Source organism: Streptomyces sp. NBC_00344 (assembly GCF_036088315.1).
Classification (GTDB): domain Bacteria; phylum Actinomycetota; class Actinomycetes; order Streptomycetales; family Streptomycetaceae; genus Streptomyces.
The window spans coordinates 2,034,747-2,148,961 of the sequence record NZ_CP107996.1 but is presented as its reverse complement, the minus strand read 5'-3'; the positions used below and the strand labels follow the sequence as shown (position 1 = coordinate 2,148,961).

At 69.2% G+C, this 114,215-nt stretch carries 105 protein-coding genes, 1 tRNA gene and 1 pseudogene (2 of these 107 cut by a window edge); 62 read left to right on the top strand and 45 right to left on the bottom strand.

What is annotated here, in order from left to right; genetic code table 11:
- Positions 1-673: the 5' portion of a helix-turn-helix transcriptional regulator gene (locus tag OHS16_RS09515; protein ID WP_328536741.1), read on the bottom strand. It extends 359 nt beyond the left edge of the window; the window shows 673 of its 1,032 coding nt (coding positions 1-673); it begins with the start codon at positions 671-673; its stop codon lies beyond the left edge, outside the window.
- 1 nt (position 674) lies between these two features.
- Positions 675-1,508 (bottom strand): DUF4097 family beta strand repeat-containing protein, encoded by an 834-nt coding sequence (locus OHS16_RS09510; protein WP_328536740.1) that lies wholly within the window; start codon positions 1,506-1,508, stop codon positions 675-677.
- A gap of 122 nt (positions 1,509-1,630) precedes the next feature.
- Between OHS16_RS09510 and OHS16_RS09505 the strand changes: the two genes are divergently transcribed.
- Entirely contained in the window at positions 1,631-2,437 is an 807-nt protein-coding gene (locus tag OHS16_RS09505) for a hypothetical protein (protein WP_328536739.1), read from the top strand.
- 27 nt (positions 2,438-2,464) lie between these two features.
- Here OHS16_RS09505 and OHS16_RS09500 read toward each other — a convergent pair whose 3' ends face one another.
- From OHS16_RS09500 to OHS16_RS09480, 5 genes are all read right to left on the bottom strand, one after another.
- The gene (locus OHS16_RS09500) at positions 2,465-2,650 is read right to left on the bottom strand and encodes a DUF6104 family protein (protein WP_018102711.1); all 186 of its coding nucleotides are present in this window, start codon (positions 2,648-2,650) and stop codon (positions 2,465-2,467) included.
- 229 nt (positions 2,651-2,879) lie between these two features.
- Positions 2,880-6,713 (bottom strand): multifunctional oxoglutarate decarboxylase/oxoglutarate dehydrogenase thiamine pyrophosphate-binding subunit/dihydrolipoyllysine-residue succinyltransferase subunit, encoded by a 3,834-nt coding sequence (locus OHS16_RS09495; protein ID WP_328536738.1) that lies wholly within the window; start codon positions 6,711-6,713, stop codon positions 2,880-2,882.
- Between the two features lie 270 nt (positions 6,714-6,983).
- Positions 6,984-8,078, bottom strand: a complete 1,095-nt coding sequence (locus OHS16_RS09490; RefSeq protein WP_328536737.1) for a HAMP domain-containing sensor histidine kinase — start codon at positions 8,076-8,078, stop codon at positions 6,984-6,986.
- Positions 8,075-8,812 carry a response regulator transcription factor gene (locus OHS16_RS09485; protein ID WP_328536736.1) on the bottom strand — a complete coding sequence of 246 codons (738 nt, stop codon included), beginning with the start codon at positions 8,810-8,812 and terminating at the stop codon, positions 8,075-8,077. The genes OHS16_RS09490 and OHS16_RS09485 overlap by 4 nt, the downstream gene beginning before the upstream one ends.
- Positions 8,813-8,948: 136 nt before the next feature.
- A complete protein-coding gene (locus OHS16_RS09480) occupies positions 8,949-9,659 on the bottom strand; it encodes a spermidine synthase (protein ID WP_328536735.1) in 711 nt (236 codons plus the stop codon).
- A gap of 156 nt (positions 9,660-9,815) precedes the next feature.
- Between OHS16_RS09480 and lon the strand changes: the two genes are divergently transcribed.
- Together lon and OHS16_RS09470 are read left to right on the top strand one after the other, a co-directional pair.
- Positions 9,816-12,218 carry an endopeptidase La gene (gene lon, locus OHS16_RS09475; RefSeq protein ID WP_328536734.1) on the top strand — a complete coding sequence of 801 codons (2,403 nt, stop codon included), beginning with the start codon at positions 9,816-9,818 and terminating at the stop codon, positions 12,216-12,218.
- Positions 12,219-12,268: 50 nt separating this feature from the next.
- Complete coding sequence (locus tag OHS16_RS09470; RefSeq protein ID WP_328536733.1) at positions 12,269-13,063, top strand: SDR family NAD(P)-dependent oxidoreductase; 795 nt, start codon at positions 12,269-12,271, stop codon at positions 13,061-13,063.
- Positions 13,064-13,183: 120 nt separating this feature from the next.
- Here OHS16_RS09470 and OHS16_RS09465 read toward each other — a convergent pair whose 3' ends face one another.
- Complete coding sequence (locus tag OHS16_RS09465) at positions 13,184-14,017, bottom strand: lysozyme (RefSeq protein WP_328536732.1); 834 nt, start codon at positions 14,015-14,017, stop codon at positions 13,184-13,186.
- Between the two features lie 219 nt (positions 14,018-14,236).
- Between OHS16_RS09465 and OHS16_RS09460 the strand changes: the two genes are divergently transcribed.
- Positions 14,237-14,719: a MarR family winged helix-turn-helix transcriptional regulator gene (locus OHS16_RS09460; RefSeq protein ID WP_328536731.1), complete on the top strand. Its 483-nt coding sequence runs from the start codon at positions 14,237-14,239 to the stop codon at positions 14,717-14,719.
- 73 nt (positions 14,720-14,792) lie between these two features.
- On the opposite strand, the gene OHS16_RS09455 is transcribed toward OHS16_RS09460, so the two are convergent.
- Complete coding sequence (locus OHS16_RS09455; protein ID WP_328536730.1) at positions 14,793-15,581, bottom strand: hypothetical protein; 789 nt, start codon at positions 15,579-15,581, stop codon at positions 14,793-14,795.
- A 462-nt stretch (positions 15,582-16,043) separates the two neighbouring features.
- Here OHS16_RS09455 and OHS16_RS09450 point away from each other — a divergent pair, with 462 nt between their 5' ends.
- The 5 genes from OHS16_RS09450 to OHS16_RS09430 are packed head-to-tail and all read left to right on the top strand — an operon-like array spanning position 16,044 to position 21,321.
- The gene (locus OHS16_RS09450; protein WP_328540778.1) at positions 16,044-18,596 is read left to right on the top strand and encodes a sensor histidine kinase; all 2,553 of its coding nucleotides are present in this window, start codon (positions 16,044-16,046) and stop codon (positions 18,594-18,596) included.
- A complete protein-coding gene (locus OHS16_RS09445; RefSeq protein WP_328536729.1) occupies positions 18,593-19,072 on the top strand; it encodes a roadblock/LC7 domain-containing protein in 480 nt (159 codons plus the stop codon). Before OHS16_RS09450 ends, OHS16_RS09445 begins: the two co-directional genes overlap by 4 nt.
- The gene (locus tag OHS16_RS09440; RefSeq protein WP_328536728.1) at positions 19,069-19,464 is read left to right on the top strand and encodes a DUF742 domain-containing protein; all 396 of its coding nucleotides are present in this window, start codon (positions 19,069-19,071) and stop codon (positions 19,462-19,464) included. The genes OHS16_RS09445 and OHS16_RS09440 overlap by 4 nt, the downstream gene beginning before the upstream one ends.
- Positions 19,445-20,071 carry a GTP-binding protein gene (locus OHS16_RS09435; RefSeq protein WP_328536727.1) on the top strand — a complete coding sequence of 209 codons (627 nt, stop codon included), beginning with the start codon at positions 19,445-19,447 and terminating at the stop codon, positions 20,069-20,071. Before OHS16_RS09440 ends, OHS16_RS09435 begins: the two co-directional genes overlap by 20 nt.
- Before the next feature lie 14 nt (positions 20,072-20,085).
- Positions 20,086-21,321, top strand: coding sequence for a styrene monooxygenase/indole monooxygenase family protein (locus OHS16_RS09430; RefSeq protein ID WP_328536726.1), 1,236 nt, complete (start codon positions 20,086-20,088; stop codon positions 21,319-21,321).
- On the opposite strand, the gene OHS16_RS09425 is transcribed toward OHS16_RS09430, so the two are convergent.
- The 4 genes from OHS16_RS09425 to OHS16_RS09410 all read right to left on the bottom strand — a co-directional run bounded on the left by OHS16_RS09425 (position 21,294) and on the right by OHS16_RS09410 (position 24,580).
- Positions 21,294-22,466, bottom strand: a complete 1,173-nt coding sequence (locus OHS16_RS09425; protein WP_328536725.1) for a C40 family peptidase — start codon at positions 22,464-22,466, stop codon at positions 21,294-21,296. The two genes, OHS16_RS09430 and OHS16_RS09425, sit on opposite strands and share 28 nt — an antisense overlap.
- A gap of 101 nt (positions 22,467-22,567) precedes the next feature.
- On the bottom strand, positions 22,568-22,876 hold the full coding sequence (locus tag OHS16_RS09420) for a hypothetical protein (protein WP_328536724.1): 309 nt from the start codon (positions 22,874-22,876) through the stop codon (positions 22,568-22,570).
- A 14-nt stretch (positions 22,877-22,890) separates the two neighbouring features.
- Positions 22,891-23,646, bottom strand: a complete 756-nt coding sequence (locus OHS16_RS09415) for a TetR/AcrR family transcriptional regulator (RefSeq protein ID WP_328536723.1) — start codon at positions 23,644-23,646, stop codon at positions 22,891-22,893.
- Positions 23,647-23,833: 187 nt separating this feature from the next.
- Complete coding sequence (locus OHS16_RS09410) at positions 23,834-24,580, bottom strand: helix-turn-helix transcriptional regulator (protein WP_328536722.1); 747 nt, start codon at positions 24,578-24,580, stop codon at positions 23,834-23,836.
- Positions 24,581-24,634: 54 nt separating this feature from the next.
- On the opposite strand from OHS16_RS09410, the gene OHS16_RS09405 reads away from it, so the two are divergent.
- Positions 24,635-25,864, top strand: coding sequence for an MFS transporter (locus OHS16_RS09405; protein ID WP_328536721.1), 1,230 nt, complete (start codon positions 24,635-24,637; stop codon positions 25,862-25,864).
- Between the two features lie 257 nt (positions 25,865-26,121).
- Here the strand turns inward: OHS16_RS09405 and OHS16_RS09400 are convergent.
- Positions 26,122-26,548, bottom strand: a pseudogene (locus OHS16_RS09400) (ATP-binding protein).
- 39 nt (positions 26,549-26,587) lie between these two features.
- Here OHS16_RS09400 and OHS16_RS09395 point away from each other — a divergent pair.
- Together OHS16_RS09395 and OHS16_RS09390 are read left to right on the top strand one after the other, a co-directional pair.
- Entirely contained in the window at positions 26,588-27,550 is a 963-nt protein-coding gene (locus OHS16_RS09395; protein ID WP_328536720.1) for a helix-turn-helix domain-containing protein, read from the top strand.
- Complete coding sequence (locus tag OHS16_RS09390) at positions 27,547-27,756, top strand: DUF397 domain-containing protein (protein ID WP_328536719.1); 210 nt, start codon at positions 27,547-27,549, stop codon at positions 27,754-27,756. Before OHS16_RS09395 ends, OHS16_RS09390 begins: the two co-directional genes overlap by 4 nt.
- 72 nt (positions 27,757-27,828) lie before the next feature.
- Here the strand turns inward: OHS16_RS09390 and OHS16_RS09385 are convergent, their stop codons facing one another.
- Complete coding sequence (locus OHS16_RS09385; RefSeq protein WP_328536718.1) at positions 27,829-28,185, bottom strand: DoxX family protein; 357 nt, start codon at positions 28,183-28,185, stop codon at positions 27,829-27,831.
- A 253-nt stretch (positions 28,186-28,438) separates the two neighbouring features.
- Complete coding sequence (locus OHS16_RS09380; protein WP_443042584.1) at positions 28,439-29,167, bottom strand: AraC family transcriptional regulator; 729 nt, start codon at positions 29,165-29,167, stop codon at positions 28,439-28,441.
- A gap of 253 nt (positions 29,168-29,420) precedes the next feature.
- Here OHS16_RS09380 and OHS16_RS09375 point away from each other — a divergent pair, with 253 nt between their 5' ends.
- Complete coding sequence (locus OHS16_RS09375) at positions 29,421-30,161, top strand: alpha/beta fold hydrolase (RefSeq protein ID WP_328536716.1); 741 nt, start codon at positions 29,421-29,423, stop codon at positions 30,159-30,161.
- 68 nt (positions 30,162-30,229) lie between these two features.
- Here OHS16_RS09375 and OHS16_RS09370 read toward each other — a convergent pair whose 3' ends face one another.
- Positions 30,230-31,351, bottom strand: coding sequence for a CapA family protein (locus tag OHS16_RS09370; protein ID WP_328536715.1), 1,122 nt, complete (start codon positions 31,349-31,351; stop codon positions 30,230-30,232).
- Between the two features lie 434 nt (positions 31,352-31,785).
- On the opposite strand from OHS16_RS09370, the gene OHS16_RS09365 reads away from it, so the two are divergent.
- Together OHS16_RS09365 and OHS16_RS09360 are read left to right on the top strand one after the other, a co-directional pair.
- Positions 31,786-32,343, top strand: coding sequence for a YceI family protein (locus OHS16_RS09365; RefSeq protein ID WP_328536714.1), 558 nt, complete (start codon positions 31,786-31,788; stop codon positions 32,341-32,343).
- Between the two features lie 108 nt (positions 32,344-32,451).
- Positions 32,452-32,895, top strand: coding sequence for an ester cyclase (locus OHS16_RS09360; RefSeq protein ID WP_328536713.1), 444 nt, complete (start codon positions 32,452-32,454; stop codon positions 32,893-32,895).
- A gap of 304 nt (positions 32,896-33,199) precedes the next feature.
- Here OHS16_RS09360 and OHS16_RS09355 read toward each other — a convergent pair whose 3' ends face one another.
- Positions 33,200-34,135 carry an AurF N-oxygenase family protein gene (locus tag OHS16_RS09355; RefSeq protein WP_328536712.1) on the bottom strand — a complete coding sequence of 312 codons (936 nt, stop codon included), beginning with the start codon at positions 34,133-34,135 and terminating at the stop codon, positions 33,200-33,202.
- Between the two features lie 129 nt (positions 34,136-34,264).
- On the opposite strand from OHS16_RS09355, the gene OHS16_RS09350 reads away from it, so the two are divergent.
- Positions 34,265-35,371, top strand: a complete 1,107-nt coding sequence (locus tag OHS16_RS09350; protein WP_328536711.1) for a ferritin-like domain-containing protein — start codon at positions 34,265-34,267, stop codon at positions 35,369-35,371.
- A 123-nt stretch (positions 35,372-35,494) separates the two neighbouring features.
- Here the strand turns inward: OHS16_RS09350 and OHS16_RS09345 are convergent, their stop codons facing one another.
- From OHS16_RS09345 to ku, 5 genes are all read right to left on the bottom strand, one after another.
- Positions 35,495-36,952 carry a penicillin-binding transpeptidase domain-containing protein gene (locus tag OHS16_RS09345; RefSeq protein WP_328536710.1) on the bottom strand — a complete coding sequence of 486 codons (1,458 nt, stop codon included), beginning with the start codon at positions 36,950-36,952 and terminating at the stop codon, positions 35,495-35,497.
- Positions 36,949-38,328, bottom strand: a complete 1,380-nt coding sequence (locus OHS16_RS09340; RefSeq protein WP_328536709.1) for an FtsW/RodA/SpoVE family cell cycle protein — start codon at positions 38,326-38,328, stop codon at positions 36,949-36,951. The genes OHS16_RS09345 and OHS16_RS09340 overlap by 4 nt, the downstream gene beginning before the upstream one ends.
- A gap of 136 nt (positions 38,329-38,464) precedes the next feature.
- Positions 38,465-38,776, bottom strand: a complete 312-nt coding sequence (locus OHS16_RS09335) for a zinc-ribbon domain-containing protein (protein ID WP_328536708.1) — start codon at positions 38,774-38,776, stop codon at positions 38,465-38,467.
- Positions 38,777-39,044: 268 nt separating this feature from the next.
- Positions 39,045-39,935 carry a non-homologous end-joining DNA ligase gene (ligD, locus tag OHS16_RS09330; RefSeq protein WP_328536707.1) on the bottom strand — a complete coding sequence of 297 codons (891 nt, stop codon included), beginning with the start codon at positions 39,933-39,935 and terminating at the stop codon, positions 39,045-39,047.
- Between the two features lie 43 nt (positions 39,936-39,978).
- The gene (ku, locus tag OHS16_RS09325; RefSeq protein ID WP_328536706.1) at positions 39,979-41,037 is read right to left on the bottom strand and encodes a non-homologous end joining protein Ku; all 1,059 of its coding nucleotides are present in this window, start codon (positions 41,035-41,037) and stop codon (positions 39,979-39,981) included.
- Positions 41,038-41,200: 163 nt separating this feature from the next.
- Between ku and OHS16_RS09320 the strand changes: the two genes are divergently transcribed.
- Entirely contained in the window at positions 41,201-41,926 is a 726-nt protein-coding gene (locus OHS16_RS09320; RefSeq protein ID WP_328536705.1) for a VC0807 family protein, read from the top strand.
- 86 nt (positions 41,927-42,012) lie between these two features.
- Here the strand turns inward: OHS16_RS09320 and OHS16_RS09315 are convergent, their stop codons facing one another.
- A complete protein-coding gene (locus tag OHS16_RS09315) occupies positions 42,013-44,166 on the bottom strand; it encodes a discoidin domain-containing protein (RefSeq protein WP_328540777.1) in 2,154 nt (717 codons plus the stop codon).
- 544 nt (positions 44,167-44,710) lie between these two features.
- Between OHS16_RS09315 and OHS16_RS09310 the strand changes: the two genes are divergently transcribed.
- The 3 genes from OHS16_RS09310 to OHS16_RS09300 all read left to right on the top strand — a co-directional run bounded on the left by OHS16_RS09310 (position 44,711) and on the right by OHS16_RS09300 (position 48,278).
- Positions 44,711-46,591 (top strand): MFS transporter, encoded by a 1,881-nt coding sequence (locus OHS16_RS09310; protein ID WP_443042583.1) that lies wholly within the window; start codon positions 44,711-44,713, stop codon positions 46,589-46,591.
- A 456-nt stretch (positions 46,592-47,047) separates the two neighbouring features.
- Positions 47,048-47,434, top strand: a complete 387-nt coding sequence (locus tag OHS16_RS09305) for a hypothetical protein (protein WP_328536704.1) — start codon at positions 47,048-47,050, stop codon at positions 47,432-47,434.
- A 163-nt stretch (positions 47,435-47,597) separates the two neighbouring features.
- Positions 47,598-48,278 (top strand): class F sortase, encoded by a 681-nt coding sequence (locus tag OHS16_RS09300; RefSeq protein WP_328536703.1) that lies wholly within the window; start codon positions 47,598-47,600, stop codon positions 48,276-48,278.
- 117 nt (positions 48,279-48,395) lie between these two features.
- Here OHS16_RS09300 and OHS16_RS09295 read toward each other — a convergent pair whose 3' ends face one another.
- Positions 48,396-50,027 (bottom strand): FAD-dependent oxidoreductase, encoded by a 1,632-nt coding sequence (locus tag OHS16_RS09295; protein WP_328536702.1) that lies wholly within the window; start codon positions 50,025-50,027, stop codon positions 48,396-48,398.
- 265 nt (positions 50,028-50,292) lie between these two features.
- On the opposite strand from OHS16_RS09295, the gene OHS16_RS09290 reads away from it, so the two are divergent.
- The 7 genes from OHS16_RS09290 to OHS16_RS09260 all read left to right on the top strand — a co-directional run bounded on the left by OHS16_RS09290 (position 50,293) and on the right by OHS16_RS09260 (position 55,575).
- Positions 50,293-51,417 carry a SchA/CurD-like domain-containing protein gene (locus tag OHS16_RS09290; RefSeq protein WP_328536701.1) on the top strand — a complete coding sequence of 375 codons (1,125 nt, stop codon included), beginning with the start codon at positions 50,293-50,295 and terminating at the stop codon, positions 51,415-51,417.
- Positions 51,418-51,485: 68 nt separating this feature from the next.
- Positions 51,486-51,920, top strand: a complete 435-nt coding sequence (locus tag OHS16_RS09285; protein WP_328536700.1) for a cupin domain-containing protein — start codon at positions 51,486-51,488, stop codon at positions 51,918-51,920.
- Positions 51,917-53,185, top strand: a complete 1,269-nt coding sequence (locus OHS16_RS09280; protein WP_328536699.1) for a beta-ketoacyl-[acyl-carrier-protein] synthase family protein — start codon at positions 51,917-51,919, stop codon at positions 53,183-53,185. The genes OHS16_RS09285 and OHS16_RS09280 overlap by 4 nt, the downstream gene beginning before the upstream one ends.
- On the top strand, positions 53,182-54,432 hold the full coding sequence (locus OHS16_RS09275) for a ketosynthase chain-length factor (protein ID WP_328536698.1): 1,251 nt from the start codon (positions 53,182-53,184) through the stop codon (positions 54,430-54,432). Before OHS16_RS09280 ends, OHS16_RS09275 begins: the two co-directional genes overlap by 4 nt.
- A 17-nt stretch (positions 54,433-54,449) precedes the next feature.
- Positions 54,450-54,707, top strand: coding sequence for an acyl carrier protein (locus tag OHS16_RS09270; protein ID WP_328536697.1), 258 nt, complete (start codon positions 54,450-54,452; stop codon positions 54,705-54,707).
- 1 nt (position 54,708) lies between these two features.
- Positions 54,709-55,185 (top strand): SRPBCC family protein, encoded by a 477-nt coding sequence (locus OHS16_RS09265; protein WP_328536696.1) that lies wholly within the window; start codon positions 54,709-54,711, stop codon positions 55,183-55,185.
- Between the two features lie 57 nt (positions 55,186-55,242).
- Complete coding sequence (locus OHS16_RS09260; protein WP_328536695.1) at positions 55,243-55,575, top strand: TcmI family type II polyketide cyclase; 333 nt, start codon at positions 55,243-55,245, stop codon at positions 55,573-55,575.
- Between the two features lie 105 nt (positions 55,576-55,680).
- Here the strand turns inward: OHS16_RS09260 and OHS16_RS09255 are convergent, their stop codons facing one another.
- The 3 genes from OHS16_RS09255 to OHS16_RS09245 form a co-directional block, all read right to left on the bottom strand.
- Positions 55,681-56,757 carry a methyltransferase gene (locus OHS16_RS09255; RefSeq protein WP_328536694.1) on the bottom strand — a complete coding sequence of 359 codons (1,077 nt, stop codon included), beginning with the start codon at positions 56,755-56,757 and terminating at the stop codon, positions 55,681-55,683.
- Positions 56,758-56,915: 158 nt separating this feature from the next.
- The gene (locus tag OHS16_RS09250) at positions 56,916-58,034 is read right to left on the bottom strand and encodes a right-handed parallel beta-helix repeat-containing protein (protein ID WP_328536693.1); all 1,119 of its coding nucleotides are present in this window, start codon (positions 58,032-58,034) and stop codon (positions 56,916-56,918) included.
- 157 nt (positions 58,035-58,191) lie between these two features.
- Positions 58,192-58,665 (bottom strand): hypothetical protein, encoded by a 474-nt coding sequence (locus tag OHS16_RS09245; RefSeq protein WP_328536692.1) that lies wholly within the window; start codon positions 58,663-58,665, stop codon positions 58,192-58,194.
- Positions 58,666-58,954: 289 nt separating this feature from the next.
- Here OHS16_RS09245 and OHS16_RS09240 point away from each other — a divergent pair, with 289 nt between their 5' ends.
- On the top strand, positions 58,955-59,338 hold the full coding sequence (locus tag OHS16_RS09240) for a DUF6083 domain-containing protein (protein WP_328536691.1): 384 nt from the start codon (positions 58,955-58,957) through the stop codon (positions 59,336-59,338).
- A gap of 424 nt (positions 59,339-59,762) precedes the next feature.
- Positions 59,763-61,244 carry a hypothetical protein gene (locus tag OHS16_RS09235; RefSeq protein ID WP_328536690.1) on the top strand — a complete coding sequence of 494 codons (1,482 nt, stop codon included), beginning with the start codon at positions 59,763-59,765 and terminating at the stop codon, positions 61,242-61,244.
- A gap of 473 nt (positions 61,245-61,717) precedes the next feature.
- Here OHS16_RS09235 and OHS16_RS09225 read toward each other — a convergent pair.
- Positions 61,718-61,789 (bottom strand) — tRNA-Arg (locus OHS16_RS09225).
- 151 nt (positions 61,790-61,940) lie between these two features.
- On the opposite strand from OHS16_RS09225, the gene OHS16_RS09220 reads away from it, so the two are divergent.
- The 25 genes from OHS16_RS09220 (at position 61,941) to OHS16_RS09100 (ending at position 88,048) form a co-directional block, all read left to right on the top strand.
- On the top strand, positions 61,941-62,402 hold the full coding sequence (locus tag OHS16_RS09220) for a response regulator (RefSeq protein ID WP_443042582.1): 462 nt from the start codon (positions 61,941-61,943) through the stop codon (positions 62,400-62,402).
- A 79-nt stretch (positions 62,403-62,481) separates the two neighbouring features.
- Entirely contained in the window at positions 62,482-63,492 is a 1,011-nt protein-coding gene (gene nrtL, locus OHS16_RS09215) for an ArgS-related anticodon-binding protein NrtL (protein WP_328536688.1), read from the top strand.
- 12 nt (positions 63,493-63,504) lie between these two features.
- Entirely contained in the window at positions 63,505-64,896 is a 1,392-nt protein-coding gene (lysA, locus tag OHS16_RS09210) for a diaminopimelate decarboxylase (protein ID WP_328536687.1), read from the top strand.
- Positions 64,897-64,991: 95 nt separating this feature from the next.
- A complete protein-coding gene (locus tag OHS16_RS09205) occupies positions 64,992-66,293 on the top strand; it encodes a homoserine dehydrogenase (protein WP_328536686.1) in 1,302 nt (433 codons plus the stop codon).
- Between the two features lie 6 nt (positions 66,294-66,299).
- Positions 66,300-67,370, top strand: coding sequence for a threonine synthase (gene thrC / locus OHS16_RS09200; RefSeq protein ID WP_328536685.1), 1,071 nt, complete (start codon positions 66,300-66,302; stop codon positions 67,368-67,370).
- 410 nt (positions 67,371-67,780) lie between these two features.
- Positions 67,781-68,698 carry a homoserine kinase gene (gene thrB, locus OHS16_RS09195; RefSeq protein WP_328536684.1) on the top strand — a complete coding sequence of 306 codons (918 nt, stop codon included), beginning with the start codon at positions 67,781-67,783 and terminating at the stop codon, positions 68,696-68,698.
- A 349-nt stretch (positions 68,699-69,047) separates the two neighbouring features.
- Complete coding sequence (gene rho, locus OHS16_RS09190; RefSeq protein WP_328536683.1) at positions 69,048-71,102, top strand: transcription termination factor Rho; 2,055 nt, start codon at positions 69,048-69,050, stop codon at positions 71,100-71,102.
- 356 nt (positions 71,103-71,458) lie between these two features.
- Entirely contained in the window at positions 71,459-72,562 is a 1,104-nt protein-coding gene (locus tag OHS16_RS09185) for an LCP family protein (RefSeq protein WP_328536682.1), read from the top strand.
- A 264-nt stretch (positions 72,563-72,826) separates the two neighbouring features.
- Complete coding sequence (gene rpmE / locus OHS16_RS09180) at positions 72,827-73,054, top strand: 50S ribosomal protein L31 (protein WP_328536681.1); 228 nt, start codon at positions 72,827-72,829, stop codon at positions 73,052-73,054.
- A 131-nt stretch (positions 73,055-73,185) separates the two neighbouring features.
- Entirely contained in the window at positions 73,186-74,265 is a 1,080-nt protein-coding gene (gene prfA / locus OHS16_RS09175) for a peptide chain release factor 1 (protein ID WP_328536680.1), read from the top strand.
- A 29-nt stretch (positions 74,266-74,294) separates the two neighbouring features.
- Complete coding sequence (gene prmC, locus OHS16_RS09170; protein ID WP_328536679.1) at positions 74,295-75,140, top strand: peptide chain release factor N(5)-glutamine methyltransferase; 846 nt, start codon at positions 74,295-74,297, stop codon at positions 75,138-75,140.
- 59 nt (positions 75,141-75,199) lie between these two features.
- A complete protein-coding gene (locus OHS16_RS09165) occupies positions 75,200-75,847 on the top strand; it encodes an L-threonylcarbamoyladenylate synthase (RefSeq protein ID WP_328536678.1) in 648 nt (215 codons plus the stop codon).
- Positions 75,844-76,491: an arsenate reductase/protein-tyrosine-phosphatase family protein gene (locus OHS16_RS09160; RefSeq protein WP_328536677.1), complete on the top strand. Its 648-nt coding sequence runs from the start codon at positions 75,844-75,846 to the stop codon at positions 76,489-76,491. The genes OHS16_RS09165 and OHS16_RS09160 overlap by 4 nt, the downstream gene beginning before the upstream one ends.
- A gap of 69 nt (positions 76,492-76,560) precedes the next feature.
- Positions 76,561-77,802 (top strand): serine hydroxymethyltransferase, encoded by a 1,242-nt coding sequence (gene glyA, locus OHS16_RS09155; RefSeq protein ID WP_328536676.1) that lies wholly within the window; start codon positions 76,561-76,563, stop codon positions 77,800-77,802.
- A 94-nt stretch (positions 77,803-77,896) separates the two neighbouring features.
- On the top strand, positions 77,897-79,273 hold the full coding sequence (locus OHS16_RS09150; protein WP_328536675.1) for an MraY family glycosyltransferase: 1,377 nt from the start codon (positions 77,897-77,899) through the stop codon (positions 79,271-79,273).
- Between the two features lie 297 nt (positions 79,274-79,570).
- The gene (locus OHS16_RS09145; protein ID WP_328536674.1) at positions 79,571-80,014 is read left to right on the top strand and encodes a hypothetical protein; all 444 of its coding nucleotides are present in this window, start codon (positions 79,571-79,573) and stop codon (positions 80,012-80,014) included.
- A 306-nt stretch (positions 80,015-80,320) separates the two neighbouring features.
- Positions 80,321-81,127: a F0F1 ATP synthase subunit A gene (gene atpB, locus OHS16_RS09140; RefSeq protein ID WP_328536673.1), complete on the top strand. Its 807-nt coding sequence runs from the start codon at positions 80,321-80,323 to the stop codon at positions 81,125-81,127.
- A 75-nt stretch (positions 81,128-81,202) separates the two neighbouring features.
- Positions 81,203-81,457 (top strand): ATP synthase F0 subunit C, encoded by a 255-nt coding sequence (gene atpE, locus OHS16_RS09135; RefSeq protein WP_328536672.1) that lies wholly within the window; start codon positions 81,203-81,205, stop codon positions 81,455-81,457.
- Between the two features lie 27 nt (positions 81,458-81,484).
- Entirely contained in the window at positions 81,485-82,030 is a 546-nt protein-coding gene (locus OHS16_RS09130; RefSeq protein ID WP_328540775.1) for a F0F1 ATP synthase subunit B, read from the top strand.
- The gene (locus OHS16_RS09125; RefSeq protein ID WP_328536671.1) at positions 82,027-82,842 is read left to right on the top strand and encodes a F0F1 ATP synthase subunit delta; all 816 of its coding nucleotides are present in this window, start codon (positions 82,027-82,029) and stop codon (positions 82,840-82,842) included. The genes OHS16_RS09130 and OHS16_RS09125 overlap by 4 nt, the downstream gene beginning before the upstream one ends.
- Positions 82,843-83,005: 163 nt before the next feature.
- Complete coding sequence (gene atpA, locus OHS16_RS09120) at positions 83,006-84,601, top strand: F0F1 ATP synthase subunit alpha (protein ID WP_328536670.1); 1,596 nt, start codon at positions 83,006-83,008, stop codon at positions 84,599-84,601.
- 20 nt (positions 84,602-84,621) lie between these two features.
- The gene (locus OHS16_RS09115) at positions 84,622-85,539 is read left to right on the top strand and encodes a F0F1 ATP synthase subunit gamma (RefSeq protein ID WP_328536669.1); all 918 of its coding nucleotides are present in this window, start codon (positions 84,622-84,624) and stop codon (positions 85,537-85,539) included.
- Positions 85,539-86,981: a F0F1 ATP synthase subunit beta gene (gene atpD, locus OHS16_RS09110; RefSeq protein WP_328536668.1), complete on the top strand. Its 1,443-nt coding sequence runs from the start codon at positions 85,539-85,541 to the stop codon at positions 86,979-86,981. Before OHS16_RS09115 ends, atpD begins: the two co-directional genes overlap by 1 nt.
- Positions 86,982-87,110: 129 nt before the next feature.
- Complete coding sequence (locus OHS16_RS09105; protein ID WP_328536667.1) at positions 87,111-87,482, top strand: F0F1 ATP synthase subunit epsilon; 372 nt, start codon at positions 87,111-87,113, stop codon at positions 87,480-87,482.
- Positions 87,483-87,601: 119 nt separating this feature from the next.
- Entirely contained in the window at positions 87,602-88,048 is a 447-nt protein-coding gene (locus OHS16_RS09100; protein ID WP_328536666.1) for a DUF2550 domain-containing protein, read from the top strand.
- Positions 88,049-88,164: 116 nt separating this feature from the next.
- Here OHS16_RS09100 and OHS16_RS09095 read toward each other — a convergent pair whose 3' ends face one another.
- From OHS16_RS09095 to OHS16_RS09080, 4 genes are all read right to left on the bottom strand, one after another.
- On the bottom strand, positions 88,165-89,997 hold the full coding sequence (locus tag OHS16_RS09095) for a glycoside hydrolase family 18 chitinase (protein WP_328536665.1): 1,833 nt from the start codon (positions 89,995-89,997) through the stop codon (positions 88,165-88,167).
- A gap of 170 nt (positions 89,998-90,167) precedes the next feature.
- A complete protein-coding gene (locus OHS16_RS09090) occupies positions 90,168-90,821 on the bottom strand; it encodes a response regulator transcription factor (RefSeq protein WP_328536664.1) in 654 nt (217 codons plus the stop codon).
- On the bottom strand, positions 90,818-91,981 hold the full coding sequence (locus OHS16_RS09085; protein ID WP_328536663.1) for a sensor histidine kinase: 1,164 nt from the start codon (positions 91,979-91,981) through the stop codon (positions 90,818-90,820). The genes OHS16_RS09090 and OHS16_RS09085 overlap by 4 nt, the downstream gene beginning before the upstream one ends.
- A 150-nt stretch (positions 91,982-92,131) precedes the next feature.
- A complete protein-coding gene (locus OHS16_RS09080) occupies positions 92,132-92,704 on the bottom strand; it encodes a cob(I)yrinic acid a,c-diamide adenosyltransferase (protein WP_328536662.1) in 573 nt (190 codons plus the stop codon).
- Between the two features lie 52 nt (positions 92,705-92,756).
- Here OHS16_RS09080 and OHS16_RS09075 point away from each other — a divergent pair, with 52 nt between their 5' ends.
- The 4 genes from OHS16_RS09075 to OHS16_RS09060 all read left to right on the top strand — a co-directional run bounded on the left by OHS16_RS09075 (position 92,757) and on the right by OHS16_RS09060 (position 97,309).
- Positions 92,757-93,050 carry a hypothetical protein gene (locus OHS16_RS09075; protein WP_328536661.1) on the top strand — a complete coding sequence of 98 codons (294 nt, stop codon included), beginning with the start codon at positions 92,757-92,759 and terminating at the stop codon, positions 93,048-93,050.
- A gap of 129 nt (positions 93,051-93,179) precedes the next feature.
- Positions 93,180-94,028 carry a 3-hydroxyacyl-CoA dehydrogenase family protein gene (locus tag OHS16_RS09070; protein ID WP_328536660.1) on the top strand — a complete coding sequence of 283 codons (849 nt, stop codon included), beginning with the start codon at positions 93,180-93,182 and terminating at the stop codon, positions 94,026-94,028.
- Positions 94,029-94,174: 146 nt separating this feature from the next.
- Entirely contained in the window at positions 94,175-94,498 is a 324-nt protein-coding gene (locus OHS16_RS09065) for an STAS domain-containing protein (RefSeq protein ID WP_328536659.1), read from the top strand.
- Positions 94,499-94,729: 231 nt separating this feature from the next.
- On the top strand, positions 94,730-97,309 hold the full coding sequence (locus tag OHS16_RS09060; protein WP_328536658.1) for an ATP-binding protein: 2,580 nt from the start codon (positions 94,730-94,732) through the stop codon (positions 97,307-97,309).
- A 116-nt stretch (positions 97,310-97,425) separates the two neighbouring features.
- Here the strand turns inward: OHS16_RS09060 and nucS are convergent, their stop codons facing one another.
- Positions 97,426-98,097, bottom strand: coding sequence for an endonuclease NucS (gene nucS, locus OHS16_RS09055; protein WP_328536657.1), 672 nt, complete (start codon positions 98,095-98,097; stop codon positions 97,426-97,428).
- Positions 98,098-98,330: 233 nt separating this feature from the next.
- On the opposite strand from nucS, the gene OHS16_RS09050 reads away from it, so the two are divergent.
- On the top strand, positions 98,331-98,723 hold the full coding sequence (locus OHS16_RS09050; RefSeq protein ID WP_328536656.1) for an SCO5389 family protein: 393 nt from the start codon (positions 98,331-98,333) through the stop codon (positions 98,721-98,723).
- Between the two features lie 91 nt (positions 98,724-98,814).
- On the opposite strand, the gene OHS16_RS09045 is transcribed toward OHS16_RS09050, so the two are convergent.
- Positions 98,815-99,846, bottom strand: coding sequence for an LLM class flavin-dependent oxidoreductase (locus tag OHS16_RS09045; RefSeq protein WP_328536655.1), 1,032 nt, complete (start codon positions 99,844-99,846; stop codon positions 98,815-98,817).
- Between the two features lie 219 nt (positions 99,847-100,065).
- On the opposite strand from OHS16_RS09045, the gene OHS16_RS09040 reads away from it, so the two are divergent.
- Entirely contained in the window at positions 100,066-100,398 is a 333-nt protein-coding gene (locus tag OHS16_RS09040) for an ATP/GTP-binding protein (RefSeq protein WP_328536654.1), read from the top strand.
- A gap of 30 nt (positions 100,399-100,428) precedes the next feature.
- On the opposite strand, the gene OHS16_RS09035 is transcribed toward OHS16_RS09040, so the two are convergent.
- From OHS16_RS09035 to mce, 7 genes are all read right to left on the bottom strand, one after another.
- The gene (locus OHS16_RS09035) at positions 100,429-101,280 is read right to left on the bottom strand and encodes an ABC transporter permease subunit (protein WP_328536653.1); all 852 of its coding nucleotides are present in this window, start codon (positions 101,278-101,280) and stop codon (positions 100,429-100,431) included.
- A complete protein-coding gene (locus tag OHS16_RS09030; RefSeq protein ID WP_328536652.1) occupies positions 101,280-102,392 on the bottom strand; it encodes an ABC transporter ATP-binding protein in 1,113 nt (370 codons plus the stop codon). Before OHS16_RS09030 ends, OHS16_RS09035 begins: the two co-directional genes overlap by 1 nt.
- A 320-nt stretch (positions 102,393-102,712) precedes the next feature.
- Positions 102,713-103,480 (bottom strand): ABC transporter permease, encoded by a 768-nt coding sequence (locus OHS16_RS09025; protein WP_328536651.1) that lies wholly within the window; start codon positions 103,478-103,480, stop codon positions 102,713-102,715.
- Position 103,481: 1 nt separating this feature from the next.
- The gene (locus OHS16_RS09020) at positions 103,482-104,456 is read right to left on the bottom strand and encodes an ABC transporter ATP-binding protein (RefSeq protein ID WP_328536650.1); all 975 of its coding nucleotides are present in this window, start codon (positions 104,454-104,456) and stop codon (positions 103,482-103,484) included.
- 173 nt (positions 104,457-104,629) lie between these two features.
- A complete protein-coding gene (locus tag OHS16_RS09015; protein ID WP_328536649.1) occupies positions 104,630-105,568 on the bottom strand; it encodes a cellulose-binding protein in 939 nt (312 codons plus the stop codon).
- Between the two features lie 114 nt (positions 105,569-105,682).
- A complete protein-coding gene (scy, locus tag OHS16_RS09010; protein WP_328536648.1) occupies positions 105,683-109,399 on the bottom strand; it encodes a polarized growth protein Scy in 3,717 nt (1,238 codons plus the stop codon).
- A 168-nt stretch (positions 109,400-109,567) separates the two neighbouring features.
- Positions 109,568-110,017 (bottom strand): methylmalonyl-CoA epimerase, encoded by a 450-nt coding sequence (gene mce / locus OHS16_RS09005; RefSeq protein WP_328536647.1) that lies wholly within the window; start codon positions 110,015-110,017, stop codon positions 109,568-109,570.
- 134 nt (positions 110,018-110,151) lie between these two features.
- On the opposite strand from mce, the gene OHS16_RS09000 reads away from it, so the two are divergent.
- Both OHS16_RS09000 and meaB read left to right on the top strand, forming a co-directional pair.
- Entirely contained in the window at positions 110,152-111,354 is a 1,203-nt protein-coding gene (locus OHS16_RS09000; protein WP_328536646.1) for an acetyl-CoA C-acetyltransferase, read from the top strand.
- Positions 111,355-111,391: 37 nt separating this feature from the next.
- Positions 111,392-112,360, top strand: coding sequence for a methylmalonyl Co-A mutase-associated GTPase MeaB (meaB, locus tag OHS16_RS08995; protein WP_328536645.1), 969 nt, complete (start codon positions 111,392-111,394; stop codon positions 112,358-112,360).
- A gap of 126 nt (positions 112,361-112,486) precedes the next feature.
- On the opposite strand, the gene OHS16_RS08990 is transcribed toward meaB, so the two are convergent.
- The 3 genes from OHS16_RS08990 to OHS16_RS08980 form a co-directional block, all read right to left on the bottom strand.
- Entirely contained in the window at positions 112,487-112,960 is a 474-nt protein-coding gene (locus tag OHS16_RS08990) for a MarR family winged helix-turn-helix transcriptional regulator (RefSeq protein ID WP_328536644.1), read from the bottom strand.
- A 107-nt stretch (positions 112,961-113,067) separates the two neighbouring features.
- Positions 113,068-113,844 (bottom strand): AIM24 family protein, encoded by a 777-nt coding sequence (locus OHS16_RS08985; protein ID WP_328536643.1) that lies wholly within the window; start codon positions 113,842-113,844, stop codon positions 113,068-113,070.
- Positions 113,841-114,215: the 3' portion of an AIM24 family protein gene (locus tag OHS16_RS08980; protein WP_328536642.1), read on the bottom strand. Its footprint extends 276 nt past the window's final position; 375 of the gene's 651 nt are visible here — the last part of the coding sequence; its start codon lies off the right edge, out of view; it ends in the stop codon at positions 113,841-113,843. Before OHS16_RS08980 ends, OHS16_RS08985 begins: the two co-directional genes overlap by 4 nt.

Here is a 114,215-nt window from a genome sequence, read left to right as displayed (position 1 = left end):
CCTGCTGCGCGACCCGCTGCATCTGGCTGCGGGCCTTGTCCTGCGCCTCCTTGGCCTGCTTGCGGGCCTGCTCGGCGTCCTCGCGGGCCCGGCGGGACTCGTCCTTGGCCCGGCGGGCCTGATCCTTCCATTCCTGCCTGGCGCGCTTGAACTCCTCCTTGGCCTGGCGCCAGCCCTCCTTGTCGCTCCAGGAACCGTCGAAGAAGTCGGACGCCTCCGGAAAGCCCGGGAAGGGCTTGCCCGCGGCGCCCTCCCGGCCGTCGCGCGGCCGGGTGTCCGAGCCGGCACGCGCTTCCTGCGCGGCCTGCCGGATCTCGCGCCGCAGATCGCTCGCCGAGCCGCTGACATCGGCACGGATCTCCGCGGCCAGCTCGGAGACGGACTCACGGATCTCCAGCTCCAGATCGGCCAGTTCGCCGCTGCGGCCGGCCAGTTCTGTGCGGCCCGCATCGGTGATCGAATACACCTTGCGGCCGCCCTCGGACGCGTGCGTGACCAGTCCCTCGGCCTCCAGTTTGGCGAGCCGGGGGTAGACCGTGCCCGCGCTGGGCGCGTACAGGCCCTGGAAGCGCTCCTCGAGCAACCTGATCACTTCGTAGCCGTGACGCGGGGCCTCGTCCAGCAGCTTCAGGAGGTAGAGGCGCAGTCGGCCGTGCGCGAAGACGGGAGCCATCTCAGAGCACCTTCTCTTCGAAGTCGTCCCGGGCCGGCCTGCGCAGCAGCGCGATGGCCCCGGACACCGTGGTCGCCCGGAGTTTGCCGGTGCCGGCCCCCAGGGTGCCGGTGATTCTCTTCGCGCCCCACTGGCCGCTGACCCGGAGATCGTCGAAGGCGCTGGAGACGGAGCCGCTGGTGGTGTTCGCCTCGACCAGCGCGTCCGTCGGGTGGGGCAGGCGTATGGCGACCTCACCGGAGATGCTGGTGAGGCGGATGTCGGTGGGCCGGCCGCTCGCCTCGAGGTCGATGACCATGTCGCCGCTGACCGATTCCGCCTGTACGGACGAGCCCGCGCCCTCGATCACCGTGAGGTTCCCGGAGACCGAGTTGAAGTGCAGATCACCCGTGACCGCCTGGGCGGCCAGATCCCCCGACACGGTCTCGGCGGTGATGGTGCCGGACAGACCGACGAGCGTGGTGTCCCCGGTGACGCCACGGACCGCCGTACGCCCCCGGACCCCGGACACCACCGCTCCGGCGCCGACCACGCCGACTTCGACGTCCGCGGTCGCGGGGACCGTGACCGAGACCACCGCGCTGCGGTGCCAGCCTCTGCGGTCGAGCCACTTCAGCAGGCCCTTCCAGGGCAGATCCTCGTAGGCCACGGTGAGCGTGCCGTTGTCGAGCGTCACGATCAGCGGGGGGCCTTCGATCGCGGACACCTCCAGGCGGGCGGACGAGTCCTCCGTACCCACGACATTGACCGTTCCGCTGACGATACGTACGTTCAGCGCCCGTACCGGCTCGTCGAAGGAGAGTTTCTGCGGCTCTGCCACGGACCTCTCGGACATGGAACTGACCTCCCGGATCGACTCCGACGCAACATATCGCGTCTCTGATAGACACGATATATCGCGGATGGATGAAGTCAAGTGTGTGGGTGGAAGAGGGTGATTTGCCCTAGCGTGGGGTCATGTACGAGAACGCCACAGGTGCTCTGCTGCTCTGCCGTGCCGCCCCGTCCGCCGTACGCCCCGCGGCCCGGCTGCTCCGTGAGCGGCTGCTGCTCGCCCCGGCGGGCGAGGGGTGGAGTGTGCTCGTCCCCGAGGACAAGCCCTGGCTGCACGGTGACGAGCCGGTGGACCAGGTGGCCGCCGGCTGGGCGACAGCGCTGGCCGTCGCCTCGTCCTGGTCGGCCGTCGCACTGTGGTGGGACGGCGAACGGGCCGGGTTCGTGCTGGGAACCGGGCTCCGCCGTCCGGTCGGCTACCTCTGGCTCGCGGACGGCACACCGGCGGGGGAGTACGAGGTGATGCGCTGCGTCGGGGTACGTCTCGAGCTCGATCCGGTACTGGATGTGCAGACCCTGACCGAGCTGACTCTGCGGGATCCGGCGGCCGACGCCGCCGCGCGGCTGCTGGGTCTGACGGCGGTCCTCAGCCGTATCGGTCTCACGCTGCCCACCGGACTCGCTCCGGGTGAACCCGCGGACCGGCTGCGCGAGGTGGTCCGGGTCCAGCCGGCCGCGGAACAGCTTGATCCCTCGGCCCTGCGCAACCCCGTACAGGCGGAACGGGACGTCTTCGAGGAGGGGCCGCTCGGCCAGTGGTCGCGCGGCCGCAGGGCCAGGCTGCTGGGAGGGGCCGAGCTGATGGCCGGGATCCCGCTCGCCGCATGGGGTCTCAGACGGCGCAGTGGCGGCTGGACCGCGGCCGCCGCACTGCTGATGGCGCACGGCGCCCTGGGGCTGGGATACGACCGGATGTGGGTCAGGAGCTGATCCGCCGGCGGAACATCTCGCGGCCGGTCACTCGTCCTCGTCCTCGTCGTCGTCCAGCCGGGCCAGCCAGGTCGCCAGGCGCTCGACGGGCACCTCGAAGTCCGGGTTGAGGTCGACGAACGTCCGCAGCTGCTCGGCGAGCCACTCGAAGGTGACCTCCTCCTCGCCCCGCCGCTTCTCCAGTTCCTCGATGCCGCGGTCGGTGAAGTACACGTGTCGCTCCTGATGCGTTCCGGGTTTCCTGGTCAAAGGGTAGACCGCGATCCGTGCGCCGCCGGGCCCGGCCGCCGGCCCGGAGCGCGGGGGCCTGCGGGGCCGGTGCGGGGCCGTGTCCGCCGGTACGGCGAACGGGCCGACGGACACCCCTGGCCCGGCCGGATACGGCGCGGGGCCCCGCCGCATCATCCGATGCGGCGGGGCCCCGGGTATGCCGGTGCCGGGCCTAGGCCTCGAACACCTCGGCCACCAGCTGTGCCTGCTCCGCCTGGTGGCGCTTGGCCGAGCCGACCGCGGGGGAGGAACCGTGCGGCCGCGAGATGCGGCGCAGGCGCTCACCGTGCGGGACGTCGGCGCCGACCGCCAGGTCCAGGTGGTCGATCAGGTTGAGCGCGATGAACGGCCACGCGCCCTGGTTCGCCGGCTCCTCCTGCGCCCAGATGTACTTCTCGGCGTTCGGGAACTTGGCGATCTCCGCCTGCAGCTCGGCACCCGGCAGCGGGTACAGACGCTCCAGACGGATGATCGCGGTGTCCGTCGCGCCGCGCTTGGTGCGCTCCGCCTCCAGGTCGTAGTAGACCTTGCCGGCCGTGAAGACGACCTTGCGGACCGCGTTCGGGTCCACGCTGTCGTCGCCGATGACCGGGCGGAAGCCGCCGGTGGTGAACTCGTCCGCCTTGGAGGCAGCCGCCTTGAGGCGGAGCATCGACTTCGGGGTGAAGACGACCAGCGGCTTGTGGTGCGGGTTGTGCACCTGCCACCGCAGGAGGTGGAAGTAGTTCGACGGCAGGGTGGGCATCGCGACCGTCATGTTGTTCTGCGCGCAGAGCTGGAGGAAGCGCTCCGGGCGGGCGGACGAGTGGTCCGGGCCCTGGCCCTCGTAGCCGTGCGGGAGAAGCAGCGTGACGCCGGACGTCTGGCCCCACTTCTGCTCGGCGGCCGAGATGTACTCGTCCACCACCGTCTGCGCGCCGTTGACGAAGTCACCGAACTGCGCTTCCCACATGACCAGCGACTCCGGACGGGCCAGCGAGTACCCGTACTCGAAGCCCATCACGGCGTACTCGCTGAGCAGCGAGTCGTAGACGTTGTAACGCGCCTGGTCGTCGGAGAGGTAGAGCAGCGGGGTGAAGTCCTCGCCGGTCTTGCGGTCGATGAGGACCGCGTGACGCTGGCCGAAGGTGCCACGGCGGGAGTCCTGGCCCGACAGCCGGACCGGGGTGCCCTCGAGGAGCAGCGAGCCGATCGCGAGTGTCTCGCCCATCGCCCAGTCGATCGTGCCCTCGTCGATCATCGCGGCACGGCGCTGGACCTGCGGCAGCAGCCGCGGGTGGACGGTGATCCGGTCCGGGATGTTGACCTGCGACTCGGCGATCCGCTTGATGACCTCCTGGGAGATCGAGGTGTCCACCGAAACGGGGAACTCCGGCTGCGGAGCGGGGACATGCGCCTCGGCCGGAGCCGCGGTGGCCTCCCGGACCTCGGCGAAGACCTTCTCCAGCTGGCCCTGGAAGTCCTGCAGCGCCTGCTCGGCCTCTTCCAGTGTGATGTCGCCGCGACCGATGAGGGACTCGGTGTAGAGCTTGCGCACCGAGCGCTTCTTGTCGATCAGGTCGTACATCAGCGGCTGCGTGAACGAGGGGTTGTCGGCCTCGTTGTGACCGCGGCGGCGGTAGCAGATGAGGTCGATGACGACGTCCTTGTTGAACGCCTGGCGGAACTCGAAGGCCAGGCGCCCGACGCGGACCACGGCCTCGGGGTCGTCGCCGTTCACGTGGAAGATCGGCGCCTCGATCATGCGGGCCACGTCGGTGGCGTACATCGAGGAGCGCGAGGACTCCGGGGCGGCGGTGAAGCCGACCTGGTTGTTGATCACGATGTGCACGGTGCCGCCGGTGCGGTAGCCGCGCAGCTGCGACATGTTCAGGGTCTCCGCGACGACGCCCTGGCCCGCGAAGGCCGCGTCGCCGTGCAGGGCCACCGGGAGCACGGTGAAGTCCGTGCCGCCCTTGTTGATGAGGTCCTGCTTCGCGCGGACGATGCCTTCGACGACAGGGTCGACGGTCTCCAGGTGCGAGGGGTTGGCGGCCAGCGAGACCTTGATCTGCTCGCCGTCCAGACCGGTGAAGGTGCCCTCGGAACCGAGGTGGTACTTCACGTCGCCCGAACCGTGCATGGACTTCGGGTCGAGGTTGCCCTCGAACTCGCGGAAGATCTGGGCGTAGGACTTGCCGACGATGTTGGCGAGGACGTTCAGCCGGCCGCGGTGGGCCATGCCGATCACGACCTCGTCCAGCCGCGACTCGGCCGCCGAGTCGATGACCGCGTCGAGCAGCGGGATGACGGACTCGCCGCCCTCGAGCGAGAAGCGCTTCTGGCCGACGTACTTCGTCTGCAGGAAGGTCTCGAAGGCCTCGGCGGAGTTCAGCCGGCGCAGGATGCGCAGCTGCTCCTCGCGCTCCGGCTTGGTGTGCGCGCCGCGCTCGATGCGGTCCTGGATCCACTTGCGCTGCTTGGGATCCTGGATGTGCATGAACTCGACGCCTGTGGTGCGGCAGTACGAGTCGCGCAGCACGCCCAGGATGTCGCGCAGCTTCATCATCGACTTGCCGGCGAAGCCGCCGACCGCGAACTCGCGCTCCAGGTCCCACAGGGTGAGACCGTGCTCGATGATGTCGAGGTCGGGGTGCTTGCGCTGCTTGTACTCCAGCGGGTCGGTGTCGGCCATGACGTGGCCGCGCACCCGGTAGGAGTGGATCAGCTCGAAGACCCGGGCTGCCTTGGTGACGTCATTGTCGTGGCTGACGTCGATGTCCCTGAGCCAGCGGACCGGCTCGTACGGGATGCGCAGCGACTCGAAGAGGTCGTCGTAGAAGCCGCTCTCGCCGAGCAGCAGGTTGGCGAGGATCCGCAGGAACTCGCCGGACGCGGCGCCCTGGATCACCCGGTGGTCGTACGTCGAGGTCAGTGTCATGACCTTCGAGATGCCGAGCTTGTTCAGGGTGTCCTGGGACGTGCCCTGGAACTCGGCCGGGTAGTCCATCGCCCCGACGCCCATGATCAGACCCTGCCCGGGCATCAGCCTGGGCACCGAGTGGACGGTGCCGATGCCGCCCGGGTTGGTCAGCGACGCCGTGACGCCGGTGAAGTCGTCCATCGTCAGCTTGTTCGCACGGGCGCGGCGGACGATGTCCTCGTAGGCCTGCCAGAACTCGAAGAAGTTGAGCGTCTCCGCCTTCTTGATCGCGGCGACGACGAGCTGGCGGTCGCCGTTGGGCTTGACCAGGTCGATGGCGAGACCGAGGTTGACGTGCGCCGGCTTCACGAGCGTCGGCTTGCCGTCCTTCTCCGCGAAGGAGCAGTTCATCGACGGCATGGCCTTGAGGGCCTGCACCATCGCGAAGCCGATGAGGTGGGTGAAGGAGACCTTCCCGCCCCTGGCGCGCTTCAGGTGGTTGTTGATGACGATGCGGTTGTCGAAGAGCAGCTTCACCGGGACCGCGCGGACGGATGTGGCCGTCGGCAGGTCCAGTGAGGCGTTCATGTTCTTCGCCACAGCGGCCGACGGGCCGCGCAGGGTTACCAGCTCGGGGCCCTCAGGGGCCTCCTGGGCGGGCTCGGCCGGGGCCGGGGCCTTCGCGGTCGCCGGCTTGGCCGCCGGAGCGGCAGGAGCCGGCTGGGCGGCTGCGGGCTTCGCGGCGGCAGGAGCCGGCCGGTCGGTGGCCGGTGCCGTAGCGGCGGGCTGAGCCGCGGCGGGTGCGGGCGCCGGGGTGACCGCAGCCCCCGCGGCTGCGCCACCCTGCGGGGTCCGGCCGTTCGCACTGGTCTGTTGGGGAGCGCTCGCGCTCACCGGCTCCACGTCGGGAGTACCGGCAGAGCCCGGCTTGTAGTCGGCGAAGAAGTCCCACCAGGCACGATCGACCGAATTCGGGTCCTGGAGGTACTGCTGGTAGATCTCGTCGACGAGCCACTCATTGGGACCAAAGGCATCGGCAGGGCTCTTGCCCTGCCCCTCTTGGTCGGTCGAGATGCTCGAGTTACTGGGGGACTGAGACGACACGGCGGTAACCGCCCTCTTCCGCTTCACAAGGTGATGGACAGCGGAAATAAAGGCTACGCCTCCCTGGCCTGGAGGTGCAGGCCGGGCGGGCCATCGTCGTGTAAGTCACATCGGAAAGTGTGTTTCGGGGTGCGAATTGGCGGGAAACAAGCGAGGTTCCGCGCTCTGCGGGTACGACGTCATGGGGCGACCGCCCTCCTGGACGGCCCCCTCTGACCTGCTCACCCGCGACTACCTCGCAGAATGCGCGCTTCCGCTTGGAACCCTACGTCAACTGGTCGTGCGAGGTACGCCCGGAAGAGTGACCCTTATCCGGCAGCCGCGAGAGGATTCGGCCACCCCGATCCGCCCACCGTGCAGATCCACCGCCCAGCGGGCGATGGCCAGGCCGAGCCCGGTGCCGCCGTCGCTGCCCGGGCCGTGGGGGGACGGCGCTCTGCCCCGGTTGAAACGCTCGAAGACCCGGTGCCGCTCCTGCTCGGGGATCCCGGGCCCCTCGTCCACGACCTCCAGGTCGAGCGACTCGGGCTGCGACCCGCGCCGGGCGCGTACCGTCACCCGCCCGTGCGGCGGCGAGTGCTTGACCGCGTTGTCGATCAGGTTGGCGACCACTTGATGCAGCCGCTCCGCATCCGCGTGAGCGGTCAGCTCCGGCGGCGACACGTCCAGATGCAGATGGACATCGGTCCGGGTGTGCTGGCCGCCCGAGCCCGAGCCACGGCGCTGCGCCGACGCGAGGTTCGCCTCCTTCAGCACGCCGGAGAGGTACGGCCACACCTCGAACCGGTTCGCCTTCAGCGGTACGACGCCGTTGTCCAGACGGGAGAGGTCGAGCAGGGTCTCGACGAGCCTGCCGAGCCGCTCGGTCTGTTTCAGCGCCGTGCGCATCGTCTCCGGGTCGGCGGCCGACACCCCGTCCACGACGTTCTCCAGCACCGCGCGCAGCGCGGCGATCGGCGTTCGCAGCTCATGGGAGACGTTCGCCACCAGCTCCTTGCGGTGCAGGTCCACGGCCTCCAGGTCCTCGGCCATCCGGTTGATGGTCGACGCCAGGTCGCCCAGTTCGTCCCTGCGGTCCGCGCCGCTGACCCGCCGGGTGTAGTCACCGTGCGAGATCGACCGGGCCACCGTGTTCATCTCGTCCAGCGGCGAGGTCAGGCTGTGCGCCACGAACTGGGTGATCAGCATCGAGGCGATCACCGAGAACACCGTGATGAACCGCAGCTCGGTCTTGGTGCGCAGGGCCACGACGAGCAGTCCTGTGGTGATGAAGACCGACACCACGACGAGCGTGCCCAGCTTGGTCGCGACCGAGACCGGGAGCGGCCGTCGCTTCGCGGACCAGCGGCTCCCGGTCCCTCTCATGGTGCGGGTGTCTCCAGCGCGTAGCCGACGCCGTGGACCGTGCGGATACGCTCCGCGCCGATCTTCCGCCGCAGCGCCTTGATGTGGCTGTCGACCGTACGGGTGCCCGAGGCGTCGGCCCAGTCCCACACCTCGGCGAGCAGCTGCTCACGGGAGAGGACGGCGCGCGGGGTGTTGGCCAGGCAGACCAGCAGATCGAACTCGGTCGGCGTCAGGTGCACGTCGTCGTTGCGCACCCGCACCCGGCGCTGTGCGTGGTCGATCTCGAGCTCGCCGAGGCGCAGGATGCCGCTGCGCGGCGTCGACGCCGCGATGGTGGCCCGCTCGACCCGGCGCAGCAGGACATGCACGCGCGCGGCCAGCTCCCGCATCGAGAACGGTTTGGTCATGTAGTCGTCGGCGCCGACGCCGAGACCCACCAGCATGTCGGTCTCGTCGTCCCGGGCCGTCAGCATCAGGACGGGGACCGGCCGCTGTGCCTGGACGCGCCGGCACACCTCGAGACCGTCGAAGCCCGGCAGCATGATGTCGAGAACCATCAGATCGGGCTGCCACGCCTGGGCCGCGTCCACCGCGGCCGGGCCGTCGGTGGCCGTCTGCACCTGAAAACCCTCGGCTCGCAGCCGGGCGGCAATGGCGTCGACGATTGTCGGATCGTCCTCTACGACCAGCACCCGGCGCTGAGCGCCGGGAGTGGCCGCGACGCCGTTGTGGGTGGTGTGTGTCTGCTCCATCGCCCGCCCCTGGAAGTGCGTTCTTGTCTGCGTTCGCGTGTTCTTGGAATTTGCGCGTACTCGGATTTGATTCTTAGAAACGGCTTATAGATCTCATCCGTCGGTGAGCAGACTAGATGCAATTAAGGCGTCCCGGCTACGCAGGGCGAACGGCGAGATGGACCACGTCAGGCACGCCCCGGGCAACTTGGATCTCTTCGGTTCTTACCCCGCTGAATCCGGCATTCCGCAACGCATCCTCGAAGGCGGGGGAGGGCCTGGCGGACCATACCGCCAGGATTCCGCCCGGTTTGATGCGGTCCATGCAGGCCGAGAGTCCGTCCGGGGTGTAGAGACCGCCGTTGTCCTCCGTCACCGTCCAGTCCGGTCCGTTGTCGATATCCAGGCACAGGGCGTCGTACGACGCCGCCGGGTCACGGATGTGAGCAATCAGATCGGTGCGCAGGATCACAGTGCGGGGATCGGCGAGTGCGGGGCCCGAAATCCGGGAGAGCGGCCCTTCGAGATGCCAGTCGATGATGGCCTGCTCGCGCTCGACGACCGTGATGGCCCCCCAGCGGGGCCCGGCTGCCGCGTGTGCCAGTGAGAAGCCGACCCCCAGACCGCCGATGAGCAGGGAAGGCCCCGTCAGACCGCCGGGGAGGGCGTCGAGTGCCGCGTCGACCAGCAGGCGTTCCGAACGGCCGTCGGAGGTGTCCATCAGGAAGCACCCGTTGGCGATGATCTCGAAGTCCTCACCGCGGCCGCGCAGCACGACCTCGCCGTAAGGGCCCTCGCGCCGGTCCAGTGTGTGCGCTGTCTCGATGGTGATCGCCCCCGGGTCCCGGCGTCGTCCGCCGTACGTCATCGACGGGCGGAGGCTATCGCGGCGCCGCGGGGTCGGCGGCGGGCACCTGGGGACGGCGGATGATCGATCGCTGAGAGCGAACACGCTCCGGGGAACATCGGGGACTCCTGGCGCATTGAGTCTGCATAGCTCAACTTCACTGCCTAAGGGGAGATCATGGCTTCCACGTCCGCACCGCTCACCCTGCCCGTGCTGCCGCTCGACGACGAGGTCGTGCTGCCCGGAATGGTGGTGCCGCTGGACCTTTCCGACACCGAGGTACGCGCCGCGGTGGAGGCCGCCCAGGCTTCCTCGGACCGCTCCAGTGGCAACAAGCCACTGGTCCTTCTCGTTCCGCGTATCGACGGCACCTATGCGGGCACCGGCGTCCTCGGCACCGTCGAGCAGGTCGGCCGTCTCTCGGACGGCGACCCCGGCGCCCTCATCCGCGGCCGCGGCCGGGTGCGGATCGGTGCCGGCACCAGCGGCCCCGGCGCCGCGCTGTGGGTCGAGGGCATCCGGATCGACGAGTCCGCGCCCGACCCCCTGCCCGGTGCGGTCACCGAACTCGCCAGGGAATACAAGGCACTCGCCACCAACTGGCTGAAGAAGCGCGGAGCCTGGCAGGTCGTGGACCGCGTCCAGCAGATCGAGGACGTGTCCGCACTGGCCGACAACTCCGGCTACTCACCCTTCCTGAGCCTCGACCAGAAGGTCGAACTGCTGGAGACGGGCGACCCGGTGGCCCGCCTCAAGCTGGCCGTTCAGTGGCTCAGCGAGCACCTCGCCGAACAGGACGTCGCAGAGTCCATCGCCAAGGACGTACAGGACGGCGTCGACAAGCAGCAGCGCGAGTTCCTGCTGCGCCGGCAGCTGGACGCCGTGCGCAAGGAGCTCTCCGACCTCAACGGCGATCCCGAGGACGAGTCCGACGACTACCGGAGCCGGGTGGAGGCCGCCGACCTTCCCGAGAAGGTGCGGGAGGCCGCGCTCAAGGAGGTCGAGAAGCTGGAACGGGCCTCCGACCAGAGCCCCGAGGGCTCCTGGATCAGGACCTGGCTGGACACCGTCCTCGAACTGCCCTGGAACGAGCGGACCGAGGACGCGTACGACATCCGGGGCGCCCGGGAGATCCTCGACGCCGAACACGCGGGTCTGGACGACGTCAAGGAGCGGATCACCGAGTATCTGGCGGTGCGCAAGCGCCGCGCGGACCGCGGCCTCGGCGTCGTCGGAGGCCGCCGGGGCGGCGCGGTGCTGGCCCTGGTGGGCCCGCCGGGCGTCGGCAAGACGTCGCTCGGTGAATCCGTCGCGCACGCCATGGGACGCACGTTCGTCCGGGTGGCGCTCGGCGGTGTGCGGGACGAGGCGGAGATCCGCGGACACCGGCGTACGTACGTCGGCGCGCTCCCCGGGCGTATCGTCCGCGCGATCAAGGAGGCCGGGTCGCTGAACCCGGTTGTGCTGCTCGACGAGATCGACAAGGTCGGTTCCGACTTCCGGGGCGACCCGGCGGCCGCCCTGCTCGAGGTCCTCGACCCGGCACAGAACCACACCTTCCGCGACCACTACCTGGAGGTCGAGCTGGACCTCTCCGACGTGGTGTTCCTCGCCACGGCGAACGTCCTGGAGGCCATTCCCGAGGCGCTGCTGGACCGCATGGAGCTGGTCACCCTCGACGGCTACACCGAGGACGAGAAGGTCGTCATCGGCCGGGACCACCTGCTGCCGAGGCAGCTCGAGCGCGCCGGGCTGGAGAGCGGCGAGGTCACTCTCGACGACTCCGCACTGCGCAAGCTGGCGGGGGAGTACACCCGTGAGGCGGGTGTCCGGAATCTGGAGCGGGCCGTGGCCAGGCTGCTGCGGAAGGTGGCGGCCCAGCACGAACTGGGTGAGCAGGAGCTGCCCTTCACCGTCACCGACGAGCATCTGCGCCGGCTGATCGGACGGCCGCATCACGTCCCCGAGTCCGCCCAGCTCCCCGCGGAGCGCCGTACCGCGGTGCCCGGGGTGGCCACCGGGCTCGCGGTCACCGGAGCGGGCGGCGACGTCCTCTTCGTCGAGGCGTCGCTGGCCGACCCCGAGACGGGTGGTGCGGGTCTCAGCCTCACCGGCCAGCTCGGGGATGTGATGAAGGAGTCGGCGCAGATCGCGCTGTCCTTCCTGCGCTCGCACGGCGCCGAGCTGGAGCTGCCCGTCGCGGATCTGAAGGAGCGCGGTGTGCACATCCACTTCCCGGCGGGCGCGGTGCCCAAGGACGGCCCGAGCGCCGGCATCACCATGACGACGGCCCTGGCGTCCCTGCTCTCCGGCAGGCAGGTCCGTACGGACGTGGCCATGACCGGCGAGGTGTCGCTGACCGGGCGGGTGCTCCCGATCGGCGGTCTGAAGCAGAAGCTGCTGGCCGCGCACCGGGCGGGTATCACCACGGTGGTCATTCCCAAGCGGAACGAGGCCGACCTGGACGACGTGCCCGCCGAGGTGCTCGACAAGCTGGAGGTGCACCCGGTGACGGATGTCCGCCAGGTCCTCGAGATCGCGCTGTCCTCCGCCCAGGTGAGGCTGCCCGCTGCCGCCTGACGCGGTCGGTGCTCTACTGGGATGAGTCCCCCGCGGGAAGGACGACCACCGTGCTGATTGACCTCACTGGGAAGAGCGCCCTGGTCACGGGTTCGACCAACGGCATCGGAGCGGCCATCGCGGCCGGCCTGGCCAGGGCGGGAGCGCGGGTCGCGGTCAACGGCCGCACCCGGGAGTCCGTCGGCGAGGCCGTGGCGCAGCTGAGTGTCAGAGCCCCCGGCGCCGCTTTCATGGCGGCGCCGGGGGACATCTCCACCGAGGAGGGCGCGCGGCAGGTGCTTCAGGCCCTGCCGCGGACGGACATCCTCGTCAATAATCTGGGTGTGTTCGGTGCCCGGACGGCGCTGGAGATCGACGACGACGAGTGGCGCCGCTATTTCGAGGTCAACGTCCTCGCGGCGATCCGTATGATCCGCAGCTATCTCCCGGGTATGGAAGAACGCGGCTGGGGGCGGATTCTCAACATCGCCAGCGACTCCGCGCTCGTCATCCCCGCCGAGATGATTCATTACGGGGTGTCGAAAACCGGACTCCTCGCGGTCTCCCGCGGGTTCGCCAAGGACGCTGCGGGGACCGGTGTGACGGTCAATTCGGTGATCGCCGGCCCCACTCACACGGGTGGAGTCGAAGATCTGATCCATGAACTGGTGGGTACCGAACTGCCCTGGGACGAGGCGCAGCGGGAATTCATGCGGAGTTATCGCCCGCAGTCGCTGATCCAGCGTCTGATCGAACCCGACGAGATCGCGAACATGATCGTTTACCTCAGCTCGCCGCTCGCGTCGGCGACCACGGGCGGGGCGATCAGGGTGGACGGCGGGTACGTGGACTCGATCCTCCCGTGACGACCGGCCGCCGGTGCGGGATGCCGGCGCCGTACGCGGGTGCCGCGGGTCCGTCAGGCATCCGGCCCGCGACCGGGGATTGCCAGGGGCCGGGGCGGCCCCTGGCAACGTCCTCGTGCGTCAGCCGTTGGCGAGCGCCTGCACCCGGTCGAGCGCTCCGTTGAACCTGTCGTGGTCGCCGACCGTCGGTCCGGTCGAGGTGTACTGCCAGATGGTCTGGACACCCCAGCCGGCCGGCAGTGTGCCCGGTGTCGTGTTGTAACGGGCGATCCACAGCGGGTTGGTGGCCCCGAACGCCGCGGAGTTGCCCGTGCACTGCGTCCACCAGCTGGTGGCGGTGTAGATCACCGCGTCGCGGCCGGTGAGCGCCTTGTAGGTGTTGGCGAAGTCATGGATCCAGGCGACCATCGCCGACGCGCTCAGCCCGTAGCAGGCGTCGCCGTAGGGGTTCCACTCGATGTCCAGTACTCCCGGCAGGGTCTTGCCGTCACCCGACCAGCCGCCGCCGTGGCTCACGAAGTAGTTGGCCTGGTTGGCGCCGCTCGAATCGTTGGGTGTGGCGAAGTGATAGGCGCCGCGGATCATCCCGACGTTGTATGAGCCGTTGTACTGCTGGGTGAACGAGGGGTTGGTGTAGTAATTCCCCTCGCTGGCCTTGGTGTAGGCCCACCTGACCCCGCTGTTCCACAGCGTCGTCCAGTCCACGTCGCCCTGGTACCCGGAGACGTCGACACCTTCGGTCTGCACCACCCGGGTGTCGTGCGGGGCGGGGCCCTGGCCGTCGTGGGCGATGACGCCCATACCCATGGTGGCCGTCCCGCGGGCGGGCACTGCCGGCTTGCCGGCCGCCGACGCGGTGCCGGGCAAGGCCATGAGCGAGGCGAGGAATGCGATAAGAATCCCGACCGCGGCGATGCGTCCGCGACGGGCCGTTCCGGATCTGTGCACGGGCATGAGCGTGCCTCCGAAAGGCTCGGTGGGGGGAACTGCTGAGCTGACGACATGTAATGGTGTGTGCATGTCAGAGGTGACGCTACGCACGTAGACGCGTGCGGCGGAAGGGGGACCGGTTGCTGCCGTTGGTCTACTCCTGCGAAATACTGGCGGAGCTGCGGCAATGGCAGGCGCTGAAAGAAACTTTCAGGATCGGGAAAGCTCGCGAGGGGTGCTGACGTGCACGACAGCGGTACAGGCAGTGGAGACCCTGCCCCGTCCACGAGTGGTGTGGACCAGGAATTCCTCGCCCTGGAAAGGGAGTTGACCGTCTTTCTGCGCCGCGCGCGGGCCTCTTCCGGTGAGATGTCCCGTGAGGTGCACCCCGATCTGGAGGCCGCGGCCTACGGACTGCTGGTCTGTCTCGACGAGTGGGGCGGCCAGCGGGCCACCGACCTGGCCGGCTACATCGGGGTGGGCAGGGCGACCATGAGCCGCCAGCTGCGCGCTCTGGAGGATCTGGGCCTGGTCACCAGGGAGCAGGACCCGGGCGACGGCCGGGCCTTCCTGATCCGGCTGACCGAGGAGGGGCGCGACCGGCTGCGCCGGGTACGGGACGCCCGCCGGGCGGAGTACGTGCGCAAGCTCGACGGCTGGGACCGCGCCGAAGTCGCCGAGCTGGCCCGGCTGCTGCACCACCTGAACGCCCGGGCCGCCGAGTAGCCGCCTCCGGCCCCTGGGAATCCGCGGATTCCCAGGGGCCGCAGGCCCGGCCGGCGGACTTCCGGGACGGCCCTCAGAGTTCCAGGAAGACGGCAGAGGCGTCGTCGTGCGTCTTGCTCTGCCGCAGTCGTGCACGGTCCGCGGCGGCGTCGGCCTCCTCCAGCGCACGCACCCGGTCGATCAGCGCCTGCGGGCCCTCCTTGCGCAGGATGCCGAAACACTCCGACCAGTCGCCCGCCCGGAAGGTCTCCACCCAGCGGCTCGCGCCGTCACTGAGCGCCGCCGCGGCGCGTACGTCCGCGAGGGGAGTCGATCCGGTCACCGCGCGCGCCGCCACCTCCGGGTCGGCGGCCGCGGTGAAGAAGCCGCCTTCCTGATTCCGCACCGCGTCGGCAGTCGCCTCGGTCGCAAGCACCTCGCGCGGCAGCCGGTCCAGCCGGTCGTCCAGCACCGCGCGTACGGCCCCGTTCGGATCCTCGACCAGCAGGATCGAGTCGGAGAGCACCAGATGCTCGGCCGTGCCCCCCGACCAGCGCAGCATGACCACGGTTGCCTGAGGAGTGCGGACGTGAGAAAGATCACAGGAATCCCGGTGCGCCGCGGCGGTGCGCCGAATTGATTCGGCCAGGATCTCCCGCAGGGTCATATCCCCGCGCGAACCGGACAGTTCGACCAGTGAGCCGCCGAGCCGGGCGGTGAACCAGGGCACGCCGTGCACACATCCGGACGGACCCGCGGGCGGTGTCACGCCGTCCAGCAGGACGAGCGCGCCTCCCCGCCCCGCGGCAGGCAGAACCGCCCCGGTCCAGTCCTCGTTGGGGCGGTCGCCGCTGCCGGGGGCCGAGGTGAGTTCGATGCGCATACCGAGCAGTCTGCCGGAGGTATTCACGCGGCGGGCACATGCGCGATCGCTCACCGGGTACCAGCAGGTCAGGCAGGGGTCTTTGGGTGGAATGTGCGAGTCCGGGAGCGTGCGGGCGCGCATCCTGCCAAAGCCCGCGCGGAAGTTCCAGCCGGCGCCCCGCACGGGCCTCTGCCGGGCGGTGCGCGGAGTTGTTTGCCAACTCGCTGGTGATGTTCACTCGTTCGGGTGGCTGAGCCGGTGATGTGCACTCCCCTCCCAAAACCACTGGAATGGTCAGAAGCCGTACCAGAGGAGAGGACGCTCATCCGCGGCCGGTCCCGACCAGTTGTCTGATCAGTCCTCACCTCGGCGTCATGCGTGGACGAGTCAAGATTGCGAGCACCGGTGCAGAACAAGTGGCTTCGGCGCAACACCAGCGTGCCCGTCGAACGTGCTGTCCGGGTCCGCAGGCGCCTGGTCATGGGTGTGGCCGTTGCCGGCCTCACCGTCCTTGCGGCTGCCGCACCCGCGACATACAGCGCCTCGTCCGAACTGACGGACGCCCAGCACCTTGTCACCCTCGCCGGCCTGGACCAGCAGGCCGTCTCGCTCGCGCACGCCCTCGCGGACGAGCGCGACGACATGACGGTCTACATCGCGGGCGGGCGGGGCAAGAAGGACGAGCAGGCCGCCGACCGCGCCATCCGGGTCGACAACGAGATCAACGAGATCAGCGCGGCCGCCCCGGCAGCGCTGCGCCACGACCTCGCCACGGTCCCCTCCGTACGCAGGACCGCACTGTCCGGCAAGGGATCGGCGCTGGACGCCGAGAAGGCGTACTCGGACATCATCGGCAAGCTCCTCGATGTCTCGGAACAGCTCGCCGACCGGAGCCCGCCGGAGGCAGCCGCGGACACCCGGGCGCCCGTCGATCTCGGCCACGCGGTCGACCAGGCATCGGCCACCCGCGGTCTGCTGCTCGCGGCACTGGCTGTTCCCAGCCCCCCGGCGACCACCGTGTTCGACCCGGTCACCGGGCGGTACGTGGCCCGTGCGGCCGACCCGGAGAGCGCGGACGTCCGCACCCGCAACGAACTGAGCACCGCGGCCCAGCTGTCCCGGGTCCGGGAGCTGTCCGCACTCGCGGAATTCGACCAGGCGGCGGCTCCGGACGCCAGGGAGTCCCTCGACGCCACGGTCTCAGGCCCAGACGTGGACAGCGCCGAGAGCTATCTGGCCCGTCTCACCGACCAGCCGCAGCTCTCCGCGTCCGATCTGAAGACCAGCCCGTCGAAGGCCGATTCCGCGCTGACCGCGCGGATCGACCAGATGCGCGGCGTGGAGTCCTCACTTGGCGCCCGGCAGGCCAAGCGGCTCGCGGCCCTGCGCGATGACGCGGTGACCGCGCTCGAACTGCGCGTCGCGCTCGCCGGAGTGCTGCTGCTGATCACCATCGGAGCCGGTGCGGCGGTGGCCCGTACGCTCACCCGGCCGCTCGCGGTGCTGCGGATCGGGGCCGCCCGGCTCGCCGCGGCGCCCGGGACGGAGGAGCCGATCAGGTTCACCGGCCGCAACGACGAGTTCGCCCAGGTCGTACGGTCCATCAACGCCCTGCACGGCAGGGTCCTGACCTCGGAGGCACGGGCCGAGCGGCTGGCACGCGAACAGCGTGATCTGATCGGCGGACGGGAACTGCTGGCGTCCGAACGGACCGCGCTCGAGGCCAGGACGGCAGAGATCAGCGCCGATTTCGACCGGATGCGGCACACCGTCCAGTCGACCTTCGTCAATCTTTCGCTGCGCAGTCTCGGCCTGGTCGAGCGTCAGCTCACCGTCATCGAGGGCCTGGAGGAACGCGAGGAGAACCCGGACCAGCTGTCCACTCTCTTCAAGCTCGACCACATGGCGACCGTGCTGCGCCGGCACAGCGAGAACCTCCTGGTGCTCGCCGGTACCGAGCACGGTCATGCGCACAGCGGACCGGTGCCGCTGGTGGATGTGCTGCGCGCCGCGGTCAGCGAGATCGAGCGGTACGAGCGAGTCGCCATCCAGGCCCTGCCGCCGCACACCCAGGTCGCCGGATTCGCGGCGGACGACATCAGTCATCTGATCGCCGAACTCCTCGAGAACGCCACCGCGTTCTCGCCGCCCGACGCCCATGTCCAGCTCTCCGGCTGGCTCCTGGAGAGCGGCGAGGTGATGCTCTCCGTCCAGGACGAGGGAATCGGCATGTCGCCGGTCCGGCGCACCGAGCTCAACACGCGTCTTGCCGACCCCGGGACGTACGATCCGGGCTCCCCGGGAGACGACAGGGCCGGGCTCGGGCTTCATGTGACAGCGCTGCTCGCGGCGCGCCACGGGGTACGGGTCGAGCTGCGTGAGCAGAAGCAGGGCGGGATCGCAGCGGTCGTCGTACTGCCGAGCGCGCTGCTTCCCGACGAGCCGCCCGTCGCGCCACCGCACTTCGTGCCGTCGCCGGGCTCCGCGCCCACGCTGAACCTGCCGGGTTCGGTGGCCGAGGCCAACTCCAACGTGCTGCCCACCCGCTCCCGGTACGCCATAGGAGCGGACGCGCACGAGCGCTCCACCGACTCGGTGGACGAGCGCTCGGCAGACCGGGTGGGCGAGCCGACCTTCACCATGCGGCGCCCCGGCCCGGCCGACAGGCCCACGGGTGACGCACCCGCCTCGGACCCGGCCCCCACCGTGTCGGGCCGTATCCCGGCGCAGTCCACCGAACGGACCGCCGGGCACACCGGCGAACCGACGGCCGCGCGGGTCACCGACAAGGGACTGCCCAAGCGCACCCCCAGGATCAGCAAGCCCGCCGACGCGGCGCCCAGGCAGCGGGCCGGCGGCGTGGACGCCGACGCCCTGCGCCGCAGGCTCGGCGGCTTCCACCAAGGAGCCAAGAACGGCCGCAAGGACGTGGAAGCGGAGATCTCGGATCAGAGCACCGATGCGGTGAACACCGATGGCGACGTTGTACGGACCGACGACGCGGGGGACAGTGTCGAGGAGGCACGCAGTTGACAGCGCCCAGCACATTCGGCCTGAGCAGTGAAGCCCGGAACCTGCAATGGCTGTTGAAGAACCTGGTCGATGAGGTGCCGGGGCTCCACTCCGTCGCCGTTGTCTCGTCGGACGGGCTGATGCTGCTCTCCTCCGACCCGGAGGTCGTGGCCGCCGCCCGGCAGGAAGCCCCGAGCGGGCCCAAGGGGTCGTCGGCCGACCTGGCCACCATTGTTTCCGGGATCGGCAGTCTCACCATCGGCGCCGCCAAGCTGATGGACGGCGGGAACGTCAAACAGACGATGGTCGCGATGGAGGAGGGCAGTGTCTTCGTGATGTCGATCAGTGACGGCTCACTGCTCGGGGTGCATGCCACCCCCGACTGCGACATGAGCGTCGTGGCGTACCACATGGCACTCTTCGTCGGCCGTGCCGGTCATGTCCTCACCCCCGAACTCCGCAGTGAGCTGCGCAAATCGATGGAGAGCGCCCAGTGACCCCCGCCCATGGTCTACCGGTCCGCAGTCCGGAACGGCGCCCCGCGCGGGTCCGCCCGTACTCGCTCACCGGCGGCCGCACCAAGTTCGGCCACATCCTCTTCGTCGAGACCTTCGTGGCCGCGATCGAGGCGCCGCCGGAGCGCCCGGAGCTGGCCAACGGCCCGATGCGTCTCATGCCGGAGATGCGGGCCATCGTCGAGATCTGCCGGCGGATGCGGACCGTGGCCGAGATCTCGGCGTTGCTGAAGATGCCGCTCGGGGTCGTCCGGGTCCTCCTGAGCGACCTCGCAGACCAGGGAAAGATCCGTGTGTACGGGACCGGGCACGGCGAAGGCCAGCCCGACCGCGCTTTGCTCGAAAGGGTGCTGAGTGGACTCCGCCGTCTCTGAGACGCTGATCCCCGCCGAGGCCGAAGAGGGTGCCCAGGCCTGGCAGAACGACCGCACCCGGGCCCCGATATCCACCAAGATCGTGGTGGCGGGCGGCTTCGGTGTCGGGAAGACGACCTTCGTCAGCGCCGTATCGGAGATCACCCCGCTCCAGACCGAAGCCCTGATGACCCAGGCGAGCGAGGACACGGACGACCTCACCGACACGCCGGACAAGGTGACCACCACGGTCGCCATGGACTTCGGCCGGATCACCCTCGACGACGACCTGGTGCTGTACGTGTTCGGTACGCCCGGGCAGCAGCGCTTCTGGTTCATGTGGGACGACCTGGTTCGCGGTGCCATCGGCGCGATAGTGATGGCCGACACCCGCCGGCTCGCCGACTGCTTCCCGGCCCTCGACTACTTCGAGAGCTGTGGACTGCCGTACATCGTGGCGGTCAACCACTTCGAGGGCACACCGGACTTCGAGCCCCGCGACGTACGCGAGGCCCTGACGATTCCGCAGCACGTCCCTGTACTGATCATGGACGCGCGTAACAGAATCACGGTGATCGAGTCCCTGCTGGCCCTGGTGGGCCATGCACTCGACGCCACCCCCGAATAGGAGAACAGCCCGCCATGCGGAAGATACTCATCGTCGGAGCCGGTCAGTCCGGGCTCCAACTCGCCCTCGGCCTGCAGTCCCAGGGCTACGAGGTCACTCTCATGTCCAACCGCACCGCCGATGAGATCCGTTCAGGCCGGGTCATGTCCACGCAGTGCATGTTCGACACCGCGCTGCAGCACGAGCGCGACCTGGGAATCAACTTCTGGGAGTCCCAGGCCCCGAAGATCGAGGGCCTCGGCGTGTCGGTCGCCGGCCCCGACTCCTCCCGTGTCATCGACTGGGTGGGCAAGCTGGACGGCTACGCCCAGTCCGTGGACCAGCGGGTCAAGATGGCCGGCTGGATGGACACCTTCGCGCAGCGTGGCGGGCAGCTGGTGATCCATGGCGCCGCCGTGTCCGATCTCGACTTCTTCGCCCGCACCTACGACCTGGTGATGGTGTCGGCCGGCAAGGGCGAGCTCGTCTCGATGTTCGGCCGGGACGCGTCCCGTTCGCCGTTCACCGCGCCGCAGCGCGCGCTCGCCGTGGCCTACGTCCACGGCATGGGCCCCCGCCCCGAACACCCGGACTTCGACGCGGTCCGCTGCAATCTGGTCCCCGGCGTCGGCGAGCTCTTCGTGATGCCGACCCTGACCCTCAGCGGCCGCGCCGACATCCTCTTCTGGGAGGGCATACCCGGCGGCCCCCTGGACGCCTTCCAGGACGTCAAGGACCCTGCCGAACATCTCTCGCTCACCCTGGAGCTGATGGAGAAGTTCACGCCCTGGGAGTACGCGCGCGCCACCAACGTGGAACTCACCGACGCGGCAGGCACCCTCTCCGGCCGCTACGCCCCCACGGTCCGCAACCCCATCGGCCGGCTGCCCGGCGGCGGTCTGGTTCTCGGCGTGGCCGACGTGGTGGTCGCGAACGACCCGATCACCGGGCAGGGCTCCAACTCCGCGTCGAAGTGTGCGGCCTCCTATCTGGGTTCCATCACCGAGCACGGTGACCGGCCCTTCGACGAGGCGTGGATGCAGCAGACCTTCGACCGCTACTGGGAGACGGGACAGCACGTCACCAAGTGGACGAACGCGATGCTGGGAGCCCCGCCGGAGCACGTGCTGAACCTCATCGGCGCCGCGGGCCAGCTCCAGCCGGTGGCCGACCGCTTCGCCAACGGCTTCAACGACCCGGCGGACTTCGAGAACTTCTTCTTCGATCCCGAGAAGACCGGCGCCTACCTGGCCGAGGTGTCCGGAACCTGAGCCGGCCGGGTGGCCCCTCCGGCTCCGGCGGGCACCGGATCAACCGCGCTCGCGGAGCCGGGGCGGACCGCTCCCAGGATCGGGCCGAACGCCATGGGCGACACCGTGATCCGGCCGCCGGGGCGCGGTGCCTGGACCACTTTCCCCCCGCCGACGTAGAGGGCGACATGGGTGGCTTCGGGGAAGTAGACGATCAGGTCACCCGGGCGCAGCGCCGTCAGCGCCACCTTCGGCAGCTGCCGCCACTGCTCCTCGCTGGTGCGGGGGATTCTGCGGCCCGCTTCGGCCCAGGCCCGCAGGGTCAGCCCGGAGCAGTCGAAGGCCTTCGGACCGGCGGTGCCCCAGACGTACGGCTTGCCGATCTGCGCCATCGCGTAGGTCACCGCCGCGTTGCCCTGGGCCGAGACAGCTGCCGGGGGGCCGCTGAGCCCGCCTGAGTCGACCAGTTCCTTCTGGGCGGCGTCCGTGTCGGCCTTGTCGAGTGCTGCCACGTCGGCCGCCTGGTCCGGGGTGAAACCGGCGAGCAGCGCTTCGGCGTCGCGCAGACGGGCCTCTGCTGTTTCGTGTGCCTTTCTCCTGCGGGCCGCCAGTTTCTGTTGCGCGATGAGGGCGGCGTTCGAGCGGGTGGCGAGTACCAGTGCGCGGTGTTCGACGCTGCGCAGGCGCCTGATCTTCGCCATCCGGTCGGCCGATGCCCGCTTGATCTCATGGTTCGCGTCCAGTGCCTGCTGAGGATCCTCCGCCAGCATCAGCAGCAGATAGGGCGAGAGATCGGATCGGCCCTGGTACTGCTCACGCGCCAGCTGCCCTGCCGCCTCGCGGCTTCTGATGAGCTCGGTCCGCGCCTTCGTCAGCCCGGCGCCGGTCTTCCGGGCGGCCGCACGCTGCCGCCCGAGCGCCTCCGTCGCGGCGGTGTAACTCTGGCCGGCCGCTTCGGAGCGCTGATAGAGAGAACGGAGCCGCTCGAGCAGTTCCGCGGCGGTGGCCGGTCGAGCAGTCGCCGGTGGGGCGGTGGCCGGTCGGGTGGTGGCCGGTCCAGCGGTGGCCGGCCCCGGCGCTTCGGGGTCCGCCAGCGCGGGCGATGCGGTGACGACCGAACCGATCACTGCCGTCGTACCGATGAATCGCAGCAGCCTGCCTGACACCACATCACCTCTGATTCCGGGGGCGGTCCCTCCGTCCCGGCGCGAGCATGCGACGAGAGGGCGACTTCGGCATCCGGGGAGGTCGGAACGGCCTAATGCGGTCACTCGGACGAGTGGCCGGGCGCGGTGGGACCCGCGCCAGGGCGGGGCTCCGCCTTCGACCAGGGCCACTTCAGGGTGCGGGGCCGGCCGTCCGGGGCGTACTCGTACTTCCAGCCGCGCTGGATCCCCAGCCGCTTGGTGTGACCGGCGGGGGCACGGACATAGACCAGGACGGTGGGCGGGCCGCCGGCCGAGTCGGGGACGGGGACCTCGTACACCTTGGGCGGATTGCCGGTCGGTCCCAGCAGGATCGGCAGTACGCGCCCGTCCAGGGGGCCGCCCTCGAACAGGGTCTCTTCGCTCTTCACCCGGTCAGTGTGACTCAGCGGTCCCCGCGCGGCGCGTCTGCGGGTGGGGTCAGCAGATGCGCAGCCTCGGGCAGTATCGGCGCGAGCCGCCGGGCCAGGGTCCCGGCCGGTCCTTCGGGATGCTCCATCCTCAGCGCGGCCCGTACCGCGGTCGCCGTCTGGGGGTCCGTCGCAGCGGTCGCGGTGAGCAGTGCGATGAGGTGGTCGATCAGCCAGTCGCGGAGTTCGACGACCGGCGGCTGCTTCTCCTCGTCCAGCCAGATGAGCGATGCGGCCTCCACGGCGGCGATCCAGGTACGCACCAGCATCCGCAGTCGGGGTCCCGGTGACGGGATCCCGAGGTGGACCAGGATCTGCTCGGCCGAGGCGCGGCGCACCTCGTCGACGATGGCGTGGGTACGGGAGGTCTCCGCGACGCTGCCGCCCCGCAGCAGCGCGGAGAAGCCGGCGTCGTGCTCGTCGACGAAGGCGAGATAGCGATCGAGTACCCGGCCGAGGCGCCGGGTGAGCGGCCCGGACTGCGGCTCCGTGAAGCAGAGCTCGAGCTCGTCCGCCGCCGAGCGCAGGGCCTTCTCGTACAACTGCTGCTTGCCGCCGGGGAAGTAACGGTAGACCAGCGGCCTGGAGACCCCGGCGGCCTCCGCCACGTCGTCGAGCGACACGTCCTCCGGCGCGCGGTGCGCGAAGAGCGTCAGGGCCGCGTCGAGTAGCTGTATTCGACGCTCCTCGACGCTGAGGCGTCGGTAGGCGGGGATCGCTGCGGGGGTCATGTCCGCAGCGTAATCGTTTGCTCCGTACGACAGCCGTACTGTCCGGTTCGGGGAAGCAGCGCGCAGGGTGGTGTGCGCGGCGGGCGCGCGGGACGGAGCGGCCGCCCCGGCGGCATGCGGCGCCGGTGCGTGACCGCCGGGCTCAGCCTGCCGGTACGAACGTGCCGCCACGATCGGAGTGGACCTGTCAGCGGCCCCGGTTGTGGGTGCCCGGGGTGTAGCCGAAGGCGCGGCGGAATACGTCGATGAAGGCACTGGCGGAGGACCAGCCGCAGTGATGGGCGACGGTGGTCACCGGCACCTCGTCCGCCAGCATGCGCAGGGAGTGGTAGAGGCGCAGCCGGGTGCGCCACTGCGGGAAGGTCATGCCCAGCTCGTGACGGAAGAGGCGACTGAGGGTGCGCCCGGAGGCTCCTGCGGCGGTTCCCAGGGCAGCCAGGGAGCGCGGGTCTGCGGGGTTGGCGCGCAGGAGGTCGCAGACGGCTGCGAGGCGGGGGTCAGTGGGGGCGGGCAGCTGGGCGGGTTCCTGCGGTGAGGCGCGCAGTTGGTCGAGGAGGACGGCGCGCAGCCGCAACCGCTCCGGAGTGTCCTCGTGGGGGCCTCTGGTGTGGGTGAGGATCAGCTCGCGCAGCAGCGGGTCCACGGCGAGAACAGTGGGGGCGTCGAGGTTGAGGGGGTTGGTGCCGGCGGGCAGCCCGAGCAGGTGCAGGGCGAGGTGGCCGTGGGCGCGGTGGGCGTGAACACATCCGGCGGGGACCCAGATGGCGCGGTTACCGGGCGCGAACCAGGTGCCGGCTTCGGTGGTGACATCCAGGACTCCGGAGCCCGCGTACACGATCTGGTGGTCGTCGTGACGGTGTGCGTCGATGGTCTGCCCGGGGATCAGTTCCTGGGTGCGCGTGGGCGCCTGGGGGGTGTGGCGGATATTCGGCATGAACTGGCATTTTATTGGAAGCGCGCCAAGCCGTGCGGTGGCGACGATGGCCAGGTGTCGACGAACCAGAGCTCACCCACCCGGCTCATCGCGCTGCTCTCCCTGGGGCATGCCTGCGTGGACGTCTACCAGGGCGCGGTGGCTGCCCTGGTGCCGTTCTTCGTTTCCGAACGTGCCTATTCCTACGCCGCTGCGTCCGGCATCGTGCTGGCCGCTTCCCTGCTGTCCTCGGTGGTACAGCCGCTGTTCGGGATGCTCACCGACAAGTGGGCGATGCCGTGGCTGCTGCCGGTGAGCACGCTGGTCGGCGGCGCCGGAGTCGCTTTCGCCGGTGTCAGCGGTTCCTACGCCCTGACGCTGGCTGTCGTCGCGGTGTCCGGGATCGGAATCGCCGCCTACCATCCTGAATCCGCGCGCGTGGCGCGAGGCGTCAGCCGGGGCAGCCACACCGCCATGGGCTGGTTCTCCCTCGGCGGTAACCTCGGCTTCGCCACCGCACCACTGCTGGTGTGGGCCGTCATGGCCACGGGCGGCCTGCACGCCTCGCCCCTGCTGATCGTCCCCGCCCTTGCCGGCATGGCGCTGTGCGTAGCCGCGCTGCGGGGTGTCGGGGCTCCTGCCGCAGCGACCGTGGCCGCTCTCGCTAGCCGTGCCACCGGCCGGGACGACTGGGCGTCCTTCCTGAAGCTGTCGGGGGCCATCGTGTGCCGCTCAGTCGTCTTCGTCGGTCTCGGCGCGTTCATTTCGCTGTACGCGCGCCAGCGCACCGGAGGCGGCGATGTCTCCGGCACGGCCGCCCTGTTCGTGCTCTACCTCGGTGGCGCGGTGGGCACCGTGGCCGGCGGGAGACTCGCCACCCGCCACGGCCGCATCCCGGTCGTCCAGTGGTCCTACGCGCTGACCATCCTCGCCGTGGCCGGCGTGGTCTTCGTCCCCGGACCGCTCCTCTATGTGTTCATCGCCTGCACATCGGCAGGACTGTATGTGCCTTTCTCCCTCCACATCACCCTCGGCCAGGACTACCTGCCCCGGCGCGTGGGCACTGCCAGTGGCGTCACCCTGGGCCTGACCGTCAGCGTCGGCGGCATAGCCAGCCCGCTCATCGGCGCCATCGCCGACGCCTCATCCCTGCGGACCGCTCTCGCACCGCTGATCGCGCTGCCCGCCATCGGCTGGCTCCTGCTGTGCACCCTCGACGAGCCCGAGTCGCTCGAAGCGGCCACCGGCCGCCCGTTGACCACCGCACAGCCAACCCCGGTCACCGACACCGCCTCCCACCCGTGAGCCGTCGCCAGTGGGGTCGTTCCGGCAGAAGAACCCCGCGGCCACCCGGGCCGCGGGGGGAGCCGGACGTGCACCGGCGGACGCGCCGGATGCCCCCGGGCTCGTCGGGAGGCGCCTGATCCCCGGCGGAGGCGGAGGTGTCGAGTACCTCCAGACGGAGCAGCAGGCCCTCCGCGCGCCCTTCGTCCCGCCCCCGTCTGCGGGTTGCCGCGTCGCGGACGGCCGGGTCGTGAAGGACCGCGACGCGGTGGCTGTGGTCACCGTGTGAGGTCGACTTCCGCCCAGATCACCTTGCGGGGCACGGGCCCGGGTACGACTCCCCAGCCGTCGGCCAGTGCTTCGACAATCAGCAGACCGCGTCCGGACTCGGCGCAGCCGGTGGGGGCTCGGGTATGCGGGAGACGGTCGCCTCGCGTGTCGGTGACCTCGATCCGCAGGAGTGCCCCGTCATGGACGGTCAGGCTGAGCTGGAAGTCCCGGCCCGGTACGCGGCCGTGCACGGTGGCGTTGTTGGCCAGCTCGGCGACGATGTGCGCGGCCCGCTCCGAAGGCAGCCCCCAGTCGCTCAGATGGGCCGCGGCGAGCAGACGGGCGAGCCTCGCGCCCCGCGGGGTGGGGGGAGAGCAGCACGGTGAACTGCCGGGTGGGAACGGCATGTTCGGGGTGGGTGATTTCTTGGGTCACGTCACTCAGCGTGGCCGATCGTGACTACGCTGAACAGCAATGACGCATGTACGGACAGTGACTGTCCAGTGGTTGTCCTGGTCTGTCCATCCGGTACGGCGTGCAGTGGTTCCGGTACGCGTGAAGGCGGGTGGCGTAGTGGCTGGGGACGGTGTCGCGGGTGTTGCGGGGGACGGGGCCGACCAGGACGTTGACCTGGGGGACGACTCGGGTGCGGAGATCGCGGCGGTCGGACGGCAGATCCGGCTCTGGCGTGAGGCGGCGGGGCTGCGCGCTGTGGAGTTGGGGGCGGCGATCGGCTATGGGGAGAACCAGGTCTACAAGGTGGAGGCGGGGAAGCGGATCCCCAAGCCGGAGTTCCTGGACAAGGCTGATGAGGTGCTGGGCGCGGGCGGGAAGCTCGCGGCGATGAAGAAGGACGTGGCGGAGGCGCGGTATCCGAAGAAGATCCGCGATCTCACCAACTTGGAGCACCACGCGGTTGAGATCGCCGCCTACGACAACCACAACATTCACGGGTTGTTGCAGACCGAGGAGTATGCGCGGGCGTTGTTCGAGATGCGGCGCCCTGCCTATCTGGAGGATCAGATCAACGGGCTGGTAGCGGCTCGAATGGCCCGCCAGGCCATCCTGTCTCAGCGGCTGCCGCCCGCACTTGCCTTCGTCGTGGAAGAGGCAGTTCTTCGGCGTCCATTGGGTGGAGCGGACGTCCTGCGGCGCCAGCTCGAACGGCTGCTGGAAGTCGGTAGGTTGAGGCACGCCGAGATCCAGGTCATGCCACTGGATCGTGAGGACCATGCTGGCATGGGAGGGCCGATCAACTTGTTGAAGCTGAGGGACGGAGGGACGATCGGGTACTCCGAGGCTCAGCTCACCAGTCGGGTGGTCTCCGATCCGAAGGAGCTCCAAGTCCTTGAGCTGAGGCATGGGATCATCCGGGCGCAAGCTCTCACGCCCAGGGAGTCACTGGCCTTCATCGAGAAAATGCGGGGAGAAGCATGACCCTCAAGCGCTCTGCGGGAAACGTCGTCGGACTCAAGTGGTTCAAGAGCAGCTACAGCGACAGCAGCAATAGCAATGAGTGCGTGGAGGTCGCGACCGACCCCCGGACGGTCCACATCCGCGACTCCAAGAACGTGCCTGGCCCCCAACTCGGCTTCACCCCCCGCGCGTGGGCGGATTTCGTCACGTACGCGTCCACGAACTGACGCCGCCGCTCGGGGCGTTCTCCCCGATGCCCTCGCCCGACGGTGGCGAGGGCATCGGCGGGCCTGCGCGGATCACCAGAGGCCGTGGTGGATGAGACCCAGAGTCAGGGCGGCCGCCGCGGTGACGAGGAAGACGATCCCGCCCACGATGTTGCGCGAGCCCACCCGCAGGTGGGCGATGATCGCGCCGATGAAGTACAGCACGAGACCGGAGGCGGCGAGGGTTCCCAGGAGCGGCACCGCGAGCCCGGCCAGCAGGCCCACGGTGCCTGCTGCCAGCAGCATGCCCAGCACCGGTACCCACTTCCGTGGCAGGCCCTTCATGTCCGCCTGGGTCTTGGGGTATTCGTGGCCGATCAGGTAGGTGACGGCGGCGGCACCGTTGAAGACCACACCGAGGATGGTGACCGTGAGATAGGCGGCGAACACGATTTCTCCGTTTCTGCGCGAAATGGTGTTGCTGGGCTCTCCGTTGGGGATGCCGTTCTCCTGGATGACGTGCCGGCGAATCGGTGTGTGACATCGGTCGGCAGCTGGGCGTGCGCTCCAGCGCGGGCAACCAGGGGCGCGCGGGAACAGCCGGTCATCGAGATCCGGACGCGCTTCCGCGAACTGACGGCACTGCTCTCATCGCGGATCACATCGGCCCGGGATGCGAGAACGCATCACCCCGAGGGCTTGATCACGTTCGGGGGTGAGCGGCGTGGGCGGCGGTCCGGCGTTCGGTTCGATAACGGCCGGGGGTCGTTCCGATGATGTTGGTGAAAGCGGCGATGAAGCTGCTGGGGTTGGCCCATCCGCAGGCGTAGGCGGTCTGGATGGTGTCGTGGCCGTCGGCGAGGAGTACGAGCGCGTGGTAGACGCGGAGCTGCGTGCGCCACTCATAGAAGGTCATGCCGAGTTCGTTGCGGAACAGTCGGCTGAGGGTGCGGGTGCTGGCTCCGATGGTCTTCCCGAGTTCGGCCAGCGTGGCGTTGTCCGCCGGCGTCTCGTACAGCATCCGGGCAATGGCTTGCAGCCGGTCGTCCTGTGGCTCCGGGAGGTGCAGTGGCTGTTCGTCCGCTTCGCGGAGTTCATCGACGACGACTCGAAGGAGGCGAGCCCGCGCCGAGCGGCTGTAGTCAGGCGCGGTGTCGTCGTAGTTGCGTGAGCCAGTCAGGGCGAGCAGTACCTCGCGGGTGAGGCCGGAGGCCAGGAACACGGCGGGTTGGTCCGATATGAGCCGGGCGAGGGATGGCGCGAGAAAGACGATCCGCATATCGGTGTCGCCGTGGGCGCGGTGGTAGTGAGTGAACCCCGCGGGGGTCCAGGCGACCCGGTTGGCGGGAACGATCGACGTGCCGCGCTCGGTGTGAACTGCCAAGACGCCGCCGGCTGCGTATACCAGGTGTCCCCGTGCGTGCGACTGCACTGCGCTTGTCCCGCCGGACGGCCAGAGGTGGCGCCCGCCGGACGGCCACACATGTGACGTCGCACCGGCGGTCGGACGAGGTTGGCGGCCAACAGGCATCAGTTGGCATCGTAGCGGTAGCAAGCCACACCGTGATCCGGTGACACTTTCTCCATGCGGAGTGGTCTTCAGTCGCGCAGAGCGCCCGGCCGCACCCCATGTCATCGAGGCAGCGCGCCTCGATGCCGCGACCTGAGAGAGAAGGAGAATCGCCATGGCGACGTTCGTCCTCGTGCCCGGCGCGTGGAAGGGCTCCTGGTCGTTCGAGGCGGTGGTTCCGCTGCTGGAGCGCGCCGGTCACACCGTTCACCCCCTGACCCTGACCGGTCTGCGGCCGGACGACGACAACGCGACGGTCGCGACCGCCAACCTCGACACGCACGCTGACGACGTATTGCGGCACCTCGATCGCCACCACATCACCAGCGCGACGCTGGTCGGCCACAGCTACGCCGGGATGGTGATCGCCGCGGCCGCCGACCGCGCTGACGGCCGGATCTCACGGCTGGTGCATCTCGACGCCTACGTACCGCGCGACGGTGAGTCGTGCTGGTCGTCAACGAACGAGTACTTCAGGGGCGTGTTCGCTGCCGGCGCTGCGGCCACCGGCTACGCCGTCCGCCCGCCGGTCGGCGGCGATCCCCGCCGCCGTCCCCATCCTCTCGCCTCTTTCCTGCAATCGATCCGGCTCACCGGGACGCTCGCCCAGGTCCCGCGTCGGGAGTTCGTCTACTGCTCGGGATGGGAGGACCGGACGCCGTTCGCTGAACTCCGCACCCGACTCCAAGCCGATCCCGAGTGGCAGGTCCACGACCTCCCGACCGGCCACGACGCGATGCATGAGGCCCCGGAGGCGGTCGCTGCACTCCTGCTCGGCGAATGCGTCGCGGATGCATCGGCGCACGGACGACAGGCTTGCCATCGAGGACCACGCAAGCCCAGCTCGTCCGAGTGAGAGGAAGGAAGGCCGCGCACGCCGCGGATACCTCGGTCCGCCCCAACCTGGTAGCGGCCCGGCGGGAGTTACGGTGCGTGCGCGAGTCCCAGGGTGCCGTCGGGTTCCAGGGTGACGTGTACGCCGCCGCTGATCCGGTCGAGTGTCGCGTGCAGCCAGTGGCGGTCCTCGGCCGCAGCGGGCTCCAGCCGCATGCCGACGCTCCGCAGGGGCACCATGCGCACATCGGCCAGTGATCCGGCATCCGCGTCCGCGTGCACCGACACGAGGTAGGCGAGCCGGAGGTCGTCGCGGTACTCCTCGTGTCCGGTGATGCCCTCGTAGTCGTCGATGAAGTCACCACAGCCGTAAAGGATGAGCCGGTCGCGGTACACCTCGACGGGACGGGGGTGGTGCGAGGAGTGCCCGTGGACGAGGTCGACGCCGCCGTCCACCAGGGCGTGCGCGAACCGGACCTGCTCACGGGGGACGAGGTAGCCCCAGCTGGATCCCCAGTGCACGGAGACGACCGCGATATCGCCCGGACGCTTCGCCTGCCGCACGCGATGGACCGTTTCGGCGGCCGCGGAGGCCGACAACTCGGGGACATGGGCGACACCCGGCCGGTCCGCTGTCGCGGCCCAGTCCTGCGGTACGCCGCTGGAACGTGCCCCGAGGGCGAACAGCAGCACCCGGCCGCATCGACCACCGCCGCCGAACGGCACCGTCGCGGGCGCGTACGCCTCGTCGGCGCTCCGCCCCGCGCCCGCCACCCGCAGGTCCGCACTCGTCAGCGAGCGGAGCGTCTCGTCGAGACCCCGGCGGCCGAAGTCGAGTACATGGTTGTTGGCCAGGGCACACACGTCGGGCCGCGCTGCTGTCAGGGCAGGCAGGTTGTCGGGGTGCATTCGGTAGTGGACCGCTTTCCCGGGAGCGAAATCGTCACTGCGCGTCACGGATGTCTCGAGATTGACGATCCGGACGTCCGGAGCGGCATCCTCCAGTACCCGCAGTGCCTCGCCCCACGGCCAGGACGGGACGACAGGGGCGGGGATCGGGATGCCCGCCGCCTCCGCCAGCGCGACATAGGAGCGGGCGTCCGCGACGTAACTCTCCCGCAGCGCCGGATCACCCGGGTGCGGGAGGATCTGGTCGACGCCGCGCCCGAGCATCACATCCCCGCACAGGAACAGCGTCACCGTGCCGTCCATGCCTTCACCGTAGCCGCCTCACGGAGCTTTCTCTTCGGGCCGGCGTGCGGCTGGGTGGCCGTGGTCCGGGAGTACGTCATCGGGTGGCTCCATGACGGCCCCGGCCCGGCGGTGGCCCAGGGCGCTCTTGCTGCGGTTCCCGGACGGCCCGGCTCGAAGAACTCCGGCCCGGGCTGTCCCCCGGGCGGGTGCTCGTTCGTCGCCTGTGTATGAGGGACGAAGCCCGTGGCCGGGTCCACCCGTGGTGGTCACCCGCCCGCGGCCGGAACCAGGTCGCCGTACGCGATGTCCGCGCCGGCGCCGGGTCGGTGCTGCCGGTCCTCGCGGACCGGCGGGGAAGCGACCGCGTTCGCCCACCCGCACGCCCACGCCGCTCTCACCCCTGTCCGCGCCGCACGGCAGCGTCGCCACACCGATGATCGATGGAGGAAGCCATGAACCCCGCCCCCGCGACCGCTGCGATCCCCGGCTATCAGATCGGCACCTGGAAGGCCGACCCGGTGCACTCCGGGATCGCCTTCTCCGTCCGGCAGCTCGGATTCAGCAAGGTGCCCGGCCGGTTCACCGGCTACGACATCACGATCGTCACGGCCGAGGACCCACTGGGTTCCTCGGCCACCGCGACGATCGACCTCGCGTCCATCGACACCGGCAACGACCGGCGTGACAAGCACCTGCGCTCCGCCGCCTACTTCGAGACCGAGAAGTACCCGACGATGAACTATCGCTCCACCGGCATCCGCCGGACCGGCAACGGATGGGTCATCGACGGTGAGCTGACGTTTCACGGCGTCACCCGGCAGGTGCCGATGGCCGTTGAGGTGAACGGGTTCGGCCCGGGCCCGGACGGCGGACGGCGGGCCGGCTTCTCCGCCATCGCACAGATCAACCGGCGCGAATTCGGCATCGACATCGTGATGGACGGTGTGTGCGGCATGGTCGCCGAAAGGGTGTCGATCAGCCTCGAGATCGAGGCCGTTCTCCAGCAGTGACCGAGCCCGCAATGGCTGTCCCTCACCGGCAGCCACGCCCCCACGCGGTGTGCGGAGGCCCGCTGCCGGCGCCCCCCCGAATGTTCCTTGCGATCCGAGGAGAATCACATGTCAGCAGCCCGGCGGTCCGCCAACAAGGAAACGCTCAGCCGCCTGCATGAGGCCGTCAACAGCGGCGACGCGGAGCTCATCCTGAAGACGATCGGCGAGGTCTTCGAGCCCGGCGTACTGATCCGCACGCCGTTGCCGGTCGAAGCGACGGGGGTACAAGCGCTGAAGGAGGTGTTCGGGCGGCTCCTCCAGGCCTTCCCCGACCTTCACATCGCGGCGGAGGACATGATCGCCGAGGGGAACATGGTCGTCTGCAGGAACACGGTCACCGGGACCCACCAGGGCGAGTACATGGGCCTCCCGCCCACCGGAAGGTCCGTCAGTTACGACGAGATCTTCATCTTCCGCTTCGCGGGCGACCGGGTCGCTGAGACCTGGGGGGTCGTCGACATCCTTGCGCAGATGCGGCAGCTCGGTGTGGCTCCCGGAACATCTTCATGACGCGGCAACGGAGCCCGGTGGAGTGACGTCCGGAGTGCTCGCCGATGCCGGCGTCGTACGCCAGACGAAGACCTCGGTGCTCGGCCGGCGTTCGGAGAACCGGGCCGATGCGGAGGACTTCCGCAGCAGGTGGCGAAGGTCGGACTGGGTGACATCGGCGGCGCGCCGGTGTACTCGACGCCACCCGAGCCTCCCCGTCACCGGACGGCGGAAGCCCTCCAGCCAGTGACCTGCCCGGCAGGCTGTGGCCGGCCCCGGCCGCGGCGCAGGCGATGGCTCGTCAGGCGCCGGGGGCTGGTGACGGTCAGGTCCGGGCCAGCAGCCCTGAGCCGACCCAGAGCCTGCGGCCCACCCCCTGGAGCAGGCCGATGTCGTCCAGGAAGTCGGTCAGCCGTTTGGCGCCGCTCTGCATCACCTCGGCCCGGTGACCGCTCGCCTTGACCTGGGCCACGGCCTCCCGTCGGTCAAGACCGACATTCGTGTACACCTCCGGGTTGATGAAGCAGGTGGAGAAGACACGGGCGGCCTCCCCGCAGCTGACCCTGGTGAGGTGCTGCTCCCAGCGCGGCGCGGTGACCATCTGGCGGCGCAGCTCCTCACGGGCGTAGCGGACATGGCGTGCCTCTTCGATGACATGGATGCGGGTCACTCCGCGCACCAGGGTCTGCACCCGCTCGTCGGGAAACGTCAGCCGCTGCATGTAGTCGAGGATCTCCTCGCCCAGCAGCGTGGCGGCGAACGAACCGGGTGTGGTGGACACGGTCTTCAGGATCCGCGCCAGGTTGTGGTAAAGCCGCGGCACCGGGTACGACGGCGCCCCGCCCTTCTTGATCATCCTGGCGAACATCATCGAGTGCCGGCACTCGTCGGCTATCTCGGTCAGCGCGTAGCGCACGTGATCGCTGGTCACCGACTTGTCATAGATGTGCCGGACCAGCAGCTGCATCAGGATGATCTCGAACCAGATGCCGAGTGAGGCGAGCGATGCGGCCTCGTGCCTGGCGAGGTCCATGCGCTGGTCCTCCGACATCTTCCGCCAGAGCGGGGTGTCGTACAGCGACACCAGCTCGGGCGGCCAGAACCACTTGCCGTCCTCGACCGGAGCCTCCCAGTCGAGCTCCTTGTCGGGTTCGAAGGAGTGCTTCGCCGACGATTCCAGAAGCCGCCGGGCTATCTGCTCACGGTCCTTGAGCAGGCCGAGGGCGTCGCGGAGAACTTCGCTTTCGGTCGCGGTCGTCATCTCTGGGGGCACCTCACGCTCAGTGTTACCGTAGGTTACGTCTTATGAGACTGCCTGTCAGTAAGTTGTGTCAATCCCCTGTGCGCGACTTGTTGACCCGGCGTCTACCAACGTGTGAGCCTGCCAGGTATGTCGACGCATGAGCTCTACACCAACGGCCCGGTGGCGCCCAACTGGCAGATTCCCGCGTCAGGTTCGGCCAGCTTCAGCTGGGAGTACGACGACGGCCGCGACCGTCTGCTCGCCCTGTACCAGAAGGGCAAGGACAAGCAGTGGGACGGCGCGAAGCGTATCGACTGGTCCCTCGAGGTGGACCCGTACGATCCGCTCGGCACCCCCGACGAGGCCATGACGCTCTACGGAACGCCTTACTGGGCCAAGATGACCGACCGTGACAAGGGCGAACTGCGCAAGCACTACACCTCCTGGCAGTTCAGCCAGTTCCTGCACGGTGAGCAGGGCGCCATGGTGTGCGCCGCCCGGATCGTGGAGTCGGCGCCGGATCTCGACGCGAAGTTCTACTCGGCCACCCAGACGATGGACGAGGCCCGGCACGCCGAGATCTACGGCCGCTTCCTGCACGACAAGCTCGGGATGCTCTACCCGATAAACGACAACCTCCAGGCACTGCTCGGCGACACCCTGCGCGACTCCCGCTGGGACATGCCGTATCTGGGCATGCAGGTCCTCATCGAAGGGCTCGCGCTGGCCGCCTTCGGCATGATCCGCGACACCACGGACAAGCCGCTGCCCAAGCAGATCCTGGCGTACGTCATGCAGGACGAGGCCCGCCATGTGGCTTTCGGCCGGATGGCGCTGCGCGACTACTACAAACAGCTGACCGACGCGGAGCTGCGCGAGCGCGAGGAATTCGTCATCGAGGGCTGCTACCTGATGCGTGACCGGCTGCGCGGCGTGGAGGTCCTGGAGAACTTCGGCATCCCGAAGAAGGAAGCCGAAGAACTCTCGGAGAACTCCGAGTTCCTGCAGCTCTTCCGGCAGTTGCTCTTCAGCCGGATCGTGCCGTGCGTCAAGGACATAGGGCTCTGGGGTGAGCGGCTGCAGAAGGCGTATGTCGACATGGGCGTCTTCGAGATGGGCAACTCCAACCTGGACCTGCTCATGACCCAGGACGAGGAGATCGCCGAGCAGCTGGACAAGGAGCGGTTCGCACAGGAGGAGCACGAGCGGGTCGCCGAGGTCGAATCCGCGATCGAGGACGGTGCGCAGGCCTGAGCTGTCCCGTGATCCCCGGGCCGCCCGCGGGCGCCGGTGCCGGGCGTCCGTCCGTACGGTCTCCGTTGTGCGGTGGTGGTATGCGCCACCGGGCGCCGAGTTGAAGCCGCCGGCAGCACCGCCTCAGTCCTCCAGGGCCGCCTCCATGACCGCTTTGGCGATCGGCGCCGCGAACCCTCCGCCGCTGATGTCGGCCCGGTGAGCCGAAGCGTCCTCCACGACCACGGCCACCGCCACCGCCGGCCGGGCCGCGTCGTCGGCCTGTGCCCAGGAGATGAACCAGGCATACGGCGTACCGGAGTTGTGAAGGCCGTTCTGTGCGGTGCCGGTCTTTCCGCCGACCGTCGCGCCCGGGATCGCCGCGTTGGAACCGGTGCCCTCCGTCACCACAGCGGCCATCATCTGCTGGAGCTGCTCGGCGGTGGAATCGTCCATCACCCGGCTGTAGGTGCTGTCCTCGGTCCGGCGGATCGTGGCACCGTTGTGGTCGAGTGTCCGGTCGATCAGATGGGGGCGCATCAGGACACCGCCGTTGGCCACAGCGGCGGAGACCATCGCCATCTGCAGGGGGGTGGCCGTCGTGTTGAACTGCCCGATGGACGAGAGCGCCAGCTGGTCCTCGCTCATATCGGTGTCGAAGTTGCTCCGGGCGACAGCCGAAGGAATCCTGAGGCCGCTGTCGTTGAAGCCGAACTTCCTGGCCGTGCCGGCCATGCCGCCCAGCCCGACCCGCACTCCGAGGCCGGCGAGCACCGTGTTGCAGGAAGCCTCGATGGCATAGCTGAGGGTGGCGTTGGCGCAGCCCTCGGCCTCGTTGGGCAGCTCGGTCGAGGTGCCGGGGAGGATGTAGGGATCGGGGGTGCCGGTGTCCTCGTCGATGTCGGAGACCGCCCCCGATTCGAGTGCGGCTGCCGCCGTCACGATCTTGAAGGCGGAACCGGGCGGGTAGGTCTCTCTGATGGCTCGGTCGAGCATCGGCCGGCTGGACAGCCTGTTCAGCTTCGCCCAGTTCCCGGCAGCCCGGGGGCCGGTGCCGGAGATCTGCCCGGGATCGTACGAAGGGCTGCTCACCAGGGCCAGGATTCTGCCGGTGGACGGCTCCACCGCGGCGACCGCGCCCCGCCGGCCGTCGAGCCCGTAGTAGGCGGCCTCCTGCACCCGGGCCTTGATGGTGGTGGCCACATCGCCGCCCGGCTCCTGGGTGCGGGTCAGCTCGTTCCACAGGGGGAAGGGGGCGAGTCGCGCGTCCTCACCGGACAGGATGCCGTCCTCGGCGTTCTCGACCAGCGCCGTGCCGTAGGTCTGGGAGGCGTAACCGGTAACCGGTGCGTACAGCGGCCCGTCCCGGTAGGCCCGTTCGAACCGCAGCTGTTCCCCGGTGTCCTTCGAGCCGGTGACCGCCTTGCCGTCGACCAGGATGTTTCCCCGTGGCTGCCCGTAACGCGTGATGACCGGACGCCGGTTGGCCTGGTTCGTGTCGAGCGAGTCCGCCTGGACGACCTGCACCCGGGCCGCGTTGCCCAGCAGCGCGATCAGCAATAGCAGACAGCAGGCAGCGGCCCGCCGGATGCAACGGGTCATGACGCGGCCTCCACGACCGGTACGACGACCCCGGGCTCCACAGCCTCGGGGTGCGGTCTTCGGGCGGAGTCGCTGACCCGGATCAGCAGGGCCACGATCACCCAGTTGGTGACCAGTGACGAGCCGCCCTGGGCGAGGAACGGCATGGCCATACCGGTCAGTGGAATCAGCCCCATGACTCCACCCGCGATCACGAACACCTGGATGGCCAGGATCGAGGCGAGCCCGATCGCGAGCAGCCGTCCGAAGGGGTCCCGCAGGGCGAGCCCGGCCCGGTAGCCGCGCTCCACGATCAGCGCGTACAGCAGGAACAGCGCGCAGAGCCCGGCCAGGCCGAGTTCCTCGCCGGCCGTGGCCAGGATGAAGTCGGACTTGGCGGCGAAGCCGATCAGGATGGAGTGGCCCATGCCGAGGCCGGTGCCGAGGACGCCGCCGGCGGAGAACGCGAACAGGGACTGGGCGATCTGTCCCGCGCCTTCGCCCGCCGCGATGGAGGCGAACGGGTGCAGCCAGTCGTCGACCCTGCTGCGCACATGGGGTTCGAGATTGCCCACCGCGAACGCCCCGAAGGCGGCCATGACCATGCCGATCGCGATCCAGCTGCCACGGCCCGTCGCCACGTACAGCATGATGATGAAAAGGCCGAAGAACAGCAGTGAGGTGCCCAGATCGCGCTCCAGGATCAGGACACAGACGCTGATCAGCCAGATCGCCAGGATCGGCGCGAACACCCGCATGGTCGGCAGTTGAAGTCCCCAGATCCTGCGCCCGGTGTAGGAGAGGGCGTGATGGTTCACCGCGAGATACGCGGCGAAGAACACCGCGAGCAGGACTTTGGCGAACTCACCGGGCTGGATGGAGAGACCGCCCAGCCGGATCCAGATCTTCGCGCCGTTCACCGCAGGAAAGAGAATCGGGACGATCATCAGGCAGAGGGCGGCGGCCACCGAGAGATAACCGTAACCCCGCAGGACCCGGTGGTCACGCAGCAGGACGACGACGGCGATGAACAGCGCCACACCGAAGGTCGACCAGACCAACTGCGTGGGTGCGGCGGCGTCGTGCGGGGTCTCCAGATCCAGGCGGAAGATCAGCACCAGACCGATGCCGTTGAGCAGCACCGCGATCGGCAGCAGCAGCGGGTCGGCGTACGGTGCCCGGACGCGGACGGCGAGATGAGCGAGCAGCGCGAGCAGGCCGAGCCCCGCGCCGTAGCTCGCCGCGTCCGCCGGTACCGAAGCGTCCTTGGTGAGCCCGACGGCGGCGTAACCGCAGACGGAGATCAGTACGGCGGCGGTCAGCAGGACGAGCTCGACGCCCCGCCGCTTCGGCAGACATGGTTCGGGCGGGGGAGCGTCCACCGTCGGTGCGGTCATGGCAGGCAACGTAGCAAGGCCGTGGCGGTTTATCCGTTAATGTCCACTTGTGCCGCCTGAGTGGGGACCACCGGGGGAGCAATCCGCGAGGAGCGGCCCCGGCGCTCCACGGTATGCCGGGCCGCTCCCCCGGGGCTCACTGCTGGTAAGGGTTCTGACCCTGCTGCTGCGGCGCCGGCTGTCCGTAACCCTGCTGCGGCCCGTGCGGCTGCCCGGCGTCCTGCGCGAGCAACTGCTCGGCCTGCTCCTTGGTCACTCGGTTCTCTACACCGCAGAAGGTGCACTGGGTGGCGAACTTGGTGGAGAACGGGAAGAGCGGCACGAAGAACAGCGTGAACTTGGTGACGCGCTTACGGAGCGTGTGTGCGGACGGATTGCCGCAGTGGCCGCACACCAGCGTGAGTATCGCCAGCTGGTAGATATATCCCCTGCTACCAAAAATGATCATGTTGTCCCCTCCTGGCCGGTCATGGCGGTACACCGTAACCGGGTCCGGGCAGGGCAGGCACTACCCGGGTCTCCCGCCGGCCGAGGAGACGCACCGCAGGGTGCTGCCGGCGGCCCTCGCCCGCCTGCGCGCGTGAGCGCGGCATCCCGCGCCCGCCTCCGACGGCACGCCGCAGCCGGGGCCGCGGCTCGGAGCCGGACGACAGGCGCGGCGGCGATCAGGCGTCGGCGGGGACGGCGCAGCGCCGGGCCGCGATGGGCCACCCGCGTCAGGGGCCGGGGAGTGGGCAGGCCCGGCCGGGGTCGAGCAGCGGGCCGAGCAGATCGCCGTGCCGCTCGAGCCGGGGTGCGATGTCGCCGATCCGGAAGACCAGAGCGGCGGGGTCGGCGCAGCCCTCGATCTCCTCCCAGGTCACCGGGGCCGACACGGTCGGCTCCGGACGCGCCCGCACGGTATAGGGGGCCGCGGTGGTCTTCGCCGCCGAGTTCTGGCTGTGATCGACGAAGACCTTGCCGGGGCGCAGCGCCCGGGCCATCCGGTGCAGTGCGAGTTCCGGCATGGCCGCCTCGGCCTCGACGGCAAGGCCCTTCGCGTACGCGGAGACCTCGTCGGACGGGGCCGGTTCCAGCGGGACCAGCAGATGCAGTCCCTTGGACCCGGAGGTCTTCGCGAAGGCGGGCAGCCCGTCGTCCGCCAGCCGGTCACGCAGCCAGAGCGCCACCGCGCAGCACTCCACGACGGTGGCCGGGCTGCCGGGATCCAGGTCGAAGACCAGCCGGTCGGCACGCCCCGGCTCCTGCGCCTGCCACTGGGGCGTATGGAACTCGACCACCAGATTGGCCGCCCACATCAGGGTCGGCAGGTCCTGCACCAGCACCTGGTGCGCGGACTTCTCCCGGGAGCGGGGTACCTCAGCGGTCTGCACCCAGTCGGGTGCCCCCGGCGGCACGTTCTTGGTGAAGAACCGCTGCCCCTCGGGGCCGTCCGGGTACCGCAGAAAGGACACCGGCCGGTTGTGCAGATGCGCGAGAAGGGCGCCCGCGACCCCAGCGCAGTAGTGCAGGATCTCGCCCTTGGTGGTGCCCGTCGACGGGTAGAGCACCTTGTCGAGCCGGGTGAGGGGAAGGCGCCGCCCCTCCACATCGGTGATAGGCGACATAAAGAGAGAATGACATGAAATGACCTGAAACGGACGGGTCCGTTCAGGCGGATGCCCGCTTGGACGTCTTCTTCGCCGGGCTCTTGGCAGCCGTCTTCGCCGCGGTCTTCTTGGTGCCGGCCGCCGTCTTCTTCTTGCCACCGCCGCTCTTGGCGGCCGTCGACGCGGAGCCGGCGCTCTTCTTCGGCGCGGATCCGGTGCCCCTGCGCGCCGGGGCTGCCTTCTTCCGCGCCGCTGTCTTCTTGGCGCCCTTGCGATCGGGCAGCGTCCGGACCTCGGCGTGCTTGCCCCCTTCGCCGTCCTCCGCGCCGGAGTCGTCGCCGCGTGATCCCTTCGCCGCCCGGACGCTGCTCTCCAGTGCGGCCATGAGGTCGATGACCGTGCCGTCGGATGCGGCGGCCGCCTGCTCGTGCGGCGGCTCGACCCCTTGCAACCGTGCCTCGATGACCTGTTGCAGAGCTTCCTGGTATTCGTCGTGCAGCGCCGAGAGGTCGAAGTCCTCCGAAAGTGTCTCCATCAGCGACCTGGCCATCTTGAGCTCCTGGGGCCGCACCGTGACATCCCCCTCGGGGGCGACGCCGGCCGCGGGCCGTACCTCGTCGGGCCAGAGGCAGGTCTGCAACACCAGAGTGTCCTCGTGGACCCGGAGCACCGCGAGGGACTCCCGGGACCGCAGGGCGATCTTGGTCACCGCGATCTGTCCCGTCTCCGTCAGCGCGTCTCTCAGCAGGGCATACGGCTTGCCGGCCGAACGGTCGGAGGTGCCGACGTAGTAGGCCTTGGAGAACATCAGCGGATCGATGGTGTCGGCGTCCACGAAGGCCAGCACGTCGATCACCTTCTTGCTGGGCAGCGGCAGGTCGGCGAGGTCCTCACCGGTGAGCGTGATCATGCTGCCGTCGGGGGCCTCGTACCCCTTGGCGATCTCCGCGTACGGGATCTCCTTGTCCTCCGCCTCGCAGAAGCGCCGCATCCGCACCCGGGAGCCATCCGCCTCGTGCACCTGGTGGAGCGGCACGTCATGTTCCTCGGCAGCGGTGAAGAGCTGGACCGGAATCGTGACCAGCCCGAACGAGATGGCTCCCTTCCAGGTCGCTCTCATGACGCGCTCCTCTCCCGGGTTCTTCAGGCTATGCCGGAGCAGGGCACCGCGACACTCGGCGGACCATTGGGGTGACCGCGCCCGCGCGGCATGACAAATGTCCCGGCGAGCAGGGGACAGCTGCATCTGACGCCGCCCGGGGGCGTTTCGCGAAGCTGTACGTATGAAAACAGCGACGGAGCACCGGAAGAAGAGCCTCAGCCCGATCATCGTCGACGTCGCGGTCCCGATGGCCGCGTACTACTGCCTCAGGTACGAGGGGGTGGGCACCGTCGCTGCCCTCGGCCTGAGCAGTGTCCTGCCGGCCGTTCGTACGGTGTGGGCCGCCGTGGGGGAGCGCACGGTCAACGCGCTCGCCGCACTGATCCTGGTCGTCAACGTCGTCGGTCTCGCACTGAGCGTGGTCACCGGGGACGCCAGGCTGATGCTGGTGAAGGACAGCGCCGTCAGCAGCACGGTGGGGATCGGTGTACTGGTCGCTCTGCTCTTCGGACGGCCGCTGATGTCCGCGGGCCTCAAGCCGTGGATCACCAAGGGCGAGCCGGCCAGGACGGCGGCCTGGGACCGGCTCTCGGTGGCCTCCGCCCGCTTCCGGCGCGCCGAGAAGGCGTTCTCGCTGATCTGGGGAACCGCCCTGCTGGCCGAGTGTGTGACCAGGGTGATCGCTGTCTACAGCGTCCCGGTCGACACCATGGTCTGGTTCGGCAACGTGATCATGGGGGTCTTCGTGGCCGCCGCCGTGGTGGTGGGCGGCGCGGTCGCGGCCCGCCCCATCCAGCAACTGGTGGCGGCCGATGCGGCCGGCGCCCCTGATTCCGCACCGGGCAGCACCTTCGAGTCCGCTGAGTCCGCACCGGCCGGCGTTCCCGGGCGTGCCGCCGCGGTCTGAGCCGCGGCGACGGCAGGACGCGAATCCGTGGCCGCCCTGCCCTTGGGCAGGACGGCCACAGGTGTTCCCTGCGGGGAGAGCGATGCTCAGCTGTAGACGCCGAACTCGTAGAGCGAGTACCCCCAGGCGGTGCCGCGCGCCGTCAGGTTCAGCTTGACGTAGCGGGCGGTGGCGCTGACGTCGATGGAGTCGACATCACCGTTTCCGCTGGTGGTGGAGTAGACGGAACGCCAGTTGGTCCCGTCGTCCGACACCTGGACCTCGTACGACTTGCCGTACGCGGGGTCCCAGATCAACTGGATCTGGTGGATGGCCTTCTGCGAGCCGAGGTCGACCTGGATCGACTGCGGGTCGCTCCAGTCGCTGGCCCAGCGGGTGTCGTTCTTCCCGTCCGTGGCCATCGCCGCGGTGCACGGGCAGCCACCGGTCGGGTCGGTCTGGTAGGAGGACGCGGTGGTCGGCCTGCCCAGTGCCACATTGGTTCCGGACGCCGCCGGCGGGACGACCTTCACCGACTTGGTCTCGATACCGGCGTTGCCGTGCCCGTCCTCGGCCTGGATGTAGACCTTCCAGACACCCAGTTTGTCCGGCGCGGTGACGGCGAAGGTGCCGTTGCCGGTGGAGCGCCACTTGGCCTCGACCAGACCCTTGTCGCCCGTGGCGTAGTTGCCGCTGAGGAAGATCTTGTATGTGATCGGGTCGTTGTCCGGGTCGCGGACGTCAGCGTGAACGCTGAACTCCTTGCCGGACTGAGCCGAAGTGGCCCCCGAGACCGTCATGTTGGAGATCACCGGCGGGGTGTTGTCCCCGGCGGTCGACCCCGCGTAGGCCTGCTTCACGGCGTAGTAGGAGAGCCGCTTCAGATCGCCGGAGATCAGGTTGAACCAGACACCGCCGAAGTCGTGCTCGGTGCCGTAGTGGAAGAGCGTCGCACCGAGGGCCACCCCCTTGTGCCCGGTGATGCAGTTCCAGGCCTTGGTGTAGCCGGCCGCCTTCTGCACGTCGGTGGGCTCGTCCGGGATTCCGTTGACGTCGTTGGGTACCTCCCACTCACCGGCCGGGCCGGTCTCCGTGACGATGTACGGCTTGGTGTAGCCGCCGGCTTCCCAGTCCGCCCTGACGCCGCAGACCTGGTTGTACGAGTTGACCGAGTACAGGTCGAGGTCCGGAGCGTTGCGCTTGTAGTACGGCCAGGCGCCCGTCCAGGCGTCGGTGGAGGTCACCGGGTGGTCGGGGTCGATCGAGTGGATCTTCTTCGCCACATCATTGACGAAGGAGGTGTAGGCGTTGCGCTGGTTCTCCAGCTCGGTTCCGCTGTAGCAGTTCTGCAGTCCGAGCACCGACTCGTTGCCCACGTTCCACATCAGGGTCGCCGGGTGGCTCTTGTAGGCCTCGACCCACTTCGCGAACTCGGTGATCGAGTTGTTCTTGTAGGTCGTGTCGGTGACGTAGTTGACGCAACCGCCGGCGCCCGGACCGCCGCCGGGCTGCAGCCAGAAGCCGTTGATCACCCGGACCCCGTTGGCCGCTGCGGAGTCGAGCAGCGGTTTGGTCGATCCGTCGGTGCCCCAGGTGCGGATGGTGTTGGCGCCCATCGACTTCACGTCGGGCATGTACTTGGGTGCGTCGGCGACCGAGGGACCCCAGGTCAGGCCCTTGACGGTGTAGGGCTGGCCACCCACCTGGAGCTGCCAGTTGCCCTGCGTCCCGGTCACCTTCACGGCGCCGCCGGCCGGCGGTGTGGTGGTGTCGGACGAGCCGTAGACCTGGAACTCCCAGAGGGAGTACCCGTAGCCGCCCGGGCGGGCGGTCCCGTACATCCGCACATAGCGTCCGGTGCCCGAGAGCGCCAGGTCGTCGGTACCGCCGTCCCCGTCGGTGACCGTGGTCAGGGTCTTCCAGTCGGTGCCGTTCGCGGACGCCTGGATCTGGTACGCCTTGCCGTAGGCCGACTCCCAGGTGAGCACCGCACGGCTGAGGTTGTAGGTCTTGCCGAGGTCCACCTGGAGCCACTGGGGGTCGCTCCACTGACTGGCCCAGCGGGTCCCGGTGAGGTTCCCGTCGACGGCGGCGGATGCGGCGAGACCGTCTCCCTCGTTGGAGGAGGAGGTGGCCGGTTTCCCCTGGGAGAGCAGGATGTCGGCGGCTGCCGCGCGGGGCGCCGCGAAGAACGTGAGCGACGAGGCGAGCAGGGCGAAGAGGGCGAGCAGCAGCATGCCGGAGCGTGGTCGCGTGGGCATGGCTGCGTGGGGTCTGGGCACTTACTCTCCTTGCGGAAGAGGGAATGGCGGGAGGCCGGCTCCCCGGAGCCGGATCGGAGAGCGCTCTCCCAGGAGAGTGACCCGGCCCTGTGCGCATGTCAACGTGTTGGACGCGAAGTCCTCCCGCGCTGCAGGAAGTTGCACGGCGGGGCGGGGTGGTGGGGCCGGCTTCCGGTCGTGGCGGTGCTGGGGCCCTTGTGGGGTTGCGGGGCTCGTGTGTGGCGTGCGTCACATATCGTTCACAGGTTCGCGCGGCGCGCGGTTCCGTTCGCCGGTCCCCGGGCCGCGCGGGCCGTGCGCCCGGGCCCCTCTGGCGTCGGTGTTCCGTCGGTGGGCGCGGCGTCGGATGCTCATTCCGTGCCGGATCGCGGGCGAGGGGGATGGGGCGGGGGTGTCCTGCCCCGATCGCCCCCGCGGCCGCGGGAAATGTGGATGCCGTCTACAAGCGATAGATTGCTTGCGTCAACTAACGACCCGTGTCCGTGGTGGCCGGCGGTCAGGGCGCATGCGAAGGGGAGTGTGCATGGCAGGCATCGACCGCCGAACGGCAGGAGAGCCGACGGCTTCTTCCGGGGGGCCGGGGGAGCACTACAAGTGGATCGCGCTGTCGAACACCACCCTCGGTGTGCTGATGGTGATGATCAATCAGTCGATCGTGCTGATCGCCCTCCCTGACATCTTCCGCGGAATCCACCTGGACCCGCTGGACTCCGCCAACACCAGCTATCTGCTGTGGATGCTGATGGGCTTCATGGTGGTCACCGCGGTGCTGGTGGTGACCTTCGGAAGGCTCGGCGACATGTTCGGCCGGGTGCGGATGTACAACCTGGGATTCGCGGCCTTCACGTTCTGCTCGGTCATGCTCTCGCTGACCTGGCTCGACGGAAGTGCGGGCGCCCTCTGGCTGATCGGCTGGCGCATCGTCCAGGGAGTCGGCGGCGCACTGCTCTTCGCCAACTCCACGGCCATCCTCACCGACGCGTTCCCGGCGAACCAGCGCGGCACCGCGCTCGGCATCAACTCCATCGCAGCCATTGCCGGTTCGTTCCTCGGGCTGATACTCGGCGGAGTACTCGCTCCGGTGAACTGGAAGATGATCTTTCTGGTCTCGGTGCCCTTCGGTGTCTTCGGGACCATCTGGGCCTACGTCAAGCTGCACGACACCGGGGTGCGGGCAAGGGCGCGGATGGACTGGTGGGGAAACATCACTTTCGCCGTCGGCCTGATCTCCGTCCTGGTCGGCATCACCTACGGCATCCAGCCCTACGGCTCCAGCATGATGGGCTGGATGAATCCCTGGGTGCTGACCGCCCTGATCGGCGGTGTGGTGGTGCTCGGTGCCTTCGTGTGGATCGAACTCAAGGTGGCGGAACCGCTGTTCCGCCTCTCGCTCTTCCGGCTGCGCGCATTCACCGCGGGCAACCTGGCCAGCCTGCTGACCGCCCTGGGGCGCGGCGGTCTGCAGTTCATGCTGATCATCTGGCTGCAGGGGATCTGGCTGCCACTGCACGGCTACAGCTTCGAGCAGACTCCGCTGTGGGCGGGTATCTACATGATCCCGCTGACGATCGGCTTTCTGCTCTCGGCCCCGCTGTCCGGCTGGATTTCGGACCGGCTGGGCGCCCGTCCGTTCACGGTCGGCGGCGCACTGGTCACCGGCGCGAGCTTCGTGGCGCTGATGTCACTGCCGGTCGACTTCGGCTACGGGATATTCGCGGTGCTGCTGTTCGTCAACGGCCTCGGCTCCGGGCTCTTCGCCTCGCCCAACCGGGCCGAGATCATGAACGCCGTCCCCGCGAACTCACGCGGCGCGGGCGCCGGGATGACGGCCACGTTCCAGAACTCCGCCATGGTGCTGTCGATCGGCATCTTCTTCAGCCTGATGATCGCCGGCCTCTCGCACTCCCTGCCGGGTGTGATGCACGACGGTCTGGTGGCCCAGGGCGTTCCCGAGGGCGAAGCGTCCCAGGTTTCCCAACTCCCTCCCATCGCAGTGCTGTTCGCGGCATTCCTGGGCTACAACCCGTTCCGGCAGCTGTTGGACGGTCATCTGTCCGAGCTGCCAGACGGCGGCTCGCACATCACCGGCAAGCAGTTCTTCCCGCACCTGATCTCGGGACCGTTCCACCAGGGTCTGGTCATCGCCTTCTGGTTCGCCGCCGCGGCGTGTGTCGTTGCCGCACTGTCCTCCCTGGTGACCGGGCGGATCGGCCGGAGGCTTCCGGTGGGCTCTCCGGAGTCGCTCGGCTCCGAGCTGGCGGCCGTGTCCGGTGAGGCAGGCATCGCCCTGAGCGGGCCCGTCGTGCCGGACGGCGGCGCCGGTCCCACCGCTGCGGACCGCGGCACGACATCTCTGGACCGCGGCACCACGCCGGGGCCCCGGCCTCCGGGGCCGGTGGGGTGACGGGGCGCCCTCCGTGCCCCGGCTTCCCGGCTCCCCTTGCGCCTTTGCCGGCGCGGTCATCGCTCTGAGATCCGCACCGTCGCCCCGACCGCGCATGGCCCTGAGGCGTGCACCCTGAGGCGCGCGACGGCGGGCCGGTGCGGCGAGAGGTGCACGGCCGGGTCGCCGGCCGCCCTCCGGGTCCCGGAGCCGGAGGCATGTCCACGGCACGTCAGGTGACCGCTCGTCAGCCGACGGCAGAGCCGCGGTGACTGCTGCCTCTTTACACCTGACACACCGGCCAATGGGTGACAAATCGCCGATCACCACCCGGAGGGCCCAAGGTATGGCCCTAATGCAGCACGCTCCGGTGGTGGGCGGCCGGAATCCGGTTGACGGTGAGCACGTCGCTACTGCGAATCCGATGAGCCGATGCCGTGTCAGCTCGCGCAGTGGTGGCGGAAGGAACCTATCCACATGCGCACAGCTCGTACCCTGTTCGCCTCCGCGGCCGCCACCGCGATTCTCGCCATCGGCGCCCCGGCGGCCCTCGCATCCACCCCGGCCCAGTGGACCCCGGACAGCGGCTCGTCGTCGTCGAGCACCGAGTCCTACGGCAACCAGGAGGGCGGCTCCTCCGAGCACGGCTCCTCCGAGCACGGGCAGAAGGAAGACCACTCCTGGGGTGGGGACCACGACTCATGGAAGGGCAAGGAGCCGCACGGCGGCGTGCACGCCGGTGGCGGCGGGCTGGCTGTGACCGGCAGCGGCCTGGCCGCCGGCTCGGTTCTGCTGCTCGGCGGTCTCGGTGCCGGGGCGTACATGCTGCGCCGCCGCAACTCGACCGGCGCTGCTCTCGTCTGAGCCGCGGCCCCCAGCTGATACCAGCAGGTCGCAGTGCAGTTCCGCAATGCTGTCGCGGTCACCGTCTCCGCAGGGACGGTGACCGCGGCGATTGCGTTTCCCCACCCGCACAGGTTTCCCCACCCGCACAGTCCGTCGCCCCGTTGATGGAAGGCACCGCCCCATGACTGCCCAGAAGTCGCCCGAGCCGACCACCCCGCCCCGGACCGCGTCGAAGCCCATGGGCCGAGCCCTGCTGTGGCCCGCGGCGGCGGCGGCACTCGGGGCTCTCCTCATGTACAACTCCGTCGAGGGCACCGGAGGCTCCGAGCCCCGCCCGGCGGCCGTCGCCTCGGCGGCGCCGACCCCGGCGGCGCCCGTCGACGAGACCCTGGTGCTGCCCAGGTCGGCACCGATGCGCCTGTCGATCCCTTCGATCGCCGTCGACGCCCCCTTCACCACGCTGACTCTCGATTCCAAGGGACAGCTCAACCCACCGCCGGGTGACGACAACAACCTCGTCGGCTGGTACAAGGGCGGCGCTTCACCTGGTGAGTCCGGCCCGGCCATCGTCGCAGGCCATGTCGACACCAAGACCGGGCCTGCGGTCTTTCAGCTGCTGTACGCACTCACCCCCGGGAACACGGTCCAGATCACCCGCGAGGACGGCGTCGTGGCCACCTTCGTGGTCGACTCCGTCGAGGAGTTCAGCAAGGCGGACTTCCCCGACGACCGGGTCTACGCCGACACTCCCACTCCGCAGCTCCGTCTGATCACCTGTGGCGGTGTCTACGACCACCAGGCCAAGGACTACTCGGACAACGTGGTGGTCTTCGCGCACCTCGACTCGACATCGACGGGCTGACACTCCGGGACCCGCACACACACCTGCCCGGCCGGGGGTTCCCCGGCCGGGCAGTCAGCGTCCCGGCGGTACCAGGTCCCGCCCGCTCAAAGTGTTCCGTCCGCTCCGTCCGCTCCGTCAGGACCGGCTGAGCAGCGTCGCGAAGACATCGGCCAAGGTGGCCTCGTGATCGGGCACCGATGCCGGCGAACGCCAGGCGACGAAGCCGTCCGGGCGCACCAGGACCGCGCCGTCGGCCGTCGTGCCGTGAGCCTCGGCCCAGTCGGTGCCGCTCTCGGTCACCAGATCGGCGCCGGCGCCCCGGCCCACCGCGTAGACGTCGAACGGCAGCGACAGCCGGTCGGCGACTCGTTTCGCCGCGGCCCGCCACGCCTCGTCGCCCGCGTCTGTGAGCAGGACGAACGACCGCTCGTAGAGGTCCAGGGTGGACCTGCGTACGCCGTAGCGGCTGACCCACAGGTGCGGTGCCCGCGATCCGGGGTCACCGGCGAGACGCATTCCGTCGGGCACGACCGGCAGTTCCGGGTCGACGCCGACCACGGCGCCGCGCGGGTACCGGTAGCCGAGCGCTACCGGGAGCATCCCGCCCTGCTTGCCGCCCGGTACCGGCGCGGCCGCGTATCCGGGGTGGCTGTGCTCGGCGGAGCGTGACGAGGCGCGGCGGCTCGTGGCCTGGGCGACCGGGCGCCGTTCCGCCTCGTAGCTGTCCAGCAGTCCTGGTCCCGCTGATCCGTTCAGCACAGCGGCCAGTTTCCAGGCCAGGTTGTGCGCGTCCTGGATTCCGGTGTTGGAGCCGAACGCCCCGGTGGGGGACATCTCGTGGACCGAGTCACCGGCGAGGAAGACGCGGCCCGATGAGTAGCGGTCGGCCACCCGCTCCGCCGCGTGCCACGGCGCCTTTCCGGTGATCTCGATGTCGAGATCGGAGGCGCCGGTGGCCCGGCGGATGTGCTCGGCGCACCGGACGTCCGTGAAGTCCTCCAGGGTTTCACCGCGATCGGGCTGCCACGGGAGGTGGAACACCCACTGCTCCCGGTTGTCGACGGGCAGCAGAGCGCCGTCCGCCCCTGGGCTGGTCAGGTAGCAGACGATGAAACGCCGGTCGCCGAGCACCTGGGCCAGCCGGCGGGAGCGGAAGGTGACGCTCACGTTGTGGAACAGGTCGCCCGCTCCGCTCAGCCCGATCCGGAGCTGTTCACGGACGGGACTGCGGGGCCCGTCGGCGGCGACGAGGTAGTCCGCGCGTACCGTGCTGTGCTCGCCGGTCCGCCGGTCCTTCAGTACCGCGCTCACCCCGTCGGCGTCCTGCTCGAAGGAGAGCAGTTCGGTCGAGAAGCGCAGATCACCCCCGAGGTCCCGGGCGGACCTCACCAGCACCGGCTCCAGATCGTTCTGGCTGCACAGGCACCAGCCGGCCGGGCTGAAGCGGGCCAGTCCGCCGCCCGGGTCGATCTCCTTGAACAGCCACTCCTGGTCGTCACCGGTCAGCGAAGGCGCCTGCAGAATTCCGTGGTTGTCGGCCAGCACCGCAGCCGCTTCCCTGATCTGCGAGTCGATGCCGGCCGTACGGAAGAGCTCCATCGTGCGGACGTTGTTGCCGCGGCCCCTCGGGTGCACCGAGGTGTCGGCGTGTTTTTCGACCAGGAGGTGCTCGACACCGAGCCGCCCCAGGAAGACGGACGCGGACAGGCCCACGAGGGAGCCGCCCACGACCAGGACCGGTACGTGGAGATCGACGTTCTCGTTCATGAATGCTCCAGCCAAGGGGGGTCCTGCAGGGATGAGTTTTTTCATGCCCCGGGCGGCCTCGCTTCGGACGTCATTCACCCGCATGGTGCTCAGCTCTCGCGATGTCCCCGGCACCGGCTGACGATCGATCGAGGGTGCGACATCCCCGAATCCCGGGAGCGGATCACGGAAAGTGACCGCAAGCCGCTCCCGACTGCCACTGATGACGACGACTGACGGTGGGCTCCGGAAGCGACCGCCGCATCGTCTCGAAGGAGAGTCCCACATGACGGTCTTGTCGGAACGGGTATCCCAGTCCGCCTTCGACGGTTCGAGGCTTCGAGTCGTGCTGCTGCTGGATCTGCACGAAGGAGCCCAGGAGCAGTTCCTCCAGGCGTACGAGCACATGCGCAGGCAGGTCGCCTCCGTGCCCGGCCACGTCAGCGACGAGCTGTGCCAGTCCATCGAGAACCCCTCCCAATGGCTCATCACGAGCGAGTGGGAAACCGCGCCTCCCTTCCTCGCCTGGGTGAACAGCGAGGAGCACGTCGAGATGGTGCAGCCGCTCCACAGCTGCGTACGCAACACCCGTTCGCTGCGCTACAGCGTGCTGCGGGAGACCGGCAACAGCGCCCGGAGCAGCTCGCCCGACGCGGTCGTACGGGGCACCCTGCAGGCCGCCCCCCGGCTGGGCGACGGAGTGGTCCGCCACGCGCTCACCTTCACGGTGAAGCCGGGCAGTGAGGATGTCGTCGCGAAGATCCTCTCCGGCTACGCCTCCCCGGAGGCAAGGGTCGACGAGAACACCCGGCTGCGCCGCACCTCGCTGTTCATGCACGGAAACCGGGTCGTGCGGGCCGTGGAGGTCGAGGGCGACCTGCTGGCCGCTCTGCGCCATGTCTCCCAGCAGCCCGAGATCCGCGCTGTGGAAGAGGCGATCAACCCCTATCTGGAGCAGGACCGGGACCTCAGCGACCTCAACTCCGCCAGGACGTTCTTCACCAGGGCCGCGCTGCCGATGGTGCACCACGAGTCCGCCGGCCGGCACGCCCCCTCGGACGTGCGGCGGCACGCGCTGTTCTACCAGGCCAAGGAGGGCTGCGGCACGGCCCTGGCCCGCCTGCTGGCCAGTCAGGACGAGTCGGCGGCCGATGACCCGACCAGCCCGGTCGCCAGCAGCACCATCTTCCAGCGGGACGACGTCGTCGTACGGCTCGTCGATGTGGCGGGAGCGATCGACGCCAAGCCCGACCTGGCGCTGGGCATCGAAGGCCCCCGCAAGGCGAGCATGCTGACGCGCCTGCTCGACGACGGCGCCAACGGTGTGCCGACGACCGGTCAGGACTCCGCGGGCTTCCTCGCCCGCTCCGAAATGACCTTGATCACCGACCGGTGCGCGCCGCAGTCCTGAAGCGCGCGTCGTCCAGCGGAGCGAACCCGCTCCATCCCCGTCGGCACGGACCCTGGGAGAAGACTGTCATGAACCTGCATAGGCCACGCATCGTGGACCTCAGCGAGACCCAGCACAACCGCAAGCGCGGAGGCGACCTCCGGGCCATGCTCACGCCGACCGCGGTGGGTGCGACCAGCGGCTTCATGGGCCTCGCGCTCATCGAGCCGGGTGACCGCATCGGCGAGCACTACCACCCGTACTCCGAGGAGTTCGTGTATGTGGTGAGCGGCCTGCTCGAAGTGGATCTGGACGGCGAGACCCACAGCATGCGGCCCGATCAAGGTCTCCTCATCCCGCCGCATGTGCGCCACCGCTTCCGGAATGTGGGGGACGACGAAGCCCGGATGGTCTTCCATCTCGGCCCGCTCGCCCCCCGCCCTGAACTGGGGCACGTGGACACCGAGGACAACGACATGGTCGACCAGGGGCCACCGCCGGACAGAACGGCGGCCGCCTCATGAACCGGCGCGTCGCGGTCACCGGCATAGGTGTCGTCGCGCCGGGCGGCATCGGTGTACCGGCGTTCTGGGACCTCCTCGCGAACGGCCGTACGGCGACGAGGGGCATCACCCTCTTCGACCCGGCGGGTTTCCGGTCGCGGATCGCGGCCGAGTGCGACTTCGATCCGCTGGCACACGGGCTCGACCCGGAGCAGATGGCGCGCTCCGACCGGTACGTCCAGTTCGCGCTGGTCGCCGCCGAGGAAGCGCTCGGCGACTCCGGGATCGATCCGGGCGGCGAGGATCCGTGGCGCATCGGGGTCTCCCTGGGCACCGCGGTCGGCGGCACCACCCGGCTGGAGCAGGACTACGTCGCGGTGAGCGCGGGCGGCGCCCGCTGGGACGTCGATCACCGGCCGGCCGGTGACCATCTGCACCGGGCCTTCTCACCGAGCTCCCTGGCATCGGCGGTCGCCGAACAGGTCGGTGCGCACGGGCCGGTGCAGACCGTGTCCACCGGATGCACCTCCGGCCTCGACGCGATCGGGTACGCCTTCCACGCCATCGAGGAGGGCCGGGTCGATGTGTGTGTCGCGGGCGCCTCGGAATCCCCGATCTCGCCCATCACGGTGGCGTGCTTCGACGCGATCAAGGCGACATCGCCGAACAACGACGACCCCGAGCACGCCTCCCGGCCGTTCGACGCTCGGCGTGACGGCTTCGTCATGGGCGAGGGCGGCGCCGTACTCGTCCTCGAGGAGCTCGAACATGCCCGCGCCCGCGGCGCGAACATCTACTGCGAGATCCAGGGCTACGCCACATTCGGCAACGCCTACCACATGACCGGGCTGACCGCGGACGGTCTGGAGATGGCCAAAGCCATCGACACCGCTCTGCACCACGCCAGGCTCGACAGCTCCGCCATCGACTACGTCAACGCGCACGGCTCGGGCACCAAGCAGAACGACCGCCATGAGACCGCCGCGGTGAAACGCTCGCTGGGCGCACACGCGTACGAGATACCCATGAGCTCGATCAAGTCGATGGTCGGGCACTCGCTCGGCGCCATCGGTGCCATCGAGGTCGTGGCGTGCGTGCTGGCCCTGGACCGTCAGACGGTCCCGCCGACGGCGAACTACGAGTCCCCGGACCCCGAATGCGACCTGGACTACGTGCCACGCACCGCTCGATCCGCGGCCCTGCGCAGCGTGCTCTCGGTGGGCAGCGGGTTCGGCGGGTTCCAGTCCGCCGTGGTGCTGACCCGCTCCCGTGGGAGGACACCATGAGTCAACCGAACGACCGGCGCGCGGTCATCACCGGCATCGGTGTCGTCGCCCCCAACGGGACGAGCACCGAGACGTTCTGGAAGAGCACGCAGGAGGGCATCAGCGTGCTCGACCGCATCACCCGAGAGGGGTGCGAGGACCTTCCGCTGCGGGTCGCGGGCGAGGTCCGCAGCTTCGCCGTCGACGCACTCGTCGAGGAGCGCATCCTTGTCCAGACCGACCGGTTCACCCATTTCGCCATGGTGGCGGCGGACCTCGCCCTCGCCGACGCGGAACTGACCAGGACCGACTACGAGGGCCGGCCCTTCGGCGTCGGTGTGGTGACCGCGGCAGGTTCCGGCGGCGGCGAGTTCGGCCAGCGCGAACTGCAGCGGCTCTGGGGACAGGGGCCGACCTACGTCGGTCCGTACCAGTCCATCGCCTGGTTCTATGCGGCGAGCACCGGGCAGATCTCCATCCGCGGTGGTTTCAAGGGCCCGTGCGGGGTCGTGGCGAGCGACGAGGCCGGTGGCCTCGACGCGATCGCCCACGCCGCGGGAACCGTCCGCCGGGGCACCGACGCGGTGGTCGTCGGCGCGGCCGAAGCGCCGCTGGCGCCGTACTCGATGGTCTGCCAGCTCGGCTACGCGGGACTCAGCACCGAGGAGGACCCCACCCGCGCCTATCGCCCCTTCACGTCGGGGGCCTGCGGGTTCGTCCCGGCCGAGGGCGGTGCGATGTTCCTCGTCGAGGACGAGAGAGCCGCCGTCGGCCGCGGGGCGCACATCAGGGCCGAAGTGGCCGGGCACGCCATGACCTTCACCGGCGCCGACCGGTGGGAGGAGTCCCGCGAGGGACTGGCGCACGCGATCCGCGGGGCGCTGCACGAGGCGCACTGTGCGCCCGATGAGGTCGACATCGTCTTCGCGGACGCGCTCGGCATCCCCGCCGCCGACCGTGCCGAAGCGCTGGCCATCGTCGACGCACTGGGCGCTCATGGCCGGCGGGTTCCCGTGACCGCGCCCAAGTCGGGTATCGGGCGGGCCTACTGCGGAGCGCCGGTGCTGGATACCGCCGCCGCCGTTCTGTCCATGGAGCACGGCCTCGTACCTCCGACGCCGAATGTCTTCGACGTCTGCCACGACCTCGATGTGGTCACCGGCCGTGCCCGCCCCGCCGAACTGCGGACCGCGCTCGTGCTGAGCCGCGGCCTCATGGGCTCCAACTCGGCGCTGGTGCTCCGCCACGCCGTCAACACCCCTTCGTAAGGAAAGAGGAAGTCCTCATGACCCCTGAACTCGACTACCGGGAACTGTCCGCGCTGATGAAGAAGAGCGCGGGGATCACCGTCGATCCGAAGGAACTCGAGAGCCGGACGGAGGCCCGGTTCAGCGACTTCGGTCTCGACTCGCTGGGTCTCCTCGGCATCGTGGGCGAACTCGAGAACCGGCACGGTCTGCCGCTGCCTCCCGACGCCGACAAGTGCAAGTCGCCCCGCGAGTTCCTCGACCTCGTCAACAACGCCCTCGTGATGGAGGCCTGACATGGCGCACACCGAGAACGAGATCACCATCGCGGCGCCGCTGGACCTGGTCTGGGACGTGACCAACGATCTCGAGCACTGGCCGCAGCTGTTCAGCGAGTACGCGTCCATCGAGATCCTGGCCGAAGAGGGGAACACCACCACCTTCCGCCTCACCATGCATCCGGATGACAACGGCAAGATCTGGAGCTGGGTGTCGGAGCGTACGACCAACCGCGCTTCCCGCACGGTCGTGGCCCGCCGGGTCGAGACCGGCCCCTTCCAGCACATGGACATCCGCTGGGAGTACACCGAAGCCGTGGACGGTACCCGGATGCGCTGGGTCCAGGACTTCGCGATGAAGCCGGAAGCTCCGGTGGACGACGCCTGGATGACCGACAACATCAACAAGAACTCGGTCGTCCAGATGGGTCTCATCCGCGACAAGATCGAACAGCGCGACCACGAGCGCCCCACCCCCGAGCCCGCACCCCGCTGACGACCGCCGGCGCCGCCCCGGCACAGGGCGGCGCCCGAAGAGAAGGGACACCCCCCGATGCACCAGGCCCTGATCGTTGCCCGTATGGCGCCGGGTTCCGCGCCGGACATCGCCAAGCTCTTCGAGGCGTCGGACCGAGGCGAACTGCCTCATCTGGTCGGCGTCACCCGGCGCAGCCTCTTCCAGTTCGGTGACGTCTATATGCACCTGATCGAGTCGGAGAAGCCGCCCGGCCCAGAGATCGCGAAGGTGACCGGGACGCCGGCCTTCCAGAACATCAGCGACCAGCTCTCCGCGTACATCAGCCCGTACAACCCGGAGACCTGGCGGAGCCCCAAGGACGCGATGGCCCAGCAGTTCTATCTCTGGGAGCGCGACGGCGCCGCCTGAACGGACATGTGCAACGCCCCGAGCCCGGCTCCGTGCCGGGCTCGGGGCGTTGCACCTGCCCCGGGGCGTCGCACACGTTCTGCGCGCCGTGTGCGGAACGGTCTTCTAACGGCCTCCGGCCGGCACCGTGCACTCGAACGCGTGAAGGTACGCGTTGACCGGCCGGATCTCCCCGACGACGAGCCCCGCCGCGGTCATCCGGTCCACCAGACTCTGCCGGGTGTGCTTGGCGCCGCCCACATTGAGCAGCAGAAGCAGATCCATCGCCGTGGTGAACCGCATGGACGGACTGTCGTCGACGAGATTCTCGATGATCACGACCCTGGCTCCCGGGCGGGCCGCGGCGATCACGTTCCGCAGGGTCTTCCGGGTGCTCTCGTCGTCCCACTCCAGGATGTTCTTGATGATGTAGAGGTCCGCGTCGACCGGGATGTTCTGCCGGCAGTCCCCGGCCACGATGCGGGCGCGCCCGGACAGCGGACCGCCGTCCCGCAGCCGGGAGTCCGCCCGCGCCACCACGCCGGGCAGGTCGACCAGCGTCCCCTGGATCTCGGGATGCTTCTCCAGCAGACTCGCCAGCACGTGCCCCTGGCCGCCACCGATGTCCGCGACCGTGGACACTCCGGCCAGGTCGAGAAGCGCCGCGACATCCAGCGCCGACTGCATGCTGGAGGTGGTCATCGCTCGGTTGAAGACCTGAGCCGACTCGGTGGCGTCCTGGTGGAGGTGGTCGAAGAACTCCTTGCCGAACACCTGCCGGAAGACGCTGGACCCGGACCGAACGGCGTCGTCCAGCCGCGGCCAGACGTCCCAGGTCCAGGGCTCCGTGCACCACAGGGCGATGTAGCGCAGGCTCTGCGGATCGTCCTCACGGAGCAGCCGGGACATGTCGGTGTGGACGAAGGTGCCGTCCTCGTTCTCGGCGAACACCCCATAGCAGGACAGGGCGCGCAGCAGACGCCGCAGCGGCTCGGGCTCGATGCGCAGGGCCGTCGCGATCTCTTCCACCGGGGCGGGCGACTCGGCCAGCGCATCCGCTACGCCCAGCCGCGCCGCCGCACGTACGGCGGCGGCGCACGCAGCACCGAAAGCGAGCTCACGCAGCCGCATGGCCGGCTGAACGGTGGGGGAACAGGTGCAGGCCGCTGCGGGTGGTGGGGGTGTGGTGCTCACTGTGGTCATACGGCTTCGTTTCTCCTTGCGGGGGACATCCTGGTGGCGGTCGGTGGGGTGGCTTCGGACGGGACGGGCCGTTCACCCGCCGGTGCACAGCCCGGCCGGCCGGTGCCGGCCGGCCGCCGGTTCACCGGTGGGTGAACGGCTGTGTGGAGCCAGGTGGATCAGCAGGTGCCGGTCGGCTGGGAGGCTCCGCAGCGATTGCGCTCGAAGGTGTTGCCCGACCCGGTGTTCGTCCCGGCCAGGTCGGCCGGCTTGTTGCCCTGTACGACGTTGTCCCGGATGGCGTTGTCGCTGTTCGCCGCGCCCACGAAGCTCTTGAAGAGCACGATGCCGCCCGAGTACGGCGACTTGCCCACGTTGTCCTGAATCGTGTTGGAGCGCACCAGGGTGCCCTGGGAACCCGTGAGGACGATGCCGGCGCCCTGGAGTGCGGGCATCCGGGCGGTGGCGGCGCAGGACTTGTTGTTGTGGTGGATCTGGTTGCCGCTGATGGTCATCTGGCCGGCCGCGGGCTTGTTCTCGTCACCCACGACGAACACGCCGCCGCAGTTCCCGGTGACCTCGTTACCGATGACGGCGAGGTTGCGGACCCGCCGCAGGGTGACACCGATCCGGTTCGCCTCGAGGCGGTTGGCCTGGACCACGGTGCCCCGGGTGTCGGTGGCGCCACCCTCGCTCTCCACCACGTTCGCGATCATGATGCCGGAATCGCCGTTGGCCCGGACGGTGTTGTGCCGGAACACTCCTCGTACGGACTTCTCCTGCGCGATGCCCCACGTCCCGTTCTTCTCGGACACCACCTGCTGGACGACCAGCCTGTCGGTTCCGGAGGCCCAGACACCGTTCTTCTTGAAGCCGGAGAGCGCGAGCGAGCGGATCTGCACGTCGCGGACGGGCTTCGACGCCGTGCCGAGCACACAGATCCCGTTGCCCTGCTTGGCGCAGCTCTGCGCGGCCTTGGCCTTCTTCGTTGACTTGGTGGCTTTGGTCGCTTTGGTCGACTTGGCGGGCTTGGTCGTCCTGTTCCCCGGTACGAGCACCGTCCCCGACCCCGACCCCCGGAGGGTGAGGCCGGGTTTGGTGATCAGGACGCTCTCCCGATAGGTGCCGGGGGCGATACGGATGACGTCCCCGGGCTTCGCGGCATTCACCGCTGCTTGGATCGATTCACCCGGATGCACCATCCGCGGGCCGGCGGCGACTGAGGGCGGGGCCGCGGCCAGTCCGGTACCGGCGGCGACGGTGATGCATGCGAGGAGCTTCAGCTGTTGTTTGGTCATGAGCCGAAACTAAGAGGAATCACCCACCCCTGCCACACAGGGTGAGCGTTCGGGCACACAGGGGAGCTCGGGGGGATGAGGGCGGGCTCGCGGGGGGTGGGCCGCCGCCTCGCACAAATGAAGGGGCGGGTCCCTGGCTGCGCAGGTCAGTCCCGCTTCACGAGGCTCGCCGGGTGCCGCCCTCGGTATCCCGTCGGGCAGCTTCCTTGAGCGATGCCCGGATGTCCTGGCGCTGACGCCACCACCCGACCACCGAGCCCGTCTCGCCCCGCCGGTGAGGCGGTACCAGGAACTTCGGCCAGTTGAACCAGGCGATCGTGGCGTGCAGCGCCAGCAACGGCAACGAGCCCAGGACGAGGCATCCGCCGACCACATCGGCAACGGGTCCCGCGCCGCCGGCGGCAGCGCCAACGGCGACGATGCCGAGGGTCATGCACACCACCCAGCCCGCGAGGGCGACGACGCCGCGTTCATGACCACTGATGACCGACGGGTTCGCCGAGTACCGGTAGCCCGACAGATCGGGCGCCCGATCCGAGCCGGTCCAGTGAAGCCATGCCGCCCATACGGAGAACAGGCTCAACGCACCCATCAAGACGATGACGAAGATCCCGAAACTGAGGTCTGCCACAGTCCCTCCCGGGCGTCAGTACTGACGGGACGCCTCAGTATCCGCGCAGAATCGCGAAGGCGCCCCGGTCGGGGTCGCACCGAACGGAACGTGAGGGAGGTGGCGCCGATTCCGGCCGCGGACCCGTCGTGACGTGCGGCACCGTACTGTCTCGGCCGCGTGCGGTTGGGTGTTGGTTGCTGGTCGCACCTGCCGAGTCGAACTACGTTTCACTGATGGACGACTGCACCACGTGACCCGTCCGATTCACCCTCTTCGCAGAGCGGTCCGGGCTGTCGACCCTGACGGTATGGGGGTTTCCGAAAAGGGTCCGTGTTGGCTCGGCGGCGGGCAGTCGCCCTGCCCGTACTGCGGCCTGCTGGGGGATCGTGTTTTGACGCTGGAACACGACTGGGTGCTGCTGGAGCCGGACATGATGCCGCCGTCTCACACGGTGCCGGCGGAGCATCGCTGGATAGTGCTGGCCGATGGACGGGTGACTGTCTACGGCGTGTGCCCACCTGATCCATCCCAGAGGTGCCGCATCGAGCATCGGCTCGCCTGTCCGGCCCAACCGCTGCCGGACCTGTGGCAGTGGCTTACGTCGCTGCGTGGGGAGAACGGGCGACGAGTTGAGCGCCAGGCGGTTCCGGAACCTCCGGAGTCCCGGGAGGAGTGGCCGGACGCTGGATGAGGGCCGGCGTCGTTGCCGTGTCCGGCCGTCGTGATGCCCGAGGTTGGCCTGGGCAGACGCTTCAAGAACCTCTCCAGGACATTGCGCAGACCCCGACACAGAGCTGCTCAAGGCTGCATCCGCCTGCACACACGCGAAGACCCCTGCCTCAGCGTTTCCGCGCGATGCCTCAAGGGGAGCCGGTGCTCAGCGTGTTGGTCGTCGTATGCGATGTTGCCGGGCAGGCTTTGCAGGTCACGGATGTCCTCCTTCCTGCCGATCGGCAGGAACTTGAAGACACGTACCGGCGCGGCTGAGCTCCTCGATCTATTGGGAGTCGCGTACAACCTTGCGGCTCTCTCGTGAGTCCAGTGAGGCGATTGAGCTCTAGGTTATGCAGCTCTCGCCTCCCTGCCGTTTGTGTCGTCCCGCATGAGGAGTTCCGTTGTACAGAGCAGTCACAGCCGCGGCCGTGCTCGCACCTCTCTTCGCCGTCACCCTTACTCCGGCGACGGCTTCGGCGGCCGCTCCGTACAAGGGGGCCAACACCGCCGCTGTCCAAGACGACTTCAACGGTGACGGTTATCGCGACCTGGTCGTGGGCGCTCCCGAGTCCGCCAATGGATCGGTGGAGGAAGCCGGTGCCGTGGTCGTTCTGTATGGGTCGGCGTCATCCGTGAGTGCCACGCGTCGGGCCGTGATCACTCAGGCGACGGCCGGGGTCCCCGGTACATCCGAGGACGGGGATGGGTTCGGCTCGGCGGTTGCCAGTGCCGATCTGGACCGGGACGGGTACGCGGATCTGGTCGTCGGCACGCCCCATGAAGAGGTCGACGGCAAGCAGTCCCGGGGCTCCGTGACCGTTGTGTGGGGTGGGTCCCATGGCCTTCAGGGCGGCGCAAGCATCTCCGCGCCCTCCGGGTTCGGGGACGGTCTGACCTATTGCGGATTCGGGATGTCCCTGGCCACGGGAGACATGAACGGGGACGGTGCCCCGGAAGTGGGTATCGGTTCGCGCTGCGAGGCGGCCTCCTATGCCGGCCCCTTCACTCGCACCGGCAAGGCCGCCACCCACTACCGGGAATGGCGCGTCAACGCCCGCAGTCTGGTGATGGGCGACGTGAACGGCGACGGCAGGGCGGAACGGTTCTGGCTGCCTGGCCCCTCGGACGACGACATCCGCGGATCCGTGTTCGTCGACAACGGCCCGATCGGCGACGTTCCCATGACGACCTGGCCCACGAAACTGCCGTTCGCCGACGGCCACGCCGGCCAGATCGGTGACGTCAACGGTGACGGCTACGGTGACCTCGTCACCGCCATCGCGGACGACGAATCCACGATGAACATGCCTGGTGCCGCGCACCGCGGCGGCGAGATCCAGGTTCTCTACGGAAGTGCACAAGGCATCACCGCCGACCAGCGGCCGAAGGTCTTCCACCAGGACACGGCGGGGGTTCCCGGCACGGCGGAGGACGGCGATCGTTTCGGCCAGTCGCTCAGCGTAGGCGACGTCAACGCCGACGGCTACGCCGATGTCCTCGTCGGTGTCCCCAGCGAGGGAGTCGGCGCGCACGAGATGGCCGGCACGGCCGTCCTGCTGCGCGGTTCCGCCACGGGTCTGACCACGACCAAGGCGGTCGGCTACACCCAGAACACGGCCGGCGTGCCCGGCACTGCTGAGACCGGCGACCAGTTCGGAGCCTCGGTCCACCTCGCCGACCTCAACAAGGACGGCAAGGCCGAGACGGTCGTCGGCGTTCCCACGGAGAACAGTGACGGTTGCCTGTGGATCGCCCGTGGCTCGACCACCGGCCCCGTCCTCAGCGGCTCCACCAACCTGTGCGGCACGAGCGCCGGCATCGCCGTTCGCGGCGTGAAGGGCTACTTCGGGGCGGCCCTGACGAGCCCTCACATCGCCTTCTAGAGCTTTCTGCGCGTGCCGCGAGGGCGTGCACGATTCCGTGCCCCTCTATTCGCTTATTCGCTGCGCTGCGCTTGAGCTCTGATGCGGTTTCCCTGTACCGGTGGAGCCGGTGCTCGTCTCCGTTGGCCTGACTGGTCTCAAGGTGGTGGCCACGCCGCTAAGTGTGCGTGTGTGCCAGGAGCGTGAGGTGGCGGCACTGGCGCCCCTCTCAGGAGTGCTGACAGCCGAGCAGGTGTACAGCATCGCTCGCCATCGCCAGGCTTGGATCGGGGCCTTCGCCGACGCGCACAGCCGAGTGCGGGCTCACGCCATATCCCGGACCCCACCTGCGGCAATGCCTCAAGATCCCGTCCACGCCTCGTCCACAGACCCCGACATGCGGCGGCTCCAGGCTGCATCCGCCTGCACATACGCGAAGACCCCGGCCTCAGCGTTTCCGCTGGTGACGGGGTCTTTGGGCACCTCATACAAGGTGCCCCCGGCAGGATTCGAACCTGCGCACACGGCTCCGGAGGCCGTTGCTCTATCCCCTGAGCTACGGGGGCGTTTCGGCGGGTTAGCGCCGACTGGTGAAACCCTACCAGCTCAGATGGGGTGGCCATGAACGGGTATTTCCGGAGGCGCGAGGTCCGTTGGTGGACGCGGGGGTGGAAGTGGGCAAAACCGGGACGCGGTGGTGTCGGCGGTTCTACGCTCATGAGTGTGCCGGGTGCGTTGGGCCGGGTGCTTGTTGTCGATGACAACAAGGTCATCCGGCAGCTGATCAGGGTCAATCTCGAGCTGGAGGGCTTCGAGGTCGTGACCGCGGCTGACGGTGCCGAGTGCCTGGATGTCGTCCACCGGGTCGCGCCCGATGCGATCACGCTCGATGTGGTGATGCCGAGGCTCGACGGGCTGCGGACCGCGGCGCGGCTGCGTTCCGATCCGCGTACCAGCCGGATCCCGCTGGCGATCGTCAGCGCGTGTACGCAGCAGGAAGTGGAGAGCGGGCTGGCGTCCGGGGTGGACGCCTTTCTCGCGAAGCCCTTCGAGCCTGCCGCGCTGGTCCGGATGGTTCGGCAGCTGGTGGGGCTGGAGAGCCCGCCGGACCCTGTGCGGCCGTGCGGCAACCCCGGTCCGAGCCGGCCTGCCGGGCGGGCGGGGAGTGCGCTCGGCTGACCGCCGCGCCGCCCCGCGAGCTGCCCGCATGGCGAAACCGGTTCGCGGAGACGCCCCCCTTCTCCCATACGCTGGTCCCGTGACCCCCGCCGAGCTCTCCTGTGCCGTCACGCGCGCCGTGCGCCGCGCGGTGGACGAGGGTGCCCTGCGGGTGGCTGTCCCCGAACACGTCAGGGTCGAGAGGCCCCGGCCCGGCGGCCGGGGGGACTACGCCACGAACGCCGCGCTGCGGCTGGCCGGCCCCGCCGGTATGCCTCCCCGGGCGGTCGCCGAAGCGCTCAGGGAGCGGATCGCCGGTACGCGGGGGATCGAACGGGTCGAGATCACCGGGCCGGGATTCCTGAACTTCACGCTGGTTCCTGACGGCGCGGGCACCGTCGTACGCAGGGTCATCGAGCAGAGCGCACGGTACGGGCGAGGGGCACGGACCACCGGCGCGGCACCCACGAGTGTTCTCGCACGCACCACAGGTCCCGCACGCACCACCAACCCGGCACCCTCGACCGTCCCAGCAGGCACCACCGACCCCGCCGGCCCACCCCTCTCCGCCAACAGCACCACAGCCGGCCCCGCAGCCACCCTCCATCCGGTGCAGCTCGAACGCCTGGGGCCGGACGCCGCCTGCTGGGACTCGCTGCTCGGCGGCGGGGAGCAGCTGCTGGTCCGGCGGGAGAGCAATCCGCTGTTCCGCGTCCAGTACGCGTACGCCCGCAGCCGCGCTCTGCTCCGTAACGCGGAGGACCTCGGCTTCCGGGCCGCTCAGGACGAGGACGGCGTGCGGGCGCCCGCGCTGCTCGCCGCGCTGACCGATTTCCCCGCCTTCGCCGAAGCTGCCGACGCCGAGGGTGCCCACGCCCATGCCGAGGCCGCCCCCGGTACGGCCGGCGGCACCGGGGCAGCCCAGCGACTCGCCCGGCATCTGGTGGCCGTGGCGGACGCGTTTCTGGAGTTCCACGTCACCGTGCTGCCCGTCGGTGACGAGAAACCCTCGGCCGCCCACCGTTCCCGGCTCGCCCTCGCCGAGGCCGCCGGGACGGTGCTCGCAGGCGGCCTGTCCCTGCTCGGCATCAGCGCACCCGAACACATCTGAAAGAGCGAAGAGATGAGCCGTTCCGCACACCCCGCCGGGCCCCGGCACGCCGATGTCTACACCGAGGGGCACTACTCCGCCCCTGCCGAGGACCTCAACTCCCTGGACGAGAAGGTCTGGGCCCGTACCGTCGGCCGCGACAGCGACGGGGTCGTCACCGTCGGCGGGATCGAAGTCACCCGGCTGGCCGAGGAGTTCGGCACCCCCGCCTACTTCCTGGACGAGGCCGACTTCCGCGCCCGCTGCCGGGCCTGGGCCGAGGCCTTCGGGCAGGACGCCGATGTGTTCTACGCCGGGAAGGCCTTCCTGTCCCGGGCCGTCGTGAAGTGGCTCAGGGAAGAGGGGCTCAACCTCGACGTCTGCTCCGGCGGTGAGCTGACCACCGCCCTGGACGCCGGGATGCCTGCCGAGCGGATCGCCTTCCACGGAAACAACAAGACCACCGGCGAGATCGAGCGGGCCGTCGACGCCGGTGTCGGGCGGATCGTGCTCGACTCCTTCCAGGAGATCGTCCGGGTCGCGCACATCGCCCAGAGCCGCGGCAAGCGCCAGCCGGTGCAGATCCGGGTTACGGTCGGCGTCGAGGCGCACACCCACGAGTTCATCGCCACCGCGCACGAGGACCAGAAGTTCGGGATCCAGCTCGCCGACGGTCAGGCGGCGGAAGCCGTCCGCCGGGCGCTGAAGCTGGACGGGCTGGAACTCATCGGGATCCACTCGCACATCGGGTCACAGATCTTCGACATGGCGGGCTTCGAGGTCTCCGCGCGACGAGTGGTCCAGCTGCTCGCCGACATCCGCGACGAGCACGGGGTCGAGCTGCCCGAGATCGACCTCGGCGGCGGCCTCGGAATCGCCTACACCACGGAGGACGACCCCCGTGAGCCGCACGAGATCGCCAAGGCGCTCGGCGAGATCGTCACCCGGGAGTGCGAGTCGGCGGGGCTTGCCACCCCGCGGATCTCCGTCGAGCCGGGGCGCGCCATCGTGGGGCCCACCGCCTTCACGCTGTACGAGGTCGGCACCATCAAGCCGCTCGAGGGCCTGCGGACCTATGTCAGCGTCGACGGCGGGATGTCCGACAACATCCGCACCGCCCTCTACGACGCCGAGTACAGCGTCGCGCTGGTCTCGCGTACCTCGACCGCCGAGCCCATGCTGGTCCGGGTCGTCGGGAAGCACTGTGAGAGCGGGGACATCGTGGTGAAGGACGCGTTCCTGCCGGCCGATCTCGCACCGGGCGATCTGCTCGCCGTCCCCGCCACCGGTGCGTACTGCCGCTCCATGGCCAGCAACTACAACCACGCACTGCGCCCGCCGGTCGTCGCCGTGAAGGACGGCGCGGCACGGGTGATCGTCCGGCGTGAGACGGAGGAGGATCTCCTGCGCCTCGATGTCGGCTAGTGAAATAGTCGTCTCACAATCCGGACAGGGGATAGAAACTCCCGTCCGGTGAGTGAGACTGGTCCACACCGTAGAAGTATGAGAAGTGAGGTCGGATGATGCGTACGCGTCCGCTGAAGGTGGCGCTGCTGGGCTGTGGAGTGGTCGGCTCAGAGGTGGCCCGCATCATGACGACGCACGCCGACGACCTCACGGCGCGCATCGGTGCCCCCGTCGAGCTGGCCGGAGTGGCCGTCCGCCGTCCCTCCAAGGCCCGCGAGGGCATCGACCCCGCTCTCATCACCACCGACGCGATGGCCCTGGTCAAACGCGGCGACATCGACGTGGTGGTCGAGGTCATCGGTGGGATCGAGCCCGCCAGGGCGCTGATCACCACCGCCTTCGAGCACGGCGCGAGCGTGGTGTCCGCCAACAAGGCGCTGCTCGCCAAGGACGGCGCCGCCCTGCACGCGGCCGCGCAGGAGCACGGCAGGGACCTCTACTACGAGGCCGCCGTCGCCGGTGCGATCCCGCTGGTGCGTCCGCTGCGCGAATCGCTCGCGGGCGACAAGGTGAACCGCATTCTGGGCATCGTCAACGGCACCACCAACTTCATCCTCGACAAGATGGACACCACCGGCGCCGGGTACTCCGAGGCGCTCGACGAGGCCACGGCTCTCGGCTACGCGGAGGCAGACCCCACCGCCGACGTCGAGGGCTTCGACGCCGCGGCCAAGGCCGCGATCCTGGCCGGTATCGCCTTCCACACCCGGGTGCGCCTCGACGACGTCCACCGCGAGGGCCTCACCGAGGTGACAGCGGCCGACATCGCGTCCGCGAAACGCATGGGCTGCACCGTCAAACTCCTCGCCATCTGTGAGCGCGCGGCCGACGGGAAGTCCGTCACCGCCCGCGTCCACCCCGCGATGATCCCGCTCAGCCACCCGCTGGCATCGGTCCGCGAGGCGTACAACGCGGTCTTCGTCGAGGCCGACGCGGCCGGGCAACTGATGTTCTACGGCCCCGGCGCCGGTGGTTCGCCGACCGCGTCCGCGGTCCTCGGCGACCTGGTGGCGGTCTGCCGCAACACGCTGGGCGGGGCCACCGGCCCCGGCGAGTCCGCGTACACACGTCTGCCGGTCAGCCCGATGGGCGACGTGATCACGCGGTACCACATCAGTCTCGACGTGGCCGACAAGCCGGGCGTTCTCGCCCAGGTTGCTACGGTCTTCGCCGAGCAGGGCGTATCGATCGACACGGTGCGCCAGCAGGGCCGACAGGACGGAGGCGGCGAGGCCTCTCTCGTCGTCGTCACCCACCGCGCGCCCGACGCCGCCCTTTCCGGGACCGTCGAGGCGCTGCGCAAGCTCGACACCGTGCGCGGTGTCGCCAGCATCATGCGTGTTGAAGGGGAGTAAGGACCCATGACCAGCCAGGGCACCCACCAGTGGCGCGGCATCATCGAGGAGTACCGGCACCGCCTTCCGGTCACGGAGGCGACGCCCGTCGTCACGCTCCGTGAGGGAGGCACGCCGCTCGTTCCCGCTCAGGTCCTTTCCGAGCGTACGGGCTGTGAGGTGCACCTCAAGGTCGAGGGCGCCAACCCCACCGGGTCCTTCAAGGACCGCGGTATGACCATGGCGATCAGCCATGCGAAGGAGGCGGGCGCGCAGGCGGTCATCTGCGCCTCCACCGGTAACACCTCCGCTTCGGCCGCCGCATACGCCGTGCGCGCCGGCATGGTCTGCGCGGTCCTGGTGCCGCGGGGGAAGATCGCGCTGGGCAAGATGGGTCAGGCGCTGGTCCACGGCGCGAAGATCCTCCAGGTCGACGGCAACTTCGACGACTGTCTGACGCTGGCCCGCTCGCTCTCGGACAACTACCCGGTGGCGCTGGTCAATTCGGTCAACCCCTCCCGTATCGAAGGCCAGAAGACCGGTGCCTTCGAGATCGTCGACGCGCTCGGCGACGCCCCCGACATCCATGTGCTGCCGGTCGGCAATGCGGGCAACATCACCGCGTACTGGAAGGGCTACAAGGAGTACGCGGCGGACGGTCTCGCCACCCACGCGCCCCGGATGTGGGGCTTCCAGGCGTCGGGATCCGCTCCGATCGTGCGGGGCGAGATCGTCAAGGACCCGTCCACGATCGCGACCGCGATCCGGATCGGCAACCCGGCCTCCTGGCAGTACGCGCTGGCGGCCCGGGACGAGTCGGGTGGCGCCATCGACGAGGTGACTGACCGTCACATCCTGTCTGCCTACCGGCTGTTGGCCTCCCAGGAAGGTGTCTTCGTGGAGCCGGCCTCGGCCGCTTCGGTGGCCGGCCTGCTGAAGGCCGCCGAGGAGGGCAAGGTCGACCGCGGCCAGAAGATCGTGTGCACGGTCACCGGCAACGGCCTCAAGGACCCGGACTGGGCCGTCGCGGGCGCCCCTCAGCCGGTCACCGTCCCGGTGGACGCCGTCGTGGCCGCTGAGCGTCTCGGGCTCGCCTAGGTCTTCTCCGATCCCGGATCAGGCCGGCGAGCCCGGCACGATCCGGACGAGAGGCCATGGCGCCGGCCGCGGCAGGCAGCGTCCGCCCATTCGGTGGACGCACCGCCTGTCACGGCCGAGGAGTCGCAGCGCCCCGTTTGGTTGAAAGGCGCACAGGCGGCCTGCGACACGCATCGTGCGCCTCCTGTGCGCCCTATGTCGCGGGAGAACCTTCCTTCGATAAGCTGTACTCAACCCACCCCGCCGCATATGCCGCGGTGTTGTTGCCGTGCCCGCCCCAGGATGCCCGTAGGGTGGCCCGGTCAGGGCTCCGGAGGGTTGAACCCTCCGGGAACGCAGCAGACACCCCGCAGCAGAAATCACGCAGTCGAAACAGGACTTGCAGTCTCACAAGGAGAGTCGTCAGAGCGATGGCCGGTCCCGCATTCCGTGCCGCCGCCGTCCGGGTGCGCACGCCTGCCTCCAGCGCCAACCTCGGGCCGGGCTTCGATGCCTTCGGCCTGTCGCTGGGGCTGTACGACGACGTCGTCGTCCGGGTCGCCGACTCCGGTCTGCATGTCGACATCGCAGGCGAGGGAGCCGACACGCTTCCCCGCGGCGAGCAACACCTCCTCGTACGGTCGCTGCGCACCGCCTTCGACCTGCTGGGCGGGCAGCCGCGCGGCCTCGAAGTCGTCTGCGCCAACCGCATCCCGCACGGCCGCGGCCTCGGCTCCTCGTCCGCCGCCATCTGTGCCGGAATCGTCGCCGCCCGGGCGGTGACCATAGGCGGCGCGGAGAAGCTGGACGACGAGGCCCTGCTGGAGCTCGCCACCGAGATCGAGGGACATCCCGACAACGTGGCCGCCTGTCTGCTCGGCGGCTTCACACTCGCCTGGACCGACGGGGGAGCGGCTCGCGCGATCAGGATGGAGCCCGCGGAATCCATTGTTCCGGTGGCTTTCGTCCCCAGTAGACCGGTGCTCACCGAGACCGCGAGGGGACTTCTTCCGCGGACCGTCCCCCATGTGGACGCGGCTGCCAACGCGGGCCGTGCGGCCCTGCTCGTCGAGGCGCTGACCAGGCGCCCCGAGCTGTTGCTCGCCGCCACAGAGGACCGAATCCACCAGGAATACCGTGCTCCGGCGATGCCCGAGAGCGTGGCCCTGGTCAACCGGCTGCGGGCGGACGGCGTCCCCGCGGTCATCTCCGGCGCGGGCCCCACGGTGCTCGCGCTGGTCGAGAACGGTGCGGCCGACAAGGTCGCACGGCTGGCCGGCGAAGGGTGGGCCGCCAACCGGCTGCCGCTCGACGCCTCGGGTGCGAGCGTCCTGCCGCTGGGCACATAGGGAGCGCCCGATTGCCGGTGAACGAGAGGGGGAATATTTGCTGGATCCGGTAGTGTTAACCTCAAGTCAGCACTCGACGTCCTTGCGACGCGGTGCTTCGTGTCCCCATCAGGGACCGCATTTCCTTCCGGGAGCCTCCCCAACTGCCTGAGCAGCCTGCCTGAGCAGTTGCGAGCACGCTCCGGAACCGGCCTCTGCCGGACCCCAAGCACGTTATGTCCTCCGCCGTACCCCGGCGGACCACCGCCCCGGACTCGGTTCACGATCTGAAGATCACGGACCGCAGCCGGACAGCACAACCGGTCGCCGTGCCAGACAGGCCGACGTCCGCTCCAGGGAAGGACCCTTCGTGAGCGACACCACCGATCTGATGGGCGCGACCGCCGACAAGTCTGTCGACGCCGCGTCCGCCGCCGGTGCTGCCACCGGCAGTACCACGCGGCGCCGCCGCTCCGGCACCGGCCTCGACGGCATGGTCCTGGCCGAGCTGCAGCAGGTCGCGTCCGGCCTCGGCATCAGGGGCACCGCGCGTATGCGCAAGAGCCAGCTGATCGAGGTCATCAAGGAGGCGCAGGCCGGTTCTTCCGCGCCGAAGAGCGCCCCGGCCGCCGAGACCGCAGAGGCCAAGCCGAAGCGCCGCGCCACTTCCAAGTCCCGCACGGGCGACGAGCCCGCGGCAGCGGAGAAGTCCGCCGCGCAGCAGCAGATCGACATTCCCGGCCAGCCGGCGAGTGACGATCAGCCGGCCGGCGAGCGCCGTCGCCGCAGGGCCACCGCGCAGGCGGGCAGCCCCGAGAGCGCGACCGCCGCCGCCGAGACGAAGGCCGCCAAGGCCGAGAACCGCTCCGCGGCCACCGACGTGAAGACCGAGGCTCCGGCCGAGGCCAAGGCCGAGACGGCCACCGACACCGCCGAGGGCCGTCGTGGTGACCGCCAGGACCGCGGCCAGCGCCGTGACCGCCAGGACCGGGGCGACCGCCAGGAGCGCGGTGAGCGTCAGGACCGCGGTGACCGCCAGGAGCGCGGTGAGCGCGGCAACCGCGACCGCCGTGACCGCGGGGGCAAGGGCGAGGAGCAGCAGGGCGGCGGACAGCGTCCGCAGCGCCAGGGCAACCAGGGCAACCAGGGCAGCGGCCCGCGTGCCGACGAGAACGACGACGACTTCGAGGGCGGTCGCCGCGGTCGCCGCGGACGGTACCGCGACCGTCGTGGCCGTCGTGGCCGCGAGGAGTTCGGTGAGGCGCCCCAGGTCGCGGACGACGACGTACTGATTCCCGTCGCGGGAATCCTGGACATCCTGGACAACTACGCCTTCATCCGGACCTCCGGCTACCTGCCGGGGCCGAACGACGTGTATGTCTCGCTCGCCCAGGTCCGCAAGAACGGTCTGCGCAAGGGTGACCACGTCACCGGTGCGGTCCGCCAGCCGAAGGACGGCGAGCGGCGCGAGAAGTTCAACGCGCTGGTCCGTCTCGACTCGGCGAACGGCATGGCGGCCGAATCCGGGCGCGGGCGCCCGGAGTTCCAGAAGCTGACCCCGCTGTACCCCCAGGACCGCCTCCGTCTGGAGACCGACCCGGGCGTACTGACCACCCGGATCATCGACCTGGTGGCGCCGATCGGCAAGGGCCAGCGTGGTCTGATCGTGGCCCCGCCGAAGACCGGTAAGACCATGATCATGCAGGCCATCGCCAACGCGATCACGGTCAACAACCCCGAATGCCACCTGATGGTCGTCCTCGTCGACGAGCGGCCCGAGGAAGTCACCGACATGCAGCGGTCGGTGAAGGGCGAGGTCATCTCCTCGACCTTCGACCGTCCCGCCGAGGACCACACCACCGTCGCCGAGCTGGCCATCGAGCGCGCCAAGCGTCTCGTCGAGCTCGGTCACGACGTGGTCGTGCTGCTCGACTCGATCACCCGCCTGGGCCGTGCGTACAACCTGGCGGCCCCGGCCTCCGGCCGCATCCTCTCCGGTGGTGTCGACTCGACGGCGCTCTACCCGCCGAAGCGCTTCTTCGGTGCCGCGCGGAACATCGAGGACGGCGGTTCGCTGACCATCCTCGCCACCGCGCTGGTCGAGACCGGTTCGCGGATGGACGAGGTGATCTTCGAGGAGTTCAAGGGCACCGGCAACATGGAGCTCAAGCTCGACCGGAAGCTCGCCGACAAGCGCATCTTCCCCGCCGTGGACGTCGACCCGTCCGGTACGCGTAAGGAAGAGATCCTCCTCAACTCGGAGGAGCTCGCCATCGTTTGGAAGCTGCGCAGGGTGCTGCACGCACTCGACTCGCAGCAGGCGATCGAGCTGCTGCTGGACAAGATGAAGAAGACCAAGTCGAACGCCGAATTCCTGATGCAGATCGCGAAGACCACACCTTCGCCCGGCAACGGCAACGACTGACCTCCGCAGTACACGACAACCGGCCTGCCGCGTCACGGAAGTGATGCGGCAGGCCGGTTTGCTCTGTCCCCGGTGCGGCGACGGGCGACCTCGAACCCGTGCGGGCGCGACCGAGACCTTCACCACAGCCCGCGTCCGGGAACCGCACCGGCACAGCTCGGCGTCTCTCTGTGAAACACCAGGTGAGAGACGTTTTTCCGACAGCCGACCTGTCGAATCGGACGACTGCTTCACGGGCCGTGGCCGCCCGTCGCTGTGCAACGCTTTTCCGAATCACGTCGTCACACAAGTGACGGCGCACCGTGCCTCATCTTTCACGGCAGGGGGCAGTCGGACCACGAGGAGCTGGAGGACATATGGGTGAGCGGCAGACGGGCGGCCGAATACGGGGCAGCGGCCAGCGCCGCAGAAAGCCTTCGGCACGCCGCAGATCACTGGTCATCACCGCATGGGTGGCGGCAGGTGTCGTCGTCCTCGGCGGCGGTGGGCTCGGCTTCGTCTACTTCAAGCTCGACGGCAACCTCAAGAGCGTGGACATCAACGCCCAGCTCGGCAAGGACCGTCCCAGCAATGTGGACAACGGCTCGCAGGACATTCTCGTCCTCGGCTCCGACTCCCGGGCAGGCTCGAACAGCAAGTACGGCAAGGACCAGGGCGGCGCCCGCTCGGACACCGCGATGATCGTCCATGTCTACCAGGGCCACAAGAAGGCCAGCGTCGTCTCCATCCCGCGTGACACCCTGGTCAACCGCCCGGACTGCACCACGTCCAAGGGCGGCACGGTCAGTGGCGCGCATCACACCATGTTCAACACGGCGTACGAGAGCGGCGGCCCGGCCTGCGCGGTGAAGACGGTCGAGAAGATGTCCGGGATCCGCATGGACCACTATCTGGAGGTCGACTTCTCCGGATTCCAGACGCTCATCGACGACCTGGGCGGGGTGCCGGTCACCACCAGCAAGTCGATCAACGACGACAAGAGCCATCTGAAGCTCGACGCGGGCACCCACACTCTCAACGGCGAGCAGGCCCTCGGGCTCGTGCGCACCCGGCACGGCGTCGGTGACGGCAGTGACCTCGGGCGAATACAGCTGCAGCAGGCCTTCATCAAGGCGCTGATCAACCAGGTCAAGCACGTGGGGATCTTCACCAGCCCCAAGAAGCTCTACAGCCTCGCCGACACCGCGACGAAGACGGTCACCACCGACTCCGACATCAACTCGGTCAAGAGCCTGATGACCTTCGCGAACGGTCTGAAGGGCATCGGGGCCGGTTCGACCGACATGGTCACCATGCCGGTCCAGTACGACCCCACCGACCTCAACCGGGTGATCCCGCTCGAGGCGAAGTCGCAGCAGATATGGACCGCCCTCAAGCACGACAAGCCGATCCCGGCATCCGCGACCAAGGGCTCTGCGGGTGACCAGGGCGACGCGAGCAAGGTCGTCACCAGTTCCTAGGGTGTGACAGGCAGTGTCCGCCGGGGCTGACGCCGCCCGCCACGGGACCGGCGGGCGGCTGCCGCTGCCGCCGCCACAACCGGCGGCAGCCGCCTCGTGCGGCACGCGCTGGTGCCGGAATAGATCGGGTCCGGCCATGGTTCTGGCAATCGTCCGAGATTTTGAAGGACGGCCCAGTCCTGGCAGACTGGTACGTCGGCCCCGGTTCACGTGTGGACAACTCCGTCCTTACGACCCGGTGCCCTCCCGAAACTAGGAGACACCTTGAAGCGCGAGATCCACCCCGAGTACTTCGAGACCCAGGTCAGCTGCACCTGCGGTGCCTCGTTCACCACTCACAGCACCCTCTCCGAAGGCGCCATCCGCGCCGAGGTCTGCTCCGAGTGCCACCCGTTCTACACGGGCAAGCAGAAGATCCTCGACACCGGTGGCCGTGTGGCCCGGTTCGAGGCCCGCTTCGGCAAGAAGGCTGCCGGCTCCGACGCCAAGTAGCGAGCCACTGCGCCGGTCCTCGGTCGCTCCCCACGGAGCGACCGGACCGGCGCTTTTGCCGTCCAGCAGCCCTTTGACTCATGTCCCCGAGCTCCGCCGAGCATGGGGAGACCCCACCCCAGGAGCCCCCGATGTTCGAGGCGGTCGAGGATCTGATCGGCGAGCACGCCGATCTTGAGAAGCAGCTCGCGGACCCGTCGGTCCACGCGGACCAGGCCAATGCGCGCAAACTGAACAAGCGCTACTCCGAGCTCACCCCGATCGTCTCCACGTACCGCTCCTGGAAGCAGACCGGGGACGACATCGAGACGGCGCGTGAATTCGCCGCCGACGACCCGGACTTCGCCGCCGAGGTGAAGGTGCTGGAGAAGCAGCGCGAGGAGACCACCGAGAAGCTGCGGCTGCTGCTGGTCCCGCGCGACCCCAGCGACGACAAGGACGTACTCCTCGAGGTCAAGGCGGGCGCGGGCGGGGACGAGTCGGCACTGTTCGCCGGCGACCTGCTGCGGATGTATCTGCGGTATGCCGAGCGCGTCGGCTGGAAGACCGAGATCATCGACGCCACCGAGTCCGAACTCGGCGGCTACAAGGACGTCCAGGTCGCGGTGAAGACCAAGGGCGGCAACGGCGCCACCGAGCCGGGCCAGGGTGTCTGGGCGCGTCTGAAGTACGAGGGCGGGGTGCACCGGGTGCAGCGGGTGCCTTCCACCGAGTCGCAGGGCCGTATCCACACCTCGGCGGCCGGCGTCCTGGTCACGCCCGAGGCCGAGGAGGTCGACGTCGAGATCCACGCCAACGATCTCCGTATCGACGTCTACCGGTCGTCGGGCCCCGGCGGCCAGTCGGTCAACACCACCGACTCCGCCGTCCGGATCACCCACCTGCCGACCGGTGTTGTCGCCTCCTGCCAGAACGAGAAGAGCCAGCTCCAGAACAAGGAGCAGGCCATGCGTATCCTGCGCTCCAGGCTGCTCGCCGCGGCCCAGGAGGAGGCCGAGTCGAAGGCCGCCGACGCCCGTCGCAGCCAGGTCCGCACCGTCGACAGGTCCGAGAAGATCCGGACGTACAACTTCCCGGAAAACCGGATCTCCGACCACCGGGTCGGCTTCAAGGCGTACAACTTGGACCAGGTGCTCGACGGCGACCTGGACGCAATGATCCAGGCGTGTGTGGACGCGGATTCCGCGGCCAAGCTCGCCGCCGCACAGTAGTACCCGGCCGCCCCGTACTGGAGAACCGCATGAACCTGCTGCTTGCCGAGGTGGCCCAGGCCACCCAGCGGCTGGCCGACGCCGGCGTGCCCTCCCCGCGCTTCGACGCGGAGGAGCTCGCCGCTTTCGTGCACGGCGTCAAGCGGGGAGAGCTGCACAACGTCAAGGACGCGGATTTCGACGCCCGTTACTGGGAGGCCATCGCCCGCCGCGAGGCCAGGGAGCCGCTCCAGCACATCACCGGGCGGGCGTTCTTCCGCTACCTGGAACTCCAGGTCGGACCGGGTGTCTTCGTGCCCCGCCCGGAGACCGAGTCGGTCGTCGGCTGGGCCATAGACGCGGTGCGCGCGATGGACGTCGTCGAGCCCCTGATCGTCGACCTCTGCACGGGCTCCGGCGCCATCGCACTGGCCATGGCCCAGGAGGTGCCCCGCTCACGGGTGCACGCGGTGGAACTGTCCGACGACGCGCTGCACTGGACCCGCAGGAACGCCGAGGGATCCCGGGTCACGGTGCACCAGGGCGACGCGCTGAGCGCCCTGCCCGAGCTCGACGGCCAGGTCGATCTGGTCATCTCCAATCCGCCGTACATCCCGCTCACCGAATGGGAGTACGTCGCCCCCGAGGCCCGTGACCACGATCCGGAGATGGCCCTCTTCTCCGGCGAGGACGGACTCGACACGATCCGCGGTATCGAGCGCACCGCCCACCGTCTGCTGGTGCCCGGTGGCGTGGTCGTCATCGAGCATGCCGACACCCAGGGCGGCCAGGTCCCGTGGATCTTCACCGAGGAGCGTGGCTGGGCCGATGCGGCCGACCACCCCGATCTGAACAACCGCCCCCGTTTCGCGACCGCCCGCAAGGCGATGCCGTGACGGACGCCGGACCCGTTCCACAGCATGTTTGTCAGGTTTTGCTCGAGGAGGCTCGCTAAATGGCACGGCGATACGACACCAATGACGCGACCGACCGCACCACCGGTCTGCGCGAAGCCGCGTCCGCCGTCCGCCGCGGCGAGCTCGTCGTACTCCCCACGGACACGGTGTACGGCATCGGGGCCGACGCCTTCAGCACCGAGGGTGTCGTGGACCTGCTGGACGCCAAGGGGCGCGGCCGCAGCATGCCCACCCCGGTCCTCATCGGTTCGCCGAACACCCTGCACGGACTGGTCACGGACTTCTCCGAGCAGGCCTGGGAGCTCGTCGACGCCTTCTGGCCCGGGGCGCTCACCCTGGTCGCCAAGCACCAGCCCTCCCTCCAGTGGGACCTGGGGGACACCCGTGGCACCGTGGCCGTGCGGATGCCGCTGCATCCGGTCGCCATCGAGCTGCTCACCGAGGTCGGCCCGATGGCCGTCTCCAGTGCCAACCTGACGGGCCACCCGGCACCGGAGGACTGTGACGCGGCCCAGGAGATGCTCGGCGACTCCGTCTCCGTGTACCTGGACGGCGGCCCCACCCCCGGCATCGTTCCGTCGTCGATCGTCGATGTCACCGGCACGATCCCGGTCCTGCTGCGCGCGGGCGCCATCTCCGCCGAGGAGCTGCGCAAGGTGGTACCCGACCTCGAGGTGGCCAATTGACAGCCCCTGAGGGGCGTGGCATAGGCGCGGCCGCTTCCGGTGGCACGTTCAGAATCCTCCACGTCAGCACAGGCAACGTCTGCCGCTCGCCGATCACCGAGCGGCTGACCCGCCATGCCCTCGACGACCGCCTCGGTACCCGGCTGACAGGCGGTCTGATCGTGGAGAGCGCGGGCACATGGGGGCACGAAGGCGCCCCCATGGAGGCGAACGCGGCGACCGTTCTCGCCGACTACGGGGCGGACGCGCACGGCTTCCTCGGCCGGGAACTGCTGGACGACCATGTGATCAGGGCGGACCTCGTGCTGACCGCGACCAGGGACCACCGGGCGCAGGTCATCTCGATGGGGCATTCCGCCGGACTGCGCACCTTCACCCTGAAGGAGTTCACCCGTCTGGTGCGGGCCATAGACCCGGCGACACTGCCCGATCCGCTGGACGACGGGGTGGTGGAGCGGGCGCGTGCCCTGGTGCGCGCGGCTGCGGCGCTGCGGGGATGGCTGCTGGCACCCACGGTCGAGGCGGACGAGGTGAACGACCCCTACGGCGCCCCGATCACCTTCTTCCGGTCGATCGGCGACGAGATCAACCAGGCACTGGATCCGGTGGTGACCGCGCTCACCGGAGTGGCCGCGCCGCACTGACCGGGGCGCGACCGGCAGGCGGGGCCGCGCGGACCGTCCTACATTGGTTCCGACGCCGAGGAGCCCACGATGCCGGTCACCACCACCTCACCCCACCCACCCGGCCTCGAAGACCTGCGCATGCAGGACCCCGAGATGGCCGATGTCATCCTCGGCGAGGGGGAGCGGCAGGCGACCTCGCTGCAGCTGATCGCCGCCGAGAACTTCACCTCACCCGCCGTGCTGGCCGCACTGGGGTCGCCGCTGGCCAACAAGTACGCGGAGGGCTATCCGGGCGCCCGCTACCACGGCGGCTGCGAGCTGGTGGATGTCGCCGAGCGGATCGCCTGTGAGCGGGCCACAGCGCTCTTCGGAGCCGAGCACGCCAATGTTCAGCCGCACTCGGGATCATCCGCCGTCCTGGCGGCGTACGCGGCCCTTCTGCGGCCCGGTGACACGGTGCTCGCCATGAGCCTCGCGCACGGGGGCCACCTCACCCACGGCTCGCCCGCGAACTTCTCGGGGCGGTGGTTCGACTTCGTGGGGTACGGCGTGGACGCGGAGAGCGGACACATCGACTACGACCAGGTGCGCACCCTCGCCGAGCAGCACCGCCCCCGGGCGATCGTCTGCGGGTCGATCTGCTATCCGCGGCACCCGGACTACGCGCAGTTCCGTGACATCGCCGATGCCGCCGGCGCGTATCTCATCGCGGACGCCGCCCATCCGATGGGCCTGATCGCCGGGGGAGCGGCGCCCAGCCCCGTTCCGTACGCCGATGTCGTCTGCGCCACCACCCACAAGGTGCTGCGGGGGCCGCGCGGCGGGCTCATCCTCTGCGGTGCGGGGCTTGCCGACCGCATCGACCGGGCCGTGTTCCCGTTCACCCAGGGCGGCGCCCAGATGAACACCATCGCCGCCAAGGCCGTTGCCTTCGGCGAAGCGGCGGCGCCGGCCTTCGCCGCCTACGCCCACCAGGTGGTCGACAACGCCCGACGGCTCGCCGGGGCACTCGCCGGGCAGGGATTCACGGTCATCACCGGCGGTACCGACACCCATGTGATCACCGCGGACCCAGGTCCCATCGGTATCGGCGGACCGCAGGCCCGCGCCCGGCTGGCCGCCGCGAACATCGTGGTGGACACCTGTCCACTGCCCTACGGCAACGAGCGCGGCATCAGACTCGGCACGGCCGCCGTCACCACCCAGGGCATGGGCGTGGCGCAGATGGCCGAGATCGCTTCGCTGTTCGGTGCGGCGCTGCGCGAGGTGCCCGGCACCCGTGAAGAAGTGCGGAAACTTGCCGGGAGGTTTCCGCCGAGTTCGAGCTAGCGCGTGAGTCGTGCAACCATCGTGGCTACCCGTGAGTCCTCCACCACATGCACCCCGAAGCTAAGGTGTGGGGCTGAGATGGCCAGCGATATCTGTGGGGCAGCCCGTGCGTGAATACCTGCTGACGCTCTGCGTCACGGCCGCGGTGACGTATCTACTGACCGGGCCGGTGCGGAAGTTCGCCATCGTGGCCGGGGCGATGCCGGAGATCCGGGCACGTGACGTGCACCGGGAGCCGACACCGCGGCTCGGCGGCATCGCCATGTTCGGTGGGCTGTGCGCGGGGCTGCTGGTGGCCGATCACCTGACGAACCTCGGCAGTGTCTTCACCCTGTCCAACGAACCCCGGGCGCTGCTCTCGGGCGCCGGCCTGATCTGGGTCATCGGTGTCCTCGACGACAAGTTCGAGATCGACGCCCTGATCAAGCTCGGCGGCCAGATGATCGCCGCCGGCGTGATGGTCATGCAGGGCCTGACGATCCTCTGGCTCCCCATCCCCGGCGTCGGGACCGTCTCGCTGACCTCCTGGCAGGGCACCCTGCTGACCGTGGCCCTCGTGGTGATCACCATCAACGCGGTGAACTTCGTCGACGGTCTGGACGGACTCGCGGCCGGAATGGTCTGCATCGCCGCTGCCGCGTTCTTCATGTACACCTACCGGATCTGGTACGGGTACGGCATCGAGGCGGCCGCCCCGGCGACCCTCTTCGCCGCGGTCCTGATGGGAATGTGCCTGGGCTTCCTGCCGCACAACATGCATCCGGCCAGGATCTTCATGGGCGACTCGGGATCGATGATGATCGGTCTGGTGCTCGCGGCCGGGGCGATCTCGGTGACCGGGCAGGTCGACCCGGACGCCCTCAGCCTGAACCTCGGTGGCGGGCGCGAGGCGACGCACGCGATGCTCCCGGTCTTCATTCCGCTGCTGATGCCGCTGACGATCATCGCGATCCCGTTCGCCGACCTGGTGCTCGCGATCGTGCGCCGGACCTGGAAGGGCCAGTCGCCGTTCGCCGCCGACCGCGGACACCTCCACCACCGGCTGCTGGAGATCGGCCACTCGCACAGCAGGGCGGTGCTGATCATGTACTTCTGGTCGGCCCTGTTCGCCTTCGGCACCCTCGCCTACTCGGTGCGCTCGGCGTCCACCTGGATCGTGCTGGCCGTCGTCGCGCTGAGCGCGGTGGGTCTCGTTCTCCTGCTCTTCCCCCGCTTCACTCCGCGCACCCCGCAGTGGGCGGAGGGCTTCGTTCCGCCGCGCTACCGGCGTCTGCGCGGAGGTCGCGGTGGCGGCGACGAAAAGGGAACGGAAGAATCCGGCGATGCGGATAATTCGGGCGCAAATGAGGACTCGGATACATCAGTTGACGAGCAGCGAAATACGGCAATTCCGACAGGTGTCAACGGGGCGACAGCAATTGGTCACCGTTCACATGTCCCGGGCCGACGTAAAGCGGGAACCACGCGCTGACGATTCTTCTCAACGGGCGTCAATACCAGGCAAAATGCCCGTCGAAGTGCACAGACGCGCGCAGTAGCTCTCATGTGTGACAGGCGGCACACCTCCATGGTAAAGACCTCATCAAATAGTTTGTGATAGCGTTCACTACCACCGGTTGAAGCGCCGAAAGACCTTGGTAGGACGGTCTTTTGGACCGAGGTGCACCTGTCTCCTGGCGCTACCCTCTGATCGACGTCAGACCATTGACGAGTCGCAGTCAGTCACCACATGCACATCCACCCCCCAACTCCTGCTGGAGCTGTTCGCATGCAGTCCAACGACGCCCGGATCCTCCGGGGCGCGGCGATCATCGCCGCCCCTGTGGGGGTCGCCGCCACCGTTGTCAGTGCGCTCGTCGCCGGCGGGAAGGGTTTGGTCGGCGGACTCGTGGGGCTCGCCGTGGTCGGCGTCTTCTTCGTCCTCGGGTTCGTCGCACTGATGCGGATCACCCGCGACAAGCCCCAGGTGGCGATGACGGCGGGACTGCTCGTCTACACGGTGCAGATTCTGCTCATCGGCATTTTCATCATCGTCTTCGGCAACACCACACTGTTCAACGGCCGTGCGTTCGCCCTCACCCTGCTGGTCACCGCGCTGGCATGGCTGGGGGGTCAGATCCGCCAGAGCCTCACGAGCAGGATGCTCTACGTCGACCCCGAGCCCTCCGTGCCCGCCAAGGGGGCGGCGGACTTGGCGAAGACGGAGTCCTGACGTGTGGTGTAGGGGGGGCCTAAAGGGGATTGATCCCCGTCTGCTATCGTCCGAAATCGCTTCCGTTGGGGGCCCCTCCCGCCTGATGGGTGCAGGAGTGTGCAGCCCTCTCGACCGGCGGCGTACTCGGAGCGGCGGCTGTGAACACAGCTCGGAATCCGGGATGCCCGGTCCTCGGCGGATGCTTCCAGCGCACCGCGGCGGCACCGCCGCACCACCACGTCCCCAGTGCCGACAAGCGGCCCCACCAGCCGCGCTGACACACAAGGTTGCCGTTACTTATGCGTCACGACGAAGGAGTCACGGGTGAGTGCCCAAACGCTGCTCGCTGAAAGCGGGTGCCACATCAATGCGGACTGTGGCTTCCCGGCGCCGGGCCTCCACTCGTTCGACTTCAGGCCGATCTTCAGCATCGGCAGCTTCGACTTCACCAAGCCGATGCTTCTCGCCATCATCTGCATGCTGCTCGTGGTCGGGTTCTTCTGGGCCGCGTTCCACAAGCCGAAGATGGTCCCCGGGAAGCTGCAGCTGGTCGGCGAGATCGGCTACAACTTCGTGGCGCGGAGTATCGCCGCGGAAGTGATCGGCAAGAAGGGCACCAAGTACGTTCCCTTCCTCACGTCGATCTTCTTCTTCGTGTGGATCATGAACATCATGTCCATCATCCCGCTGGCGCAGTTCCCGGCGACCTCACGCTTCGCGTTCCCGGTCGGCCTTGCTGCGCTGGTGTTCGTGACGTACATGTACCTGACGTTCAAGACCCACGGCTTCAAGGGTGGCGTCAAGAACCTGGTCTGGATCGAAGGCCTGCCCAAGGGCCTCGTCCCGCTGATCGTGCTTCTGGAGTTCATCCAGAACGTGATCACCCGGCCGTTCACCCTCGCGGTGCGGCTGTGGGCCAACATGTTCGCCGGCCACATGCTGATCGTGATGTTCAGCGTCGCCAGTTGGTACCTGCTCACCCCGTCGTTCCTGTCGGCCGTCGCGGGCGGTTCATTCGTCCTGGCAGTCGGCATGACCGCCTTCGAGGTGCTGATCCAGTTCCTCCAGGCGTATATCTTCACGCTGCTCGCCTCGATCTACATCAGCGGAGCACTTGAAGAAGGTCACTGACCTTCGCGTTCGTCCCCCATCAGACCTCCTCTGGGAAGTCCCCCAGCGGACCGCATCACAAAGGAAGACAGGAAGATGTCTGCCGAGCTTGTCAACCTCGCCGCCAACAACATCTCGATCCAGGGCAACCTGGGCGCCGTCGCCTACGGTCTTGCCGCCATCGGCCCCGGTGTCGGTATCGGTCTGGTCTTCGGCCACTCGATCGAGGCCATGGCCCGTCAGCCCGAGGCCATGCCGATCATCCGTACCAACATGTTCCTCGGCTTCGCGCTCTGTGAGGTCCTCGCACTGCTCGGCCTGGTCGTTCCCTTCATCTTCTCGGCCAAGTAACCGAACCCGACGAAAGGTTCAGACATGATGACCTTCCTGGCGGCGGAGGGAGCACAGAATCCGCTCATTCCCGACACCGCAGAACTGATTGTCGGTCTGCTCTGCTTCTTCATCGTCTTCGGCATCCTCGGTAAGAAGCTCCTGCCGAACATCCAGAAGACTCTGGACGAGCGGCACGACGCGATCGAGGGCGGCCTGGAGCGGGCGGCCGAGGCTCAGGCCGAGGCCACTCAGACGCTCGAGCAGTACAAGGCTCAGCTCGCCGAGGCCAGGCACGAGGCTGCACGCCTGCGCCAGGAGGCCACCGAGCAGGGCGCCACGATCATCGAGGAGATGCGGGCGGAAGGTCAGCGGCAGCGTGAGGAGATCGTCGCCGCCGGTCACGCCCAGATCGAGTCGGACCGCAAGGCCACTGCTGCCGCTCTGCGGCAGGACGTGGGCAAGCTTGCGACCGAGCTGGCCGGAAAGCTCGTCGGCGAGTCCCTCGAGGACCACGCCCGGCAGAGCCGTACGGTCGACCGCTTCCTCGACGACCTCGAGGACAGCGCTTCGAAGGCCGAGGCCACGCGATGAACGGTGCGAGCCGCGAGGCGCTGGCCTCAGCACGCGAGCGTCTTGAGGCGCTGACCGACTCCTCGTCGGTCGACGCCGCGCAGCTCGCCGACCAGCTGGCCGAGATCACCAAGCTGCTCGACCGCGAGGTGACCCTGCGCCGTGTTCTGACCGAGCCGGCGCGGGAGGGCGAGGCCAAGGCCGAGCTGCTGGGACGACTGCTGGCCGGGCAGGTGGACGGCACCGCCGTCGACCTGGTCGCCGGTATGGTCCGCTCCCGCTGGTCGCGTTCGCGCGATCTGGTCGACTCGGTGGAGGAGCTCGCAGCCACCGCCGATCTGGCCGCGGCCCAGCAGGCCGGGGCACTCGACGACGTCGAGGACGAGCTCTTCAGGTTCGGCCGGATCGTCGAGTCGAGCCCGGCTCTGCGTGCCGCGCTCACCGACCGTGCTGCCACGGTCGCGGCCAAGAGCGAGCTGCTGCGCAGCCTGCTCGGCGGCCGTGCCCACCAGGTCACCGAGCGTCTGGTCGTGCGTCTTGTGACGCACCCCAGGGGACGTAGCCTGGAAGCGGGACTTCAGACCCTGTCCAGGCTCGCTGCCGCGCGCCGGGACCGTGTCGTCGCCGTCGTCACATCGGCGGTGCCGCTCACCGACGGGCAGAAGCAGCGTCTCGGCGCCGCACTGGCGAAGCTGTACGGCCGCGATATGCATCTGAACCTGGACGTGGACCCCGAGGTCCTCGGCGGGATCTCGGTGCGCGTCGGCGAAGAGGTCATCAACGGCACCATCGCCGAGCGTCTCGACGAGGCGTCCCGGCGACTGGCCGGCTGACGGCCGCCAGAAGAACAGCAGAGCAAGAACAGCAAGAACAGCGGCCCGGTTGGGCCGTGCAGAAATTGCAGAAGATTCCTGGGGGCCCGCGGCGCAGCCGCTAAGGGAAACAGCCCCAGACCCCCAAAGACTTCGGGCCCAACAAGGAGAGCAGGGAACCCAGATGGCGGAGCTCACGATCCGGCCGGAGGAGATCCGGGATGCGCTGGAGAACTTTGTCCAGTCGTACAAGCCGGACGCGGCCTCGCGCGAGGAGGTCGGTACGGTCAGCGTGGCCGGCGACGGTATCGCCAAGATCGAGGGTCTTCCCTCGGCCATGGCGAACGAGCTGCTGAAGTTCGAGGACGGCACGCTCGGTCTTGCGCTGAACCTTGAAGAGCGCGAGATCGGTGCTGTCGTACTCGGCGAGTTCAGCGGTATCGAGGAGGGCCAGCCGGTGCAGCGCACCGGTGAGGTGCTCTCGGTCGGCGTCGGCGAGGGCTACCTCGGCCGCGTTGTCGACCCGCTCGGCAACCCGATCGACGGTCTCGGCGAGATCGCGACCGAGGGCCGCCGTGCGCTGGAGCTGCAGGCTCCCGGCGTCATGGTGCGTAAGTCGGTCCACGAGCCGATGCAGACCGGTTACAAGGCTGTCGACGCGATGGTCCCGATCGGCCGTGGCCAGCGTCAGCTGATCATTGGCGACCGTCAGACCGGCAAGACCGCCCTGGCCGTCGACACGATCATCAACCAGCGAGACAACTGGCGCTCCGGCGACGAGAAGAAGCAGGTCCGCTGCATCTACGTCGCCATCGGCCAGAAGGGCTCCACCATCGCGTCCGTGCGCGGTGCGCTGGAAGAGGCGGGCGCCCTGGAGTACACGACGATCGTCGCCGCTCCGGCTTCCGACCCGGCCGGCTTCAAGTACCTGGCGCCGTACACCGGCTCGGCCATCGGCCAGCACTGGATGTACGCCGGCAAGCACGTCCTGATCATCTTCGACGACCTGTCGAAGCAGGCCGACGCCTACCGCGCCGTTTCCCTGCTCCTGCGCCGTCCGCCGGGCCGTGAGGCCTACCCGGGCGACGTCTTCTACCTGCACTCCCGTCTGCTGGAGCGCTGCGCGAAGCTCTCCGACGACATGGGTGCCGGTTCGATGACGGGCCTCCCGATCGTCGAGACCAAGGCGAACGACGTTTCGGCGTTCATTCCGACCAACGTCATCTCCATCACCGACGGCCAGTGCTTCCTGGAGTCCGACCTGTTCAACGCCGGCCAGCGGCCCGCGCTGAACGTCGGTATCTCGGTCTCCCGTGTCGGTGGTTCCGCCCAGCACAAGGCCATGCGCCAGGTGTCCGGACGACTGCGTGTGGACCTCGCCCAGTACCGTGAGCTGGAAGCGTTCGCCGCCTTCGGTTCCGACCTGGACGCGGCCTCCAAGGCTTCGCTGGAGCGCGGTAAGCGCATGGTCGAGCTGCTGAAGCAGGGCCAGTACCAGCCGATGCCGGTCGAGGAGCAGGTTGTCTCCGTCTGGGCCGGTACCACCGGCAAGATGGACGACGTACCGGTCCAGGACATCAGCCGCTTCGAGGACGAGCTTCTGGAGCACCTGCGCCGTGAGCGCAAGGAGCTCCTCACCTCGATCCGCGAGGGCGCCAAGATGTCGGACGACACCGTGACCGCGATCGGCGATGCCATCGCCGGCTTCAAGCGGCAGTTCGAGACCTCGGACGGCAAGCTCCTCGGCGAGGACGCGCCGGCCGTCAGCGTCTCCAAGTGACGACGGAAGGGACCTGACTCATGGGAGCTCAGCTCCGGGTCTACAAGCGTCGCATCCGATCCGTCACCGCGACCAAGAAGATCACCAAGGCGATGGAGATGATCGCCGCCTCGCGCATCGTCAAGGCGCAGCGCAAGGTGACGGCGTCGATGCCGTACGCGACCGAGCTCACCCGTGCGGTGACCGCGGTGGCAACCGGCTCCAACACCAAGCACCCGCTCACCACCGAGGCGGAGAACCCGACGCGGGCCGCGATTCTGCTCATCACGAGCGACCGCGGTCTGGCCGGCGGGTACTCCTCCAACGCCATCAAGGCGGCGGAGCAGCTGACCCAGCGGCTCCGCGGTGAGGGCAAGGAGGTCGACGCCTACATCGTCGGCCGCAAGGGTGTCGCGTACTACGGCTTCCGCGAGCGCAAGGTCGTGGAGTCGTGGGGCGGATTCACCGACAACCCGACGTACGCGGACGCCAAGAACGTTTCGGCGCCGCTGATCGCCGCGGTCCAGCAGGACACGGCCGATGGTGGTCTGGACGAGCTCCACATCGTCTTCACCGAGTTCGAATCGATGATGACGCAGACGCCGGTCGAGAGCCGGCTGCTGCCGCTCAGCCTCGACAAGAAGGCCGAGGAGCCGGACGCCAAGGCGGAAGTCCTTCCGCTGTTCGAGTTCGAACCGTCGGCGGAGGGCGTGCTCGACGCGCTGCTGCCGCGTTACGTCGAGAGCCGTGTCTACAACGCACTGCTGCAGTCGGCCGCTTCCGAGCACGCCGCCCGCCGCCGCGCGATGAAGTCGGCGACCGACAACGCCGGGGATCTCGTCAAGAGCCTCTCCCGGCTTGCCAATGCGGCCCGACAGGCCGAAATCACCCAGGAAATCAGCGAGATCGTCGGTGGCTCAAGTGCCCTGGCCGACGCGACCGCGGGGAGTGACAAGTAATGACGACCACTGTTGAGACGGCCGCCGCCACGGGCCGCGTTGCCCGGGTCATCGGCCCGGTCGTCGACGTGGAGTTCCCCGTCGACGCGATGCCGGAGATCTACAACGCCCTCAAGGTCGAGGTCGCAGACCCGGCCGAGGACGGCAAGCTCAAGACGCTGACCCTCGAAGTCGCCCAGCACCTGGGTGACGGTGTGATCCGCGCGATCTCGATGCAGCCCACCGACGGCCTGGTCCGCCAGGCCCCGGTGGTCAACACCGGCGCGGGCATCACGGTGCCGGTCGGTGACGTCACCAAGGGCAAGGTGTTCAACACCCTCGGTGAGATCCTGAACCACCCCGAGGCCGAGTCGGAGATCACCGAGCGCTGGCCGATCCACCGCAAGGCCCCGGCCTTCGACCAGCTCGAGTCGAAGACCAAGATGTTCGAGACCGGCATCAAGGTCATCGACCTTCTCACCCCGTACGTCACGGGTGGAAAGATCGGTCTGTTCGGTGGTGCCGGTGTCGGCAAGACCGTGCTGATCCAGGAAATGATCTACCGCGTCGCCAACAACCACGACGGTGTGTCGGTGTTCGCGGGCGTCGGTGAGCGTACCCGTGAGGGCAACGACCTCATCGAGGAGATGGCCGAATCCGGCGTCATCGACAAGACGGCGCTTGTGTTCGGTCAGATGGACGAGCCCCCGGGCACCCGTCTTCGCGTGGCCCTGGCCGGTCTGACCATGGCGGAGTACTTCCGCGATGTGCAGAAGCAGGACGTGCTCTTCTTCATCGACAACATCTTCCGTTACACCCAGGCCGGTTCCGAGGTGTCCACCCTGCTCGGCCGTATGCCGTCCGCGGTGGGTTACCAGCCGAACCTGGCCGACGAGATGGGTCTGCTGCAGGAGCGCATCACCTCGACGCGTGGACACTCGATCACCTCGATGCAGGCGATCTACGTCCCCGCGGACGACCTGACCGACCCGGCCCCGGCGACCACCTTCGCCCACCTGGACGCGACGACCGTTCTGTCCCGTCCGATCTCGGAGAAGGGCATCTACCCGGCGGTCGACCCGCTGGACTCGACGTCCCGCATCCTGGACCCGCGTTACATCGCGAAGGACCACTACGACGCGGCGATCCGCGTCAAGGGTGTCCTTCAGAAGTACAAGGACCTCCAGGACATCATCGCGATCCTCGGTATCGACGAGCTGGGCGAGGAGGACAAGCTCACTGTCCACCGTGCCCGTCGTGTCGAGCGCTTCCTGTCGCAGAACACCCACGTCGCCAAGCAGTTCACCGGCGTGGACGGTTCGGACGTGCCGCTCGACGAGTCGATCACCGCGTTCAACGCGATCTGTGACGGGGACTACGACCACTTCCCCGAGCAGGCGTTCTTCATGTGCGGTGGCATCGAGGACCTCAAGGCCAACGCCAAGGAGCTCGGCGTCTCCTGAGGCGCCGGCCCCATGTGAGTCATCAGACTCCTGGAGAGGGGCGGGTATGTCCCGCCCCTCTCCGTACGCCCATTAGACTTTGACCCAACACCCGGCAGCAGTGCCGGGTGGTGACCCGAGGAGCCACCCTTGGCTGCTGAGCTGCACGTCGAGCTGGTCGCGGCGGACCGTAACGTCTGGTCCGGCGAGGCGACCCTGGTTGTCGCGCGCACCACGTCCGGCGACATCGGCGTCATGGCCGGTCACCAGCCGCTGCTCGGTGTGCTGGAATCGGGCCCGGTGACCATCCGAACGAACGAGGGAACCGTTGTCGCCGCAGTGCACGGCGGCTTCATCTCCTTCGCCGACAACAAGCTTTCGCTGCTGGCCGAGATTGCCGAGCTGGCGGACGAGATCGATGTCCAGCGCGCCGAGCGTGCGCTGGACCGCGCAAAGGCGGACACGGACGCCGCAGCAGGGCGACGTGCCGATGTCCGGCTTCGAGCAGTGGCGGGGCACTGACGCCTCCCACTGACAGGATGTGACCTCAGCCGCGGCCCGTCCGGAGCAATCCGGACCGGTCGCGGCTGAGGCGATGCAGCAGCAGTTCCGTCAACGCATAGGCGAGGAGGTCGGTGTAGATGATCCTCGCTCTGCTTGTGTGCGGTCTGGTCGTCGTACTGGTAGCGGTGGGACTCTTCGTGTTCGGTCTGCGCCGACGGCTGATCCAGCGATCCGGCGGCACCTTCGACTGCAGTGTGCGCTGGGACCTCCCGGAGAAGCCGGACGCCTCCGGGAAGGGCTGGGTCTACGGTGTGGCCCGCTACAGCGGGGACCGCATCATGTGGTTCCGGGTCTTCTCCTACGCCCCGCGCCCCCGGCGCATCCTGGAACGCCAGTCGATCGAGGTCGTCTCCCGGCGCACGCCGGAGGGCGAGGAAGAGCTGGCACTGCTCTCCGACGCGATCGTGCTCTGCTGCTCGCACAAGGACGTACGTCTCGAACTGGCCATGAGCGAGGACGCACTGACCGGATTCCTCGCCTGGCTGGAGGCCGCCCCACCCGGCCAGCGGGTGAATGTGGCATAGCCGCACACAGCTCCGGCGGACGTCTGGCATCCGGCGGGGCATCGGGCATGAGGAAGCCGGGGAAACAGGGGGCGGGCCCGTCTCCCCGGCTTCGGTTCATCCGGCCGGCGTATCCGTCAGCCGATGCCGCTGCTGATCGCGTTCACCAGCTCGCCGTTGCTGGTGTCACCGCTGAACTCCCAGAAGAACGCGCCTCCCAGACCCTGGGCCTTCGCCCAGCTCATCTTTCCGGCGATGGTGGCCGGGGTGTCGTAGCTCCACCAGTTGGAGCCGCACTTGGCGTAGGCGGTTCCGGCGACCGTACCGGTGGCCGGGCAGCTGTTCTTGAGCACCTTGTAGTCCTCGATGCCCTGTTCGTAGGTGCCGGGCGCGGGCCCGGTGGCGGTGCCGCCCGGAGCGGCCTGGGTCACACCGGTCCAGCCGCGGCCGTAGAGCCCGATGCCGATGAGCAGCTTCGCCGCGGGAACGCCCTTCGCCCGGTACTTGGCGATCGCGTCGGCGGTGTTGAAGCCGTCGTGCGGGATGCCGGTGTAGGAGGTGAGCGGTGAGTGCGGCGCCGTCGGGCCCTGCGCGTCCCACGCTCCGAAGAAGTCGTACGTCATGACGTTGAACCAGTCCGCGTACTGCGCGGCTCCCGCGTAGTCGGCCGCGTCGATCTTGCCGCCCGATGATCCGTCGGCCGAGACGGCCGCTGTGACCAGGTTCGACGAGCCGAACTTGGCGCGCAGCGCGGCCATCACGTTCTTGAAGGCGGCCGCCCCGCTCGTGTCGCAGGAGAGACCACAGGCGTTGGGGTACTCCCAGTCGACGTCGATGCCGTCGAAGACGTCCGCCCACCGCGGGTCCTCGACCAGGTCGTAGCAGGACTGGGCGAACGCCGCCGGATTCTGGGCGGCCTGGGCGAAGCCGCCGGACCACGTCCAGCCGCCGAACGACCAGATGACCTTGAGACCGGGGTACTTCTTCTTGAGCTCGCGCAGCTGGTTGATGTTCCCGGCCACCGGTTGGTCCCAGGTGTCGGCCGTGCCGTCGACGCTGGAGGACGCGTCGTACGTCTTCTGATAGTCCGCGTAGGCGTCGCCGATCGCGCACTTGCCGCCTGTGACGTTGCCGAAGGCGTAGTTGATGTGCGTGATCCTGGCTGCGGACCCCGATGTCACCAGGTTCTTCACCTGATAGTTGCGCTGGTAGATGCCCCAGTCGGTGAAGTACCCGAGCTTGACCTTTCCGCCCGGGCCGGGGTCGCCGCCCCCGCCGCCGGTGGTGGAGACGGTCAGGGCGGCGGATGCCGGGCCCACCTGGTCGGCGGTGTCCCGCGCTCTGACGCTGTACGTGTAGGAGGTGCCGGCCGTCAGGCCGCTGTCGTTCGCCGTGGTGCCGGTGACCGTCGTGATCTTTGTGGAGCCACGGTAGACGTCGTAGTTCTTGACGCCGTTGTCGTCGGTGGCGGCGGTCCAGTGCAGGGTCAGCGAGGTCGAGGTGAGGGCGCTCGCGGTGGGGGTGCCGGGAGCGGAGGGCGGGTTGTCGCCCGGGGTGGTGGTGCCGCCGTCGCAGGAGGCTCCGTTGAGCCTGCAGTTGGCGGGGGCGCCGGAACCCGCGCCGTTGAATCCGAACGACACGCCGGCGCCCGGGGCCAGGCTGCCGTTGTACGACTTGTTCTTGGCGGTCCAGTGGTTTCCGGACCCGGTGACGTCGGCGTCCCAGGCCGAGGTCACCGACGTGCCGGAGGGGAAGTCCCACTCGACGGTCCAGCTGCTGATCGCGGTGGTGCCCGTGTTCTTGACGGTCCAGCGGCCCTCGAAGCCGCTGCCCCAGTCGGAGGCCTTGGTGTAGGTGGCGGTGGTGCCGGCCGCCTGGGCCGGTCCCGCGGAGAGTCCGACCAGTGCGGCGACAGGCAGCAGCAGAGCAAGGGATCTGGATCTGAAGCGGGTGTTCAGGCGAAGGCTCAAGGGTGCTCCTCGAGTGAATGAACGGACCGAACGGGGGTGGTTCTTGCGGGACCACACCCTGCGCCGCCCTGAGCACCCATGGTCACGGCACGCTCACCGCAGGTTGTACCGCGAGGGTAGGAAGGTCTGGACCAATCGTCAAGAGGTCCAGACCTCAGAAGCCGACGCGCTCACAGGCCCAACTCCTGCGCCAGTACGGCCGCTTGCACTCGGTTGCGCAGATCCAGCTTGCCCAGGAGCCGGCTCACATGCGTCTTCACCGTGGCCTCCGCCATGCCGAGACGCCGGGCGATGTCCGCGTTGGACATACCGCCGCCGAGACAGACCAGTACCTCCCGCTCACGCCGGGTGAGACCGTCCAGAGCGGCAGGCGCGGGCGGGCCGCCACGGCTGGTCCTGGCGAACTCGCTGATCAGCCGACGGGTCACGGCAGGTGCGATCAGCCCTTCGCCGCGTGCCACCGTCCGAACCGCGGCGATCAGATCCCCGGCGTCGGTGCTCTTCAGGAGAAAACCCGCCGCGCCCGCGCGCAGCGCCCCGAAGACGTACTCGTCAAGATCGAAGGTGGTCAGCACCAGCACCTCCGCGAGCTGCTCGGCGACCATCAGGCGGGTGGCGGACACACCGTCGAGCCTGGGCATCTGAATATCCATCAGCACCAGATCCGGGCGCAGCTCCCGGGCCAGGCGCACCGCCTCTTCGCCGTCCGGCGCCTCGGCGATCACCTCGATGCCGGGAGCGCTGCGCAGGATCAGGACCAGACCTGCCCGTACGGCCGACTGGTCCTCGGCGACCAGAACGCGGATCGCTCGATGGGCTGTCATACGGGGGACTCCTTTTCCCGTACGGGCAACCGTGCCCGCACCTGCCAGATCGTGCCGCTCGCTCCCGCTTCGAACGTGCCGCCCAGCAGTGCCACCCGTTCCCGCATCCCCACCAGGCCGGAACCCGATCCCGGCGCGCGTGGACCCGCCCGGTCGCCGTACGGGCTGCGGACCGAGACGGCCAGTGCGTCCCCGGCGCACGACAGCCGGACGGTGACCCTGCCGGGCGACGCGTGTTTCAGCGCGTTGGTGAGTGATTCCTGAACGATGCGGTACGCCGCGAGTTCCACCGGGGCGGGCAGCCCGGCACCGGCGGGGCGGTCGTCGTCGAGCACGGTGTCCAGTCCGTTCGCACGGGCCCCCTCCACCAGCGAGTCCAGCGCGGCGAGGGTGGGTGCGGCGACAGGCGTGCGGCCGCCGCCGCTGTCCCGGAGAAGTCCGATCAGCCTGCGCATTTCGGCCAGTCCCTCGACGCTGTTCTCCCGGATGACGGTCAGTGCGTTCCGGGTGGTCGGCGGATCGTCCAGGCAGAGCGCGGCGGTCGAGTGGATGGCGATCGCCGACAGATGGTTGGCCACCATGTCGTGGAGCTCGCGCGCCATCCTGGCCCGTTCGGCCGTGACCGCCTGCACCCGGTCCATCTCGGCGAGCAGCGCGGTCTGTCCGGCCCGCAGCCGCGCGGCGACCGCGTCTTCCCGGTGGCTGCGCATCAGGGCGCCGGTGGCGGCGGGCGCGAAGACGACCAGTCCTGTGATCACCCCGGTCAGCAGGGCGTCCGGGGTGCGGATCCATGCGAAGGACCCGATCGTCACGCCGATGGTGAGCAGTGCGGTGGACCAGGGGATGCGCCGGGCGGCGGCCGGCGAACCGTACAGTACGGCCGCGTACACCACATCGGTGAACATCAGCACCGTGGCCACGCTGCCCGAGGTGAACCGGTCCGCGAGCACGATGGGTGTGCCGATGCCCAGCGCGGTCATCGGCGCGGCCCTGCGCAGCAGTTCCGCGCCGGACATCACAGCCAGCGGTACCAGCGCCCAGGCGCCGGACAGCGGCCGGTCCGCCTGGGTGTACAGGCCCAGCGCCCACAGCAGGACTCCGCCGAGCAGCCCGGCGAAAGCGATGAGGACATCGTCGCGGTGCGGACGCGGAGCGGTCATCCCACCATGAAACACGGCGCCGGGCGCGGTGGCCTCCGTACCCGGGACGATCCGCCACTACATCGAACGATGCAGCCGCCTTTCACTGCCGACGACGATTCGGACCCCAGCGGGCGGAACGCTGAAGGGAGATTCACCGGCCCGCTGAGGCTAACGCTCACCGCCCGGCACCCACAGCACGTCGCCCACATCCCGGTTCGCGCTGCGGGCCAGGATGAACAGCAGGTCCGACAGCCGGTTCAGATACGTGGCGGTGAGCTCGTTCATGATCTCGCCGTGCACCTCGAGAGCTGCCCAGGTGGACCGCTCGGCCCGCCGCACCACGGTGCATGCCTGGTGCAGCAGCGCCGCCCCCGGAGTACCGCCGGGGAGGATGAAACTGCGCAGCTTCTCCAGGTCCTCCAGAAAGAGGTCGCAGTCCGACTCCAGCTTGTCGATGTAGTTCTGCTCCACCCGCAGTGGCGGGTACTCCGGGTTGTCCGCCACCGGGGTGCACAGGTCGGCCCCGACGTCGAACAGGTCGTTCTGGACGCGGACCAGGACCTTCACCACAGGTTCCGGCAGCTGTCCCAGGGCGATCGCGGTGCCGATCGCCGCGTTGGCCTCGTTGGCGTCGGCGTAGGCGGAGATCCGCAGATCGGTCTTGGCGGTGCGGCTCATGTCGCCGAGCGCGGTGGTGCCCTTGTCGCCGGTACGGGTGTAGATGCGCGTCAGATTGACCATGGGGCGAGCCTAAGGGCTGACCGGCCGGGCACCCGGCCTCCGGAAGGGACGTGTGCCCACCGTCACGCGACAGCACGTCGAGCCGGGCCGGGAGCCGGCGGCATCGGGCGCGCGGGAGCAGCGTCGAGGCGTGGTCACCGCGTTGACGGCAGGGCCGGACTCGATGCGCCGCCGGCCCTCGGGCCGGGCCTGCCCGGCCTGCCCGGCCGGTGCTCACGCGTGGACCGGCGGCCGGATGGTCGCCTGGTGTTCGGCGGAGTACGTGTCCAGGCCGGCACCGGATCTTCTCGGCGACATCGAAGTGGCGCCCGGGGAGAAAGCGCTCAACTATGCGGTAAGGGCCTGAGGGTGACGCCTTGGAGTGTGATGTCCGCCATGTGGGACGTGACGCGCATCTCTTAGCCGCCACAAGGGGCCTCACGGCCGATAGCCTCCGCCCAGAGCCGTACGCAGGAAGCCGTCAAAGGGGTGTCAATTGGCCAGGAAGCTCGCTGTCATCGGAGCCGGACTCATGGGTTCCGGCATTGCGCAGGTCTCGGCCCAGGCGGGCTGGGACGTCGTACTGCGTGATGTGACCGAAGCGGCCGTGACCCGGGGTACCGACTCCATCAAGGCTTCGTACGCGCGTTTTGTGAGCAAGGGGAAGCTGGACGCGGCGGACGCGGACGCCGCGCTTGCCCGGATCACGGCGACCACCGACCTGGACGCCGTCGCGGATGCGGACATCGTGGTCGAAGCGGTGTTCGAGAAGCTTGAGGTCAAGCACGAGATCTTCCGCACGCTGGACAAGCTGGTGCGGGAGGACGCCGTACTCGCCTCCAACACATCGGCCATTCCGATCACGAAGATCGCCGCGGTGACCGAGCACCCGGAGCGGGTTGTCGGTGCGCACTTCTTCTCACCCGTTCCGATGATGCAGCTCTGCGAACTGGTCCGCGGCTACAAGACGAGCGACGAAACGCTCGCCACCACACGGGAGTTCGCCGAATCGGTCGGCAAGACCTGCATCGTGGTCAACCGTGACGTGGCCGGGTTCGTCACGACACGCCTCATCTCGGCGCTGGTCGTCGAAGCGGCGAAGCTGTACGAGTCGGGCGTTGCCACCGCCGAGGACATCGACATCGCCTGCAAGCTCGGGTTCGGTCACGCCATGGGGCCGCTGGCCACCGCGGACCTGACGGGTGTCGACATCCTGCTGCACGCCACGAGCAATATCTACACAGAATCCCAGGACGAGAAGTTTGCACCCCCCGAGTTGATGCGCCGAATGGTCGACGCGGGTGACATCGGCCGCAAGAGCGGGCAGGGGTTCTACAAGCACTGAACCGAACAGACTGACCGGCGATCATCCAGTCGAGTGAATTCAGTATCGGTTCGCTTACGGATGGCAACTTCTTTGCGGGCTGGGAAGTCAGTTGAGTGACAGACGTGAAAGACGTGACAGAGGCCGAGCAATCTCGGGGAGCGCATATGCATATCAGGGGCGACCACGTCGAGCTGGTCGTCGGGGGCCGCCTCGACGTCCGCAGCGCGGCGGACGCCCGTACGGTTCTGCACTCGGCCGTCGACGACGGAGTCGGCGATCTGGTGCTGGACCTGACCGAGCTGGATTCGTGGGACGCCACGGGCCTCGGCGTGATCATGGGGGTCCACCGGCGGGCCGGCCGTTGCGGCCGGCGGCTGGTGCTCCGCGGCGTACCACCGCAGATGCAGCGACTGCTGGTAGCCACCCGGCTGCACCGCATTCTGGCCATTGAGGGTGGAATTGCCGCGGAATCCCTGCCGCACGTGTGACGAAAAGCGGGGATTGCGCGAAAGGGAACCTGTCGGGCGATCTTCGTGAAGGTGTGACGTCACCGACGGTCCGGCACCCCGTGTGGCCATGGATACCGGCCAGGGTTTAAGGTACGGTCGCCTGCCGCTCAGTTCGACCAATCCACAGGGCGGGCACCGGACCAGAAGCGACAGCGTGGTGTGCGAGGCCGGGAAGGCAACCGCGCGCAACACCATCTGGGGGCTTTCACCATGGACCCGATAAACCCGGGACCGGAGGATTACGGCCATGCGGGCCGTTACGACGAGCGCGGCGGCGGATCACGGCCGCCGCGCGATCCACTGACACCCGATCTCGGGCAGCAGACACCTGTGCGCGCCCGGACCGCCCGGCTCGTCTCGGGTGACTTCCTCGTCACCGTGAATCCCGTCGACGGCAGTGAGATCGAACACTGTCCGCCCGGGGAACAACCGCCGGCGCCACCGCGGCTCAGCGCCGAGGAGCGGGCGGACCTGCTGCGCGCATCCGGCCCGCCGGCGCCGCCCGGTCCCGCCGCCACGGAGCTTCCGCTGCTGGAACGCCAGGAGGAGCGGGAGCGGCTGGTCCGGCTGCTGGCGCGCGGGCGCTCGGTCCGTCTCACCGGTGCGCCCGGATCGGGCCGCACCGCGCTGCTCGACGCCGTCGCCCGCGACTGCGCGGGCCTGGCCCCCGACGGGGTCATCCGGCTTTCCGGCTACCACCGCAGCGCCGCCGACCTGCTGCACAGCCTGTTCGCGGCTGTCCACCGGGCGCCGCAGCACCGCCCCGACAGGCCGGAGCTGCTCACCCTGGTGCACGGGATCGGTGCGGTCGTCGTCCTCGACGATCTGGAGTTCGGCGGTGCCGCGCTGGACGAGCTGCTGGCTGCCACTCCCGAGTGCGCCTATCTGATCGCGGTCACGCCCGACGTCCCGGCCCCGCTCACCGACTCCTCTCTCGAAGAGATCTTCCTCGGCGGCCTGGGACGCAGTGCTTCGCTGGAGATCCTGGAGCGCGCCGTGGAGCGGCCGCTCAGCGACGACGAGGCGAACTGGGCGGGCGATCTGTGGTTCGAGTCGGAGGGGCTGCCGCTGCGTTTCGTCCAGGCCGGGGCCCTGCTGCTCCAGCGTGACCTGCTGACCGGCGACCCGGACACCTTCCACGAGTCGGGATACCTCTCCGAGCAGCCGGGCGATGCGGCCTTCGCCGAGGACGCTCCCACCGGGGACGCCCCGAAGGCACCCCTGCCGACTCTCGACGAGGGGGCGGCCCCGGCGGTCCTGCTGGCCGCCAGGCTCAGCGAGTCGGCGCGCGCCACCCTCGGCTTCGCCGTGGCGCTCGGGGGCGAGGTGCCGCACCAGGCGCATCTGCCTGCCCTGGTCGGAGACACCCACGCGGACGCGGCGCTCGGAGAGCTCTTCCGGTGCGGTCTGCTCTCACCGGCCGGATCGCACTACCGGCTCGCTGCCGGAGTCGTGCAGCAGCTCACTGCGGGCGGCTATGGCGAAGGGGCCGAGGCCCACGCCCGGACCGTGGCGCAGCACTACGCATGGTGGACCGGGCATCCCTCGGTGTCACCCGAGCGGGCTTCCGCCGAGGCCGACGCGGTGCTTGCCGCGATGAGCGCGCTGGTACCCGGCTCGGCCCCGGGCCACCCAAGCGCCGCCGTGCTGCTGGCCCGCAGCGCTGCCCCCGCTTTCGCGGCCGGGCTGCACTGGGGTGCGTGGGAGCGGGCCCTGCGGACCGGACAGGAGGCGGCCCGAATATCCGGCGAGGTCGCCGAAGAGGCCTATTTCCACCACGAGTTGGGTGTTCTCGCCCTCTGTTCCGGCAATCCGGACCGGGCGCGCGCCGAGCTCGAGGCGTCCATCGCGCTGCGTGGTGCGCTCGCCGACAAGCACGGCACGGTCGCCGGACGCAGGGCGCTCGCGCTGATCGCCGACCGTTCGGGCGGCGTCCCCGCCGGCGGGTTTCCTGCCGGCGACGCCGCGGGCTCCGGCGACGAGGCCCGGGCGGCGGGACAGGGGGAGCCGTCATCACCGTCCGATGGTGTCCCCGCAGCGGGCGCGGTTCTGTCGCTGCGTGCCCAGCCGGCCGATGACAACACCACCCTGGTCACTCAGCAGGCGAAAGCGGCCGGCGCGACGCTGCCCAACAAGCGCCGCACAGTGGTCCGCGGCGCGCGGCGCAACCTGGTCGCTGCCGGCGCGGGGGTGCTGCTCGCCGGGGTGCTCGGCACTGTCGTGACGCTCGGAGCCACGAGCAACAGCGATCCGGCATCCGGCAAGGACAAGCAGGGGCAGTCGGTCAGCGAGGAGACCGGCGACGGCGGCCTCGGCGCGGAGGAGCCCAGCGACGACTCGACCGGTGGCTCGAGCAGGACGCCGGGTGCCGGTGCGGCCGATCCCTCGGCCCCCGGCACGCCGAGCGCCACCGACACGGCCCGGCCGGGACAGAGCGGCACACCCTCCGGCAGCTCGTCGTCACCCGGCGGCAAGCCGTCGTCGCCCACCGGCAAGCCGTCCACTCCGGGCAAGCCGTCGAAGAGCTCGCCGCCGCCCACCAAGCCGTCGCACAAGCCTCCCACGACACCTCCGGAGAGCCCGTCGCCCAGCGAGCCGACGGACACCCCGTCCGCGACCCCGACGGGCCCCGACAGCGGGGACCCGCCGCCCGCCGGTTCACCGTCCTCGTCCGACTGGTCGACGGCGACCAGAAGCGGCACGCCCGGTACGGCCGAGCCCTCCGGCACGGAAGCCGACCCCTCGGCCACGGATTCACCCTCGGCTTCGGACTCTCCCTCGGCCTCCTGACCGGACGCGGTGAGCCGACAGGACAGCCCGGCATACAGCAGGTCCCCGGCGGATCCGTCCGCCGGGGACCTGCTGTATGCCGGGCCGTGCGCTTGGCCGTGCGCTTGGCCGTGCTCTCAGAAGAGACGCAGTTTGTCGTCCTCGATGCCGCGCATCGCGTCGTAGTCGAGCACCACACAGTCGATCCCGCGGTCCGCCGCGAGCACCCGCGCCTGCGGTTTGATCTCCTGGGCCGCGAAAACCCCCTTGACCGGGGCCAGATGAGGATCGCGGTTCAGCAGTTCCAGATAGCGCGTGAGCTGTTCCACGCCGTCTATGTCGCCGCGTCGTTTGAGTTCCACGGCCACCGTCGCGCTCTGCGCGTCGCGGCAGAGGATGTCCACCGGGCCGATCGCCGTCATGTATTCACGCCGAATGAGCGTGTAGCCGTCACCCAGGATCTCGATGCGGTCCGCGAGGAGTTCCTGCAGATGCGCCTCGACGCCGTCCTTGATGAGGCCGGGATCCACGCCCAGTTCGTGAGAGGAGTCGTGCAGGACCTCCTCCATGGTGATGATGAGCTTCTCGCCCGCCTTGTTCACCACGGTCCACACACCGGCGTCGTCCCCGGCGCCCTCCTTCAGAGTGCACGGCGGTGACATCCAGTTGAGGGGCTTGTAGGCCCGGTCGTCCGCATGGATCGAGACGCTTCCATCGGCCTTCACGAGGATCAGGCGCGGAGCGGATGGCAGATGGGCGGTGAGGCGGCCCGCGTAGTCGACGGAGCAGCGGGCGATGACGAGACGCATGGTCGGCAACGCTACTCGACATCCGCTCCGGCACGCGATTCGGCCTCCGGCCGCCTTCGAACGGCGGTCGGAACCGCCGATCGTTATTGGCCGGTTGTGTGCCCATTCTTCTGGTGCGGGCGGGATACCGCGCATACCGTGGATGCAGGAGGTCGCCGTCCGTGTACTCTGCGTCGTCGCCCTTCTTCCCTGCCCGTAAGGCCCCGCTGTGCGGGGTCGCGAGAGGAGAACTCATGTCGCTCGACGTCTCACCGGCCCTACTCGAACAGGCCGAGCGAGGCGAGGTCGATGAAGCGGACTTCGTCGACTGCGTCCGGACCTCCCTGCCCTACGCATGGGAGATGATCAGCTCTCTGGTGGCCCAGCTGAAGGTGGACGGCGGCGAGTTCGCCGACAACCAGACGCCTCCCCCCAGTGAGCAGGCACGCGGCCAGCTGCTGCGTGCACTTGCGAGTGACGCCATACGAGGATCGCTCCAGCGGCATTTCGGGGTGCGCCTGGCATTCCAGAACTGCCACCGGGTAGCGGTCTTCCCGCTGGATTCCTCGGTCGACGAGCGGCTCGGCCGCTTCACATCGATCAGGGGCCAGCTACTGAATCAGTCTCCGGAACTCCGGGACTGCTGATATCTGCGCTGCCGCTCCGCACCGCGGGAGGTGTCATGGCTGCCGGAGCGGCAGTACCCCGTTCCTTGTTCCTTGGGGAACGGCTGCCGCACTACGCCAGGAGCGGCAGCACCTCAGCCCCGAGCATCCGGACGTTCTCCTCGGTGGCCGCGACGTCGCCCGAACCCTCGACGAGCAGGGCGAACCGGGTGATCCCGGTCGCCTCCGCGGTCGCCGCGAGGCGGTCGGCGGCCAGCCGCGGGGGGCCCACCGGGTGCATCGCGCACAGCATTTCCGTGTACGCCACGGGGTCGCGCATCGCTCGTTGCCGCCCGTCGACGGTGACATGGGCGTCGAGTCCCTGTCTGAGCCAGCCCGGCATCGCCTTGACCAGGGTCTCGGCCGCATCCGCCGGGCAGTCCGAGATCTGCGCCACCCCGGCGGCCACATGACCGATACCCGCGATCACCTCCGGCGGATGGCCGGCGGCGCGCGCATGGGTGCGCCACAGGGCTGTCATCGCGGCTTTCTCCTCGTCGTCCGAGTGCATCCCGAGCAGCATCGGCAGCCCGCGTTCGGCGGCCAGCCGGACCGTTGCCGGCGACGTGCACGCCACCACGGTCTCGGGGCCCGGGAGTTCGCCGCCCATCAGCTCGTCCGGCCGCGGCACGACCGCGACTTCACGGAAGCCGAAGCGTTCGCCTTCGGCCGAGACCCGTGGCTCACGCAGCCAGCGCAGCAGCAGATCGAGCGCTTCGGGAAAGCCGCTCTCGTACGCCTCCAGGCCGGCACCGAAGACCTCCAGATCCACCCAGGGCCCGCCGCGCCCCACGCCGAGGCTGAACCGGCCTCCGGAGACGATGTGCAGCAGCGCCGCCTGCTCGCCGAGTGCGACCGGGTGTGCGTTCGGCAGCACACTCACCGCCGTACCGACCCGGATCCGCCGGGTGCGGCCGAGCATCAGCGCGGCCAGTGTCACCGCGGACGGACAGACTCCGTACGGAACGAAGTGATGTTCGGCCAGCCAGACCGAATCGAGCCCGCATTCCTCTGCGACCTCCGCGGACCGCACCGCCCGGTGCAGTGCTTCTTCCTGCCCCTGCCCCGGGAACTGGGCCGCCAGTACAAATGCCCCAACACGCATCGCCTTCTGCCTCCTTACGGCCGACGCGGCTCTCCCCCTTACAGGCAACAACGCCTGACACGTGCCAAAGGCACGGTGCTGCGCAAAACCTGTTGTGATTTTCCGCTAAGAGGTCACCGAGGATTTCACGCCTCCTGGGGGAGCGGGACGAGTTCCCGGGTCCGCTCCCCGTAGGCTGGGAGAAGCGAGAAACTGTCCGGTCTGCCCGTGAGGTGATACGTGTCCCCGCGCCACAACCGCCCCCGTGGTGGTGAGAAGCCGAGCGACCCCGTCAGTGGCAGCGCGGGAGGCGATCGTTTCGGCCTGCAGTCCACCGAGTTCTGGCAGGGCGAGGAATGGCTGGTCCGGACGGTCAACGGCGGCAGCGCACGGGGCAAGCGCTATCGCTGTCCGGGCTGCGACCAGGAGATCCCCTCCGGGGTGCCGCATGTGGTCGCCTGGCCCGAGTACGGCGGAGTCGACGACCGCAGGCACTGGCACAAGGCGTGCTGGAACGCGAAGGACCGCCGCACCTCGCAGGTGCAGCGGTCCCGTAACGCGCCCAGATACTGACCGGCGGGTACTGACCGGCCGGCCCGCGCCTCAGACGTCCCGGCTGTTGAGGGCCGCGACCGCGCCCCCGTACACGACCGCCGTCACTCCGAGCAGGATCCACAGCGGCTGCCAGCCGGTCGGCCCGGATTCGGAGACCGAGGTGTTGTAGAACGCGCTGAGCTGGTTGGGGATCGAGTACTCGAAGAGCTTCTCCTGCACGGTGTGCAGGGAGTCCGAGAACATGAACAGCGCCAGTACCAGCGGCAGAAGCACCACACCGAGCATCACGGTGATGGCGCCCGCGGAGTGCCGGACCAGCGATCCGATGGCGAGCGACAGCAGCCCCAGCAGAGCGACGTAGAGACTGACCCCCACCGTCGCGCGGAACCACTCACCGCCGCTCGGGTCCCGGCTGCCCGAGCCCTTGAGGAGGCCGTACTGGAACACCGCTACCAGCGTGGTCGTCACCAGCAGGATCGCGAAGGCCAGCAGGAAGAACACGAGCGCCTTCGCGGCCAGCACCCGGGCCCGGCTGGGGCAGGCGGTCAGGGTGGTCCGGATCATGCCTGTGCCGTACTCGGACGCCACCGTCAGCACGCCGAGCGTGATGACACACATGGAGCCGAGCAGCACACCGAAGAAGCCCATGCTGAGCAGCGGGGTACCGGCCAGCGACGAGCCGGACGAGTCGACGGCGATCGCGATCACCAGACCGATACCGACGACGAGCACGATGAGCACGCCGAGCGTCCACATCGTGGAGCGGACCGACCTGATCTTCGTCCACTCGGACGCCACGGCATGACCGAGATGAGCACTGGTCACCGGGATCGGCGAGACGTAGTACGAAGGCTGCTGCTGCTGTGGCGGCTGGTGCGGCGCGGGGGCGGGGGTCGTCATCAGAGGTCCTTCTGGGCGGGAGCGGTCGCGGGAGCCGCGGCAGGGGGCGCTGCGGGGGCCGCCTGGGGCGCCGCGGCCGGGGACGCGGCGTACGGGTTCTGTCCGGGCGGCGGCGGGGCGTACCAGCCCTGCTGCGGCATCTCGGGGGGCATCGGCTGCTGGAGCGGGTGCCCGGGCTGCTGGAAACCGTTCAGCTGGTCCGCCGTCGAGCGGTAGTCGACCGCGCCCTGGGTCATCCGCATGTAGGCCTCTTCCAGCGACGCCTGGTGCGGGGAGAGTTCCCACAGCTGTACGCCCGCATCATGGGCCAGATCGCTGATCCTCGGCAGCGCGAGCCCGGTGACCCGCATCGCGCCGTCCGGCTCCGGCATGACCTGACCGCCCGCCTCGGTGAGGGCGGCCGTCAGTTTTTCGCGCGCCGGTACTTCGGCGGTGCGGACGCGGGCGAAGTCCGCCGAGTTGTGCGAGATGAAGTCCTTGACGCTCATGTCGGCCAGCAGCTGGCCGCGGCCGATGACGATGAGGTGGTCGGCGGTGAGGGCCATCTCGCTCATCAGGTGGGACGAGACGAAAACGGTGCGGCCCTCCGACGCCAGCGTCTTCATGAGGTTGCGGACCCAGAGGATGCCCTCCGGGTCGAGTCCGTTCACCGGCTCGTCGAAGAGCAGCACCAGCGGATCACCGAGCAGAGCGGCCGCGATGCCCAGACGCTGGCCCATGCCGAGGGAGAACCCCTTGGATCGCTTTCTGGCCACTTCCTGGAGCCCGACGACTCCGAGCACCTCGTCGACCCGGCGGGCCGGAATCCCGGATAGCTGCGCGAGCGAGAGCAGATGACTGCGGGCGCTGCGGCCGCCGTGCACCGCCTTCGCATCGAGCAGCGCGCCCACCTGACGGGGTGCGTTCGGCAGCTTGCGGAACGGGTGGCCGCCGATCGTGACGTGTCCGGACGTCGGCTCGTCGAGTCCCAGGATCATCCGCATGGTGGTCGACTTCCCGGAACCGTTGGGCCCCAGAAAGCCGGTCACGGTGCCCGGACGCACCTGGAAGGAAAGGTTGTACACGGCTGTCTTGGCGCCATAGCGCTTCGTCAGGCCGACTGCCTCGATCATTCTCCAGCCCCATCGACGTCTTCGTGTCGTCGGGGCCCAGCCTCGATCTGGCCGATCACCCCCGTATGAGTGAGGAGGATATCCAGGCCTTGACGGTTCCGGCGAAGTCGTTCCGGCCGTGGACCGCGCGATGTGTCAGGGAGTGCCGGCGAGGGAGCCGGGCAGCGGGGGCAGCAGGAACTTCGATGGGCTGCTCCCGCCGTCCACCGCGGCCGTCATCCCGTCACCCGCCCCACCACCCGACGCTTCGCCCGAGCCCGAGCCCGAGCCCGAGCCCGAGCCCGGAGCCGAGCCCGGACCAGAACCCGGCTCCGACCCGCCTACGCGTCGCGCTTCTTGAGCAGGGCGTATCCGCCGAGCACGGCCGCGACCACCCACAGGGCCATGATCCCCAGCCCGGTCCACGGGCCGTACGGGGCGTCGTCCCCCGCGAAGACCACCTCGGTGATCCGCCGGCCCGCCTGGTCGGGAAGATACTGTCCGACCTTCTTCGTGGCGGAGAGGCCCCCGAGGATATTGGAGACCAGAAAGAAGAACGGCATCAGGATGCCGAGCGACAGCATGGGGCTGCGCAGCATCGAGGCGGTGCCCATCGAGAACAGCGCGATCAGTGTCATATAGAGCGCCGCGCCGATCACCGCCCGCAGCACACCGGGGTCGTCGATGTGTGAGCGGTGATCGCCGAGCAGCGCCTGTCCCAGGAAGTACGTCACGAAACTCGTCACGATCCCGACGACAAAGGCGAACACCGTGGCCACCGCGAGCTTGCTGAAATAGAACGTCGCGCGCTGGGGCACGGCGGCCAGCGACATCCGGATCATTCCGGTGCTGTATTCGTTGGACACCACGAGAACGCCGAAGACGATCAACGCGAGCTGACCGAGCAGGATTCCGCCGAAACTCGCCGCCGTCGGATCGAACGTCAGCTGATCCCTGCGGTCCATGTCCCGGAAGGTGTTGTTGGTGACCAGGCTGATCAGCGCGCCGAAAGCCACGGTCGCCAGCAGGGCCGCCGCGAGCGTCCACACCGTCGACTGCACGGACCTGATCTTCGTCCACTCGGACTTCACGACCTGAGCGACCGCCATGTCAGGCCCCCCTCTGCGGGTTCTGCGGATTGCCCCAGCGGGGCTGTTGCTGTTGCGGGGACGGAGTCACCCCGTCGTGCGCGTGGTACTGCACGGATTCGGCGGTGAGCTGCATGAACGCCTCTTCGAGGGAAGCCTGCTGGGGGCTCAGCTCATGCAGCACGAGCCGGTGCTGTGCGGCCAGCTCACCGAGCTCGGCCGAGGTGGCGCCATCCACTTCGAGCGTCCCGTTGTCGGCGCTGACCGCCGAGAAGCCGGCGCCCTGCAGGATGTCGAGCAGCCGCTCCCGTTCCGGGGAGCGCAACCTGACGTAGGAGCGCGAGTTCTGCGCGATGAAGTCCGCCATGGAGGTGTCGGCCATCAGCCGTCCCTGGCCGATGACCACCAGGTGGTCGGCGGTGAGGGCCATTTCGCTCATCAGGTGGGACGAGACGAAGATGGTGCGGCCCTGGGAGGCCAGCGACTTCATGAGATTGCGGATCCAGTGGATGCCCTCGGGGTCGAGTCCGTTCACCGGCTCGTCGAACATCAGGATCTCCGGGTCACCGAGCAGCGCCCCCGCGATACCCAGCCGCTGTCCCATGCCCAGGGAGAAGCCCTTCGCGCGCTTCTTCGCCACGGCGGACAGACCCACGGTCTCCAGCACCTCGCCGACCCGCGAGGCCGGGATGCCGTTGCTCTGGGCCAGGCAGAGCAGATGGTTGTAGGCGGTGCGCCCGCCGTGCATGGCCTTGGCGTCGAGCAGCGCGCCGATGTACTTCAGCGGGTCCTTCAGTTCGGCGTAGTGCTTACCGTCGATCCGCACGTCGCCGCGCGTCGGGTTGTCCAGGCCCAGCACCATCCGCATGGTGGTGGACTTGCCCGCTCCGTTGGGCCCCAGAAAGCCCGTCACAATGCCCGGCCGCACGGTGAAGGACAGCTGATCGACAGCTGTGGTGTCGCCATAACGTTTGGTCAGCCCCGAGAGTTCGATCACTGCGTTCCGTCTCGTCGTATATCGGATGTATCGCCCCGGCTTCCCCGTACCCCCGCCGGGCCGAGGGCAGCACGAACGTCACGCTAGGCGCACGAGAAGCCCCCCGCCACCGGAATGACGGGGGGCTTTGTGGAGAGTCCGGGATCACGCAGCCCCGGGGGAGGGCGGCGTAGTCACCGGGTCTGCTGGGCCGGAACTCCGCGGGAGACCGGCTCCTCGTCGGCCGGGGTGCCGGCAGCGGCCACCGCGGCGCCGGTCAGAGTGGCCAGCATCTCGCGGACGTTGGTCAGTTGCGCGTTGATCGAGTCGCGGCGGTTGGTGAGCGCCGCCAGCTCGCGCTCCGATTCGCTGCGGATCCGGTCGGCCTTGGCGTTCGCGTCGGCCACGATGTCCTCGGCCTGGCGCTGAGCGGTCTCCACTGTCTGACGGGCGCGGCGCTCGGCGTCCGTACGCAGCTTCTCCGCCTCCAGACGGAGCTGCTCGGCGCGGTGCTCGATCTCGGCCAGACGCTTCTCGGCCTTGGCCTGACGCGAGGCCAGGTCGCGCTCCGACTGCTCGCGGCGCTTGGCGAGGTTCGTCTCGAAGTCCGCGGCGGCCTGGGCGGCCTTGGCGCGGGTCTCCTCGAAGAGGGCGTCCGCCTCCTCACGCTTCGACTGTGCGTCCTTCTGGGCCTCGGAGCGCAGCGTGGATGCCTCGCCCTTGGCCTTCTCGACGATCCGGACGCCCTCGTCCTCGGCCTTGGACTTCCGCTCGGCGGCGAACGCCTCCGCATCGTTGCGGACCTGCTGAGCGGCCGACTCGGCCAGCTCGCGGTGCTGCTCGGCGGCGCGGCGGGCCTCCTCACGGAGGTCCTTCGCCTCCTCCTCGGCAAGACGGAGGATCTTCTCGACACGCGCGCCGAGACCGGCGTACGACGGCTCGGCGTCGTTGACCTGGGCCTGGGCGTTCTGAGTTTCGAGGTGGAGTTCCTCGATGCGCTTTTCCAGAGAGGTGATCCGTGCCAGAGCGCTGTCACGGTCGGCGACGAGCTTGGTAATGCGGTCATCCACCTGACCGCGGTCGTAACCACGCCGCACGAGCTCGAAGCCGAATGGGGAGGAAGTGTCGCTCATGGGGTTCCTGTCGAATGAGACCGGTGAGGTGATAGAAGGAATCCTAGGGGCCGAAGCGGCGTGTCATCGAGCAGATGCCCGTTTGATCTGGAGAATGTCCAGCCTTTTGAGTGGCTAGCCCTCAGACGGCTTGCTACCCGGACGAGTTCCTCCTGCCGCCGCACCGGCCTTCACACCCGCCTCTTTACCGGACCCGGTCGGCGCCTCAAAGGACTCCAACGCTTCAAGTACGTCCTGGACACGGGAGATCTCGGCCTGGATGTCCGCCCGACGGCGCATCAGCACGTCGTGTTCGTGGGTGGCTTCCTCCACGAGGTGGTCCGCCTCGTTCGCGGCCTCGCTCCTGAGCTGTTCCGCTTCGCGTACCAGCTCGGCCTTCTTCTGCTCGGCCTCCTTGAGCAGTCCCTCCGCCCGCTTGACCGCTGCGATACGGACCTTGGCCGCCTCGGACGCGGCGTCCGATGCGACTTGCTTGGCCTTCGCCTCGGCCTCCGCCTGCTGTTCGGCGGCGGCCTTCAGCAGGTTGTCCACGCGTTCGCCCGCGGACTTCATCTGCTCCGAGGTCTCCCGCCGGGCCCGCTCGTGCAGTTCCTCGACCTCGGCCGTGACCCGCTCGCGCAGTTCCTCGGAACGCTCCCGGATGGCCGTGGCGTCGCGACGGGCGCCCACGAGGAGTTCGTCCGCGTCCGTGCGCGACTTCTCCACCATGCTGTTGCCCTCGACCGTCGCGTCCGCGGTGATCCGGTCGGCCTCCTTGCGGGCGGCTCCCACCATCCGGTCGGCCTGGGTCTCGGCCTCGGTCGCGGTGCGCAGCGCTTCCTCCTGGGCCTTCGACATCAACTGGTCGGCCTGCTCGGCGGCGTCGGCGCGGCGCTTGGCCGCCATCTCGCGGGCCTCGTCCAGTACCCGCTCGGACTCCGACCGTGCTTCGGAGCGCAGCTGCTCGGCCGTGGCCTCGGCATCGGCCCTGACGCGCTCGGCCTCCGCCCTGATCCGCTCGGCGGCCTGCTGGGCGGAGCCGACCGTCTCGGCGGCCTCGGCGCGCATCCGCTCGGACTCGCCGGAAGCCTCGGCGATCAGCCGGTCTGCCTGGCCCGCCGCCTCGGAACGGATGCGGTTGGCGTCCTCGCGGGCTTCGGCCCGGGCCCTGGCGGCGTCCTGCTCGGCCGTCGCCACAGCGTCGGACGCCTCGGTCCGCATCTGCTGGACGTATTCGGCGGCGGTGGCACGCAGCTGGTCGGACTCGGTGATCGCCTCGGTGACCGTGCGCTCGGCAAGGGTCTTGGCGGCCTCGGATTCCTCCTGGGCCACGCGCCGGACCCGTCCGGCGTCCTCGGACGCACGCTCCCGCTCGGCGTACGCGTCGGAGCGGACCCGATCCGCTTCCTCCTGCGCCTCCGATTTCGTACGTTCCGCGACATGCTCGGCGGTCGAGCGCAGCCCGGCGATCTCCTGCTCGGCCTGGTCCTGCAGCCCGGCCACCGAGTCCCGCACTTGCTGGGCGGTCTGCTCCGCGGCCGACACCAGCTCGCTCGCCCTGCGGTCCGCCTCCTCGACCAGCCGCGCCGCCTCGGTCTGCGCCTCCTCCACCCGCTTGCGGGCGGAGGCGAGCAGCTCCTCGCTCTGCTCGCGGGCCTGCCCGCGCTCCTGCTCGGCCTCGCCGCGGGCGGCGGTGAGCAGCTCCTCGGCCTCACGGCGGCGCCGGTTGGCCTCCTCCTGGGCGGCCGCGAGTGCTTCCTGTGCCTCGTTGCCCAGCCGTTCGGCGGCCGTCGCGGCCTCCGCCCGTACCCGGTCGGCGGTGTCCTGCGCCTCGGCCTTGAGACGTTCGGCCTCGGCGGCCGCGTCACTGCGCAGCCGTACCGCGATGTTCTCGCCCTCCGCGCGGGCCTGCGAGGCCTCGGCGGCGGCCTCGTCACGAAGCCGCTCGGCCTCCTGCTCGGCCTGCTCCCGCAGCGAACGGACCCGCTCCGCGGCCTCCCCGCGCAGCCGATCGGTCTCCTCTGCGGTCTCCCTGCGGAGCTGCTCGGCCTCGCCGCGGGCGTCGGTCAGGGCCGTCTCGGCGCCGGCCAGCCGCTGCTCGGCCTCGGTGTGCAGCCGGGTCAGCTCGTCGGCTGCCTCGGCCCTGCGGCTCTCTATGCCGCGTTCGTTCTCCTCGCGCAGATCCAGGGCGGCCTGCTCGGACTGGGCCCGGGTCTCCTCGGCCTGCTCCTCCGCCTCGGTGCGCAGCCGCTCGGCCTCGGCCCTGGTGCGCTCCAGCGTCTCCTCGGCCTGCTTGCGCAGCGTGGTGGCCCGCTCGATGGCCTCGGCACGCACCCGCTCGGACTCGGAGCCGGCACTCGAGCGCACCTCGTCGGCGTCAGCCTTCGCCTTGGCCAGCAGCTCCTCGGCGGTCCGTGCCGCCTCCTCGATCTGCTGCACGGCCTCACGCCGGGCCTCGCCGCGGATCCGCTCGCCCTCGGCGACCGCGTCGGCTCGCAGCTGCTCGGCCTCGCCGCGCAGCCTGCGCGCCTCCTCCTGCAGTTCGACCGTTTTGGCGCGGTACTCCTTGGTGTCGTCCTTGGCCGCACCCTTGAGCTGCTCGGCGGACTCGGCAGCCTCATTGCTGAGCCGCTCCGCCTCCGCCTCCGCCTCGTGCCGGATCCGTTCGGCCTCCTCGGCCGCGGCCCTGGTGGTCGACCTGGCGTCATCGGATGCCTTGGTCAGTACCTCCTCGGCGGTCCTGGCGGCCTTCGCGAGCTGCGCGGCGGTGTCCTCAGCCGCGGCCGTACGAGCCTGGTCGCTCGCTTCGGCGACCAGCCGCTCGGCCTTCGCCGTGGCGTCCGACAGGGCCTGTTCGGCCTCCGCCTTCAGCGCCTCGGCGTCCTTGGTGGCCTCGCCGACCAGCCGGGCGATCTCGGCCTTCGCCGTCCGGGTGCGCTGCTCGTTGACCGACTCGGCGGACGCGATCTGCTTGGTCGCCGAGTCCTTGGCCTCCGCGAGGACCTTCTCCGCCTCGGTACGCGCCTCGCGCAGCGCGCGTTCGGCCTCCTGCACCCGCTGCTCGGCGGTCCGGCCGAGCTCGGCGGCCTGCTGGCGCGCCTGGTCGGACTCGGCGGTGGTGGACGTACGCAGCTGCTCCGCGTGAGTGGTGGCCTCCTGCGCCTGGGTGGAAGCGGCGTTGAGCAGCCGTTCGGCCTCGGCGCGTGCCCTGCGCAGGATCGTGTCGGCCTCGGTACGGGCCGACTCGGCCTCGGAACCGAGGCGCTGGCGGGCCTCGTCTGCCAGCCTGACCGCCTCGGCCCGGGCGGCGGCGAGTGCCTGTTCCGCCTCCGCCCGCGACTCGTCCATGAGCCGGCGGGCCTGGGCCTCGGTACGGGCGCGCAGTTGCTCGGCCCACGCCACGTTCTCGTTGACATGCGACTCGACGGTCTGCCGGCGCTCGGCGAGTTCCTGGTCCAGACGCTGACGCCGGGTGACGGCCTCGGTGTGCAGCTCGGCCTGGAGCCGTGACTGGTGCTCGGCGTGCTCCTGGAGGATGCGCTGGGTCTGCGCCCGGGCGTCGCGCAGTTCGCGCTCGGCGTCGCTGCGCAACTGGTCGGCCTGGACCTGGGCGTTCCGCAGCAACTGTTCGGCCTGGTAACCGACATCGGCCGCGTCGTAGGCAGGCCGGGACGCCAGGTTGCGCCGCGCCTCATGGAGCTTGGCGCGCAGCACCTCGACCTGGTAACCGAGGTCCTCGGCGTGCTGGACTGCCTTCTCCCGCTCGGTCTTCAGCCGGTCCATCTCGGCCTCGAACCGCGAGAGATGGTCGTCTTCAGCCCGGTGGCTCTCCTGGCGTTCGTAGCCCCGCACTGCGCGGTCCCATCCGTCCCCTGGTCGCAACACTCTTCCCGTACGAGCACCGTCTCGACGACGGGCCCCCGGGGGAATGGTGTCAGATCATCGACGAGGCATGGGTCACAGGCCCCGATCCGGCCCCGGACCGGAGTTACCCACTCTACCGGCCCGGGTATCCAGAGGTCAGTGCTCCTCGGGAGCCATTACGTCCGGTGCGGCTGCCGTGACGAGTTCCGTCAGGACGCCGTGACAGTCCTTGGGGTGCAGGAACGTGATGCGGGAGCCCATCGAACCGATGCGCGGCTGGTCGTACAGGACTCGTACGCCCTTGTCGCGGATGTCACCGGAGTCCCCGTCCACGTCTGCGGTGCCGAAGGCGATGTGGTGAACGCCCTCGCCGTTCTTGGCCAGCCATTTACCCACCGCGGAGTCCTCGCGGGTCGATTCCAGGAGCTGGAGGTAGGAGGCGCCGCCGTCGGACGTCTCGTTGATCTTGAGCATGGCCTCCCGGACACCCTGCTCCTCGTTGACCTCGGTGTGGAACACCTCGAAGCCGTACGTCGCCCGGTAGAACTCGACAGTGGTGTCGAGGTCGAAGCAGGCGATCCCGATGTGGTCGATTCGCGTCAGCATTCCCCCAGTGCAGCGTGCGGACGCATGGTTACGCAACGTGCGCGCGATCACATCCGCATGGCGGTGACGAGCGGCGTACCGCTCAGTACATTCAAGTAAACCCTCGTTCACTCTCTTCCAAGGGGCCGAGCCTCATGTCTGGAACGAACAGCAACACCTCCGTGATCGTCGCGGGTGCAAGGACCCCCATGGGCCGGCTTCTCGGCTCGCTGAAGTCCTTCTCCGGCGCCGACCTCGGCGCATTCGCCATCAAGGCTGCCCTGGAGCGCGCCGGCATCGGCGGCGACCAGGTGCAGTACGTGATCATGGGCCAGGTGCTCCAGGCCGGGGCGGGGCAGATCCCGGCACGCCAGGCCGCCGTCAAGGCGGGCATCCCCATGAACGTTCCCGCTCTGACCATCAACAAGGTCTGTCTCTCCGGGCTCGACGCCATCGCGCTCGCCGACCAGCTGATCCGCGCCGGTGAGTTCGACATCGTCGTGGCGGGCGGCCAGGAGTCGATGACCAACGCGCCGCACCTGCTGCCGAAGTCCCGTGAGGGCTACAAGTACGGTGCGATCGAGCTGCTCGACTCGATGGCCCACGACGGTCTGACCGACTCCTTCGAGTCCATCCCGATGGGTGAGTCCACGGAGAAGCACAACACCCGTCTGGGCATCGACCGCGCTCCCCAGGACGAGTTCGCCGCCGCCTCGCACCAGCGGGCCGCCGCCGCGCAGAAGAACGGCCTCTTCGAGGCCGAGATCACGCCGGTCGAGATTCCCCAGCGCAAGGGCGACCCGGTTCTGTTCTCCCAGGACGAGGGGATCAGGGCCGAGACCACCGCGGAGTCGCTCGGCAAGCTGCGTCCTGCCTTCGCCAAGGGCGGCACCATCACCGCGGGCACCTCCTCGCAGATCTCCGACGGTGCGGCGGCGGTCGTGGTGATGAGCAGGGCCAAGGCCGAGGAGCTGGGCCTGGACTGGATCGCGGAGATCGGCGCGCACGGCAATGTGGCGGGCCCCGACAACTCGCTGCAGTCCCAGCCCTCCAACGCCATTCAGCACGCGCTGGGCAAGGAGGGCATCGGCGTGGAGGACCTCGACCTCATCGAGATCAACGAGGCCTTCGCCGCGGTCGCCGTACAGTCAATGAAGGACCTCGGGGTTTCGCCGGAAAAGGTGAACGTCAACGGTGGCGCCATCGCCCTGGGCCACCCCATCGGGATGTCCGGTGCCCGGGTCGTCCTGCACCTCGCGCTGGAGCTCAAGCGGCGCGGCGGCGGCGTCGGTGCGGCCGCGCTGTGCGGCGGCGGAGGCCAGGGTGACGCGCTGATCGTGCGCGTTCCCGGCAACTGATGTACGTACCTACTGCACGCACTGACTGATCGGAGCTGTGAACGTGGACGTGGACGTCCCCACCCTGGTCGAGCAGGCCCGCGAGGGCAGGCCGCGGGCCGTGGCCCGGCTGATCTCGCTCGTGGAGGGGGCGTCCCCGCAGCTGCGCGAGGTGATGGCGCGGCTCGCTCCGCTCTCCGGCGGTGCGTATGTCGTCGGCCTCACCGGTTCGCCAGGTGTCGGCAAATCGACCTCCACCTCCGCGCTGGTCTCCGCGTACCGGCGGGCAGGCAAGCGGGTCGGCGTGCTCGCGGTCGACCCCTCGTCCCCCTTCTCCGGGGGAGCGCTGCTCGGTGACCGGGTGCGGATGTCCGAGCACGCGTCGGACCCCGGTGTCTACATCCGCTCGATGGCCACCCGTGGTCATCTCGGCGGACTGGCCTGGGCGGCACCCCAGGCGATCCGGGTACTGGATGCGGCGGGGTGCGACGTCGTGCTGGTGGAGACGGTCGGCGTCGGCCAGTCCGAGGTGGAGATCGCTTCACAGGCCGACACCTCGGTGGTCCTGCTCGCACCCGGTATGGGCGACGGAATCCAGGCCGCCAAGGCCGGGATCCTGGAGATCGGCGACGTCTATGTCGTCAACAAGGCTGACCGGGACGGCGCGGACGCGACGGCCAGGGAGCTCAATCACATGCTGGGCCTCGGTGAGTCCCGCGACGCCGGTGACTGGCGCCCGCCGATCGTCAAGACGGTCGCCGCCCGCGGTGAGGGCATCGACGAGGTCGTCGAGGCACTGGAGAAGCACCGGGCGTGGATGGAGGAGCGGGGCGTCCTTTCGGAACGCCGTCGTGCGCGTGCGGCGCACGAGGTCGAGACGATCGCCGTCACGGCACTCCGTGAGCGGATCGGTGATCTGCGGGGCGACCGGCGGCTCGGGGCCCTGGCGGAACGGATCGTTGCGGGTGAACTCGATCCGTACGCGGCGGCGGACGCGCTGGTGGAAGGTGTGACGGCCGGCGGATGACCGGGCGGGGCGGGCCCGGCGGTCCGCCGGGCTTCCCCCGTCCCGCGGTCCGCCGATTGAGGATCGCCCCATCGGTCCACCGCTTCGTCCTGGGCAACCCGCCCCTGCGGGCGGTGCCGGGACCGGCTAGTTCTTGCGACGCCCCCGCAGCTGCTCTGCGATCGGGGTCAGTGACTCGCGTACACCGGCCAGCGCACCGGGCGACAGCATGTCGATGAAGTGTGTGCGCACGGACGCCACATGGTGCGGGGCGACCTTGTGCATGGTCTCCCCGCCGAGCTCGGTGAGTACGGCGAAGAGTCCGCGCCGGTCGGACTCGCAGTTCTCCCTGCGGACGAGGCCCGCCTTCTCCATCCGGGTGATCTGGTGGGAAAGCCGGCTCTTGGACTGGAGGGTGGCGGCCGCGAGGTCGCTCATCCGCATCCGCTTCTCGTCCGCTTCCGAGAGATTGACCAGGATCTCGTAGTCGTTCATGGTCAGCCCGAACGGCTGCAGGTCCCTCTCCATCTGGTAGGTGAGTAGCCGGTTGACATCCAGGTAAGTGCGCCAGGCGCACTGCTCGGCGTCGCTCAGCCAGGGGGTGGCCGTCTCGGTCTCCATATGAGGATTCTACCTAAGAAGTTGAATATTGGACAAATTCGTGGAGCGTGAGCCACGGCACACGGCCGTGGCTCAGGTGTTCGACGTTACACTCCGCAGGCTATCGCTCACAGCCCGAAGCGACGCTGGAGATCCCCCAGCTGGCCGGTAAGCCTCGGTGCGCCGCCGGATTGGCCGGAACCGGGCCCTTGACCTCCGGGAACGCCGGGTTCACCGGGTACCGCGCCCGTCGGCTGCTCGGGCATCAGCACTTCGGTCGACTGCAGCAGCACCGTCCCGGCTCCGACGAACTCGAACTGGTGCTCCTCGCCCGATGTGCCGCCCAGACCGGTGAGCGAGCGGATACCGCCCAGCACCCCCGTCATATAGGCGTGGTCGTAGTGGTGGCAGGGCGAGGGGCAGTCCGCCCACCCCACCAGCGCCTGTGGATCGACCCGGATCGGCGGCTCCATGAAGACGACCGGGCCGTTGGAGGCTGCCACGAACTTCCCGGTGCCGATCAGTGTGAGGAAGCCGGGCACGATCGACTGCTTCAGGGCCAGCGACGGCTCGAAGGCCAGCAGATTCCCCGAGCGGATCGTGAGGTTCCCGTCCTCCAGGTCGTACGAGTTCACGTCGAAGGCACGGTCGGCGAGCAGCATCTTGCCGGAACCCTCCGCGACCACCCAGTCCTGGGCGTGCAGCGGCGAGTGGAAACTGCTGCGCAGCAGATGGTCGAAGCGGCCGCGGCCGAAGCCGTTGTACTCGATCCGCCCGTAGTAGGCGATCATCTTTCCCTTCTGCAGGAACCACTGACCGCTTTTGAGTTCCACGCAGAAGGTGTACTTGTTGACGTTGTCGTTGGCCGGCAGCGTCATCGGGTCGAAGACCACAGGTCCGGTCACAGTTTCTCCTCCGAAGCCTGTACGTACACGGCGCCGCTGCCCGAGAGTTCCAGCTGGAACGCCTCGCCCGAGCCCCGTCCCACCATGTCCCGCCAGCCGAGCGCCGTGGACAGCTTGTTGCGTACGTCACCGTGGTGGGCGACATAGGCCTGCGGGTCGACATGTACCGGCCGCTGCGGTGTGATCGGCAGCTCGATCACCCCTCCGTGCGCCATCACCGCCACCGAGCCGTGTCCCTTGAGCGTCGTGGTGAACAGCCCCTGGCCGGTCACCTGTCCGCGCACCATGCCCATGACGCCGCCCTGCGAGCCCATGAACATGGTGCCCTGCTGCAGCGTCCCGTCGAATGCCAGCAGCCGGTCCGCCTCCAC

Bases quoted from the DNA above. Each gene is read 5' to 3' on its own strand.
- OHS16_RS09505 (WP_328536739.1), top strand. From the start codon at position 1,631: ATGTACGAGAACGCCACAGGTGCTCTGCTGCTCTGCCGTGCCGCCCCG.
- thrB (WP_328536684.1), top strand. From the start codon at position 67,781: ATGGCCGGTCCCGCATTCCGTGCCGCCGCCGTCCGGGTGCGCACGCCT.
- OHS16_RS09265 (WP_328536696.1), top strand. From the start codon at position 54,709: ATGGCGCACACCGAGAACGAGATCACCATCGCGGCGCCGCTGGACCTG.
- OHS16_RS09165 (WP_328536678.1), top strand. From the start codon at position 75,200: ATGGCACGGCGATACGACACCAATGACGCGACCGACCGCACCACCGGT.
- OHS16_RS09320 (WP_328536705.1), top strand. From the start codon at position 41,201: ATGAAAACAGCGACGGAGCACCGGAAGAAGAGCCTCAGCCCGATCATC.
- OHS16_RS09115 (WP_328536669.1), top strand. From the start codon at position 84,622: ATGGGAGCTCAGCTCCGGGTCTACAAGCGTCGCATCCGATCCGTCACC.
- OHS16_RS09050 (WP_328536656.1), top strand. From the start codon at position 98,331: ATGTCGCTCGACGTCTCACCGGCCCTACTCGAACAGGCCGAGCGAGGC.
- atpE (WP_328536672.1), top strand. From the start codon at position 81,203: ATGTCTGCCGAGCTTGTCAACCTCGCCGCCAACAACATCTCGATCCAG.
- OHS16_RS09450 (WP_328540778.1), top strand. From the start codon at position 16,044: ATGGGTGTGGCCGTTGCCGGCCTCACCGTCCTTGCGGCTGCCGCACCC.
- OHS16_RS08990 (WP_328536644.1), bottom strand. From the start codon at position 112,960: ATGGAGACCGAGACGGCCACCCCCTGGCTGAGCGACGCCGAGCAGTGC.
- nucS (WP_328536657.1), bottom strand. From the start codon at position 98,097: ATGCGTCTCGTCATCGCCCGCTGCTCCGTCGACTACGCGGGCCGCCTC.
- OHS16_RS09465 (WP_328536732.1), bottom strand. From the start codon at position 14,017: ATGCCCGTGCACAGATCCGGAACGGCCCGTCGCGGACGCATCGCCGCG.
- OHS16_RS09355 (WP_328536712.1), bottom strand. From the start codon at position 34,135: ATGACGACCGCGACCGAAAGCGAAGTTCTCCGCGACGCCCTCGGCCTG.
- OHS16_RS09305 (WP_328536704.1), top strand. From the start codon at position 47,048: ATGCGCACAGCTCGTACCCTGTTCGCCTCCGCGGCCGCCACCGCGATT.
- OHS16_RS09280 (WP_328536699.1), top strand. From the start codon at position 51,917: ATGAACCGGCGCGTCGCGGTCACCGGCATAGGTGTCGTCGCGCCGGGC.
- OHS16_RS09060 (WP_328536658.1), top strand. From the start codon at position 94,730: ATGGACCCGATAAACCCGGGACCGGAGGATTACGGCCATGCGGGCCGT.
- OHS16_RS09345 (WP_328536710.1), bottom strand. From the start codon at position 36,952: ATGACCCGTTGCATCCGGCGGGCCGCTGCCTGCTGTCTGCTATTGCTG.
- OHS16_RS09485 (WP_328536736.1), bottom strand. From the start codon at position 8,812: ATGGAGCAGACACACACCACCCACAACGGCGTCGCGGCCACTCCCGGC.
- OHS16_RS09370 (WP_328536715.1), bottom strand. From the start codon at position 31,351: ATGGACGGCACGGTGACGCTGTTCCTGTGCGGGGATGTGATGCTCGGG.
- glyA (WP_328536676.1), top strand. From the start codon at position 76,561: ATGCCGGTCACCACCACCTCACCCCACCCACCCGGCCTCGAAGACCTG.
- OHS16_RS09410 (WP_328536722.1), bottom strand. From the start codon at position 24,580: ATGCCGAATATCCGCCACACCCCCCAGGCGCCCACGCGCACCCAGGAA.
- OHS16_RS09335 (WP_328536708.1), bottom strand. From the start codon at position 38,776: ATGATCATTTTTGGTAGCAGGGGATATATCTACCAGCTGGCGATACTC.
- mce (WP_328536647.1), bottom strand. From the start codon at position 110,017: ATGCTGACGCGAATCGACCACATCGGGATCGCCTGCTTCGACCTCGAC.
- OHS16_RS09350 (WP_328536711.1), top strand. From the start codon at position 34,265: ATGTCGACGCATGAGCTCTACACCAACGGCCCGGTGGCGCCCAACTGG.
- OHS16_RS09240 (WP_328536691.1), top strand. From the start codon at position 58,955: ATGGGGGTTTCCGAAAAGGGTCCGTGTTGGCTCGGCGGCGGGCAGTCG.
- OHS16_RS09285 (WP_328536700.1), top strand. From the start codon at position 51,486: ATGAACCTGCATAGGCCACGCATCGTGGACCTCAGCGAGACCCAGCAC.
- OHS16_RS09300 (WP_328536703.1), top strand. From the start codon at position 47,598: ATGACTGCCCAGAAGTCGCCCGAGCCGACCACCCCGCCCCGGACCGCG.
- ku (WP_328536706.1), bottom strand. From the start codon at position 41,037: ATGAGAGCGACCTGGAAGGGAGCCATCTCGTTCGGGCTGGTCACGATT.
- OHS16_RS09185 (WP_328536682.1), top strand. From the start codon at position 71,459: ATGGGTGAGCGGCAGACGGGCGGCCGAATACGGGGCAGCGGCCAGCGC.
- OHS16_RS09250 (WP_328536693.1), bottom strand. From the start codon at position 58,034: ATGACCAAACAACAGCTGAAGCTCCTCGCATGCATCACCGTCGCCGCC.
- OHS16_RS09000 (WP_328536646.1), top strand. From the start codon at position 110,152: ATGTCTGGAACGAACAGCAACACCTCCGTGATCGTCGCGGGTGCAAGG.
- OHS16_RS09295 (WP_328536702.1), bottom strand. From the start codon at position 50,027: ATGAACGAGAACGTCGATCTCCACGTACCGGTCCTGGTCGTGGGCGGC.
- OHS16_RS09430 (WP_328536726.1), top strand. From the start codon at position 20,086: ATGCGGAAGATACTCATCGTCGGAGCCGGTCAGTCCGGGCTCCAACTC.
- OHS16_RS09125 (WP_328536671.1), top strand. From the start codon at position 82,027: ATGAACGGTGCGAGCCGCGAGGCGCTGGCCTCAGCACGCGAGCGTCTT.
- OHS16_RS09255 (WP_328536694.1), bottom strand. From the start codon at position 56,757: ATGACCACAGTGAGCACCACACCCCCACCACCCGCAGCGGCCTGCACC.
- OHS16_RS09360 (WP_328536713.1), top strand. From the start codon at position 32,452: ATGTCAGCAGCCCGGCGGTCCGCCAACAAGGAAACGCTCAGCCGCCTG.
- OHS16_RS09480 (WP_328536735.1), bottom strand. From the start codon at position 9,659: ATGACGTACGGCGGACGACGCCGGGACCCGGGGGCGATCACCATCGAG.
- thrC (WP_328536685.1), top strand. From the start codon at position 66,300: ATGACCAGCCAGGGCACCCACCAGTGGCGCGGCATCATCGAGGAGTAC.
- OHS16_RS09455 (WP_328536730.1), bottom strand. From the start codon at position 15,581: ATGCGCATCGAACTCACCTCGGCCCCCGGCAGCGGCGACCGCCCCAAC.
- atpD (WP_328536668.1), top strand. From the start codon at position 85,539: ATGACGACCACTGTTGAGACGGCCGCCGCCACGGGCCGCGTTGCCCGG.
- OHS16_RS09085 (WP_328536663.1), bottom strand. From the start codon at position 91,981: ATGACCGCTCCGCGTCCGCACCGCGACGATGTCCTCATCGCTTTCGCC.
- OHS16_RS09145 (WP_328536674.1), top strand. From the start codon at position 79,571: ATGCAGTCCAACGACGCCCGGATCCTCCGGGGCGCGGCGATCATCGCC.
- OHS16_RS09090 (WP_328536664.1), bottom strand. From the start codon at position 90,821: ATGACAGCCCATCGAGCGATCCGCGTTCTGGTCGCCGAGGACCAGTCG.
- atpA (WP_328536670.1), top strand. From the start codon at position 83,006: ATGGCGGAGCTCACGATCCGGCCGGAGGAGATCCGGGATGCGCTGGAG.
- OHS16_RS09270 (WP_328536697.1), top strand. From the start codon at position 54,450: ATGACCCCTGAACTCGACTACCGGGAACTGTCCGCGCTGATGAAGAAG.
- prmC (WP_328536679.1), top strand. From the start codon at position 74,295: ATGAACCTGCTGCTTGCCGAGGTGGCCCAGGCCACCCAGCGGCTGGCC.
- OHS16_RS09390 (WP_328536719.1), top strand. From the start codon at position 27,547: ATGACCCTCAAGCGCTCTGCGGGAAACGTCGTCGGACTCAAGTGGTTC.
- OHS16_RS09065 (WP_328536659.1), top strand. From the start codon at position 94,175: ATGCATATCAGGGGCGACCACGTCGAGCTGGTCGTCGGGGGCCGCCTC.
- OHS16_RS09375 (WP_328536716.1), top strand. From the start codon at position 29,421: ATGGCGACGTTCGTCCTCGTGCCCGGCGCGTGGAAGGGCTCCTGGTCG.
- lon (WP_328536734.1), top strand. From the start codon at position 9,816: ATGGCTTCCACGTCCGCACCGCTCACCCTGCCCGTGCTGCCGCTCGAC.
- OHS16_RS09015 (WP_328536649.1), bottom strand. From the start codon at position 105,568: ATGAGCGACACTTCCTCCCCATTCGGCTTCGAGCTCGTGCGGCGTGGT.
- OHS16_RS09395 (WP_328536720.1), top strand. From the start codon at position 26,588: ATGACGCATGTACGGACAGTGACTGTCCAGTGGTTGTCCTGGTCTGTC.
- OHS16_RS09415 (WP_328536723.1), bottom strand. From the start codon at position 23,646: ATGACCCCCGCAGCGATCCCCGCCTACCGACGCCTCAGCGTCGAGGAG.
- OHS16_RS09205 (WP_328536686.1), top strand. From the start codon at position 64,992: ATGATGCGTACGCGTCCGCTGAAGGTGGCGCTGCTGGGCTGTGGAGTG.
- OHS16_RS09490 (WP_328536737.1), bottom strand. From the start codon at position 8,078: ATGAGAGGGACCGGGAGCCGCTGGTCCGCGAAGCGACGGCCGCTCCCG.
- OHS16_RS09030 (WP_328536652.1), bottom strand. From the start codon at position 102,392: ATGATCGAGGCAGTCGGCCTGACGAAGCGCTATGGCGCCAAGACAGCC.
- OHS16_RS09315 (WP_328540777.1), bottom strand. From the start codon at position 44,166: ATGCCCACGCGACCACGCTCCGGCATGCTGCTGCTCGCCCTCTTCGCC.
- OHS16_RS09025 (WP_328536651.1), bottom strand. From the start codon at position 103,480: ATGGCGGTCGCTCAGGTCGTGAAGTCCGAGTGGACGAAGATCAGGTCC.
- OHS16_RS09220 (WP_443042582.1), top strand. From the start codon at position 61,941: ATGAGTGTGCCGGGTGCGTTGGGCCGGGTGCTTGTTGTCGATGACAAC.
- OHS16_RS09275 (WP_328536698.1), top strand. From the start codon at position 53,182: ATGAGTCAACCGAACGACCGGCGCGCGGTCATCACCGGCATCGGTGTC.
- OHS16_RS09035 (WP_328536653.1), bottom strand. From the start codon at position 101,280: ATGACGACCCCCGCCCCCGCGCCGCACCAGCCGCCACAGCAGCAGCAG.
- OHS16_RS09290 (WP_328536701.1), top strand. From the start codon at position 50,293: ATGACGGTCTTGTCGGAACGGGTATCCCAGTCCGCCTTCGACGGTTCG.
- OHS16_RS09260 (WP_328536695.1), top strand. From the start codon at position 55,243: ATGCACCAGGCCCTGATCGTTGCCCGTATGGCGCCGGGTTCCGCGCCG.
- prfA (WP_328536680.1), top strand. From the start codon at position 73,186: ATGTTCGAGGCGGTCGAGGATCTGATCGGCGAGCACGCCGATCTTGAG.
- OHS16_RS09510 (WP_328536740.1), bottom strand. From the start codon at position 1,508: ATGTCCGAGAGGTCCGTGGCAGAGCCGCAGAAACTCTCCTTCGACGAG.
- lysA (WP_328536687.1), top strand. From the start codon at position 63,505: ATGAGCCGTTCCGCACACCCCGCCGGGCCCCGGCACGCCGATGTCTAC.
- OHS16_RS09130 (WP_328540775.1), top strand. From the start codon at position 81,485: ATGACCTTCCTGGCGGCGGAGGGAGCACAGAATCCGCTCATTCCCGAC.
- OHS16_RS09045 (WP_328536655.1), bottom strand. From the start codon at position 99,846: ATGCGTGTTGGGGCATTTGTACTGGCGGCCCAGTTCCCGGGGCAGGGG.
- OHS16_RS09100 (WP_328536666.1), top strand. From the start codon at position 87,602: ATGATCCTCGCTCTGCTTGTGTGCGGTCTGGTCGTCGTACTGGTAGCG.
- ligD (WP_328536707.1), bottom strand. From the start codon at position 39,935: ATGTCGCCTATCACCGATGTGGAGGGGCGGCGCCTTCCCCTCACCCGG.
- OHS16_RS09310 (WP_443042583.1), top strand. From the start codon at position 44,711: ATGGCAGGCATCGACCGCCGAACGGCAGGAGAGCCGACGGCTTCTTCC.
- OHS16_RS09365 (WP_328536714.1), top strand. From the start codon at position 31,786: ATGAACCCCGCCCCCGCGACCGCTGCGATCCCCGGCTATCAGATCGGC.
- OHS16_RS09080 (WP_328536662.1), bottom strand. From the start codon at position 92,704: ATGGTCAATCTGACGCGCATCTACACCCGTACCGGCGACAAGGGCACC.
- OHS16_RS09340 (WP_328536709.1), bottom strand. From the start codon at position 38,328: ATGACCGCACCGACGGTGGACGCTCCCCCGCCCGAACCATGTCTGCCG.